A 115,343-nucleotide genomic window follows, 5' to 3' on the forward strand; every position below is an offset into this window, starting at 1 on the left:
CTGGCTTCCGGTTTCCAGAATGGTGGCTCCGACTTCGTGGCCCAGCACATTCGGGTATTCCTGCAACTCGAACAAGCCGCGAAAACCGTTCAGATCGCCCCCGCAGAAACCAACCATATTGACCTGAAGCAAAGCGTCTTCGGGTCCCGGAACCGGTATGTCAATGTCGCGAACCTCGGTTTTTCCGGGTTCGACCAGCACTAGGGCGCGTTGTTTAGTCATGTTGAAAAGTTGGCTTTGGAATGTTGTTTTCCTGTTTTCCTTCAAACCACATCTGGTTTTTGACCGGCGCAACCAGCGTTTCTATTTTTTGAAGAAGTTCGTCAGGAATGGTAAGCTCGAGCGCCCGAATGTTCTGCTCCACATGGCGCTGTTCCGACAGGCCAACGATCGTGGTGGCAATCACCGGATGACTGACCGCATACCGCAGCGCCACATCGCTCAGTGCCAAACCGTATTCACGGCACAATTCGAGCAGTTTCGGTTGCAGGTCCTTGACGGCTTGTGGCGAACTTTGCCACACCGGAATGGGCGCATCCGACAGAATACGCTGCATCAGCGGGGCCGCGTTCAGGAGTCCGAACCCTTTTTCCTGCGAAAGCGGCACCAGTTCATCGTTGATTTCGTCTTCGAGCAACGTATAATGGCCCCACGATAAAACCGTATCGACCTCCACTTCCCGGGCTACCCTGGCAAGGTAGCGAACCGGTAATCCCGAAAAACCAACGTAGCGCGCTTTCCCCATCGCCTTGATTTTCAAGGCAGCCGGGATGGCTTCGTTGATAACCTGGTCATGGTCACCAAATTCGATGTCGTGTACGGTGAGCAGATCGACGTAATCGGTTTGCAGGCGTTCCAGCGATTCGTCGATGCTGCGCAGGATGCGATTGTACGAAAAATCAAAGACGCCATTGCCGTATCGCCCGCACTTGGTGGCCAGAAAAATAGCATTGCGTTTGGTTTTCAGCGCTTTACCGAGCCGGGTTTCTGCCAGTGTGTCGCCGTAAAACGGGGCTACATCGAAAAAATTAATCCCGTGGTCGATCGCTGCGTGAACAGCCCGTGCGCCCTCCTGCTCATTGGTTTCGTCAAACACATTGCCCAGGGGTGACGCTCCGAAACTGAGGAGCGAAACATTTATCGCCGTTTTACCCAATTTACGATAGTCCATTCGTTTGTTAGTTGTAAGACGACAAACAAGGTCGCCAATTTGACCGTTTATCGTTTGAAAACCGAAAATAGTAGTTTGGGATCGAAATCGTCAATTACCATTGCTATTATTACTTTATTGTATCCTGTTCGTTAGGCAACAGTTACCTGTTCTGCCCGCAGTGTTACTTAATTAGGAGGCTCATTGCGGGAAGAAATTATAATTTTAATCAAGTGATTAAACATTTTGGTTAAAATGCTTGTTTGTTAGTTTTACGTGTTCTACTTTTGGACCATTAATTACTAAAAAAATGAAGTGCATCTCAGAATCAACCGAAGAACGAATCAAGGAAGCCGCTAAAAACGTGTTTCTTGAAAAAGGCTTTGACGGTACTACAACGCGGGATATTGCGAAGGCCGCTGGGATCAATAGTGCCTTGATGAACTACTACTTTCGGAGTAAAGAGAAGTTGTTCCAAACTATATTCGATGATATGTGCGGTCTGATGTTTGAGGGTATGCTCGAACTACTTAATCAGCCGATTAGCCTGCGCGAGAAAATATCCAAACTGATGGATCACCAGTTTCAGATGATGATGAAGAATCCGAACCTGACCATCTTCGTCATGAATGAACTGCACCGGAATCCGGAACGCCTTTTTGCCACCGTTGGTATGGCTAAACAACTGACGGAATCCAAATTTGATAAAGAAATTGAAAATGCAATCGTTCAGGGAACGATTCCGGCTATTGAATCGCATCACATCCTGACCATGATCATTGCCAATATTCAGTTTCTGTTTGTCTCTAAACCCATGACCATGCTGTCCAGAGGGCTGGATGAAGCCGGATTCAAGGCTTTTGCAACCCGGCATATGGAATATGTCAAGGATATGCTTTGCGACTACCTTTTTAAACCGGAACATAGCACCTAATATTTTTTTGCCCACAGTTTAATCAAATGCTTAAATCAAACAATTTAATCAACTGAAAATCCAGTTTTAATACAACCATCCCGCATGAAACACACTACTTGGTATCTAGGCTTAATCCTGCTCCTTAGTAACACCATGGCCCGTGCTCAGGAGCTTACCCTAGACCAACTGATCAGTAAGGCGCTGACCAGCAACCTCAGCGTTCAATCGGCCCAATTCGACGAAACGAAAACGGAAGCCAAAATAGCCGAAGTCAAAGCCGGGGCCCGGCCTTCCGTCAATCTGACCGGCGATTACAAACGTTATCTGAAAATACCGGGCCAGGTTGTTCCTGCATCGGCATTCGGTGGCCCCGAAGGCAGCTATTCGGTGTTGGCATTCGGGCTTCCCTACAACCTGTCCACGTCCCTTCAGGCCTCGCAGGCGCTCTACAACCCTTCGGTCCTGATTGGCCTGAAAGCCGCCAAAACCAGCCGTGAGTTGTCGGCACTGCAAACCCGGCAGGTGAAAGAAGATGTCGCCTACAATGTGGCGGCAACGTATTACAACCTGCAAACGACGGCGCAACAAATGGCTTTTCTGCGCCGGAACATCGTTTCGTCCGACCGGATGATTCAGATTACGGACCTCCAGCGGCAGAATCAACTGGCAAAAGGAGTGGATGTGGATCGGCTGCGTTTGAGCAAAACCGCATCGGAAACGCAAATCGAGTCGTTGCAGGCGACCTACAACCAGCTGCTGAACATGCTCAAATACCTGACCGGAACGCCCCAAAGCGATCCGCTGACGGTCCGGACGGTAATTGACGAAACCATTCCCGTCACCGCCTTCGATGCGCCGGCCATCAATCGCACCGACCTCCTGCTGCTCGACCGTCAGAAAGCCCTCAACGGACTCGATCTGCAAAACATCAAAGCCGGTTTTTTACCGACTCTGTCGGCCTATGGCATTGCCAACAGCACGGTTTATGCCACTGGCGGAGAAAACTCCTACATCAAAAACGTGCCGGGTTACTGGCTGGGGCTTCAACTGAACTGGAACATATTCGACGGACTGGCCCGCAAATCGAAGGTGACTCAGGCGCGGATTGACAATCAGAAACTCGACACCCAGCTGCAGCAAACCCGCGAGTCGATTACGATGGACATCACCAATGCCCAAAACAAGCTCCTGGTGGAACAACGCAACCTGACCACCAACCGCGCCCAGGTTGCGCTGGCCGAAAAGATTTACACCCAGACCCAGCTTCAATTCAAAGAGGGAACGGTCGGAATCAGTGAAGTCATTCAGACGGAAGATGAACTGCGCAACGCCCAGAACACCTACCTCAGCACGCTGGTCGCTTTTCGCTCCGCCGAACTCGACTGGAAAAAAGCAACCGGAAATCTGATTGTCAACCCATAACATCCCGCATTAACCACAAACACACAACCTGTTTACGCCATGAAACGCATCATTATTGTACTGATTCTCGTGGGCACACTCGGCCTGACCGCCTGGACGCTGCTCGACAACAAAAAAGAAGTAGAAGCCAAAGTATACAAACCCGACGCCGACCTGAAAGTGGGCGTACGGACCGCCGTGGCCGAACTCCGCAACCTGTCGGAAGAAACCCAGTTTCTGGGCTCCTTCCTGCCCAACCGCGAAGTAGAAATCCGGCCCCAGGCCGGTGGTCAAATCACCCAGCTGCCCATCGAGGAAGGCCAGTTTATCGGCACCAACCGTCTGATTGCCAAGCTTGACGACGAACAACTCCGGTATCAGGTCGAAGCCCTGCAAGTGACGCTGGAAGGCTACCAGAATGACGTTCGGCGGTATGAAGCACTGGTGAAAGGCGATGCCACACCGGCCATCAACCTCGAACGCGCCCAGCTCAACATCCGCGCCACCGAAGCCCAGATCAAGCAACTCAAAAAGCAGATTGCCAACACCACCGTATCCGCTCCGTTTTCGGGCATTGTCACGCAGAAACTGGTCGAAAAAGGCTCCGTCGTTTCCGTCGGTTCGCCAATTGCCAAAATCACGGACATTTCCTCGCTGAAACTGGTGGTCGACGTTCCGGAAAAAGCCATCAACCAGTTCCGGGTTGGCCAGTCGCTGCCCATCGAAACCGAAGTGTATCCCAACGTCCGGTTTACGGGTCGAATCACGATGATTGGTGCCGAAGGCGATGCCGCCCACAATTATCCGGTTCAGATCACGGTGAGCAACTCCGGTGCCAATCCGCTGAAAGCCGGCATGTACGGCTCCATTGCCAACCTGAACAAGCTGAAGACGCAAACGCTGGCCGTACCCCGCCAGGCCATCATGGGATCGACCAAAGCTCCGCAGGTGTATGTGGTTGAAAATGGCAAAGCGATGCTGAAACCGGTGGAAATCGGTACGACAACCAACCAGTATTATGAAATTACGAAAGGGTTGAAAGCGGGTGATCAGGTGGTTACCAGCGGTCAAATCAACCTCCAGAACGGCACGTTAGTCCATGCACAATGAAAAGTATTGAGTGAATTAGTGATTGAGCGAAAAATCACGCATTCGCTCCTCACTCAATCGCTCAATCACTAATTCACTCAATAAAAAAGACTATGAACTTCTTCGAAACCATCATCAAACGCCCCTCGATGATTATCGTGCTCTTCGCGATATTGACCATCGGCGGTATATTTTCCTACCGGATGCTGAGTTATGAGTTGTTGCCCGAATTTTCGGTGCCAACCATCACCATCACCACGGTTTATCCGGGAGCGGCTCCGTCGGAAGTCGAGACGGAAGTCAGCAAAAAGATCGAAGACGCCATTTCCGGACTCGATAACCTCGACGATGTGAAAGCCAATTCGTTCGAGAATGCCTCGGTTATTATTGTCGGATTCAAACCGGGTACCGATGTCGATAAGGCGCTGGAAGACGCCCAGCGGGCCATCAATAAAATGGTGAGCGACTTGCCCGACGACGCCGAAACGCCGTCGATGTCCAAAATATCGCCCAGCGACCAGCCCATTATGCAATTGCTGGCGACGTCTTCCCTGCCCAACGAAGTATTTTATCAGCAGATGGAAGACAAGTATCTGCCGGTCATGCAGCAGATTAAAGGCGTGGCCGACATTACGATGGTGGGGGGCGAAAAGCGGGAAATCCGCGTTAACGTCGATGACGACAAGCTGAACTACTACGGTTTATCGCTGCTTCAGGTTTCGCAGGCCATCAACCAGGCCAACCTCGATTTTCCGACGGGAAAAGTCAAAAACACCACGGAAAACATGACGCTGCGGCTGGCGGGCAAATTTAGTTCGCTCGACGACATCCGGAAACTGGTAATCGTGACGCCCAAAGACGGCAGCCCGATCCGCGTGGGCGATGTGGCCAACGTAACCGACGGCCTGACCGAAACCGCCAGCATCAGCCGCTTCAACGGGCAGAACGGGATTGGGTTGTTCATCAAGAAGCAATCCGACGCTAATGCGGTCGAAATCAGCCGGTTGGTTCAGGAAAAACTGGCCCAGATCGAGAAAGACAACGCCAAAGACAAAGTCCATTTTGCGATTGCCTACGACAGCAGCGTGTTTACGCTCGAATCCGTGGAAGCCGTTACGCACGATTTGATTCTGGCCGTTGGGCTGGTGGCCGTCGTGATGCTGCTTTTTCTGCACAGTTTCCGGAACGCCTTCATCGTTATGGTGTCCGTTCCGGCCTCGCTGGTTTCGGCTTTCCTGTTCATGTTCGTGATGGGTTATTCGCTCAATTTGATGACGCTGCTGGCCCTGTCGCTGGTGATCGGGATTCTGGTCGATGACTCGATTGTGGTCCTGGAAAACATCCAGCGACACCTGGAAATGGGGAAAGACCGCTGGCAGGCGACCCTCGACGGCATGAAAGAAATTGGTTTTGCCGCCGTGGCCATTACGCTCGTGATTGTGGTGGTTTTCGTGCCGATTACGTTCGTGGATTCGGTGATCGCCGATTTGCTGCGTCAGTTTTCGCTCACCGTCGCCTTCGCCACCATGACGAGTCTGGTCGCGAGTTTTACGCTGACGCCCTGGATGACCTCCCGGCTGGCCAAGCTGGAGCATCTGAACCCCAAAAATCCGTTCCAGGCCTTTTTGCTCTGGTTTGAAAAAGGGCTGACGGGCCTCACCAACTGGTACCACGGTAGCCTGAAATGGGTGCTGACCCACAAGCTGGCGTTTACCGGTATCCTGATTGCGCTCTTCGTGTTCACCGGCTGGGTGATGAGTCTGGGAATCATTGGATCACAGTTTGTGGCGGAGGGCGATCAGGGAAAATTCCTGCTGACGATGAAAGTCGACAAGAGTTCATCGCTGGAACACAACAACCTGACCACCCGCCAGATTGAGGATTACCTGCGTAAAAAACCGGAAGTCCGCAGCATTTTCACAAACGTAGCCGGGGCCAGTACCGGTTTGAACAGCACCGGACAGGGCGAAACCAACCGGAGTGAATTGACGATTGAACTGGCCGAAGCCAACGAACGGCCCGGTCACCAGCCCACGGAAGCGTACATGATTTCGCTGCGGAAAGAACTGGAGCAGCGTTTTCCCGCCATCGAGTTCAAATCTTCGGTGGTTGGTATCGTCAATTCCGGTACGGCTCCCATCGAAATTTTCCTCAGTGGCGATAACATGGACCAGCTGCTGACCTCGGCCAACGACTTGGGAAACCGCATTCGGAAAACCCCGGGAGCTAACGACGTCAACGTATCCATCGAATTGGGCAACCCGGAAGTGCGCGTGGAAATCGACCGCGAAAAAATGGCGAAACTGGGCCTGAACATCCAGACGGTGGGCGCAACCATGCAGAATGCTTTCGCCGGCAACGACGATTCGAAATTCCGCGACGGTGGCGAAGATTACGACATCCGCATCATGCTCGATGCCTTCGACCGGAAAAACCCGGATGACGTCAAAAGCATCAACTTCTATAGCCCATCAGCTGAACGCACGGTTCGATTGTCGGAATTTGCGAATGTAAGCCTGAGCAACGGCCCTTCGCTGCTGGAACGTAAAAACCGCCGGTCGTCCGTGACCGTAACGGCCAACGTGCTGGGCACCGGCTCCGGAACGCTGACCAGTACCATTCAGGCCGATCTGGCGAAAAATCCGCTGCCGGCCGGGGTAACGATCAGCTGGGGTGGCGACGCCAAGAACCAGAGCGAAGGCTTCGGCTCGCTCGGAATCGCGATGCTGGCCGGTTTGATGCTGGTGTATTTTATCATGGTGTTGCTCTACGACAGCTTTATCTATCCGTTGGTCGTGTTGACGTCGGTTCCGGTTGCGGTCGTGGGCGCTTTCCTGGCGCTGGCGCTGAGTTCGTCGGACATCGGTATTTTCGCCCTGCTGGGGATGTTGATGCTGATTGGTCTGGTGGTGAAAAACGCCATTCTGATTGTCGACTTTGCCAATCAGCAGAAGGAAAAAGGCGTCTATTACCGGGATGCGATTCTCCACGCCGGCGAAGAGCGGCTGCGCCCGATTCTGATGACGACCATCGCCATGGTGATCGGGATGATTCCGATTGCCATCGCCAGCGGAGCCGGTTCGGAGTGGAAAAACTCGCTGGCCTGGGTATTGATTGGCGGGCTGACCAGTTCGATGGTACTAACGGTTTTTCTGGTTCCGATGATGTATTACCTCGTCGACCGGACGAAAGAGTGGTTCTCCAATCGCTTTAGCAAACCAAAAACAACCCATGAGGTAGCGGAAACCGCCGTCTACTAATGCGATCCCGTCCCGGTTTGTGGGAATCATAAACCGGGACGGGACTCCTTGAAACCAGCGCCTGAAACGCTGTTTACTCTTTTCATCATGCAAGCTCAACAAATCGACAACCGCCTGCAGGGCCTTCTCCACGGCATGGGAGTTCGCCAAACGGCCTTAACCGACCACATGCACTTTACCCGGGATCTGGGCCTTGATTCACTGGACATTACGGACCTGTTGCTTCAGGTAGAAATTGACTTCGGAGTGCACATAACGGATCAGGAATGGTGGAAACTGGAAACCGTTGGCCAGTTGAAGGACTACCTGGCCGAAGAACGAAAGTTCGACTAAGTCCTGGTTGCCGAACCCAGGCTGCGCAGCTGGCCGACGGCACAGCATCCGCTTCCGGCCGGAAGCTAAACCACATCAAACCATGACGATTCTCGTTACCGGTGGTGCCGGTTTTATTGGCACCCACCTCACCAAAAGACTGCTCGACGAAGGCCACATTGTTCTGGCAGTCGACAACTTCTGTTCGAATTACGACCCGGAATTGAAACGCCGGAACGTGGCCAATTTTAAGAACCAACCGGGCTATTATCTGTTTGAAGGGGATATTCGGGAGTCGCATTTTTTGCATCTGCTGTTTGGTACGTATCCGGTCGATGCCGTAATCCACCTGGCCGGACTGGCCGGGGTGCGTCCTTCCCTGCAAAAACCGGCGGCTTATTTTGACACCAACGTGACCGGCACCGTTACCCTGCTGCAAACGATGCAGGATTTCAAGGTCGACAAAATGGTGTTTGCTTCCTCGTCTTCGGTCTACGGCGAACGCAACGAAACCCCGTTCCGGGAGTCGGATCTGATCGAAGGCCTGGCCTCGCCCTATGCCATTTCCAAGCGAACGGGTGAAATGGTTATTCAAAACGCCCACCAGTTATACGGATTGAATGCCTATTGCCTCCGTTTTTTCACCGTTTATGGCCCCAATCAACGGCCCGATATGGCGATTTCCAGCTTTATCCGGCGTTTATTTGCCGGTGAGCGCATTCAGCTTTTCGGCACCGGCCAATCGGTGCGGGACTACACGTACGTCAACGACATTGTGGCCGGTATTGTGCGGGCGGTCGAACGGGTCAGCGGGTTTGAAATCATCAACCTGGGAAGCGGTCGGCCCATTGCCTTGATCGATCTGGTGAGACATCTGGAATACTTTACGGGCCGCAAAGCCCGGATTGAGTACCGTCCGGACCAACTGGGTGATGTCAGCCGAACCTTCGCCGATCTGAGCAAAGCCGCGCAGTTGCTGGGCTATCAGCCCCGGGTTTTGCTGGAAGAAGGATTGCAACGCATGGTAAACGGATTTCAGGCCGAACAGACTTTCTTGCTGGAAGAAAAGTAAAAACCGCATCTACGCAACTCACAGACCGGCTTTGGTGTTTCCTAAACAGAAACATTCACCTTGCTTTTTCCTTTGGTGTCAATCCGAAATCAAGCCTAAAGCGTACTATTTGCTGAAAATTATACAAAATTATGGAAACGACCCTTTCTGTTTCCCCATCAGTCGCTCTTCCATTCGAAGTCAGGTTGTCTTTCCAGCCTTTCATCGGCTTTTTGAAAGCACAACAGGAGAAAAATAGATCCAATACCGCTCTGTTCAGCCTATATGAACATCTGCTGGAGCAATTTGAAAACGTACCCACTGCCGATGAAAGACCGCTCGAAGAGATCCTCGGACCGGACCGGTTAGCGGGGCTTTTTCAGTTGGCTGCGCTGGCGGTTATGCCCTTGACTGCCAGTGGTCAGAACATCGCCTATACGTTCGGGTTGCCCGTTCCGATGAAAATTCTGTATCAGTCGGCCCGGTTTACGAACCTGATCGAACAGTTTCCGGATTTGTTGTCGAAATTGCCCGAAGACATTTGTGCGGAAGATAAGCTGCGCTTTCTGTACCAGCTTGTTCTCGAAAAATGCTACAAAATACCGCCTGGCAAAAAAGCCAACCCCAGCTTCCGGTTTCATAAATACAAAAACGGACTCACGCGGTATTTTCGGATCGATATCAACAACACGTTCATTGAACCCCGTCTGAATACGCCGTTGCCGGCCCTGCGCCCCGCCTGGATCGATTTTGCCAACGGAACCGGTCCCTTGCCGGAGGCCGCCGACCAGTTGCCGCTGTGCGAGTTTACGTCCGAAGGCTTCGCTTTTTTTGTGGTGGAAGACATCACGGAAGCCGAAACCATTCAGCAGTTGCAGGCGGTTTTTACGCACCTGCATTCGGATGCCGAGCCGGTTATTTACCGCCGTTTCGAAACCGCTCTTCGAAATCTGGTGGGCCAGACCGACCTCCAGATCAGCATCGTTCCGTTCTCGAAAGTGAATGGTTTTTACGTCCATCAGCCGGAAGTGAGCGCCCGCAGTGTGTTCTTCCGGCATTCGAGTACGGTGATCGACGGCTATGATCCGACCACGCAGAAAATCATTCATACCCTGATTCAAAATCCCGTTCCGCTCCTGTTTCCCAACCTGAAAGGGCTGCCCGAACCGGAAGAGCAAATGCTGGCCCGCAAAGGCATCCGGAGCTTTGCTTTTTATCCCGTTGTGAGCGGCAAGGAAATGCTGGGCGTGCTGGAAATGGCCAGTCCGCACCCCGATGCGTTTGCGGACGAAATCCTGCAAAAAATCGATCAGGTTATTCCGCTGGTTCAGGAGTTGCTGCGGTATCAATTGCATCAGTTCAGGCAAAATCTCGATCAGCTCATCAAAAAGAAGTTTACGCCCCTGCAACCCGCCGTCGAATGGAAATTCAATGAGGTGGCCTGGGAATACATGCGGCTGGACAAAAAAGAAGCCTTCAACAGTGAAGCCACGCAGGTGCGGTTTCCGCAGGTGTATCCGCTTTACGGTGCCATCGACATTCGCAATTCTTCCAACGAACGCTACAAAGCCGTCCGCCAGGATTTTTACGATCAGCTGGTAACCATCCAGAATCTCCTGAGCGAGAGCAATTTACCGAACGAGCTGACGATGCCGAATCAACTGCTGGCAACGACTTCGCACTGGCGGTCGAAACTGACCGTCGGCCTGAATCCGGAGGACGAACTGGGCATTTCGGATTTTCTGATTCAGGACATAAAGCCTTATTTTCAACACCTGCGGCTTCATTATCCGCACCTGGAAGCGTCGATCCAGCACTATTTCAAGCAGACGAACCCGGTTAACGGGCTGTTTCATCAGGCTTTGCAGGTGTATGAACGGAGTGTGGAATGGCTCAATACGGCGGTCAATACCTACATCAAGGATGAAGAAAAAAAACTTCAGGCCATTTATCCGCATTATTTCGAGCGCTACCGCACCGACGGCATGGAATACACGATTTATGTCGGCCAGTCGATTGCGCCAAAAGTGAATTTCGCGCCTGATTTTCTGCACCGTTTCTTCCAGTGGCAACTGAATTCGATGCTCGAAATGGCCCAATTGACGCACCTGCTGTTGCCCCGCCTGCCCCTGCCGCTGCAAACCACCCAACTGTTGCTCGCCCATACGCAACCGGTGGACATCAGTTTCCGGCAGGACGAACACCGGTTCGATGTCGAAGGCTCCTACAGCATTCGGTACGAAGTGCTCAAAAAGCGAATCGATAAAGCGTATATCGCCGGAACGCAGGAACGCCTGACCCAGCCGGATACCATCGCGCTCGTGTATTCCAATCGCCGGGAAGTGGCTGATTATCTACCTTTTATCACTAAATTACAAGAAGAAAACAAGCTGCTGCCCCGAATCGACTACCTTGATCTGGAACCGCTACAGGGTGTTGCCAAACTGAAAGCCATCCGGTTACACCTCAATTATTCGAACGAGGAGGCATGAGTGTACCTTTTCCGCCCCTGTATTTTAACCGGGATCTGAGCTGGTTGAATTTTAATCACCGGGTGTTGCTCGAAGCTGCGAACCCCGACACCCCGCTCTACGAACGGATTCGCTTTCTAGCCATTTTTTCCTCCAATCTGGACGAATTTTCGCGCGTCCGGATGCCCGGTCTGCTGGCCCTGGGGTCGCTGGCAACACCGGAAAACGACGGAGCAGATACGCAAATGTTGCCCCTGGTGCAGGAGACGGTTTACCGCGATCAGGAAGCGTTTGGCCAGTTATTGAACGGTCGGATTTTACCGGAACTGAGGCAGAACCGGGTTCATCTGCTGTACGGGGAACCCCTTCCGGCCGCGTACGAAGCCGCCGTAACGGATTATTTCTTCTGCCGGGTGCTGGCATTTCTGCAACCGGTCTGGCTGGATCAAACCGTCGGCAATCCGCTCCAGTTGCCCGACAACGCCCTGTATTTTGCGGTTTCCCTGTCGCCGTCGGCCACAGCGGGTTCCGTTCGGTATGCACTGCTGAACATTCCCCGCAGCGCCCTGCCCCGGTTTTTCAAACTGCCGTCGACCGACGACCAGCATCCCATTCTGTTTCTCGACGATGTGATTCGGCAGCACCTTCCGGCGGTATTTCCGGGTTACACGATCGGGGGTTGCTACAGCATCAAAATTAACCGGAATGCCGACGTCAGCATCGCCGATGAATTTACCGGCGAGATGGACGAAAACATCGCCCGGATGCTCGAACAGCGCAAGGTCGGTTTGCCCACCCGGTTTTTGTACGATGCTTCGATGCCGGCCGAACTCTTGAATTACCTCGCCACTTACTTTACCCTAACCCGGCATGAATTGATTGCCGGGGGACGGTATCATACCCTGAGCGACCTGGCCGCGCTGCCCGATTTGACCGATAACCGCCTGAGTTATCCGCCCCAGCCCCCGCTGCCGCACCCGGATTTGCAGGGAACCGAATCGATTTTTGCCCGCATCGAACGCCGGGATTATTTGCTGCACCCGCCTTATCACTCCTACAATGCCGTTTTGCGCTTCTTCAACGAAGCGGCCATCGATCCTTTCGTGCAGGAAATCCACGTCACCTTATACCGCGTGGCTTCGGAATCGTTGATTGTCAACGCCCTGATCAGTGCGGCTAAGAATGGCAAAAACGTAACGGTTTTTGTCGAACTGAAAGCCCGTTTCGATGAAGCCAACAACCTGAAATGGGGAAAACGCCTGAAAGCCGCTGGCGTTCGGCTCGTCTACAGCATTCCGTCGCTTAAGGTTCACGCCAAAACCGCCCTCGTGAAACGGCAGCAGGACGGCCAAAGCCAGTTATACGGTATTTTATCGACCGGTAATTTCAACGAAAGCACCGCCCGTTTTTACACCGATCACGTCCTGCTGACCACACACCGGGGCCTGACCGATGAACTGGCGCAGTTGTTTACGTACCTGCAAAGCCGCCAGCAACCCGCCGGTTACCCAGCCATTCCGTTTAAACACCTGCTGGTTGCGCCGTTCAACCTGATGCACCGGTTTATGGCCCTGATCGACCGCGAAATCGCGCATCAACGGGCGGGTCGTCCGGCGCGGATCATCATCAAACTCAATAATTTACAGGAAAAGACGATGATCGACAAACTCTACGAAGCCAGTCAGGCCGGGGTGCCGATCGACCTCATTGTCCGGGCCATTTGCACGCTGGTGCCGGGCGTTTCCGGGCTCAGTGAGCACATCACCGTCCGGCGCATCGTAGACCGGTATCTCGAACACGGGCGGGTGTTTATTTTCCACAACAACGGCCAGCCCGAGACCTATCTGGGATCAGCCGACTGGATGAACCGCAACCTCTACCGGCGCGTCGAAGTTTGTTTTCCGGTCTATGACCCGTTCCTCCAGACGCAAATCCGGCAGCTCATCGACTGCCAGCTGGCCGACACGGTTCAGGCCCGTTTCATCGATCGTTACCTGACGATGCAACCCATTCCCGCATCCGATCAGCCGGTGCGTTCGCAAGTGGCTATTTATCGATTGCTGCAACCGTAAACGTGGAACATGCAGTCCCGAAAACGCCCGTTTTTGCCCATTTTATTGCCGCAGTTCATCCAATTCATCCGGGTAATATGTTGTAAATTTGTGGCTCTATCGTCCAAATGACGCCCGACTGCTGACCCGTTTTATGAAACGAACGCTCTACGTCCTTCTACTGCCCTTCATCAGCCTTCAGGCGTTTGCCCATTTGGGTAGTATTTCGGGCACCGTTATCGACCAGACGACTAATTTGCCCCTGCGTGGCGTCACCGTCCAGCTCAGCGGTTTGGGAAAAGGCACCGTTACCAACGAACTGGGGCAATACCGCTTCGCTGATCTGGTGGCGGCTCCCTACAAAATCGAAATTTCCCACATTGGCTTTAAAGCACTGACCATCAGCGTAACGGTAACCGATGATCAGACAACGGCGGTGACTACATTCATGAACCGGGCCCCCATCGAGCTGAGTGAAATCGTCGTTTCGTCCCGGCAAGCGCACGACCAGCAACTGATTAGCAGCCTCGACATCCGGATGCGGCCCATCACCAATTCGCAGGAAATTCTGCGGATGGTGCCGGGGCTATTCATTGGTCAACACGCGGGGGGCGGAAAAGCCGAGCAGATTTTTTTGCGGGGATTCGATATCGATCACGGAACCGACATTCGCCTGACCGTGGACGGGATGCCGGTCAACATGGTGTCGCACGCCCACGGCCAGGGATACGCCGATCTGCATTTTGTCATTCCGGAATTAATTGAGCGGGTTGATTTCAAAAAAGGGCCTTATAACGCCGAAAAAGGCAATTTTACGACGGCTGGCTGGGCCGATTTCCGAACGCGCACGGCCCTGGACCGCAGTTTTGTGAAGCTGGAAACCGGACAATTCAACTCCTACCGGGCGGTGGCCGGGCTGGATTTACTGGGCCACGGTCCGAAAGGCCGGGACGCCCATCAGTCGGCTTATCTGGCATCGGAGTACTCGTATTCTGATTCGTATTTCGACCATCCACAGCACTTTAAGCGGCTGAACATCGTGGGCAAATACCATGGTCACCTGTCGGAGAATACCAATTTGACGCTAACGGGATCGACTTTCTGGAGCAAGTGGAATCATTCCGGCCAGATCCCCGACCGGGCAGTGGCTTCAGGGCTGGCAGGGTTTTTCGGCTCCGTCGATCCGACCGAAGGGGGCGAAACGAGTCGAACCAATGTCAATGCCGAACTGGTGACGGTTACGCCAAAAAACTACACCATCAAAAACCAGGTTTTCTACAGCAATTACCAGTTTGAGCTGTATTCCAACTTTACGTTTTTCCGGGAAGATTCGATCAACGGCGACCAGATCCGCCAAAAAGAATACCGGAATTTGTTGGGGTACAACGGGAGTATTTCCCGCACCGATTTTGTCGGCAAAATCCGGCTAACGTCCACGGCGGGCCTTCAATACCGGCAGGATTTCACGCACCATACCGAGCTTTCCCACACCAAAAACCGGGTAGAAACGCTGGATCGGCGGCAATTTGGCAACATCGACGAGTTGAATGCCGGGGCTTACGTGGATGAGCTTTTTGAGTTTTCCGACCATTTTTCGCTTAACGCGGGCGTCCGGCTGGATTATTTCCGAAACCAGTACGCGGATTTGATCCCGCCCACTCCGGTCACCAGACGGGCGGATGCGGCTTTGATTTCGCCCAAGCTGAACCTGTATTACACCGCCAATCCGCGGCTGCAACTGTATCTCAATACCGGTAAGGGATTTCACTCCAACGATACGCGCGTGGTGGTTCCCCAAAACGGGCGGGACATTCTACCGGCCGCCTACGGGTCCGATTTAGGGGTGATTTTCAAACCATTTCCCACGTTGCTCATCAACGCGGCAAGCTGGTATTTGTGGCTGCAACAGGAGTTTGTTTACGTGGGTGATGAAGGCGTGGTGGAGCCCAGCGGTCGGTCGCGCCGGTACGGAATCGATGTTTCGATCCGCTATCAGTTGACCCGAAATCTGTATGCCGATCTGGATCTGAATACCGCCAAACCCCGGGCTATCGGTGTCGAATCGGGACCAACCGGGCGGGCGCAGAATTACCTGCCACTGGCACCCACCTTCACGTCCACGGGTGGTGTAACGCTTCAAAATGTCGGTCGATGGAGTGGCTCCCTGCGGTATCGGTACATGCGCAATCGGCCCGCCAACGAAGACAACTCGATCATCGCTCAATCGTATTTCGTAACGGATTTACAGGTTAATTACACCCGGAGCCGCTACCAGTTTGGCCTGTCGATACAGAATCTGCTGAATACCCGCTGGAAAGAAACGCAGTTTGCCACCGAAAGCCGCCTGCGGGGCGAAACCGCTCCGGTCGACGAAATTCACTTCACGCCCGGCACTCCGTTTTTCGCCCGCCTGAACTGGACCCTGTTCTGGTAAAAAAATCAAGCTCGTAACGGGGGCCTTCCGAATCGACTGGCCTGATATTTGCTGTTTTTTTTAGCGTACCCGCAGGGGTAGAAAAGAATTAAAATACAGCCCGACCAACCAAGTCGGGTTTTGTTTTGTAGTTTAGTATTCTTGCACAAGCAATACCAGATCAGGTCGGGTTCTATAAAACGAGATGTTTTCTAAAAATTAATTTGTGTGTATGACTAACTTATTCAGTAAAACGCGGGAAACCGTCATTGCTGGTCAATTCAAGGGCCAGGCCACCGTTTTTTCAGTTTCGCCATCCACCCGGTTTGAGCGGAGGTGTCACATCCTGTACGAATCCTACAGCCGCCTGATCGATGACGGCGAAAAGATGCTGGCGGCCGATATCCTCAGCATCATGAAGTCCGTGCTCGATGACGAAATAAAATCCCTGAATACCCCTTCGATAGCCAAACCGTAATTTCCGGTAGTATCCAGAAAGCTTTCCAGGGCGTGCGTCGGAAAGCGGTCATCACCGGGCCCTCACCGAAGCAAAATCGTTTCATTTGCTTCGGTGATCCTGCATTGGCGTGTTTGTTTGATTTATCGAGCTACTTCTGGTTACCCCAGCGATTTGTAAATGGCCAGTTTTTCGAGCGTTTCTTCCGCCAGCAAGCGGGTCAGTTCCCCAGCCTGGAGTTCACGACCCAGGCGAGCGGACTGACCGGACCAAAGCGACGTAAAATCCGAAGAACCAGCGGATTCCGACGCCAGCCGCACCGGAGCGAGCGCGCCACCCGCCAGCGGAAATTCCGGTGCCGCATCCGATAACGGGCCCACTTCGCGAACAACCCGGTTCACGATACCCCGCGCCGGACGTCCCGTGAATACGTTGGTCAGTGCCGTGCTGTTGTCCCTGGCGTTCCGCAATGCCTCCCGGTACAGGGGTGAAATTTCCGCTTCCGGGCAAAACAGATAAGCGGTTCCCAACTGAACGGCGGACGCACCGAGGGCAAAAGCGGCCACAATGCCCCGCGCATCGGCAATACCGCCCGCAGCGATGACCGGTATTTTCACGGCATCGGCCACCTGTGGAACCAGCGCCATCGTACCCACCTGCGTCGAGACATCCCGGCTCAAAAATAGCCCGCGATGCCCACCCGCTTCGGCCCCCTGGGCAATGATGGCGTCGCAGCCGCCTTTTTCAAGCCAGCGGGCTTCTTCCACGGAGGTTGCCGACGACAAAATTTTAGCCCCGGTGGCCTTCACCTGCGCCAGAAGTTCGGGAGCTGGCAGGCCAAAATGGAAACTGACAACGTCGGGCCGAAGCTCCACGACCAGTTCACACATCGTGTGATCGAATGGCGTGCGGTTGGTCGTAGGAAAGGGGGCTTGGGGTTCAATTCCGAATTCGGCATAATAACGTTCGAGTCGTTTCCGCCAGCGGTTTTCGCGCTCCGGATCGGCATCTGGCGACTGATGGCAGAAAAAATTGAGGTTGACCGGTTTTTTCGTATGCTGCCGGATGTTGCCGACTTCGTTCCGGATCTGTTCCGCGTTGAGCAGCGCACAAGGCAGCGAACCGAGGCCACCCGCTTCCGAAACGGCAATCGCCATTTTCGATAAAACGGCCCCCGCCATCGGTGCCTGAAGGATAGGCCATTCAATTCCCAACAGGTTCTGAATCCGGTTATTCGGCCACATCGTCATCCGTTTTTTAGGTTCCCTTTCCATTCAACAAAAGTATTCATTTATCATTCAAATTCGGCTCCAGCATCACGATCAGCCCCCGCTTTAAACCGGAGGTCAAGGCCATCTATCCCAAACCGTTGAAACGGTTTAGCCCGGCGACGGACCGATCATTGCTGTCCAGAAGCGTACAATATCTGTCCGTTTCTGGACAAGGTTTTGCTACAAAACCGGCCTTAATTGCGCAGAAAGACCTATTTCGTAGTTTGGCAAGGCATTTGTTATACATTTACACAACTAATATTTCCAGCTGATGAAAGGAACCTATCTGGGCGAGTTTGAAGAAGTTGTACTCCTGTCCGTTGCCATCCGATCCGGCGATGCGTACGGGGCAGCCGTCACCACCGAAATCGAACAGCAAATGGGTCGTTCCGTCAATCTGGGAGCGGTCCATTCGGCCCTGCACCGGCTGGAGGAAAAGAGTCTGCTCACGTCGCGGCTGGGGGGCGTAACGCAGGAACGGGGCGGGCGCCGGAAGCGGCTTTATACCGTCACCGTCGCGGGTCGGCGGGCACTGGAAGAAATCCGGCAACTCCGCAATCAGATGTGGGATGCCATTCCGACGACCGCCTGGACATGAAAAAACCGCTCAATTCGGCTCCACAACCACCCCGCTGGGCCACACGTCTGCTGCACGGGTTCTGTCCTTCCTATCTGGTCGAAGAAATGGAAGGCGATCTGGACGAATTGTTCCGGCAACGGATCGAACTGATTGGCGTCCGGAAAGCCCGGATTCGCTACATACGGGATGTGCTGAGTCTGGTGCGTCCTTCCCTGATGAAACAAAAACCGGCCGAATTTGACGCTTCTCCACCTTTCTTTCTGGGTACGACCATGATCCGCAATTATTTCAAAATCGCCTTCCGAAACCTGTTGAAGAACAAGGTTTATTCTTTCATCAACATTGCCGGTCTGGCAACCGGTATGGCCGTGGCCATGCTGATTGGTTTGTGGATCTGGGATGAATTATCGTTCGATTCGTACCATAAAAACCATGACCGGCTGGCCTATGTGATGGGTACTCAAACCTATAACGGCGAAACGGGGACGTATCACAGCATCGTTGTACCCCTCGAAAACGAACTGCGAACCAACTACCCGAGCGACTTCAAACGGTTATCGTTGCTCTGGATGAGTACCAACATTCTGGCGGTCGGCGACAAGAAACTAGCACAATCCGGCACATGGGCGCAACCCGACTTCCCGGAAATGCTTTCGCTCACCATGCTCAAAGGCAGCCGCGAAGCCTTCAGGGATCCTTCGTCGGTTCTGCTTTCGGAGTCGGTTGCCACCTCGCTTTTTGGCAACGAGGATCCAATTAATAAAGTGATCAGGGTAGACAACAAAACGAACATGAAGATTGTCGGTGTGTACGAAGATTTGCCCCACAATACCACCTTTCATGACGTCCGTTTTTTACTGCCCTGGCACAATACCGCAAACTGGTGGAATACGCAAACCTCGGCCTGGCGGAATCACGGTTGTTCACTGGTGGTGCAGGTGAGTGACCAGTCTGATTTTGATCAGCTCTCGGCCAAAATCAAGGACATCGTTTTGCCGCACATCAAAGAAATCGAATATATTTCGCTACACCCGATGGAGCAGTGGCATTTGTACAGCGAGTTCAAAAACGGCAAGGTGGCGGGTGGACGCATTCAGTTTGTCTGGTTATTTGGCATCATCGGCGCGTTTGTGCTGCTGCTGGCCTGCATCAACTTCATGAACCTCAGCACGGCCCGCAGCGAGAAACGGGCCAAGGAAGTCGGTATTCGTAAAGCCATCGGTTCGCTGTACGGACAGTTGATCGGGCAATTTCTCAGCGAATCCGTTCTGGTGGCCTTCATCGCGCTGGTGTTCTCCATTGCGCTGGTGTGGGGCTCGCTGTCTTTCTTTAATCACCTAGCCGACAAAGCCATTACCATTCCGTGGACAACGCCCTCGTTCTGGTTTCTAACCATCGGCTTTACACTTTTTACCGGTTTTGTATCCGGCAGCTATCCGGCTTTCTACTTATCCAGCTTTAAACCGGTCAAGGTGTTGAAGGGAACCATGCGCGCCGGGCGTTTTGCTTCGCTGCCGCGGAAGGTCCTGGTAGTCATTCAGTTTACGGTTTCTATCTCCCTCATCATCGGTACCATCATTGTGTTTCGCCAGATTCAGCACGCCAAAAACCGCCCGGTGGGGTATAGTCGCGACGGGTTGATCACGGTGGCGATGAATACGCCGGAATTAAATGCACACTACAATGAACTGCGCAATGAACTGATCGAATCGGGGGGTGCCGTCGAAATGACGGAATCCAACAGCCCGCCCACCCAGATCTGGTCCAACAACAGCGGTTTTCAGTGGAAAGGAAAAGATCCGACAACCGACCCGCTGTTCGGAACCATTGCCGTAACGCATGATTTTGGCAAAACCGTGGGCTGGAAAATCGTTGCGGGCCGGGACTTTTCGCGCGATTTTCCGAGCGATTCGGGTTCGTTCATCCTCAATGAATCCGCCGTTAAACTGGCCGGTATTACCAATCCCGTTGGAAAAATCATGCGCTGGAACGGGCGGGATCACGTGGTTACCGGCGTGGTCAAAGACATGGTGATGGACTCCCCTTTCAAACCGACGGTTCCTACCATTTTTCTGATGGATTACGGCTGGTTGAACATGATCATCGTCCGTACCAACCCAGCCCTGTCTACCCGCGACGCCCTGGCTAAAATTGAACCGGTTTTCAAGAAATTCAATCCCGGAAGCCCATTCGAATACAAATTCAGCGACGACGAATATGCCCGCAAGTTTTCCGATGAAGAACGCGTCGGGAATCTCGCTACGCTCTTCGCCATTCTGGCTATTTTCATCAGTTGCCTGGGCCTTTTCGGACTGGCCTCGTTTGTGGCCGAACAGCGGACCAAGGAAATCGGCGTCCGGAAAGTGCTGGGGGCCACGGTTTTCAACGTCTGGGGGCTGCTTTCCCGAGATTTCGTCATGCTGGTGATCATTTCCTGCCTGATTGCCGGCCCGCTGGCCTGGTATTTTATGAACGGCTGGTTACAGCAGTACGAGTATCGCTCCAAAATTTCCTGGTGGATTTTTGCGGTTTCGGGTGCGGGTGCCTTACTCATTACCTTGCTGACGGTGAGCTATCAGGCCATCCGGGCGGCTTTGACTAATCCGGTAAAGAGTTTGCGGAGCGAGTGAGTTCCCGACGGTTGCTTCCCGATCAGAACGGCAGGGCGGGTAGTTTAACCGACACGGTGGTGCCCTGATGAGGCACCGACCGGATGTGGAGCATGCCCTGATGAATACCGACAATCTTTTCCGCCAGGGTTAAGCCCAGGCCAAACCCCTGAATACCGCCCACATTCCCGGCCCGCATCATGGGCAGAAACACGTCGGATAGCTGGGCTTCCGGAATACCAATGCCCCGGTCGATGACATCGATCACAACCCAGGAAGGCTGGTAGGTCACCTGAACCTGTACTGGCTGGTGACTGGAATATTTACAGGCGTTGTCGATGATGTTGATCAGGGCTGTTCGGAGCAGACTGTTGTTGCCAACTACCTTGATCGTCGAACTGCTTTCCGTAAAAATATCGGTCAGTTGGAGTTCAATGGCCTGTTCGGGGTATTTTTCCTGAAAATACGTTACGGTATCCAGAATGGTATCCACCAGATTGATATCCTCCAGCAGTCGCGACGGGTTCAGCCCTTCCACTTCGGTTAAACGCAACAGCGAGTTGGCCAAGTCGATGGCACCATCTAAACGGAAAAGGGCTTTTTCGATGCTTTGGTGCGTAGCTTCCAGTGTCTTGTCATAGGCTAAGCTTGTCTCCAGCATCCCTTTGACCACCGTCAGGGGTGTCCGGATTTCGTGGGAAGCATAGCCGATAAAATGTTCGTGGCTCAGCGCCAGTTGTTGCAATTGACTCAATAGGTCATTAAACGATCGGGCCAGATAACTGGCTTCGTCCGGTTGGGGTTCGTGAATCAGCCGAAATGAAAAATCATTGACTGTAGCGGTATTGATCTGGCGAATGAGCTGGTCAAACGGGTACATCGCCCGGCTGGCAAACAAAAAACCGGCCAGACCAATGACCACCAGCGAAAGAAAATTGCCGCCGATCAGGATGGCCACCAGATTCCGGCTGGTCTGCCGCCCACTCAGGTCATAGGCCGTCACGATGGCAACATAAACCTGGTTTTGATGCCGGAACGACAGCGCAACGCCTTCCTTCGGGGCTTCCCATTCGGGACTCTGGTAAGTAAAATACACTTCTTCGCGTCGGGCCTCCTGAAGCAGTTCGGGCGTTGGCGGGTAATCGTCGGGTCCGGTCGATGCGTAGATACGCTGGTTTTGGGCATCGAAAAGCGTTTCGTGCTGCTCGGGTAAGGTCAGGTAGGTCGATTGCTGAAATTCGCTGCGGTTCTGAAAATAGGTTTGGGCCGCCAGTGCCCGGCGCTGCAACCGGGTCTTCATCAGCGAACTCCGGTAGGATTCGTAGGCCTGAAAAATAAACACGGAAAACAGAATGAGCAAAGCCGCCACCAGCAGACCAAACGCAATGGTTATCTTCTGCCTGATGCTCATGGTTCGGCGCCGATCATATACCCGACCCCAAAGACGGTATGCAACAGCTTCGGGTCTACGGTATCAATTTTCCGGCGCAGATAGTTGATGTACACATCCACGACGTTGGTGTTGGTATTAAAATGCACATCCCAGACATTTTCCTGAATGCTCACCCGGCTCACGACCCGCCCCTGGTTGGCCAGCAGATACTCCAGCAGGGCATATTCCCGCGCGGTCAGGTTGATGCGCTGCCCCGCCCGCCAGACCTGGTGCGACTGCGTATCGAGTTCCAGGTCGAGGAGCTGAAGCCGCTGGGGCAGCAACGGCCGGGGTGAATGCCGCCGGGCAAGGGCTTTGAGCCGAAAAAGCAGCTCCTTAAAAGCGAACGGTTTGGTCAGATAATCGTCAGCCCCGGATTCAAACCCCAGCACTTTATTGTCCAGACTCCCCAGCGCTGTCAGCAGAATAACGGGAATGGCGGGCCAGTTTTGCTTCACATACCGGCACAGATCGTAGCCGTTCATGCCGGGAATATTGACGTCCAGCACGACTACATCAAACCGGTGTTCGTTGACCATACTCCGGCCAATAACGCCGTCGAACGCCATCGAAACCGAAATACCTTCGGACTGCAACCCCTTCTGGATAAACTGGGCCAGTTCGACATCATCTTCCACCAGTAAGACATTCATACCTGCATCAATCTCTTTTTCCCTGACTAAATGTAGTAACAAAGTTGCCAAATCAGGGCTTTGTTCCCGACTCTAACCAAATTCTAATAAGTCACTAATCAGCCTTTAATGAAAGGGGTGGTTATTTTGAAAAGGAATGGTTGCGACCCATAAAGCCTGATTCTTATTTTGAAACGCACTATGATTCAACGTCATCTGCTTGCTTTTGTCTTTTTGATTGGAAGCGCTCCCTGTTTATATTCCCAGACCTTAACCCTGGAGGGAGCGGTTGAAGCTTCCTTTGCCCAATACCCCACGCTGGCGGCTCAGCGGTCGGCCCTGGAGGCCATTCGGGCCAACGTCCGGGTGGTTCATGACAACCGCCTGCCCAATTTGCGGCTGCACGATCAGATCAACATCGGAACGGCCAACGGCTTGTCGGGTTCCTATTTTTCGCTGGGCCTGATTGTGCCGACCTCGGGTGGACGCCGGGCCGAGAACCGCCCGGATCTGGCGTCGGGCAACGTGGCGCTGGCTACGGCCGATTGGGAAATTTACAACTTCGGGCGGTTTTCGGCGGAAGACAAACTCGTTCGCAGCGATGTCGCCGTTAGCGAAGCAAACCTCCAGCGCGAGCAGTTCGGATTGCGCCAGACGGTCATCAGCAGCTACCTCGACTTATACTGGACGGAGCAGAATCTGCTCATCGAAGAGCAGAACCTGGCCCGGGTCGATACCGTGCGCCGGATCATCGTCAATCTGGTTCGCAACGGCGTTAAACCCGGCCTGGATTCTTCCCTGGCCAATGTGGCGCTTTCCCGCGCCCGGCTGGCCTACCTCCGGATGCAGGAAGAACGCCAGCGCGCGCGGGTTCAACTGGCCACACTGACGGGCCGCCCGGTCGAAGCGGTAAAAATCGATACAGCCTTCCGGGTGGGGCCTCTGCTGGTTCCGCTTTCAACGTCACTCACCCCGCCGACGCATCCGCTGCTGCGGGTTCAGGAACGACTCGTCACCCGGCAAACCGCCGAGATCGATTTGATTCGAAAAGCCGCCCTTCCGCGAATCTCGCTGCTGGCGGCCACCTGGGCGCGGGGGTCCAGTCTGGATGTCGAAAACAACTACGGCCCGGTGTCGAAAGGGCTGCTGTATAGTCGCACGAACTACCTGATCGGCATTGCCGGAACGGTCAATCTAATGGATTTCCGGCGGGCTTCGCACCGCATCCGGCTCCAGCAATTCCGGATTGAGGAAGCCCGCAATCAGTTGGCCATTGCGAAGCTGCAACTCCAGAATGCGGTGGGAATGGCCGACGCCCGGCTTTCTGTCGTCCAGAGCGAACTGACCGAACTGCCCTACACGCTACGCTCGGCCCAGGATGCGTACAATCAGCGGTTTTCGCTCTACAACAACGGACTGGAAACAATTTTGAGCCTGACCGACGCTTTGACGCTGCTCACGGCGGTGGAGAAAGAGGCCGTGCAGACCCGTGCCCAGGCCGTGCAACTCCGGCTGCAGCGCGCTCAGGCAACCGACAATTTTGAAGAATTCTATTCGCTGTTCCGGCGCTAACCCAACCTAACCCTCCTGCTTATGTCTTTATTAGCAACGTCGTTGAAACGCCCGATTGCGGTTTTGGTACTTGTGACCGGAGTCGTTGCGTTCTCGATCATGTCGGCCCTACGGATTCCCATCGATATTTTTCCGCGCCTGAACTCCCCGACCATTTACGTCATCGAACCCTATGGCGGCATGTCGCCAGCGCAGATGGAAGGGTTCTTTGCCACCCGGATGCAGGATCAGTTTCTGTACATCGGCGGTATTCGGGAAATTCAGAGCCGCAGTGTGCAGGGCTTGACCATGGTCAAGCTGGCTTTTTATGAAGGTACCGACATGGCTCAGGCAGCCGCCGAAGTGGCCATTCAGGTGAACCGGGCCATGAAATTCTTCCCACCGGGTGCGTTGCCTCCGCAGGTGGTGCGCTACGATGCGTCGTCGGTGCCGATCGGCGATCTGGTGTTTTCGAGCAAAACCCGTTCGCTGGCCGAAATTCACGAGTTGGCCGTAACGCGCATCCGGCCCCTGTTTTCCACCGTGCCGGGCCTGACCGCTCCACCCCCGATTGGAACCAACTCCCGCACGATTGTCATCAACCTAAACCCCGACAAAGTCCGGAGCCTGAACCTGTCGCCCGATGAAGTGGTAGAAGCCCTGGCCGCCAACAACGCCATGACGCCCTCCGGCAACATCCGGATCGATAATACCACTTACATCACCACGCTGAATTCGCTGGAAGACCAGGTAGCTGATTTTAGCCGGATACCGGTCGTTACGCAGGGACACCGCACCGTGTTTCTGGGTGATGTCGCCACCGTACTCGACGGTTCGGACGTGACGGCCGGGTATGCGCTCGTCAACGGAAGCCGCTCGTCGTATATCCCGGTTGTTAAAACCGCCGATGCTTCGACCTGGGACGTGGTGACGCGGCTGAAAGCGAAACTGCCCGAAATGCGCAGCCTGCTCCCGGAAGACATTGAGGTAAACTACGAATTTGATCAGTCCGTTTTTGTGATCAATGCCGTTGAAAGTCTACTGTTTGAAGGAGGACTGGGGGCCATTCTGACGGGGCTGATGGTGCTGCTCTTTCTGGGCGACTGGCGCTCGTCGGTCATCGTGATCATCACGATTCCGGTTTCCATCATTGCCGCCGTGCTGGGGCTAAGTCTGGCCGGACAAACGATTAACATCATGACGCTGTCGGGGCTGGCGCTGGCCATCGGGGTGCTGGTAGATCAGGCCACGGTAACGATTGAAAATATTCACCAGCACCTGGAAATGGGACGGGGCACGTCAGCCAAGCCCCGCAAGCAGGCGATTTTCGATGCCTGTAAGGAAGTCGCCCTGCCATTGTTGCTGATTCTGCTGTGTATTCTGGCGGTTTTTGCCCCCTCGTTCATCATGACGGGCGTTCCCCGGGCCATGTTCCTGCCCTTGTCGCTGTCGATCGGTTTTGCCATGACGGTTTCCTATTTTCTGGCCCAGAGCCTGGTGCCGGTCCTGGCCAACTGGCTCATGAAAGACCACGTTCACCAAGCGGATCAGGCCGAAAAGAAACCCGGTTTTTTTGAGCGGGTTCGCGTCGGGTTTGTGGGCCAGACGGGGCGGCTGCTTCGGCGCAACGGGCTCATTCTCACAATGTATTTCGTGGGCATTCTCCTCCTGGCCGGGGTTGGTTTCGTTTTGATCGGGAAAGACATGCTGCCCGTGACCAATTCCGGCCAGATGGTGATCCGGATGAAAACGCCCGACGGCACCCGGCTCGAACGCACCGAAGAGCGCGTGGGGGAACTCCTCGCGCTGGTGGATGAAGTGTCGGGGGGCAACCTGGCGGTTTCGTCGGCTTACGTCGGGGTGGTGCCAACCAACTACGCGACCTCCAACCTTTACGTGAGCACCAGTGGTACTAACGACGCCGTCATCAAAGTGGGGTTGACCAAGGGATTTCATACCAACATGCAGGACCTGAAAGAGCGCATCCGGCTGGCCGTTCGTGACCAGTTCCCTGATCTGACGCTCTCGTTCGAACCCGCCGACCTAACCGAAAAGCTCATGAGCGGGGGAGCCAGTACGCCCATCGAGGTAATGGTGGCCGGGCGTAACATGAAGCAAATTGCGGGGTATGCCAACCAGTTGGTCGATAGCCTGGCCAACGTTTCGTATTTGCGCGACGTCCGCATTCTTCAGCCCCTGAAATTTCCGGTTATCAACATTACGCTCGACCGGCAGAAACTGGCCATGATGGACCTGAACCTCCAGCAAGCCGCCCGGTCCATTACCGCGTCCACTTCGTCGAGCCGGTATACCGAAAAAAACCAGTGGCTCGATAAACAGTCGGCGTATACGTATCAGGTGCAGGTACAGATTCCGGAATATGACATGCGCAACATGACGCAGCTGGAATCGATTCCGCTGGTGGCGGGTCAGACGCGCCCCGTTCTGGGCGATGTTGCCACGTTTTCCATCGACACCCTCCCCGGCGAGTATGACCGCATCGGCCCCCGCCGGTTCGTAACGGTATCGGCCAATGTGCACCACCGCGATCTGGGCACGGCCACGCAGGCCGTGGAAGCAACCATCGCCAAACTGGGCGACACCCCGAATGGGCTCGTCACGGAGGTGAAAGGCATGTCGTCGCTGCTAACCGAAACGCTCGACAGCCTGCAACTGGGGCTGGGCATTGCGGTGCTGGTTATTTTTCTGTTGCTGGCTGCCAACTATCAATCCTTCAAGCTATCGTTTGTCGTCCTCAGCACCGTACCCGCCGTGATCGCGGGTTCCATTGGGTTGCTGCTGTTGACGGGCAGTACGCTCAACCTCCAATCGTACATGGGGATTATTATGTCGACCGGTATTTCCGTCGCCAACGCCATTCTGATTGTCACCAATGCGGAGCGATTGCGTTGGGAATACCGCAATGTACCCCGGGCCGCCATCGACAGTGTGGGCCTGCGGCTCCGGCCTGTTCTGATGACCTCGTTTGCGATGGTGGCCGGAATGATTCCCATGGCGATGGGCACGGGCGAAGCCGGGGAGCAGGTGGCTCCGCTGGGCCGCGCCGTCATTGGCGGATTGATTGCCTCGACCCTGGCTGCTCTGTACATCGTGCCGCAGGTCTACGTCTGGTTGCAGCGAAACACGAATTATGATGACCCATCCCTGCTGCCCGACGACACGACAGCCGACCATCCGGACGTTGAAACTCCCGATTTTGAACCCCAAACCGTTCATCCTTAAGCGTATGAAAATCATCGAATATAGTTGTGTGCTGGTCCTGCTGGGCCTTTGTACACTGGGTAGTTGTACCTCGTCCGACTCGGAGCAGACGGTTCTGAAAAAGAAGCCGACCACCAAACCGGTGGCTGAAACCAATTACCGCATTGGTGCCGTATCGCGGAAACCGGTGGGACAAACCGTGCAACTGCCGGGCGAATTTCATCCCTACCAGCAAGTCACCATTTACCCCCGCGCTACGGGTTTTGTGGATCGGGTGCTGGTTGACCGGGGTTCGGCCGTTCGAAAAGGGCAGGTGCTGATGACGATCGATGCGCCCGAAACCGAAGAGCGGCTGGCAGCTGCCCGTTCCAATTCACTCAAGGCGCAGGCCCTGCTGGTGGCCAGTCGCGAGCATTACCGACGGTTGCTGGCCAGTAACAAAGTTCCCGGTTCGGTATCGGCGCTAGACCTGGAAACCGCCTTGGCGCGGGTGCAGGCCGACAGTGCGTCGTTGCTGGGCGAAGAAGCCAATTACCGCGCCATGGCCAAGCTCAAATCCTACCTGACCGTTACGGCCCCGTTCGACGGGTTTATCACGGAGCGGAACGTTCATCCGGGGGCGTTGGTCGGGACCGGTGCGCGGCAGGACCGTCCCATGCTGGTGTTGCAACAGCAAAACCGCCTGCGGCTGGTTTTCGATGTTCCCGAAACCTACAGCAGTCAACTCCGCAAAAACGAAGCGCTGGCGTTTACGGTCAGTGCCATACCGGGAAAGGTTTTCAAGGGCAAAATTAGCCGCCGGTCGGGGACGATGAACCAACAGTTCCGTTCTGAAACGGTGGAAATCGACGTAGACAACCAAAACCGCCTGCTTCAGCCCGGGATGTTTGCCGACATCAGCCTGTCGGCCACCGGAACACCCGGTGCGCTGGCGGTGCCCACCTCGGCGGTAGTTGCCTCCACGGAGGGGCAGTACGTCATCAAAGTCGAGGATGGCCGGGCCCGGCGCGTTGCCATTCGGCGGGGCCAGAAATCCGGCGACATGATTGAAATTTTTGGCGATTTGCGCGACAACGACCAGGTCATTTTCAACGCCCGGGAAACCATCAAAGAGGGAACGGCGATTCAATAGAATGAGCAGCAGTCCAGAAAACCGCCCGGCCAGAAACTTTAAAAGAACCGTTCGGTTATACGTAGTACGATGGAACAACCCGATAAACTTCACGCAAAAATACCGGGGCCAGCCGACTATCTGGCCAATGAACGAACGTTTCTGGCCTGGATACGCACCAGCATTGCCCTGATGGGGTTCGGGTTTGTCATCGTAAAATTTGCTCTTTTTATCCGCCAGCTCAGCAGTGCGCTGGGCGAAACCACGGCTTTGCCCTCGAAGGGCTACTCCGCCTTCATCGGTGTGAGCATGGTCGCCTTGGGAGCCCTCATGGCGCTGCTGGCTTTTTTTCGATATCGGGCGGTTGAAAGGCAGCTCAAAACCAACGTCTTTTTCCCTTCCCAATGGCTTTCGGTCCTAGTAACGCTGAGCTTGGTTATTGGTGCTATTCTGCTGATTCTTTACTTACTCCCCGGTATTTAATTTTTGAAATGCCCATCATCCAACGGCGTGATTGAGACCGGCTGCTGCCAAATAGGGCCGCCTACCAGGCCTGCTTTAGAAGGTTTCTGTACGAAGGCCGGAGGTCTGTGCTGTTACTAGTCCATGATATCACCACTGGCTGGTAGCTCCGCAGGAGCGGCCTGAATGTGTTTTTAGCCCGCTACCTACGGGTTTTGGTAACAGATCGCCTTTCCGGAGCTTTGCGGCCGATTTAAACCGATTTTTAATAAATCCCGGCTTCCAGGGATGAGAATAACAGATGCCGCAAAAAGCCCAGCAAACGGTCTTCTTCAGTGAGTTGGCTAGTCGGCAGCGTGCCAAAGTCGGTCAGAGAAGGCAGGTATTTCATAAAGAAAGCCTGGTAATGCGCGGTTTCAATGATCGAACTGGCGCGCGACCGGGCGTACGGATACGCGGGTCGATACTCCAGAATAATCCCGGCAATCCGGCCACAGAGGTCTTTATAGGGTTTGAACAGCTGCTCCTTGTTGTCTTCCGTGACGTGGCGGGTCAGGTAGGCCTTGCTCGCTTCCTGAATAACGACACTGTGCAACGCCAGAATATCCAGGTCGTCCGCAGTCGTCGATACGCCGGATTGCGACACATCTTTCAATAACAAAAGCTTCAGAATCCGCTCCAGCTTTTCCCGCGAGTCGGTCAGGTTGTTGGTTTGAAACAGCACCTGATACTCCAGCCACTGCCAGTACCAGGCCACCAGATAGACCAGCAACCGGTGCTTATTTTCAAAATACCGGTAAATACTGGCTTCTTTGGTGTTGATCCGATCGGCCAGTTTGCGAAACGTCATATCCTCAAAGCCAATTTCGGCCATCAACAAAATACCCTGCCGCACAATCCGCCGGCCCAGCTCCGAGCTTTCAGGATCACGCAGAAAGAGCTTTTCATTCATCCGAACCACTACGGTATATTCCATCTATCGAGTCAATTTACCAGCTAACAGAAAATTCCATTGCAAAGAAACGAACTTTCACGAATAAAAGTTATGTTTGCATGAAAGATAGTAATACTATCAATAAAATAAGCAATACAATTATGGCAATAAATTCATATCAACAGCCTCCACCATCGCCTACGCAACGGCTAATCAGGCTGTTGGGAACCGAGAAAAAAGACATTGGCTATATTTACCTGTATGCTTTGGTGACGGGCTTGATCAGTCTTTCGCTCCCGCTGGGCATTCAGGCGGTATTCAATCTGGTATCCAGCGGGCTGGTTTTCAGTTCAGTCTATGTGCTGATCGGGCTGGTCGTCGCGGGTGTATTGACGGCCGGGCTTCTAACGGTGGGGCAGATGACGCTGGTGGAAGTTCTGCAACAACGCATTTTTGCCAAAGCGGCTTTCGAGTTTACGTACCGGTTGCCCCGGATTGAGCCCGAAGCGCTGTCGGCGTATTACCCCCCGGAATTGATGAACCGCTTTTTTGATGTACTGACCTTACAAAAAGGGCTGCCCAAACTCCTGATCGACCTCACGGCGGCTGCGGTGCAGATTTTGTTCGGCATTATTCTGCTGTCGTTCTACCATCCGGTTTTTCTCGGTTTCGGTTTGTTCACGCTACTGGCCATCCTCGGCATCAGCTGGGCCTACGGACCACGCGGTATTCGCACCAGTCTGAATGAGTCGAAGTACAAATACAAAGTGGTCAGCTGGCTCGAAGACCTCGCCCACGACTTGCCGAAATACCGCCATCAGGATGATGCGGAGCCCATCGACCGGATGGACGATCTGGTCGCGAATTACGTGTCATACCGCAACGCGCATTTCCGGGTTTTGAAGCGGTTCTTTTACAGTGCCATTACGTTTAAGATGCTGATGACCGGCGGTTTGCTCATTCTGGGAACCTCGCTCGTCGTTAGCCGCGAAATGTCACTGGGCCAGTTTGTGGCGGCCGAGCTGGTGATCGTCCTGATTTCCAGTTCTGTCGAAAAACTCATTTCGGGCATCGACACGGTATTCGACATGCTGACTGCCGTAGAAAAAATTGCCAACGTAACCGATTTACCCCTCGAAACCGAGCCAACAACCCATGCTTAATCTATCCAATCAGCGGGTTGACGAGGAGTTGTTCACCCATTACCCGCTCAAAACACTGCGAACCTTGCCCCAGCCCGACGGCGGTCGGCGACTGGGCCGCTGGATGATCGCGCTGCTCATCATCAGCCTCATCGTATTATTTCTGCCGTGGCAACAAAACATCAACGGCGAAGGAACCGTAACGGCGTTGACACCCCAGGACCGGCCGCAAACCATCCAGAACGCCATCGCGGGCCGCATCGAACGCTGGAAAATTCAGGAAGGGCAGTTTGTCAAAAAAGGCGATACGCTGCTGGTAATCTCCGACATTAAAGACGATTATTTTGACCCCAATCTGCCCGAGCGGCTCGACGAACAACTCGACGCCAAGCGGGGCAGCCTGACCGCAACGGACGCTAAAATCTCGGCGCTCGACGGTCAGATTACCGCCCTCAAAACGGGGTTGCAGGTCAAACTGGCGTCGGCCCGGAATAAGGTTCGCCAGAGCGAATTCAAAGTTGTCAGCGACAGTACGGACCTGCTGGCCGAGCGTAAAAATTACCAGATCGCTCTCGACCGGCTCGAACGGTATGAGAAAGGCCACAAAAACGGGTTGTTTTCGCTGACCGACCTCGAAACCCGGCGGCTGAAAGTACAGCAGGATTATGCCAAAGTAATCGCCTGGGAAAATAAACTCAACGTTTCGCGGCAGGAACTGATCAACGCCCGGCTCGATCTGAACACGATTCAGGCTGATTACCAGGAAAAAATAGCCAAGGCGCTTTCCGACCGCAGTTCGGCGGTTTCCTATAGGGCCGAAGCCGACGGTGAAATTGCCAAGTTGCGGAATAAAATCAGCAGCGTGGACGTTCGGCAGGGTTTGTACGTCGTCCGTGCCCCGCAGGATGGCTACGTGGTTCGGTCGTTGAAATTCGGGATTGGCGAGACGATCAAGGAGGGGGAGTCCATTGCAACGCTGCAACCCGCCGACCCCTCGATTGCGGTTGAACTGTATGTCCGGGCAATGGATGTACCGCTCATTCAACGCGGTCGCGAGGTACGTATCCAATTCGATGGCTGGCCGGCCATCCAGTTTTCGGGCTGGCCGACCGTAGCCGTTGGCACATTTGGGGGCGAGGTGGCCGTCATCGACGCCGTCAGCAGTGTCAACGGCAAATACCGCCTGCTGATCAAACCCAAAGTGCAACGCAACGACCAGCCCTGGCCGAAGCAATTGCGCGTCGGATCGGGCGTTTACGGTTGGGTCATGCTCGACAATGTGCCTATCTGGTATGAGATCTGGCGGCAGTTGAACGGTTTTCCGCCCAGTCTACAACAGGAACCAAAAGAGGAAAAGAAAACATGAGGACTCTATTTGTTTGCAGTTGGCTCATACTCAGCGGCCTGTCAATCGGTGGAGTGTTCGGGCAACTGCCCGTAGCGCCCGGCGACACGGTTGCTACGCCGGAAACCGTATTCTCGGCGGCTGATTTTTACCGGATCGTCCTCCAGCATCACCCGATTGTCCGGCAGGCGGCTTTACTCAATGAGGAAGCGCAGCAGGAAGTCCGCCAGGCACAGGGCGCTTTCGATCCCAAGCTGTTTTCGGTCTACGACCGCAAGGAATTTGGCAAAAGTCTGTATTACGACAAGTGGCAATCCGGGGTATCTGTGCCGGTTTTGCCGGGCGGTATCGATGTTAAAATGACCTACGACCGCAATACCGGCCAATACATCAACCCGGAAGACCGCGTGCCCGCTTCGGGTCTGGCTGCCGTGGGCGTGAGTGTGCCGATCGGGCAGGGTTTGCTGATCGATGCCCGGCGGAATGCGTTGCGTCAGGCTCGTTTGGCCGTTAATCTGGCGGATGCCGACCGGTTAAAACTGATCAATAAAACGCTTTACGAAGCGGCTAAAACGTATTGGGAGTGGTATCTGGCCTACCAGCAGTTTCGGTTGATCCGGCAGGGATACGAGCTGGCCGCGACCCGTTTTCAGGCCGTGCGCGAACGGGCTGCACTGGGCGATGCGGCCCCAATCGATACGACCGAAGCGCTGATTACGGTGCAGGATCGGCTCGTTCAGCTTCAGCAGGCGGAGGTCGACTGGCAAAATGCCGGTTTGCGGCTGGCGGTTTTTCTGTGGAAAAGCGACGAAGTGGGTGACGCTCCGCGGCCCGTCGATCTGTCGCAGTCGGTTATTCCGCAGACGGCTTCCACGGATCAGATCAACGAAGCCCAGCTTCAAAATCTGCTGAGCCGGGCGGCCGAGCAACACCCGGAATTACTGAAACTGACGGCCAAAGGCCAACAACTGGCCGTTGAGGAACGATTTCGGCGGTCGCTGCTACAACCACAAATCACGTTGAATGCCAGCCTGTTGAGTCGTACACCTTTGCCGGGACTGGGTTACGACGGACCCAGCTATTACGCCTTCCGGCCCGAAAATCACAAGATTGGGGTGGACCTGACCTTTCCGTTATTCCTGCGGAAAGAACGCGGCAAGCTCCGGCAGGTACAGATCAAAACCCGGCAGGTGGAACTGGAACGCCAGCAAACCGGGCGCGACATTGCCAACGAGGTACAAACCGCCTGGAACGATTTGAAAACGCTGGAGAGATTGATTTCCGTACAGCAGCAGACCGTCGCCAACCAGCAGGCATTGCTGCGGGCCGAGCAGCAGAAGTTCGACATGGGTGAAAGTTCCCTGTTTCTGATCAACAGCCGGGAAACCAAACTGATCGATCTCCAGGTTAAACTCGAAGATCTGCGGGCGAAACACCAGAAAGCCGTTGCCAGTTTATGGTACGCAGCCGGGACGCATTCGGAAGCGTTGTAATCGAAGAGGCCAATAACAGCCCACGGTTAAACCCGTGGGCTAGGGCAAATACCGGTTGAACTGCAATCCCTGCCCATAAACCGCCGTCACCAGCAAAGGAGCCAGCCCCGTTCCTGTTAGCCAGACCGATTTGCGGGCGTCGCCGGTGATCAGCAAACCGCTTTCGCGCGGCATCAGCGGTTTGAAATTACCGCGTCCGTCGCCCAGCAACACCAGCCCAAACGACGCATCTTCCCGGCCCATATTGACTTCGTTCGGGTAAAAATTGCCGGTCAAAACCGCATCCAGCTTCCCGTCGTGGTTGAAATCCCGGGGAATGATTTCAAAAACCGGCGACTGTTGCGCCAGTCGCGGCAGTGGCGTCATCTTAAATCCACCATTGCCCAGATTCTCGATGTAGGCACTTTGGAGGTACGTGGCCTCCGCCTGATACGCACCGTCGAGATCGTCTTTGGACAATAAATCATCAAACGTCACTTTGGCGTAATCGGCATACCGCTGGTATTTTCGCCGGAACTGGATCACCTGCTGGTTCAGTGCGTCGCGGGGAATGGCCGGATACCGGACGCCCTTGATGAAATAGCCCATCAACGGATCGAACGTGCCGTCCTTGTTAAAGTCTTTCGCGATGATCTTGATCGGCTCCTGCTCCGACGCGCGGTACAGCGTATTCAAACCCTCATTCCCGGCCAGGTAATCCAGATCGCCGTCGTTGTCGAAATCACCCTGAGCCAGCGTGTTCCACCAGCCGGTATATTGAGTGAATGGGTGATTGACCGGGCCGCCGGGCGGTGATTGAGCGAAGTGCCTGCCGGATTCATTTTTGAACAGGGTTATCGGCATCCATTCACCGGCAATCATCAGGTCGGGCCATTGGTCGTTGTTGGTGTCGGTCCAGAGGGCGGCACAAACCAGACCGGCTTTTTGCAGCGACGGACAAAGTCGGGCGGTTACGTCCGTAAACCGGGGAGAGCCGTTTTTTGTGTCATTCCGGAGTAAATAACTGCGGGCCGGAAGCGGATACTGGCCCGGAATCTGCCGTCCGCCGACGAACAGATCGAGGTCGCCATCGCGGTCATAATCAGCCGCTACCACGCAGGAGCCGCTGCCCGACAAATCCGGCAGGGCATTCGCCGGAGCAGGGCTGAAATCACCTTTCCCGGTATTTAAATACAGTTGATCCTGGTAAAACGCCTGATCCGAAGCGGGTCGTTCGGCCCCACCCGCAACGACGTACAGATCCAGGTCTTTATCGCCATCGGCGTCGAACAACAACGCGGCCGTATCGTCGTGGCTGGTGTGAATCGGGAACGGCTTTTTAGTAAAACCGCCGGTTTTAGTCCGAATCAGAAAACAAGCTTCGCTACCCCGATTCGTACCGCCCACAAAACAGTCGTCCAGCCCGTCGCCGTTGACATCACCCGATGCGAGAGCAAAGCCACTGCGCGACAGCATTTTATGCAAAGCCGCCGTCTGTTTGAAATCCACAAATCCGGAAGACCGGTGTTGAAAATCCAGCGGCAGTTGGTCCGTTACAGCCGCAAACAGCGGTTTGGATGGCTGCACTACCGGCTTGGGGTCCCCTGCTTTTGCCTGAGCATAGCGGAGCGTCAGGCGTTGGTTGGCGTTGATGCGGTAGTGCTTTTGTAACTTCCCGCCCGGCCATTCCACCAGCAGCGAATCGACCACCGCCGATTGCCCCAGGCCAAAATGCAACACCGGTTCGACCGACGACTGGAAACCGCGTACCACCGACAGTTCGGCGTACTGCATTTGGCCACCCGCCCACAGCGTCACTTTAGCGCCGATTCCCTGCCGGTTTCCCGAATTCCCTTCCAGTTTGATGGCTACATAATGGGCCGGTTTCTGGTCCTGCGCCCGGTTTTGGTACACCAACGCTTCCGAATCAACGGTATTGACAACCAGATCCAGATCGCCATCGCCGTCCAGATCAGCGTAAGCCGCGCCGTTGGAATACGAAAGATCGGCCAGTCCCCACGCTTTCGAAACGTCGGTAAACGTCAGATCACCCGCGTTTTGGTACGCGTAATTGGGCACTTTCACCTCCGGCACTTTCTGGATCAGTTCCTCCCGTTTATCCTTCTGAAACTCCGCCGTGCCGAAACCGGAAAACTCTTCCGTAAACTGGATGAAATCCCGGTCGGTCACATCGCGTCGATAACCGTTGGTAATGTACAAATCCCGGCGACCGTCGTTGTCGTAATCGGCCAGCAGCGCGGACCAGCTCCAGTCGGTTTTGGCAACCCCCGCCAGCAACCCGATTTCGCTAAACAACGGCACGGTATGCTGGCCGCTTTCAGTCCGGTTTTCGCCCAGATTCAATTGCAGCGAGTTGCGCATGTACTGCATCTGGTAGCGATACGGTTCGGAAATGCTGAGTTCTTTGCGGTCGTAGTCCTGCCCGGCCAGCATCTTTTTCTGCCGCGCGTTTTCTTCGGGCAGCATGTCGAGCTGGAAAATATCGGGCAGGCCATCGTTGTTGAAATCGGCCACATCGACGCCCATACCGTAGAGACTGGTGTGCGCCGTGGCCTGCCGGATGACATTGGTAAATGTAGGGTTTGCCGGATTGCTTTTTCCGTTGTTCAGATACAGAATATCGCTGCTGATGAAGTCGTTCGAGCAGTAAATATCGGGATATCCGTCTTTGTTTAAGTCACTGATGGCCAGCCCTAAACCCAGCCCTTCGTAGACAATACCGGCCTGGCGGGACACATCTTTAAAAACCGGGTGGCCCGCCGGCCCACTGCCTTCGTTACGGTATAATTTGCCGGTGCTCGGATACGAACCGTCGTTGATGGTCGGCCGTAAATAGTTCGGATTTTGCAAATCGGGGCCGGTATTGAGCAGATACGCGTCGAGATCACCGTCGAGGTCGTAGTCAAAAAAAGCGGCTTGGGTGGTAAAAGCCGCATCCGCCAAGCCGTATGCTGCGGCCATTTCCCGGAAAACCGGCTTGCCTTTTTTAACGCCCTGATTGATAAACAGGAGGTTTTCGGAATGCGGCAAAGCCGCGTGTCTGGCGACGCTCACGTAAATATCCAGCCAGCCGTCGCCGTTCACATCGGCCATCGAAATACCGGTACACCAGCGGTTGGTGGTCAGTCCGGCGGCTTCGGTAACGTCTTCAAATTTCCACTGGTGCGTCGTAGAGTCGATGCGGTTGAGGTATAACCGGCAACTGACCTGATTGCCGCCAAAAAAGACATCCGGTTTGCCGTCGTTATCGACATCGCCCACGCCAACCCCACCGCCGTTGTAAAAATTGGTAAACGAAAATGCGTTCAGCTGGTCGGTAGGTTGGAGGTTGTTGGCAAAGGTAATCCCGGTTTTTCCGGACGGAAGCTGCTCAAAGAGAGGGGGTTCCGACTGTCGGCAGGCCGTACACAGGACGGTCAGCAAAAGTACGATCCGGTATAAAAAAGAAGGAAAGCGCATGAATTTTGCGGACATAACCTTAAAAGCTAATAAAGCGGGGAGCCACCGATTATTTACCGATGCTCCCCGCTTATCTTCCTATTTCATCATTGATTAGTCCGGGAAAATCAATAGCCCGGGTTCTGGTTAGTCGGCTCTATTTTCGGGTTGTTGTCCACTTCCTGTTGCGGAATGGGCAGTAATTCGTGCTTGTTTTTCTGGAAGTAGCTGAACGGTTCGGCTTTCAATTTATTGGCTTTCCGCCAGCGCAGAATGTCGCGGAACCGGACTTGCTCCCCGCTTAGTTCCACCCGGCGTTCGTGCACGATGGCCGTAAACACCTGGTCTTTCGTGCTCACCGGAAACGCAGCCGTCGGATAAGCGGGCATTGCCACACTCTTGCGGGCGCGAACCATGTTGAGGTATTTCACGGCTTCGGCGGGTGAGCCAATTTCGTTTTCCACCTCAGCCATGGCCAGCAGCGTTTCGGCATACCGCATGATGCGCTGGTTGATGCCGCCGGTCAGAAACGACTGATCGGTTTTGTACATCAGCGAGAATTTCCGCCAGCTCACCTTCATGGTTTTTCCATCGACCACCGATGAATTGCCGTTCTGGGCCGCATCGGTCAGCACACTTTTATCCAGATTGTACTTGTCGCCCGTTACGTAAAACGATTTGGCAAACCGGGGGTCGGTTCCGGTGGCGGTTTTCTCAAATTCATTCAGCAAGCTGTTGGAAGGAATGATGTTCCGCCAGCCGATGGCCGAATACTCCTGTGTCCGGACGGTTTCGGTTCCGGCAGTGGCGCCGTTTCCGTCCGCATCCCAGTTGTAGTTTCCGCCCGCAGGGAAGAAATTGATCTCAAAGATCGACTCTTTGTTGAACTCATTTTCTTCGGTAAAATTATCCGAGTATTCATCCACCAGACTGTATGTACCTGACGTAATGATCTTCTGAAGTTCGGTTTTTGCACTGGCATAATCGGCCTGTTGCAAATACACCCGGGCCAGTAGCATCTGGGCGGCCCCTTTGGTGGCCCGGCCCAGGTTATTGGCATCATAGGTGGCTGGCAGGGCTTCCTGAGCGGCTTTCAGGTCGGCGATGATAAAATCGTAAACCTCTTTTTCCGTGGCGCGGGGCAAGGCCCCTTCCACCGAGGTCACGTAGCTTTTGTACAAGGGAACGCCCCCCCACAGCGTTACCAGGTCAAAATAAGACCAGGCGCGCAAAAACCGGGTTTCGGCCAGCAACCGCGCTTTGTCGGCCGCCGACAGATCCGCCACTTTTGTGGAAAGATCGATTGTGGCATTGGCGCGGTGAATCAGGCGGTAAAAGCCCTGCCAGACCGCACTCGCTACCCCGTTGTCGGTCGTATGGCTTCCCAGCAGCAACTGGTTGCGGGGCGTTTCGAGCTGCCCGCCACCGGCGGCTACGTCGTCGCTGCGCAAATCGAGCAGGAAAAACCATTCGCGGGACGTTAGCGTATTGGCTTTCGCCATGGCGTACACGGCATTGACCGCGCTCGATAATTCCGCCCCGTTTTTATAGAAGTTGTCGACCGTAACGCCATTCGGGTTCAATTTGTCCAAATCGCTTTCCTGACAGCCTACCATCAGGCCCAGAAAGAGCATCCCGGATAAAAGAAATTTATTTTTCATTGGATTCTTTCGTTTAATACTGTTCACTGAAACATCGCCGGTTCTGCGGATCAGAAACCGATATTCAAACCGAGCAAAAGCGTCCGGGGTTGCGGATATTGCCCGTAGTCGATTCCGTTCGTCAGCAACTTGGTGTTGTCACCGGCACTTCCGTTCACGCCAATTTCCGGATCCAGACCGCTGTATTTTGTAAAGGTCAGCAGGTTGGTCGACGAAACGTAAATCCGCGCTTTCGTGAGCGTGTTCCGGGTGAGTTTACTCAATACCGGGGCCGGAATGGAATAGCCGATGCTGATGTTTTTTACCCGCATGTACGAACCGCTTTCAATAAACCGATCGGAGGTCCGGCTGTTGTTGTTGGGATCACCACTGATGGCCCGGGGAACATCCGTACCGGTGTTGGTCGGCGTCCACGCATTGAGTACGCCTTTGCCCGCATTGAACAACCGCAACATGCCTTCTTCAATTACCTTCGTACCATTGTAAATTTTATTTCCGTAAACGCCTTGTAAATAGACCGTTATATCAAAGTTCTTGTAGTTGGCTCCCAGGTTGGCGCCGTAGCTGAACTTCGGAATGTAACTGCCCAGGTAAGTCCGGTCACTAGCATCGATTTTACCATCACCGTTGATATCCTTGAAACGAATGTCCCCCGGCGACGTATTTTTGGTCGGATCGTGTGCTTCGCGCGTCTCGGCCCGGGTTTGCGTACGAGGGCTGTTAAATACTTCATCCAGTGTCTGGTAAATCCCTTCTACCTGATAGCCATAGAAGGACTGGATAGCCTGTCCGGCTTCAGTTTTCGTAATATCGCTCCCCCCAAAATCATCATTTCGACCGGCATAAATGGTGGCACTCGGTGTCGCCAGGCTGGTGACCTTGTTCCGGGTTACGTCCAGGTTGGCCGAAACGTTCCAGCGGAAGTCGCCTTCGTTCCGGTTATAGCCCACCTGAAACTCATACCCCCAGTTTTTCATGCTACCAATGTTGGCCGAAGGCGGAGACGAATACCCGAGTGAATTCGGAATGGGGACATCCAGCAGAAGACCATCGGTTTTCCGGTTATAGACTTCCGCCGTGAACGTCATTTTGTTACCAAACAAGCCCAGATCGACGCCCAGATTCGACATGGTGGTGGTTTCCCACTTCAGATCGGTATTCCCTAATGAACTGAAATAAGAACCCAGTACTTTATTGGCACCAAAAACGTAGTTGGTATTGTCGGCCTGAATCAGCGTCTGCCAGGCGTAGCTTCCGATTCCGTTGAAACCGGTTTGCCCGATACTCGCCCGGATTTTCAGTTCGGACAGGTTCGGAACCGATTTCATAAAGGATTCTTCGCTCACCCGCCAGCCCACGGACGCGGAGGGGAAGGTGCCCCATTTGTTGCCCGGTGCAAAACGCGACGAACCATCCCGGCGAATCGACGCACTGATCAGGTATTTACCCGCAAAATCGTAGTTGACCCGACCGATGTAGGAAATCAAGCTGCTTTCGTCCTTCGTGCTCGTCACGCCGGGGTTGGAAATTCCCTGCAACACATCGATGTCGTTGTTGGGGCGGTATCCGTTCGAGTTCAGGCTTGAACTGCGGAAATTCTGACTTTCAGCCACCGCCGTCACGTTGACGGAATGTTTACCAAACATTTTGTCGAACGTCAACTGGTTGGTCAGGATCGGCGAGTAATACGAGGAGCGATTGTCCTGGATATTGTTCTGGGTACGGCTTTTATACCCGTCGTTGTAAATTGGAAACAGGTTCGTCCCAATCGTTGTCACCACATCCGCCCCGAAACTGAAACGGTATTTGAGGAAATTGGTAAATTTGACTTCCGCAAACAACGTTCCCAGGAGTTTGATGCGCTGCGTATAGCTCTTGTCCTGCAACGCAATCCGAACCGGGTTATCAGGATCGGTTCCGTCGGCTGCCGTTGGCGAACTGTAGCCGCCCACTTTGGTCGGGTCGGAAACCGGCCAGTAGGGCAAGTTCCGGATGGCCTGCATCACGGCCGTACGACCACCGCCAAATCCCTGCTCACCGCGCATTTTATCGTACGACAGCATCAGGGTCTGCCCAAACGACAGAAATTTATTGATCTGGTGATCGGAATTGATCCGGACATTACCCCGCTTGTAATTGGTCCCGATCAGGATACCTTCCTGATCGAAATAACCGGCCGACGTAAAAAACCGGGAGACGTTGTTGCCACCCGACACCGAAATCTGGTGTTGCTGAATGGGTGCGGTACGCAGTAAAACGTCCTGCCAGTCGGTGGCGGTTTGGGCAAAGGTTTGTGTGGCACCCGCATAAATCGGCTGGTTTAAATTACTGAGCCGGGACGGCATCGCAATCTTGGCATTTCCCAACAAAGCCGTTGCATACTGCGTATATTCCTGCGTATTCAGCAGATCGAGTTTTTTCCAGGCACTCTGCGTCCCGAAATAGGTATCCAGGTTCACGTGCAGTTTCCCGTCTTTCGACCCTTTCTTGGTCGAAATGATCACCACGCCGTTGGACGCTCTGGAACCGTAAATGGCGGCAGAACTGGCGTCTTTCAATACTTCCAGCGATTCGATGTCGCGCGGATCGAGGTTGTTCAGATCACCCGAAGGAACGCCGTCGATGACATACAACGGACCGGAGGCATAGTTGATGGAACCCACCCCACGGATGCGCACAATCGGCGACTGGCCGGGGCTTCCGTTGTTGACCACCCGGACGCCCGGCACCCGGCCCTGCATGGCCGACTCGGCGCTGATGACCGGCAAAGCCGTCAAATCTTTGGGTGTAACGGACGAAACGGCACCGGTTACCGATGCCCGTTTCTGGGTTCCGTAGCCCACCACAACGACTTCTTCCAACGCCCGTTCATCCTCCACCAACGATACCGTCAGGGTCGTCCGGCCATTGACAGGTACTTCTTTGGAAGCAAATCCGACAAAGCTGAAAACCAATACCGCATTATTAGGGGCATTGATCGTAAACTCGCCTTCGCCATTGGTAGTGGTGCCCCGGGTCGAGCCTTTAATGACCACACTGACGCCCGGCAGACCTTCTCCGGTTGCATTCGAAACTTTACCGCGAATGTCTTCCATCGGTTTGTCGGCCGACAGAACCGAATAACCGATTCGCTCCAGTTTTCCAATGTTCAGATCGGAGGACGTTATGGGTTCGCTGCCCGTTTGGGACTCAAAACCCTTCTTTTCGATTTGATTAATTTTACGAAAAAACCGGTTGCTTTTTTCCTTCGTGGCAACAATGACGTAAAAGTTAGCCTGAATTTTCTCGAACGTCAACCCTTTGTCAGACAGCAAATTCGTCAGAGCTTCCTCAACGGTACGATCCCGGTGGCCGTTCAGAACCACTTTTGTATCGACCAGATCCGTCTTGTAAATGAATGACACCCGGTATTGCTTTTCCAGTTCCGACAAGGCAGCCCGGAGCGTTACCACCGGTGCAGCTATCTCTTTCTCCTGTTGCCTTACCCGGTGCCCGTTCGAGGCAATCAGTTGAGCGTAGGCCGGCAGGGTTCCGACCAATAACACTCCCCACAGAAACAAGACTATTTTTTTCATGCGTAGATGGTTTATTCAATAAGTACATAATTGGATTTTCGGGAAATTTTTAAATCGAACAGGCCGGAAAGCCCCTTCAGAATCGTATCGGCATTTTTACCCGGAATCGTGCCTGAGAATTTTTGGTGCAGTAACTCCCGGTCCCGAATCTCGACTTCCAGCCCGTAGGTGTCTTTCAGAAGCTGGGCAATTTCGGACAGGGTCGTACCGTCAAAAATCAGTTTATCGGTACGCCAGGATGACAGCGCCTGTGCATTGACGGCTTTTTTGTAGAACGACTTTGTCTGCGCATCGGCAAAGAACATTTCACCGGGTTTCATCTCCAGGTGATTGTTGGAACGATTGGCAACCCGCATCTGAATGCGCCCTTCGTTCAGGACCACCTTCGTTTTCGATTTGCGGGTATACACGTTAAAGCGCGTTCCGAGCACTTCCACGTTCATCTGACCGGGCAGGTGGACCTGAAACTGCTGGTGGTTCTGGGTGTGAACAACTTCAAAAAAAGCTTCTCCTTCCACCCACACCTCCCGGGGCGTGTCGGTTTGCCAATGGTCGAAATACCGGATCGACGTGTTCCCGTTCATCGTCACCACCGACTGATCGGGCAAGACCACCCGCAGCGTCTGGCCGAAATCGGTATGCAACGCAATGGTTTCGGGAACCGCCGACTTTTTGTAGAAAAACAGGGAACCTGCCACCAGCAAAATCCCGGCGATGGCAGCCGCAGCCAGCCAGTTCCAACGCGGCACCAGCGGTCGAACAGGTGTCGAAATCTTCTGTCTGGACGTGGTTTTTTTACTGGACTGAATCCGGTTGAAGAGCCGCTGGGCATCCAGCCGCTCGGCCGCATCGAGGGGGAGCGCAACCGGTTCGGTCAGATCGGCATCGAGCAGTTGCTGCAACTGGCGCTGTCCGTGTTCGGTAGACAAGTGCAACAAAGCCGCCCGAGCTTCCTCGGGGGTACACTCATTCCGTAAATATTTCTGTAGAAGTTGTGTATCCATTAACCGACTTTAGGAATTGTTCAATTCATTCCTAAATAGATACACATTGGAGGGCAGGAAGTATTACTGATCTAAGAAAAAATAGTAAAAGAAAAAAAATACAGCAAAATAGGCAGGATCCCTTCCAGATCGGCGTGTTTACTAAGGTAGTCTTTCAAAAACCGGGTAGCCTGGGTAAACTGCGATTTGACGGTATTGACCGAAATGGATAACTGCCTGGCAACCTGCTCGTTGTCTAACCCATTGAAGACGCGCAACCGGAACACTTTTTCCCGTTGGGGCGGCAGTTTTTGCATTCCCTGCTCCAGAATAGCGCTGTATTCCTGAAACTGGAATGAATTGCCGGTTGTTTCCTCGCCCACGGCCTCCTCAATTTCAGCAGAAAGATACTCCCAGATCGACTGGTGATGGTTGCGAATCACGTTCAGAACGTGGTTCTTCATGGCAATCGAAAGAAAATTTTTGAGGGCGTACGTCTCGTTCAGCGCTTCGCGGTGGTCCCAGAGTTTAAGAAAAATGTCCTGAACCGCATCTTCGGCCAGTTCAGGGTCTTTTAAAAACTTGATTCCAATGGCAAACAGGTGTTTGTAATAACGGAAGAAAATCTCCTCAAAAGCGTTTTCGTCCCCCGCTTTTAATCGCAGGGTGATGTCCTTCTCAGCGTCTTGCCCCAACCGAAGGGGTAATTTCCGGATACGCATGAACTAACCTTTTGACTAATTTCGATTAATAGAGACGGCAGATTGTAATAATTAGCTAAAGTAGGAATTAAAACCGCATTATTCCAATAAAAAATTTTCTTTAGCCGCAGTACTCCACCATTTAATCACAATTTATAGCGCCATTGTAAATTCAGGGGCCGTTTTTTCACCTGAATTTTGATTCCAATCCCTCCTTTTGCCTTAGACCTATTCTTTGATCGCGATTAAGAAATGCAGCTATTGCCGCCTTTTGTGCAAGTTTTAGAAGCTTTCTACTAAATTTGGTGGCAAACCGCCACTGGCTCCTAAACCGTCATGAAATCAATTGTCTTATTCTTCAGCCTGCTCATTATTTGTACCGGAAGCGTTTTTCAGCATTCCAACACGGCCTCTTCAGCCCGGCCACCCGGAGCTGGAAAAGCCTTGCAAATCAGACAGGACGTAAAAGCCGGGACCATTTCCGTTTTCCGGATCAATGGCAAAACGCCCATCCTGACCCAAAACGCGAAGGCGGATTTCCGGCCTTACTTGCATCCCATCACCGCCCCCGACGGGAAAGGCATTCTCACCGAATACAGCCCCGGCCACCACAAGCACCAAACCGGTTTATACTGGGGCTTTACCCGCGTCAACGGCCGGGATTATTTCCACCATCCCGAGGGCGACTACTGGCGCCGGGCGTCGGCCAAAGTAATTAAAGCCACCGGAACCGAGGTGAAATGGCAGACGGTCTATGATCTGCTGGACGAAAAAGGACAGGCGGTTTTGACGGAAACCCAGAACTGGTCGATGCGCGAACAGGGCGGCAAATTTCTGCTGGACCTGGAATGGAAAGGCAAAGCCCAAACCGACATCACAATTGGCAAATATGACTACGGCGGGCTGTTCCTGCGGATGCCGTGGCACCCGGAAATCAAAGCAGAAATAATCAATGCGGCCCGGCAACGCAATGCCAGTGCCGAGGGCCAGCGTGCCATGTGGGTCGATGTGGGTATGCAGGTGGAAGGCCGGAACGACCTGGCCCATGTTGCCATTTTCGACCACCCCGACAACAAAGGTTACCCCCAACCCTGGCGGGTCGACAACCAGTTCGGCATTGGCCCCGCCCGGGCGCGCATGGGTGACTGGAAAATTGAGAAAGGCGATACGGAAGTAATCCGCCACGAATTAGTCGTTTACACCGGTGATCTGAATGACCTGGAACTGACCAAAGCCTGGAGCAACTTCAGCGGCAACACGTCGATGTACAATACGTCTACCTTATGGGGAATTGCCCAGAAAGAAGGACTGGAAGCCAAATTCCTGACCCCGCAGCAGGCCATTGAAAGCATGACGATGAAAGACGGCTACCAGGCCAACGTCTGGGCGTCGGAGCCGATGATGACCCAACCCATGGCGTTTTGCTGGGATGACCGCGGGCGGTTGTGGGTGGCCGAAAACCGTGATTACGAATCCCGCGGCTACGGTTTTTCGAAAGCCGGAAACAGCCGGATTCTCATTCTGGAAGATACCAACGGCGATGGCGTGGCCGACAGCCGGAAGGTTTTTCTGGACAGCATTCCGTTTCCGTCGGCGATGGCGGTGGGTTTCGATGGCCTGTTTCTGGGCGCTCCGCCAAATCTGCTCTTCGTCCCGGATCGCAACGGCGACGATGTGGCCGACATGAAAGACATCGAAGTTCGGCTCACGGGCTGGGGCATCCGCGACCGGCACGAAACGCTGAACAGCCTGCACTGGGGACCCGACGGCTGGCTCTACGGTTTGCAGGGATTTGCCACGCCCTCGAAAGTCCGGAAGCCGAACGGCAAGGGAAAACTGTATAAACACAATGATCCGTTTCCCGAAGACATTCTGCAGGGCGAAGGCGTCGATATCAACGGCGGTGTCTGGCGGTATCATCCCACCAAAGACCGGTTTGAGGTGGTGGCGCACGGTTTCAGCAATCCGTGGGGCATCGACTACGATGCTAAAGGGCAGTTTATCATGACGGCCTGCGTCATTCCGCACCTCTGGCACGTGATTCCGGGCGGAATTTACCACCGGCAGGGCGGGCAGCATTTTAATCCGTACGTGTATAACGACATCAAAACCATCGCCGACCACAGCCACCGCTCGGCGCACGGGGGGGCGCGGGTGTACCAGTCCGACGCGTTTCCGCAATCGCAGCAGGGGCGGATTTTTATGGCCAACATTCACGAACACGCCATTTTGTCGGATGTGCTGCAGCCCAAAGGTTCGGGGTACGCCGGCCACCACGGCGACGACTTTTTGCAGGCCAACAATGCCCAATGGGTTGGGTTCAGCATGGAAGTCGGGCCGGAAGGGGCGCTGTACGTTCTGGATTGGCACGATGCCGACATCTGCGGGAAAGAAGTGCTGAACGGCGAAACCGGGCGGATTTTCCGAATTATGCCCAAAAATTCACTCGCCGAAAACTGGACGGGGCGGTATTCGGACCTGAACAAAATGACCGATGAGCAACTGGTTGGTTTGCAGACGATCAAGAGCGACTGGCACGCCCGGCGCGCCCGGATCATTCTGCAAAACCGGGCGGTAAAAGGTAAATTAGGGCCGCAGACCCACCAGCAACTTCGGCAAATCTTCGAAGCGAACGCCAATGCCGACTGGCGGCTTCGGGCCATGTGGGCGCTGCACGTAACGGGTGGATTCGATCCGAATTCGCTGGTGAAGGCATTGGACGACAAGGATGCGTACGTCCGCGCCTGGGCCGTTCAATTGCTGTGCGAAGATCGATCCCCATCCACGACTGCTCAGGAAAAGCTGGTCCGGATGGCGCGCGAAGATCAATCGGCCGTGGTGCGGCTGTATCTGGCGTCGGCTCTGCAACGGGTGGACCCGGAATTTCAATGGAAAATCGCCGGCGAACTAATGACCCACGGCGAAGACAAAGACGATCACAACCTGCCGAAAATGATCTGGTTTGGCTTCGAACCCCTTGTTAAACAGAATCCTACGCGGGCCCTGGACCTGGCTTCGCGCTGCGAAATTCCGATGGTTACGCGGTTCATTGCCCGCCGGATCGTCGATGCAGACCAGACTCCCACCCTCATTACGGCCCTCGGCAAATCACCCAAAACGCAGGTTAGTTTGCTGGAAGGCATGCGCGATGGCCTGGAAGGACGGTCGGATCTGGCGGCTCCGGCCAACTGGAAAGCGGTGTATACCCACCTGAAAGCGAACGCAAAAACCGCCCAGCTCGCCCAGCAGGTGGCGCAGCAATTTGGTGATACCGAAACCGCCCGCAAGTCGCTGGCGACGTTGAAAGACCGCAAAGCGCCCCTCGACCAACGCCTGAAAGCCCTGAAATCCGTGGCGGGTCAGCAACGACCGGAGCTTTTGGCCGAATTACCGGCACTGCTGAATGAACCAAATCTACGGACGGAAACCATCCGCGCCATTGCTGGATACGACCGCGAATCGTTGGGCGAACTGCTGCTCGCCCGGTATCCGGATTTGAGTCCGGCCGACAAACTTCAGGTGGTGCAAACGATGTCGTCCCGGCCAAAATACGGCTGGCAACTGGCGCAGGCGTTGAAAACCAACAAGATTCCGAAACGGGATGTGCCTACCTATGCGGCCCGGCAATTGCTGCGGGTGGTTGGCAGCGGTTTTGTCGAAATCTGGGGGCCTATCGAGCAACACGGTATTGATGAAAAAGCGTACGCCCGCTACCAAAAACTACTTTCGGACCGTGCACTGCTGAGTGCCAATACCGTAAAAGGACGTCTGGTTTTCCAGCGCACCTGCGGTCCCTGCCACAAAATGTATGGCGAAGGCGGGAGCATTGGTCCCGATATTACCGGCTCAAACCGGGGAAATGTGGACTACCTGCTCAGCAATATTCTGAATCCCAGTGGCGAAATTCAGGATGATTATAAAATGGTAGTGGTGACTACGCGCGATGGCAGGACCTATTCAGGAAATGTAGCCGGTGAAAATGAGCGGCAACTTACGTTGCGCGTGGTGGGTCAGGATGCCGTCGTGCTGAACAAATCGGATATCCAGTCGCGCGAAGTAACGCCCGTTTCCATGATGCCCACCGGTTTGCTTGACGCCCTGACGGAGGACGAAGTGATTGACCTCGTGGCTTTCCTGCGGACAACCGGACCGGTGAAACAGGCTAAAAAGTAGATTACTCCCAAATCCCGACGTGTTGGGATTTGGGAGTAAGTTACGCTGTTTCGACGGTCTGCAATTTCGTCAACTGGCTGGCAGCCGCCAGCAAATCGACTTCGCAGAACGGAGCGGCCATTAACTGAAAGCCAATGGAAAGTCCGTTTTCATCGGTTCCGTTCGGAATAGAAATGGCGGGACAACCCACGACGTTGGCCTGAACCGTAAAAATATCGGCCAGATACATTTGCAGGGGATCGCTGGATTTCTCCCCGATTCGAAAAGCCGTCGTTGGCGTCACGGGCGATGCCATCAAATCATACCGGGCGAAAAAAGCGTCGGTTTCGTCCTTAATCAACCGGCGGACCTGCTGGGCTTTGGTATAATAGGCGTCGTAATAACTGGAACTGAGGGCGAACGTGCCGAGGATGATCCGGCGACGGACTTCATCGCCAAAGCCGTCGGTCCGGGATTTTTTGTAGAGCGATTCCAGATCCTTGGCTTCGGGGCTGCGGTAACCAAACCGGATGCCGTCGAAGCGCGAAAGATTGGAACTGGCTTCGGCGGTTGTCAGAATATAATACGTAGGAAGGATGTGTTTCAACAACGGAAAATCCACCGGCTCGACCGTGTGGCCCTGCTCCCGTAAACGCTCCAATGCTTCCTGGGTTTTTTGACGAATAACCGGATCGACGCCTTCACTTTCGACGCCATCGCGCAGATAACCGATCCGCAGCGGGCGGTTCAGCGTCAGTTGCTGGCTATAGGAAGGAATGGGCTGGCGGCTGACGGTACTATCAAACTCGTCGGTACCCGCCATAATTTCCAGCAGCAAAGCCGCATCTTCGACGGTATGGGTAATCGGGCCAATGCAATCGAACGAAGAAGCATAGGCAATCAGTCCCCAGCGCGAAACCCGGGCGTAGGTTGGTTTCAGGCCCACCGTGCCACAAAAAGCCGCTGGCTGGCGAACCGAACCGCCCGTATCCGACCCCAGCGAAGCCAGACATAAACCGGCCTGAACGGCCACCGCCGAGCCCCCCGACGAACCACCCGGAACCCGGTCCGTATCGTCGGCATTTCGAACCGGCCCGAAAGCCGAATTCTCGTTGGATGAACCCATTGCAAATTCATCGCAGTTCTGCCGACCAATGATGATTACATCTTCGTCGATCACCCGCTGTACGGCGGTGGCCGTAAATTGCGACACAAACCCGTCCAGAATCCGGCTCCCGGCCTGAACACCGTGCTGGTTATAACACAAAACATCTTTGATGCCGAGTACCATGCCGGCCAGCCGGCCCGCTTTTCCTGCCTTCAGCTTTGCATCCACTTCATCGGCCCGCTGGCGCGCTTCATCGGCATAAACTGCCACAAAAGCGTTCAGGTGCCGGTGGTCGTCAATTCGTTGTAAATACTGTTCAACCAACTGGCGGCAGGTGATCGATCCGGTGGCCAGATCGCGCTGGATTTCAGAAAGGGAATCGTACGGTTTTACGGGCATGACAAAGTACGGCTGGTAGAAAAAAAGAGACAACAGAACGACCGATCAGGCCGAGCTGTTGTCTGAAATTCTTTATCAATTTTGAATGATAGAAGGGGTGAATGATCGAATATCCCGAGGGAAACTATTCTGTCATTCACTCATTTCGTCGTTCAAAATTAGTTATTTCACATTCGTATCGCGAAGTCCTTCTTCGATATTTTCGCGTACGTCTTTGGTAGCGTCTTTGAACTCGCGGATGCCTTTACCAAGTCCTTTCATCAGTTCGGGAATCCGTTTTGCACCGAAGAACAACAGGATCACCAGACCAATCAGAAGAAGTTCGGTTCCACCGAGTGAGCCTAAAAATGCATAAATTGTGAGTAATGCCATGATAGTATGAGTTATGAGTGTATGCAGAAACTCTTTACAAAAGTAACGAATATTACGAATTTATTGTGTACTAAAAAAACGATTTCACCCAATTTTAATCGATGACGAATGGTTGCTCTCCCATTGTTTGAACTGGTCGATATCGTCGGATATGGAACTGACCAGCCACAGCAGAAGCGCAATGTCGTCGGTGAGGCCCAACACGGGCAGTATGTCCGGAATAAAGTCGAGTGGCGAAACGAAATACACCAAAACCGCGACCATCCGGATCAATGTTTTTCCGGAAATGGCCCGGTATTCGCCTTTGGCGTAGGCCCTGACCATCCGCACCAGAATATTAATCTGATCCTTGGCGGCTGAGTAACTGGCTCCTACACCCAGTACGCGGGTTTTTTCGGCCACGCGCTGCAGTAAATCCAGCATACTCTTTCCACTTCGGGTATACCGGGACGCTTTTTCGGTCGAGCGTCGAAAAAAGATTGAACTCAGGATTGCCGTTAATAAGCGACGGTTTGCCATAGTTAGAATGTTGTATAAAGTCCCTGAATCATTGGGCATCTCTATAACACATTTTTTAACCCAATAGTCTTATTTATTAAAAAAAAGCCTTCATACGGTATCAGTGTTCAACGGCTCTCCTATTTTTGTACCGTTCAAAATAGTTGGCAGTGAATGAGTTGCCAACGGTCTGATTAAAATAAAATTAAACCGCTGGTAATCCCAAACAGATTAACCGGAAAAACAAAAATTAAAACCATTAACTCTATGAAAATTACCGTAGTAGGTGCCGGGGCCGTTGGAGCGACCTGTGCCGATAACATCGCCCGACGTGAATTAGCCGAGGAGGTTGTTCTCTTAGACATCAAAGAAGGTCTGAGTGAAGGCAAAGGGTTGGACATGCTGCAGGCGTCTACGTTATTGGACTGTGATGTTAAAATTACCGGTTCTTCCAATAATTACGAATTAACCGCCAATTCGGATGTTGTCGTAATCACCTCGGGTATTCCGCGCAAGCCGGGAATGACCCGCGAGGACCTCATTGGCACCAACGCCAACATTGTAAAAGGGGTGACTCAAAACATCCTCAAACACTCTCCAGACGCTATTTTCGTCATTATTTCCAATCCCATGGACACCATGACGTACCTGGCCCTGAAGTCGTCCGGGTTGCCCAAAAACCGTATAATCGGATTAGGTGGAATTTTGGATTCGGCCCGTTTTAAGACGTATCTGTCGCTGGCCCTGAAGTGTTCGCCCAACGATTTGCAGGGAACGGTGATCGGCGGTCACGGCGATACGACCATGATTCCGCTGACCCGTCTGGCCACTTATTCGGGGGTGCCGGTCAGTCAATTTCTGGATGCTGAAACGCTGCAAAAAGTAGCCGCCGATACGATGGTTGGCGGTGCGACACTGACCAAACTGATCGGTACGTCGGCCTGGTATGCACCCGGTGCGGCCGGTGCGGCTTTGGTCGAAAGCATCGTTCGCAATCAGAAACGCGTGATTCCGTGCAGCGTATACCTGGAGGGCGAATATGGCCAGTCGGACATCTGCCTCGGTGTGCCGGTCGTAATTGGCCGCAGTGGCTGGGAAACCATCGTTGACTTCGAACTCAATGCCGACGAGCAGGCGGCTTTCAGCAAGTCGGCCGACGCGGTTCGGAACATGAATGACGTGTTGAAAACGCTGGATTTGTAAGCATACAGAACCCCGTTTATGAAAAGGATGCACGCATCCTTTTCATAAACGGGGTTTCAACGGCTACACGGTTAAAAATTGAGGGGATATACGGTGTATACCCCCTCTTCATCAAGCGAAAAAGCGGCCTTTTCGCGCCTGAATTTCCAACCAGGTATCGTATTAAATATAGACCTGATATTGCAGAACCAGTTGTCCCCGCCGACCTTGCGCGTCGAGCTGACCGGTTGCCGGAAGAGCCTGATAATAGGGCCGGTTCTGGTAGTCGAGGGTTAGTTTGGCGTTGTGACCTTTGATCAGCCAGTTCAGACCAAAATTATAAACGCCCATGCTTTTGTTCACCCGGTCATAGTTGCCGATCTGGGCCTGTGCATACGGCATCAGGGTGCCACCGCTACCCAGCAAATCCTGGCGGAACAGATAACCGACCTGCGAATAAATGACACTTCCCGTACCAAACATCGGAAACGCGTTGCCCTGCGTACCGCCCAATCCGCCGACGGCCTGGGTCGTGCCGCTGGCCGGATTCATGATCCCGTTGTAACGCAGGTAATTGCGGCCATAATTAAGGTTGAAATAGCCGAGGTAAGCATTGATGGCCGACCCCTTCGCCCGGTTGGTTGGCATGTCCAGAAAGGCCGCAACCGACCACAGATTCATCGCCTGGTAAACGGTATCCGTGGCCGTGGCACCGGTATGCCAAACGGCATTTTTCTGCGTAATAAAACCGGCTTCCAGGTTAAAGATTTTCTTTTTCCCCAAATACGTCCCCGTCATGTAACCCGGCGTCTGATTCGCTTCCTTGTCGAAAAACGAGTAGAGCAACATGCCCTGAAATTGTTTGTTATGGCCTTTCAGTGCAAAGTTTGCGTTGGGTCCCAGTGCCGGAGGAGCCGCCCCGTTGGTCTGGACCGGGAATGGGTCGCTGACGGCCACCCGGTAATCGATGGGGCCAACCTGACCACGGGCGTAAAGACTCAGTTTCCGCGAAAACTCATCGGTCTGATCAACCGTTGCCTGGGCAAATACCGGCACGTCCATCGACATAATGGTGCCGACGCTCGGCTGGCTGAAACGCGACAGCCCATTCACGATCGTTAAACCACCCCCGATTTTCAGGTAATCCTTATTTTTGAAAACCAGGTATTCCGCCACCGCATCGTGGAAAAAGGCCTGCACTTTCCGGTTCGAAAGGGTCCCGGTGGTGTTGAAGCCCGGAGAAGCGTTCAGGAAGTTGAAATTGTTCATTCCAAACTGGAAATAGACAAAAACGTGGTCGCTGACCTGACCGAACATCTGAATCCGGGTCCGGCGCAGGCCAATATCGAACGTATTGTTTTTAGGTTCTCCGATTACCGTCGTACCGGGGTTACTCTGGTTGAGCCGCAGCCACGTTTGATTCAGGAAGGTGACTTTAAAAAAGTGGGACCCTGACTCGTTCAGGTTATATTTCAATTCATTTTTCTCCGGGGCCGGTTTTTGTGACGGGAGTGGTGGGGCGGCCGCAGCCACAGAATCAGCACGTTGCTGGGCAAAAACAAGGGTATTACTTACTAGACATAAAATAGTCAGTGTTTTTCTCATATCAAGTGGTGTAAAAGACTTGAAAGAAAGACCAGGAAAGACGACGTATACGCACGTCTGTTATTTCCGGTCTTTACCCCATTTCTTTGTACTAAAAAAACTATAGGACTCAAAAGTAGGCCGTTCGGTTCCTGGTGACGTTAAAATAGGATTTAATACAGCTTAAGATAAGATTAAAATGGCGTTACCGAACCCATTCACAGGCTGGTTCACCCCCTAATGCCTCCAGCCACTCCTGACCGGGGTCGATGGGTGCACCGTCGGGCGCAGGCAGTACAGATGCGGCCGGCACCTGAGTTGGATTTTGTTCATACTGCCGGATCAGATGCGTGATAAGCCCGTACGACGCGAGAGAGGATAAACCGCCGGGCTCAACCAGGGTTTTGATGCGCAACAGCGACCGGTGCGCCAGATCCCGGGTGGTTCCGTCGGCGTCTTTGTTGAGGGCCAGCGTAATCAGCTGTTCCGCCACTTTCAGCTCGGTCATTCGGCTAATTTCGCCAGCATAGGTTTTATCCAGCGGCTTTTTATAAACCGTTTTAATGAGCTGATCCAGCACATCATCCAGGCCAGGCTGGGCGGGATCAAACAGTTTTTGATGCACCAGCCGGGCGCAGCGTTCCGGGTTGAGCATCAGCCGCAACGTCATGCCAACGGCGGCTTCGGGTGGGCCGAGCGGGTCAAACGTCATGCCCGTCCGTCGTTTGAACACCTCCCGCGCATTCGGACTGTAGCGGAACGGTCGCGGGGGAATGGATTTTAACAGGAATGATGGAACGGTCAACGCCTGTGGGTTTAGGGTCGCCAGTAAAGCATCCAGCGCCCGGCGTTGTTCATCGGCCGGAACAACGGCCAAAACCGCCTGGCCATCACCCCGCAACGCGTTAGTATACGTTTGTCCGCCCAGTACTTTTGAAACCGCTTCGACCTGATACCGGTGAAAAAGATACATCGGAACAAAAACCTCTTCGAGCGTCGCCAGGGGCGTTCCGGCCGGGATTTTCTTTTCTGTAAAATGATCCAGGGCAATCCGCCGAACGATCATCGTACGCTTCAGTTCTTCGACGGCATTGTTACCGTTGTCCCAAAGGTGCGTCGCCGGATGGGCACTGCTTTCGGGCCGGGCATCCTGGTCGGTCAGAAAGCTCAGGCCTTTGGCGTGCATTTGCTGAACGATTTTATTCAGTTCCTGTTTTTCGTTGGTTCCCGACGGAAAATCCTGATAGCCCCAGATAATACTCCATTTATCGTAGTCGCCAATGCTTTTGGTATACGCATCGGACAGATCGATACCGGCTCCTTTCACTTTGGCCACCATCGTTGGGTAATCCATCACCGAAGCCCGGCCGAACGTCGGGCCGCCTTGCGTGCTCGCGATGTAATTATGCGGCAAACCCAGCGTGTGGCCCACTTCGTGGGCGGCCAGTTGCCGCAGCCGATCGAGCGACATCTGCATCATTTCGGCGACGTGTGACGTATCGGTATCAAAATTTCCAACCAGCCCCTGCGCAATCAGGTAATCCTGCCGAACCCGCAACGAACCCAGGGTCACTTTTCCTTTGATAATTTCGCCCGTCCGGGGATCGATGATGCTCGCTCCATACGACCAGCCGCGTGTGGAACGGTGGACCCACTGAACCAGATTGTAGCGAACATCCATCGGGTCGGCATCGGCGGGCAGCAGTTTTACCTGAAACGCATTTTTATACCCGGCGGCTTCAAACGCCTGATTCCACCAGGCGGTTCCTTCCATCAAGGCCGAACGGATCGGTTCGGGCGTACCCGGATCGAGGTAATACACAATGGGCTTAACAGCCTCACTGACAGCGGCCTTTGGGTCCTTCTTTTCCAGTCGGTGCCGCGAAATATACCGCTTGATGATCGGCTGGCTGACGGGCGTTGCGTAATCAAAATACTCGATGCCACCGTAGCCAATGCGCGGATCGAACTCGCGGGCTTTGTAACCCGGCTCCGGCAATTGTACGAAGGAATGGTGCTGCCGCATCGTCAAGGCGGTCGGCGTCGGCACAACCGAACGCAGGTAAGCCCCGGGACTGTCGCCGGTTAGCGTGATGGTTACTTCAAACTCGGTATTTTGCGGAAACGATTTAGAGTGCGGCAGATACAGGGCGCAGCGGCTGGGATCGAGCCGGAACGTACCCTGGCGGGTCTGGCTGATGGCGGGCACGGCACCAACCGCATCCAGCATCAAAAACGGGGTCAGATCGACCAGAACCCGGTTTCCTTCTTCGGCCACGACATCAAACCCCCAATGCACGGATTGGGCAAACGACTCCTCAACCGCCCGGCGTTCGAGTGGATCGCTGCTGATGGCCCGGTATTGGTAATTGGGCTCGACCATCAACACTTTCGGCCCGGTGCGCTGAAATTTGACGATGTGTTCCTGACCCAACCGCCCGCGGTCGAGGCCAATGTCGTTGGAGCCGATGCCCGACGCCAAGGTCGGATAATACAGAAGTTCGGTATCGAATTTGTCAATTTCGAGCCAGATTTTTCCTTTTTTCGCATCCCAGTAAAAGGTTAAAAAACCGGGCTGCTTTTCCATACCCGCTGTGTAGGCGGCAATGGTGGGCGGATTACCGGACGTCGCATTCTGGGCAATTGTCGAAAAAGGAAGCAGAAAAGTTAAGGCAAGAAGTAGTTTGTTCATAAAGTGCAGGTTCGTATTCTTGCACTAAATATAGAAAAGGGATGGCTCTGAACCCAGAACCACCCCCATTTTTACCCTATTATTCAAGACAGGCCGCTTTTATAAAGTTTTTTACTTCAGTTCGAACGTCACTTTCACCTGCGCCGGAATCCGGATCGTTTGCGGAATGTCGAGTAAGTTGCCGCCATAACCGACGCGGACCGATTGGAGATCCATTTCACCCCCAAATCTTCGTTGCAACACCGGGTCGGTTTCTTCCGTATCCCGAACGCTCAAGACCGCGCCCAAAGTTCGTCCGGCGGCTTTTGCCATCACAACGGCTTTCGCACGGGCCACTTCAACGGCCTTCTCCAGCACACTGTTTTTACTTTCTTCCTGTTTGGTCGAACGATAGGTCGCCTGGAACCCGTTAAAACCGGCACTGATCAATGCCAGTTGTAAATCCGGGTAGCGTTCCGGTTTTTTTAGCTCAAAAATGATTTGTTGCAGCGTAACGATTTCCTGCTTCCGTTCGCCCGACGGATAACTGTTATTTTCGTTTTTATGAACCTGCAGCAACGTGTACCGGATGTCTTTTTCCTCAATCTGATACTCTTTCAATAACTTCACTAACCGCTTTTCCGCTGCCTGGTGCGCCGTATACGCTTTGCGGGCATCGGTTGGGTCCGAATATTGCAAGGTTACGTTTACACGAATCTGATCGGCGGGCAATTCGAGTTCGGCATCACCGAGCACCACAATCCGGTTGACGGGCAGATCCGGCGTCTGGGCCATTGCCGATGAAAGACTCCATACACTCCATACAATAAAACTAAGTTTCCGCATGATTATAAAAGATTACGTGTTACTAACCGTTTCTGAATAAGTGATCTTTTCGTTACTTTTGAAATACGCTCAGCGTTCCAAGCCGTAAACGTACTTTACGATTCTCTGAATCAACCTCTCAATGCGCAACTTATTGCTGCTGACACTACTTGGCCTGCTTGGACTCCACGGATGCGAAGTACCGTCCGGTAAGCCTGAAGATCCCACCGCGCCGGTAACGACACTGTATACGATCAAAGCCGGTAACAACTACGCCGATCACAATGATCTGTCTTTTACCGCCAAAACGACTTTATCCTTCCGTGTCACGTTTGATAGTTCGGCCGTATACACCAACAAAACGACTGAAAATCAATACGATATCAACAAACTCTACGGTTTTTCCGACTGTGGTTCTCAACACAACACCGCCAGCGCCCGGTTTGGCTGGAACTGGCGGGATAAAGCCCTCCGAATTTATGCCTACTGCTACCGCAATGGCGAGCGCATTTCGGAAGAACTCGGCACCGTCGAATTAAACAAGCCCACTGATTATCAACTCAGTATCGTTGGCGGCAACTACATTTTCACCTTTAAGGGAAAAGAAACCACGATTGCCCGCGGCTGCACAACCGTGCAAAGTAATCAACGCTACCGACTTTATCCGTATTTCGGTGGCGACGAAGTGGCTCCCCACGACATCACGATTTCGATTACCGAAATTAATTAGTCCACTCCCAACCCCGGTATTTGCAGCAACCGGTTCGGATTTGGGCAGATCGCCAGATACCGTTCCCGATCCGTCAGCGTACAGACACCCGGAAAGTCTCCGGTATGACCCCCTAAATCGGTCATCAGTTGGAAATGCAAATGCGGAGGCCAGTCGCCATTCTCGGGATAAGGGCCGATTTCAGCGATCTTCTCACCCGCTTTGTACGGTTTGCCCTTTCTTAAACCCGTCAGCGACGGGCGACTCAGATGACCGTAGAGCGTGAAGAGCGGTTTTCCGTCCAGCGTATGTTCGAGAATAATCGTCGGGCCGTAATCGCCGAAGTGGTGGTTGTCCTGAAAACTGTGAACGACGCCGTCGAGCGGGGCAAAAACCGGCGTTCCGGCTTCGGTCCAGAGGTCGATTCCCAGGTGAATACAGCGGGGCTCCCCGACCTGATTAAAATGCGGACTGCGCCGGTAAATGACGCGGGGTTCGTTATACCCTCCCACACCCACCACGGCCCCGTGCTGGCGAATTTTACCAAAAACGTAGTCGGTAAAGACGGCGGTATCCGTGAGGTCGATCCCGTCGAGTTCGGCGTTGCGGGCCGTAAAGTCCAGAATCAGGTACGGATTGTGTTGAAAATCAATTGGCAGAATCATGGTGCAAATTTGGGCCGTTTCGTTAATAACCTATCAATTTTTGGGAGATTCCGGTGTATCATCTATATTTAATGTCCCGATAACCGGAAAATACCGGATTTTCGTTCTCATTTAAACTCATCAACGCAACCCGTAGAATGCAAGCAACCGTATCATCACCACCAGCCGCTTCGGCCAAACATCCCCCCGGATTGTATGTCCTGTTTTTTACCGAAATGTGGGAGCGGTTTAGCTACTACGGCATGCGCGCCATTCTGCTGCTTTTCCTGATCGACAACATTCGGGGTGGTATGGGCCTCAGCGAAATGGAAGGGGCGGCTATTTACGGATTGTATACGGCTTCGGGTTATCTGCTGTCACTGCCCGGCGGCTGGATTGCCGACAACATTTTGGGGCAACGAAAATCCATCTGGTACGGCGGTTTCGTCATCATGTTTGGCCACATCCTTCTGGCCATTCCGGGCGGTAGCGCCCTGTTTTTCGTGGGTCTCATAACGGTGGCCATCGGAACGGGCTTGCTGAAGCCCAACATCAGTTCCATCGTTGGCGAACTGTATCCCGAAGGGGGCGCCCGGCGCGATGCGGCTTTTTCAATTTTCTACATGGGCATCAACATGGGCTCGTTTCTGGGCATCACCATCGTAGGTTATCTGGGTCAGAAAATAGGCTGGCATTACGGTTTTGGAGCCGCTGCCGTCGGCATGCTTTTCGGTCTGGTTGTGTTCCGGATTTTCGGACAGAAATACCTCAGTGACTACGGAAATGTTCCCGCCAAAGCCGAAGCAACCACGGACAATACCAACCAGAACCGCAGCCTGTTTTTTGTGGCGGGTCTGGCCGCGGTTCTGGCCATTCTGCAAGTGACGGGCGTTCTGGACCTGACCACGGCGCAGGGCCTGGCCAAAGGAGCCGGGGTGATCATTACGCTCACCTCCGTCGGTTATTTTCTGTTCATTCTGCTGGCGGGCGGTCTAACCCTCGTCGAAAAGAAGCGGGTTGGTGTTCTGTTCGTTTTTTTCCTGGGTTCCGCCGTCTTCTGGGCCGGTTTTGAACAACAGGGTTCGTCGCTCCAGATTTTTTCGGATCGGTACACGGACCTCAATTTCTTTGGCTGGCAGATGCCGTCGAGTTGGTTCCAGAATTTCAATCCGGCTTTTATTCTGATTTTTTCTCCTATTCTGGCGGCTCTCTGGATTTATTTGGGAAACCGCAACCGAAATCCGGCGCCCCACCTCAAGTTTGCCGTGGCCTTATTTCTGTTGGGACTGGGGTATCTAGTGATGGTGGTAGCGTCAAAAATTGCGCTGACCGGCCAGCTCACCTCACCCATCTTCCTGACATTCACCTATTTATTCCATACACTGGGCGAGCTTTGCCTGAGTCCGGTCGGACTGAGTTCATTCACCAAACTGGCTCCCAAACGCTACCTGAGCCAACTGATGGGAATCTGGTTTGTCGGTACGTCGCTGGGCAATTTGATTGCCGGTTTGTTTGCGGGCGGTTTCGACGAAAGCAATGTCCAGCAAATGCCCCAACTCTTCATGAGTGTGGTCTACTTCAGCTTTGGCTTCGCCCTGCTGATCCTCATCTTCTCCCGCCCCCTAAAGAGATGGCTCGGCGGTATTCAATGAAGAGTTAGGAGTTAAGAGTCATGTGCGTCAGCCAACTCTTAACTCCTAACTTATCCCCCCGCTTTCTTTCCTTTATATCCTTTCCCCGTTAGCCAGGCCAGGACTTTGTCGCGGTGATCGCCCTGAATCAGGATTTCACCCTCTTTGGCGGAACCGCCGGAGCCGCATACGGTTTTTAGCTGTTTGGCCAGTTCGGTCAGATCGGCATCGGTGCCGATGAAATCCCGGACGGCCGTCACTACTTTTCCGCCCCCTTTGCGGTCGAGCCAGATTTTGAGATTCTGCTGCTCCGGTTTCAGTGTTTTGGCTTCAGAAGTGCCCGATTGATAAGCAAAGTTCGGGTCGGTTGAATACACGATTCCGAAGCGGGATTTATCGGTATTGGTTTTCTTACTCATTGTTTTTAGCAAATTTTCGGCGTTACTACCGATGACACAACTGGGTAGAGATCATTCGTACCCATCGTCAAGTTGTCAAACCAGACTACATTTAGACAGGCTGGGCCGCCAATCCGGTCGGTTTCCAAAATACCCGGACATTACTCACATCCACCTTTCGCCGAGCCTGAGCAAGATCGTAGTTTTCCTGTACAGTAAGCCAAAACTCCGGCGTGGTATTCGCAAAAGCCGTAGCCAAACGGATGGCCATTTCGGGCGTGACGCTTTGTTTACCGTTAATAATCGCCGAAAGCGTTTTTCGAGTCGTGCCTAAGCCGTCGGCAACTTCCTGAACAGTCAGTTTTTGGCCAGTTTCCTCACGCAACCCTTCAATGGTTTCGCGAATCAGGTCGCCCGGATGGGCCGGATCAAAGAGTGCCATCAATCTTATTTTCTAATTAGTGATAATCTATATAATCCACGTCATGGACATTTTCCCCGTCAAAGCGGAAAATAATTCGGTAATTTCCAGAAACCTTCACCGAATAAAACCCCTGCAAATCACCAGAAAGGGCGTGAAATTTATACCCTGGTTGATCCATCGCCTGCGCATTTACCGCAGCATCAAGCCGGGTTAGAATTGTTTTAATTTTCTGAACGTGTAGCTGATGAAGTTTCGAACGGTCGCCCTTCAAAGCATACAATTCAAGCCCTTTGTGTCGGTAACTGACAATCATAACGCAATAGTAACGTGAAACGTGCCAAGTTGCAAACCTAACTTAAAACGTTTCAGGTACTGGGTAACACCATCTCTACTCCTGGTTGGAAAACTACGGGTCTTTTACCGAATCACGAGCAAACTCGACGGCACCACCTGCACCGTCACAGTGTCGGTGGTCAACATCACCGGTTCTCCATCGACGTGAATGAGCAGCGGACCCTCCCCTTTCACCACAACCGTCCGGGTCGGCCGCACCGTCAGGTACGTTGACTGATCGAGCGTTTTGTTAAACAACCGCCACGCCAGCATACCGACGGCACTGGGCGGAAACGGTTTCAACTGGCAGACGTCCAGCAAACCATCGGCGACATTGGATTGGGGGGAAATCCAGGCATTATTACCAAACTGCCCGGCATTGGCGATGGTGAGCGAAAACAAGCGATGCGGTTTTTGATCAATTTCGTAGGTAGCCGGCTGGTAGTTCCAGAACGCCCGGTAGGCCGTTCGAATATACGTGGGCAGGCCCCGCACCGGTTGTTGGGCAAACTCCCCGGCCACATACGCGTCGAAGCCAATGCCGGTGGTGCAAAAAAAGGCGCGTTCGTTGATGCGTCCGCTGTCAATCACCACCGGTCGGCCGTGTATGGCGCGTTCAATGGCTTTTTTCGGATTCAGTGGCAGGCTCAGATGCCGTGCCAGCCCGTTGCCCGAACCAACCGGGACAATTCCCAGGGCCGTTTGCGTATTCAGCAGTGCCTGGGCGGTTTCGTTCACGGTGCCATCGCCCCCAATGATCACCAGCCGGCGGATTCCCTGCCGAACGGCGGCCGCTGCCAGTTCCGTAGCGTGGCCGGGATGTGTGGTAAATACCGCTTCGGGCGTAAAACCGGCATCGGGCGCTTTTGTAAGCAGAAAATCAACCCACTTTTGCTTATCCTGAACCGACGCCGTGCCCGATAGCGGGTTGACAATGGCCAGCAAAGTTGTCTGCGCCACGATCAGGAAAAGAAAATGAACAGAATCAGAATGAACACCAGAATGAAAACATAATACCAGCCATCCGAAAAGATGTAGGGCTTATAGTCTTGGTAAAATTTGCGGATTTTATTCATTAGTATTGGGAAATTATACGCCATCAAAGTACGGGATAAAATGAAAAAACTAGTCGTCTTCGTTCTTTTTTTGTTCGTCATCACTGGTTCTCAGGCCCAAACGCCCGCCGACCGAAAAGCCATCCTGGCGATTCTGGACCGCCAAACCGCCGACTGGAATGCCGGAAATACCGCTGCCTTTATGAACGGCTACTGGAAATCCGACTCGCTGACGTTTATCGGTAAGGTGGGCATTACGTACGGGTATGACGCTACGCTGAGCAACTACAAGCGCCGGTATCCCGACCAGGCATCGATGGGAACCTTGAAGTTCACGATTCTTAAACTGGAGTTCCAAGCCCGGAATGTAGCGTATGTGATCGGGAAATTTCAGCTGACACGCCCCAAAGTCGGCGATGCGGAAGGGTATTTTAGTTTACTTTGGCGAAAAATTAACGGCCAGTGGGTGATCGTCAGCGACCATTCCAGCTAATCGCTTTTTTATCTTCTATGACCACTTTCGAATTAAACGCCGTTCACCGGCATACTTTCCGGTTTTCGCAAGCCGACGTCGAAGCATTTGCGCGCGTTACCGGCGACGACAATCCGTTGCACCTCGATGCTGCGTTTGCCAGCCAGACGGCCTTCAAACGGCCCATTATTCACGGCATGCTGGGCGCCAGCGTCATTACCAAAGTGCTGGGAACGCAGTTTCCCGGACACGGCTCGGTCTACCTGAAGCAAACCCTGGAATTTCTGCGTCCGATGTTTGTCGATACAGACTACGAAGCCGTCTTTACGGTCATTTCTACCAATCCCGAAAAAAACACGTTCGAAGTTTCAGTCGAAATCAAAGACGTCCAGACCGGAAAAGTAACGACGCGCGGCATAGCGACGTTGCTGTATAAAAAAGGGTAAGCATCCGACAAGTTATCAATCCGTTGCCCCATTAACCAAACAAGCCCGACGATACCGCCGGGCTTGTTTGATGTAGCGTACCTGTTGCCTACTCTTTCGCATTTTTCTGACCTTGAACTTCAGCGCGAATATTCTGTGCCAATGTCTTCAGATCCTGCATGCCTTTGCGTACACGGGTACCGGCTGCCTGATTGCCTTTTTCGTAGAATTTCTCGAAATCGCCTTCCAGAGACATGACCAGATTTTTTATTTCATCGAAGCGTGCCATAACGGATTGTATGGGGTTTAAGTTGTGAAAAATGCCCTAAAACGCTCAAAAACCGCGTTTTTGACGAAATATACGCATTCTATGATTCAGCGCAAGAAAACCGTAAAAAAAATCGTTGGAAAAGTCCAAATAAAGCTAGTTTCCTTACTAAACGGTCACTCGGCAATGGTTTTTGCGACGTCTGAGGGCACTAGAGCCGTATCAATCACCACCTGATGGGCATTTTCACGATAAAATCCCCGATTCAATTTTTCGGACACTTCACTGAAGGCTTTCAGGGTATAGTCGACGTCTTCGAGCGAATGGGCGGCCGTTGGAATGATCCGTAGCATGATGACGCCCTTCGGAACCACCGGATACACCACAATGGAGCAGAAGATACCCATGTTTTCGCGCAGATCACGAACCAGCACGCCAGCTTCCTGAACACCGCCTACGTTTTGTAAAAACACCGGGGTCACGGGCGAAGTCGTATCGCCAATGTTGAGGCCACGAGCCCGCAGACCTTCCTGCATCGCCCGGACATTCTGCCACAGTTTTTCGCGCAATTCCGGGTGGTTTTTAATGAGCTCAAGCCGCTTCATGGCCCCCACAACGTAGGGCATCGGCAGGGCCTTTGCATACGTTTGTGAACGCATGTTGTACTTTAAGTACATAATAATGTCGTGATCACCGGCAATGAACGCGCCAATGGCCGCCATCGACTTGGCGAAGGTGGAGAAATACAGGTCAATACCGTCCTGACATCCCTGCAACTCGCCGACACCGGCCCCCGTTGCGCCCATGGTTCCAAAACCGTGCGCATCGTCGACCAGCAATTTAAAATCATATTTTTCTTTCAGGGCCACGATGTCTTTCAGATTGCCGACTTTGCCCGACATACCGAATACGCCTTCCGTGATGACCAGGATTCCGCCCCCTTTTTCAGCGGCTTTTTTGGTGGCGCGCTGTAAATTTTTCTCCAGGCTATCGATGTCATTGTGGTTGAATTTATAGTATTCGCCCATCTTGGCTTTGTGCAAACGAATCCCGTCGATCAGACACGCATGACATTCGGCGTCGTAGACAATCACATCGCGATAATCGACAACGGCTTCGATGGCCGACATCACGCCCTGATAGCCATAATTGAGCAAAAACGAATCCTCTTTGCCAACAAACTCCGCCAATTGTTTCTCCAGTTCTTCGTGCAGATCCGAATTACCCGACATCATCCGGGCGCCCATTGGATAGGCCAGACCCCAGTCTTTAGCCGCCTGGGCATCCACTTCCCGCACGTCCGGATGATTGGCGAGGCCCAGGTAATTATTCAAACTCCAATTGAGCATCTTCCTCCCCCGAAACATCATGTGCGGCCCTAACTCGCCTTCCAGCTTGGGAAATGCAAAATAATGGTGCGCGTTAAACTCCCGCGATGACGAACCGATGGGTCCGAGGTTGGTGCGTAATTTCTCAAATAAATCCACTTTATTGCGCTATTTACCGGTTTATAATGAGTTTGTTAACCACATAAGTACAAAAGTAAATTAAAATCTGTCAACCACAAAGAAGGGGTTGGTTTTAGAAATAAACGCCGAAAATTAGGAGCGGGCAGCGAGAAGTATATTTTTGTAAACCCATTCTTTTTCGGTCCAGAGCCGTTTTCAGACCATCTTTTGCCGAAAAAGGAATGATCAACGATTGACATTCAATGACTAAAATTCAGAAACTTCTCGTTGCCAACCGGGGTGAAATTGCCCTGCGGATCATGCGGACGGCCCGCGAAATGGGTATTCGTACCGTGGCTATTTTCAGTGAGGCCGACCGCCAGTCGCTCCATGTCCGGTATGCCGACGAGGCCGTCTGCGTGGGTCCCGCTCCTTCGTCAGAATCGTACCTTCGGGCCGATGTCATCATCGACGTTTGTCGACAAACCGGTGCCGACGCCATTCATCCGGGCTACGGTTTTTTGTCGGAGAACGCCGGTTTTGCGCGGGCCGTCCGGAATGCCGGGCTGATCTTCGTCGGGCCGTCGCCGGAATCCATTGAAGTCATGGGTAGCAAACTGGCGGCCAAAGCCGCGGTGGCATCCTACAACATCCCGATGGTTCCCGGCACACCCGAAGCCATAACCGATCGCGACGACGCCAAGAAAACCGCAGCCCGGATCGGCTACCCGATTCTGATCAAGGCCAGTGCGGGGGGCGGTGGCAAAGGCATGCGGATTGTGGAACAGGAAGCGGATTTTGACGAAGGCATGAACCGGGCCGTCAGCGAGGCTACGTCGGCGTTCGGCGACGGGTCGGTTTTTATCGAGAAATATGTCACCTCGCCCCGGCACGTTGAGATTCAGGTACTGGGCGATCAGCACGGCAACATCATCCACCTGTTCGAGCGCGAATGTTCCGTGCAGCGCCGGCATCAGAAAGTGGTGGAAGAAGCTCCGTCGTCGGTCCTTACGCCCGAAATCCGGGCCGAAATGGGCCGTTGCGCGGTGGAAGTGGCGCGGGCCTGTGGCTATTACGGAGCCGGAACGGTGGAATTTATCGTCGATGATCAGCTGAATTTCTATTTTCTGGAAATGAACACCCGGCTTCAGGTCGAGCATCCGGTGACGGAACAGATCACGGGCATCGATCTGGTGAAACAGATGATTTTCATTGCCGAAGGAAAACCGCTGGCGATTAAGCAGGAAGATCTGGAAATTAACGGTCACGCCATCGAAATCCGGGTGTATGCCGAAGATCCGGCCAATAACTTTCTGCCCGACGTCGGAACGCTGGAAACCTACGTACGGCCCCAGGGCAATGGCATTCGGGTAGACGACGGTTTTGAGCAGGGCATGGCCATTCCGATTTATTACGATCCGATGATTGCCAAATTGGTGACCACCGGAGCCACACGGGCCGAAGCCATTGAAAAAATGATCCGCGCCATCGACGAATACCGCATCACGGGCGTTCAAACGACGCTGCCCTTCTGCCGGTTTGTGATGCAGCACGACGCGTTCCGGTCGGGGCAGTTCGACACCCATTTTGTCAATCGGTATTTTACCCCCGATAAACTGCTCCCCGCAACCCATGCGGAAGAAACCCAGTTGGCGGGCGTTCTGGCGGCCTGGTTATTCCAGACCAGCAAGCCGAAGTCCGGGCCGGGTGCCGTTGTCGTTGATCAGCAACGCAGCAAGTGGCGGGAAAGGCGGTTGGGTTAACGCAATACGACCAAACGATGCTCAAAAGCTGGACGTTTTACCTCGAACTCGCAGCCCGTTATTACGTTTTCCTGATACTCAATGTATATGGATGGGGAAAGATTTTGGGCGGGCAGTTTTTCAGACCCGGTCATTTTCCCGCCGAAGCCGCCCGCCTGCCGTTAGCCGAAGCAAGCGGTTTTAATTTGGCCTGGGCCTTTTTCGGTCATTCGCCTTTTTACATCTGGTTTATCGGCCTTTCCCAGATCGTCGGGGCGTGGTTGTTGCTAAGCCCGAAAACGAAATTGCCGGGAGTCGCCATTCTGATTCCCATCCTGTTGAACATTGTGGTGGTCGATATCACGTTTCAAATTTCATTTGGGGCGATGGCGGTGGCGGCCACCTGTCTGGCGCTGCTGCTGCTGGTGTTGTTTTTAAATCTGCCAACCCTGAAAGCCATTTTCGCTATTCTTTGGCAACCAGCGGTATCCGAAAAGCCGGTATTGAAAGCGCGAATGAAAACCATGGCCATCATTTTCGGCTTTCTTGCTGTGATTTTCGGGTTCCAGAGCCTCGTCATCTGGCTGGCCAATCTGTAAACCGCTCGACGCAGGATGCGTACAGAATTAAAAAACCACGATAATCGGCGGACAGGAATCGAAGTAATTAACAGGGTTGTGTAACTTAGCGCAGAAAACAAATTCCTTTTCCTAAATACCCCTATGAAAAACCTAGTAGTATTTTGTTGTGCAATGCTCGTTCTGGGTGCTTGCTCAAAATCGTCAACGACCGCTTCCAAGTCGGCGTCATCGCCAAAAGCAGAAAAAGGCTGGATCAGCCTTTTCGACGGCAAATCGTTCGATGGCTGGAAAGTTGGCAAGAACGCCGAGTCCTTCAAAATCGAAGATGGAGCCATTGCGGTCAATGGTCCGGTTGGGCACCTTTTCTACGTAGGACCGGTGAAAGACCACAACTTCAAAAATTTCCAGTTCAAGGCCAAAGTGATGACGCTGCCCGGCTCCAACTCCGGCATGTATTTCCATACGCAGTATCAGGAAGAAAGCTGGCCCAGAAAAGGGTTTGAGGTTCAGGTGAACAATTCGCACACCGACTGGCGACGGACGGCGAGCCTCTACGCCATTCAGGATGTGAAAGAAACCTACGTCAAAGACAATGAATGGTATACCGAAGAAATCATGGTTCAGGGTAAAAAAGTGACCATCAAAATCAATGACAAAGTCGTGAACGAATACACCGAACCCGACAACGTGGAACGTCCGAAAGACATGGCCGAACGCAAAATCAGCAGCGGGACGTTCGCGCTGCAGGCCCATGATCCGAAAAGCAAAGTCTATTTCAAAGACATCATGGTGAAAGTGTTGCCCGACTGAAAATGAATGAAGAGTTAAAAGTTAAGAATTAAAAATTAAAAGTACGGTCTGTACGCGTCGGCCTGCTTTTTAACTTTTAATTCTTAACTCATACCTCTTCCTTTTTCCTTGCGTCTTCAAAACATCTTCTTCGGTTCCGGGTTTCTTAAGTATCATTAAACGAGAAACACCATGAACCATTTTGAAACCCTGACGGAAGCGATGGAAAGCCTGCGCGAACGCGGCTATACGCACGAATTCACCCCAAAACGGGATTATCTGGAAGAAAGTGGTACGGGCTTAAAATTAAAAAGCGAAGAAATTACGGTCGATGAGTTTCACCGTTTTGAGGGCACCTCTGACCCCGGCGATGAGATGACGCTGTACGCCATTTCAACAACGAATGGCATGAAAGGCGTGTTTGTATCGGCACAAGGCACTTATTCGAATGAAGTGACTCCCGAATTAATGCAAAAATTTTCAATTGCCGAGCGGCCGGAAACCAATCTGGAAGGGTCCGTAAAGCCCATTCATGCGCTTGGATTGGAAGCAAATGAGCAGTAAGTAGTAAGCCGTTTATACGATATACTTGCAATCGGCCTCCCGCGCAACGTATATTTGCTGACAACCCGTACGCAATTGCCTTGTTTTTTCCCGAAAATACCGGCTGAATGCAATCGGCTCATTGTCAACTGCTAACTGTTTTTTGCTAATTTTGCGCTCTTTTGAGAGAGCTGCTCTTTTCTTGACCGTATGAAGCTGTCTGAATTTAGGTTTGACTTACCCCAAAGTCTTGTTGCCTTGTATCCGCCCGAACGTGGGGAAGCGCGGCTGATGGTTGTGGATCGTAAAACAAAAACCATCGAACACAAACAATTCTCCGACATCCTGTCCTATTTTGATGACGGAGACGTGATGGTTATCAACAACACCAAGGTGTTCCCCGCACGGCTTTATGGTAATAAAGAAAAAACCGGTGCTAAAATTGAAGTTTTCCTGCTGCGCGAACTCAACCGTGAAATGCGGCTGTGGGATGTGCTAGTCGATCCGGCCCGGAAAATTCGGGTGGGAAATAAATTGTATTTTGGTGACAGTGACCTGGTTGCGGAAGTGATCGATAACACCACGTCCCGTGGCCGAACCATCCGGTTTTTATTTGAAGGGTCGCACGAAGAGTTTATGAAAGCGATCGATGAACTGGGCGAAACGCCTTTGCCCCGCGAAATCAAGCGCAAAACGGAAGACTCCGACCGCGACCGCTACCAAACCATCTTTGCCCAGCACGTTGGGGCCGTTGCCGCTCCGACGGCCGGTATGCACTTCACGAAAACCATCATGAAGCGGATGGAAATCAAGGGAATCCATTTTGCCCCCATCACCCTGCACGTGGGGCTGGGCACCTTCCGGACCGTTGATGTTGAAGACCTGACCAAACACAAGACCGACTCGGAAAATTATTCAATTACGGACTCCGCAGCCAATATTGTCAATCAGGCGCTGGACAAAAACAAGCGTGTTTGCGCCGTTGGAACCACTTCGCTGAAAGCCATTGAGTCGTCCGTATCGGCCAATGGTCGGCTGAAATCCGTTGAAGGCTGGACCGACCGGTTTATTTTTCCACCCTACGATTTCAAAATCGCCAACGCGCTGTTGACCAATTTCCACCTGCCGGAATCCATTCTGATCATGATGACCAGCGCATTTGGTGGGTATGACCTCATTAAACAAGCCTACGATATTGCCATTCAGGAGAAGTACAAATTCTTCAGCTATGGCGATGCGATGCTGATTCTTTGATAGACAAAAGACGTGAGACAAGAGAAGAAAGACTTCAGGAAACGGTCTTTCTTCTCTTGTCTTTTTTCTTTATTCTTATCCCATGACAAACCGTTACGCCATCATTGTTGCCGGAGGAAGTGGCAGTCGGATGGGAATCACGTCGCCGAAGCAGTTTCTGCCCATTGGCGGTTTGCCCATTCTTATGCACACCATCCGGCGATTTTGCTCGTCCGATCCTGATTTACAGGTTAGTGTTGTTTTACCGAACGAACAGTTCCCGGTTTGGAAAGCGCTTTGTCACCAGTATAATTTTACGGAATCAATCGAGGTTATAGCGGGTGGCCAGACGCGGTTTCAGTCGGTTCGGAATGGGCTGGCGCACATTGCGACGAACGACGGTTTGGTGGCGGTTCACGATGGCGTCCGCCCGTTTGTTACAACCGACCTGATTCAGGCCAGTTTTGAAACCGCCAGCCGAACGGGAAGCGCCGTGGCCTGTGTGCCACTAAAAGATTCGGTTCGACTTCTGGCACCGGACGGAAGCAGTCAGGCGGTCGACCGGGCAAATTACCGCCTAATCCAAACGCCACAAACGTTTCAGCTCGCACTTTTCCGACGTGCCTTTCAGGCAGAGGAACAACCTTTTTTTACTGATTGCGCCAGCGTTGTCGACTACGCCGGATATCCCATTACGCTCATCGACGGTTCGTACGACAACATAAAGATCACGACACCGGAAGATTTAGCCATTGCCGAACAGAAATTACGATCCGTATTCTAATGCGTCGACTCCCGCCCGACCACTATATTACCGGTATTCGCTCCGGTGACCGGCTGGTGCTTAGCCGTGCGATCACCCTGGTGGAGAGCCAGTTAGAGAGCGATCAGGTGCTGGCATTACAGGTATTGGAACAGGTGTTGCCCCAAACGGGGCAATCGATCCGGGTCGGCATTACGGGTGTTCCGGGTGTGGGGAAAAGTACGTTTATCGAAGCCTTCGGCAAGCAGCTCACGACAATTGGAAAAAAAGTGGCGGTTTTGGCGATCGATCCAACCAGCCAGCGGTCGCATGGCAGTATTCTAGGCGACAAAATCCGCATGGAAACGCTGTCGATGGATCCAAGGGCCTACATCCGCCCGACGCCCTCGGGTGGTTCGCTGGGGGGCGTGGCCAACAAAACCCGGGAAACGATGCTCCTCTGCGAAGCGGCCGGATTTGATGTTATTTTGATCGAAACCGTTGGCGTGGGGCAGTCCGAAACGCTGGTGCATGGCATGGTCGATTTTTTTCTGCTGCTGATGCTGGCCGGTGCGGGTGACGAACTCCAGGGAATGAAACGCGGCATCATGGAACTGGCCGACGCCATTGCCATCACGAAAGCCGACGGCGACAATGCGGCTGCGGCCGAACGCGCCCGGCTGGAATACCAGAACGCCCTGCACCTTTTTCCCCCTTCACCAACCAACTGGACGCCCCCGGTTCTGACCTGTTCGGCCCTGCAAAACCGGGGAATTCCGGATCTCTGGCACGTGATTACGGACCATCAGAACCAGCTTGTCCAAAACGGCCACCGCGATCAAAACCGGCAGCAACAGAACCTCGACTGGTTACACACCACCATTCGCCAGCAGTTGGAAACCCGGTTTTATACGCAGCCGGGCCTGCCGGAACGACTGGCGGAAGTAGAAGCAGCCGTTCGGAAAGGAGAAATTCTGCCGCTACAGGGCGCCCGGCAGTTATTGAATTTTTGAGGAGTTCCGTTCCTGAATCCCGAAACATCGGAATCGCTTAAATGGGACTGGAACGCGACGCCCGCCCAGGCGCGAAATTTCCCAAAAATCGTCTTACCGGGGTCCCATGTAACCCCGGAGGGGTGCTCTGTCAATAGAAACAGGTCTGGTTAATCCGATTTTTTAAGCCCCGGCTGGGGCGTCCTAAAGGATGATCCGAAAATCAGGACGCCCCAGCCGGGGCTTAATGATAGTAAGCAGGCTCGTGTTTCTATTGACAGAGCACCCCTCCGGGGATACACGGGACTCCGTCAGAATAGACCGGAATAAGGAGTGTCAGGCGAACCGGAAAGGCTTATTTCTAAAAGGCTTACCTATGCATTCGATCGTCCGCCGAAGGTCAGTTTTAAGCCAAAATCTTTGCCTTTGGAAACGTCCGCGAGCGTAATCCGATGCCCGGCAGCGTTCCAGCTTTTTTCCACCGCATTTCCGTATTTTCGGGTAAAATACGCCGTCAATTCCTGCAAATGCGTATCGACCGACGCCCGGTTGTTCAAATAAATATCGACGTCGATCCGAATTACTTTTTTGTTTTTATCCAGAAAATACTGGATATCAGTCGATTCTAAATTTGGATAATCGATGGTATACCCAATGTGGGCGGCATCTTCTTCAAACGGTTCGCCGTTTTCGTTCTCTTTTACAACCGATACTGCATCGCCCAGATTGACACCCCGAAACAGGCCGTCTTCCGAACCAACCAGCTTTTCCAGCCAGTCACTCACGGCTACATCCGACTGCGAATCCGCCCGGTTTGGCAGGATCTCGGTGGTGTCGGCCGGGGTGGTTGCTTCCGACGCTTGTTGTTTACTCTGGCAGGCGTTTAAAAAAAGCGCTGTCGCCAACAGCGCACTGTACATAAACGTTTGTTTCATATAGTTCAGGTTGTTAGTCGGATTACGGTATTCCGTTTACGGTATTCGGTAGCTGACGCGTGCTGATACGAATAAGTTAGCTCCGATACCACACGAATACCGTAAACCAATTTATTCTTAAGACGAAAACCCGCGCGAACGGCCACCGCCGAAAAAACCGCTGCGACCGCCGGATGGACGGCTGATCCGCGAGCTGCTGACCGTGCTCCCGATCCGGCTCGCGCGTTCGTAGGTTTGCGGACTGCTGTACACGCCGGAGCTGTAGTTCCGTTCGTTGGCATAGCGCGGAGCGGTCGAACGGCCGAGCATATAGCCCAGGCTCCCCCACAGCAACACGTTGGATAACCCGCTATGGTGGTGGTAAGCCGACGGATTCTGAAAATACCGGCTGGTCGACGAATCGGACTGCACCAACCGGCGGGCGGCTTCGACACTCAGCGTATCGCGGTGACCGTCAGCGTAGTTGACGACGGCTCCGGCTTGTTTTGGATCGACCTGCACCTCGTCCGTAATTTTAAAGTTACCCGGACTGGTTTCGGTGATGAAGGTCCGAACGCCTTTTCCAAACTTTGCCGATGATTCGGCATTATCGGATTGCTCGTATTCCGAGTCATTCGAATTGCCACAACTCTGCAACATCGCCGTGCCGTTCAGCAACGCAATGCTCAGAGTGGTGCTGAGGGTGATGTCTTTCACCCGGCGTAAAATGCTATGTTTCCGAACTGGGGTCATGGTCTTGAAAAGCTATCGTAGAAACGAAACTACGGAGAAGGTCCGGTGGTTGCAAGAAGTTACCGGATGAGTGGAAAAAAAGGCGTTAAGAGGTTCGCGTTCTGAATTATGAACAGAACCCGGATGGTGGCGGGCCAAAATGCGACGAGATCCTGTAATTTTGGGAAATATGCCTGAACGGAACTCATTCATAGAAAATTCACTCACCCGGATAGCTGCACTTCAGTCGGAAAAAAACACCTTTTTCCCGCCGGGCCTCCTGCCGTCGTACCGAAAAAACCCGCTGCTGATGGGGTATAACCGCCCGGACACCAACGTGTTCTTTACGGCCCTTACGGTATTTACCCTGCAGCAGATCCGGCCACAACTGCCGCCGGTTTTGCAGGAAAAAATAGACGGTATTGCCCAAAAAGCGGTTCGTCAGTACCCTGATTTCCAGAACAAAGATGGGCTGAAAACGTACAATTTTTACAGAACGCCCAAAAGAGGCCAGCCTTCCGGCCATTTTCCGAACGGCCACCTTCTGCATCGAATCGACCATTTCCGGCTACCCGACGATGCCGACGATACGGCGATGATTTACCTGACCAGCGAGCCTTCCCGCGAAGACCTGCTCTGGCTCAAACAAAAACTCACGGAACACGCCAATCTGGCCACCCGGCAAGTGGAAGATACCTACGCCGACTACGTCAATTTGCGGGCCTATTCAACCTGGTTTGGCAAAAATATGCCCGTCGAGTTCGACGCCAGTGTGCTGTGTAATCTTCTGTTCTGTATTTATCAGTATGACTTGCCCCTGAACGAACACGATTACGATAGTCTGGAATTCATCCGTTCGGTGGTTGAAACGGGCCGGTATCGCCGGGAGCCCTTCCGCTGTTCGCATTCGTATCCGCGTGCCGCCCTGATTTTGTATCACGTGGCCGGTTTACTGGCGGCTTTTGATCCCGAACCGCTGGCGTCAATCCGGGTGCCGTTGATTCGGGATGCTTACGCGATGCTAAAAGCCGGTTTGCCAATTATGGATCAGGTGATTGTTTCTACGTCCCTGCTGCAACTGGGCGAAAAACCGCCCCGAATCGACGTGCTTTCAATTCCTGAAAAAGAAATCCGGACGTATTCCTTTTTTATTGCCGGGATGCTGACGGCGTCCCAAAACCCACTTCTCAACCGACTCGCACAATCCCGGCTGGTTCGGATGGACTGGACCTGTGAAGCCCATTCGCTGGCGTTGATTGTGGAATATCTGGTGTATTTGGGCGTTGAAGGAGGGAATGATGAAAAAAAAAGCCGGATTTCTCCGTAATTTCGAACTTTGTCATCTACATAAATAACCTGATTTAACCTGATACGGTATGAAAAAGTATGTGCGCTTGGTAACGAAGTTCCTCATGATTGGGTGTGTGGCAATTAGTGCCTGTCAGGGTCTTGAAGGACCGGAAGGGCCGCAGGGTCCACAAGGTGTGCCCGGAGCAACCGGGCCAAAAGGCGACAAGGGCGATACGGGGGCAAAAGGGGCGGATGGCAGTTCGAATGTCCAGCAGATCAATTATTCGGCGCGGGCGCACGAAGGAATGACCGATATGCTCCTGCCGCTGCCCCAGGCCATCAACCGCGACATTGTGGACCGGAGCGTGTTCTACGTCTACGTGAAACAATCCGTCAAGAAATCCAACAATGAAGAAGATTCCTTCTGGTTTTCCATACCGGGCGAAACCATCAAGGGCAACACGTATACGCACTTTGTTTTTCCCGGAAATGGTCAAACGCTGGCGGGGGTGTTCATCCGCCGGACGTCGGACTTCCAGACCGGAAGCGAATATTTCGAAGCCATTCGCGTGGTGGTGGTAACCGCCGACAAGCAGAGCAACGGCCGGAAAGCCGCTATCGACTATCGTAATTACGAGGAGGTTCGCAAGGCGTATGACTTGCCGGAGTGAAGGACTGGCTTATGGTATATGGTATTCGGTTTACCGTTTTCGGTGGCTGACGCATTCATTTTAGGCTTGCGTCAGCCACCGAAAACGGTAAACCGAATACCTTTTCAACCCAACTCCGCCAGCAAATCGTCGGGTAGCAGCGGCAGATAAGGGGTCAGCGGTTCGGTGGAGGTGAAAGCCGACAGCCGGAGCAGTTTACTGCCGGCGGCATCATACTGCAACTCGACATAAAACAGATCCAGAGCGTAGAGGAGATAGATATGGGTATCCTCGTAGCGATTGGCCAGCACCGAACCCCGGAACCAGAGTTGTTCCTGTTGGTGACCGTGCGAGAGTCTCAGAAAATCGTCAAGCTTCATCAGGTTGGATTGCACTTTGGGTTAAATATCTGTATTTTTCCCGCCTATACAAGTTTTTTTGCTAAAAAAACCTTTTCCTAAATCCCTTCCTATGGTATTCAAATTTCGTCACGTGGCGGCTATTGGTTTCATGCTGATGGCTTTGCAAACGTGGGCCGACGTCCGCTTGCCCAAGATTTTCGGCTCCCACATGGTGTTGCAGCGCCGGAAACCACTCCCGGTTTGGGGCTGGTCTGAGCCCAATGAGAAGATAACCGTTCAGTTCAATAATCAGACCAAAAGTACGAAAGCCGACCAATCCGGAAAGTGGCTTTTACGCCTGGATCCCGTCGAAGCCGGTGGCCCTTTTGCCCTCACCGTCACAGGCAAAAAAAATACGGTAACCTTCGATGATGTACTGGTGGGCGAAGTCTGGGTTTGCTCGGGGCAGTCGAACATGGAAATGGTGGTGAAATCGTCGGCCAATGCCGAGAAAGAAATTAAAGAAGGCAATTATCCGCTGATTCGCCATTTCAAAGTGCCGCACGACATGAGCCTGACTCCAAAAGAGGATGTTCTGACTGGAAGCTGGCAAGCCTGCACACCCGAAACCGTTGGCAATTTTACGGCAGTTGGCTACTTTTTTGCGCGTGAATTGCAGAAAGAACTGAATAATGTGCCGATTGGCCTGCTCAATTCGTCGTGGGGTGGCACGCAGTCGGAGTCGTGGACAAGCCGGGAAGCGATGGCGAGTTTCGACGAGTTTAAACCCGCGCTGGACGCCATGCCCAAGAATCTCGATGAGTTTGCCAGACAGCGGCTGGAGCAATTACAGGCCCAGATCACAAAATTGCAGGGGAGTTTACCCGCTGCCGCCGAGGTTCAACAGTGGTCGGGAATGGATTTCAATGATGCCAACTGGCCGACGCTGCGTTTGCCCGATTTATTCGACCGGAAAGCCATTCCCGGTTTCGACGGTGTGGTTTGGTTCCGACGGGAAGTTACGATTCCCAACGAGCTGGCCGGGAAAGAAATGACGCTGAGTCTGGGAACAATCGACGACGCCGATGAAACGTACGTCAACGGCATCAAGGTGGGAAATACCGGTCAGGCCGGACTCCTGCGAAATTACACCATTCCCGCCGGAACGCTAAAACCGGGTCGGAACGTCATCGCCGTGCGGGATGAAGACTACGGCGGAGGGGGCGGTTTTACGGCCAAGGAGGATCAATTCAAGCTTTCGGGCAGTGGCCGGGAGATTTCAGTAGTGGGCGACTGGAAATTCCGGATTGCCGATTTCAGCCGCAATGCCGTACTGGTTAACCCGAACATGACCGGTACCATTCTTTACAATGCCATGATTAACCCGCTGATTCCGTATGCCATCGAAGGTGTGATCTGGTATCAGGGCGAGACCAACGCGGGCCGGGCTTTTCAATACCGCAAAGCTTTTCCACTCATGATCACCGACTGGCGAACGCGCTGGGGCCAGGGCGATTTTCCCTTTCTGTTCGTGCAGTTAGCCAGCTTCAACGCCGGAAATGGGAACAGTGCCAACGGCAGTAACTGGGCCGAACTCCGCGAAGCCCAGACCATGACACTCGCTCTGCCCAATACCGGTATGGCCGTTACCTCCGATATTGGAGAAGCGAAGGACATTCACCCGAAAAACAAGCAGGATGTCGGCAAACGCCTGGCCATTAATGCGTTGAAGACCGTTTATGGTCAGAACCGGGAATATTCGGGACCGGTTTTCAAGTCGATGGAAGTAAACGGAAACAAAGCGATTCTGACGTTCGACCATCTGGGCGCAGGTCTGATGTCATCCGACAAATACGGCTACTTGAAGGGATTTGAAGTGGCGGGCGCTGACCAGAAATTTTACTGGGCCAAAGCCGAAATCCAGGGCGATAAAGTAGTGGTATATGCCAACGAAGTAGCCACGCCCGTTTCCGTGCATTATGGCTGGGCGGACGACAATGGCGAGGTCAATCTCTACAACAAAGAAGGGCTTCCGGCGGTGCCCTTCCGTACGGATACGTGGCCGGGCAAAACGGAAACCGCCCGCTTTAAGTAATGCGAAACGAGTGGGACTAAACAACCTCCTCACCGCTCAGTGGCCATCTTTGCCCCCGATGGATTGCTCAACCGCCAGTTGGGCAATTCGTCCCGGGTGATCACATCCTTATCGGTATAAACCGCTTTCAGTTGATCAACCGGCTGTTTTTTGATGTAATCGGCCCCGGTCCATACGGAAAACCACGACCACCAGGAACCGAACGCCCGCACCTTATCGGGGTGCGGCAGATTGCCGGTTTCCGATAAGGTAACCAGCTTTTTACCGTTAAAAAGAGCCTGTGCATTGGCCCAGTTGCCGCTTAAGGTGGCCGTCGGGTCGGCGTAGCTATCCAGTCCGACCACATCGACGCAGGCATCGCCCGGATACCAGTCCGGGTTGATCGAATCGGTGCCGGTATAGACCCAGATCAGGTTGTGAAGCTGGTGGTGATTGGTGAGCCGGTCATACAGCAACTTCCAAAGCTCTTTGAACGGCCCGGCGCCTTTAGCTCCCCACCAGAACCAGCCACCCGACGCTTCGTGCAGCGGTCGCCAGAGCACGGGGATATCGACGGCCTGAAATTTTTTGAGTTCCCCGGCAATCGTGTCAATGTCGCGGAGCAGTAGCTGGTATCTCTCGCTATTCCTGTCGGCCAGCGCCGTAGCCAGATCGAAGGTCGTGGCTTTCGTGTAAAAACCGCTCCACCAAAGTTTGTCGGGGGCTTGATCGATCAAATCAGTGGGCGCATTCCAGTGCCAGAGCAGGCTAACGATGCCGCGCCCCTCCCCTTTCCGGGCCCAGGCAATGCAGGCTTCGCTGGATCGCTGCGGAGTCGCGCCGTTCTGAACGCGGCTGGGTGAATAGTCGATCAGGTCAAATGCGCCGATGGCGGGTTCTTTACCGGTTTTTTCCAGAATATATTCCACCTCATCCTGCTGCCCCGAAAGCACTTTGCTGCCATATTGGTCGACCAGATACGCAAACAAGGCTCTGGTCGAAGCGGTTGCCTGTGGATCGGCCAGGGTTTTCGGCGGCTTTGCGGGCAACGCGACTGTCGTTGGTGTCAGCTGAAGGTAATCGATGCTGAAATAGCCCCAACCCCGAAAAATGGTGATGGTATTCTGTCCCGGCTGCAATTGAAAAATACCGGTTTTAGCCAGACCAAAACCGGTATTTTGCTTGAGCGTTCCGCTGGCCTTCTCGTCATTCACCTGAAAATCAACGCCTTTATCACCCGAAGGCGATGCGTATCCGATGGCTAACTCATACAGGCCCGCGGTGGCCTCAAACGTCAGTGTCAGTTTGTCGGTCGCATCATCGAACCCCGTGACGTAGCCGGTTCCGGAAAAACCGGCTGTTGATTTGGTAACTTCCACGCCGGACAGAATGCCGGTTTCCGCTTCGATCTGAACGGTTTTTGGACCGGGTTTGGCCGGATTCGCCGGTTTATCGGGTGTGCAACCCAGCAGGCTGATCAGAAAAATCCTGAATACCCGCTTACGAAGTCTGAACATTCCGAATTAGATTTTCCGTATGAAGAGGCTATGAAATTCTATACTATTTACTTAGTTAAGAGCAACTTACCCCGGAGGGGGTACCCTGTCAATAGGTAAAATTGCGTACGATACACAAGCCCCGGCGGGGCGTACTGATTAGAACACCCCGCCGGGGCTTAAGCGCTATGATGCAGCGGTTTTACTAGTAACAGTCAACCCCTCCGGGGTAAAACGATACACGGTTATTTGATCAGCATCAGGTCATCGAAATAGAACGTCTCGTCCTGTTTGTCGGGTCCCTGAATCCGGAAACCGACCTGCGTCAATTTCTTACCCGCCGACCAGAAATCCAGATCGGAAAGTTTGAGTTTGAAGTAATTCCAGACGCCAGCTTTCACATCGATCTTGTTTTTGTCAGCAAATTCGCCAAAACCGGCTTTGCTGGCATCGGTGGTCAGATACAGCGTGTAGTCGGCCGAAGCGCCTTTGATCCAGCCCGACACGTAGGTATAGTCCGCCGAGTAGGAAATCGCCGAGGTTGACCAGTTAGCAAAAGCGATCAGGTGCCAGTTTCCTTTCTGGAAGTTTTTCCCCACCGAAGCCGTGCCGGATTTGAACTCTTTCGTGGATATTGCCCCCGCATCACCCCATGAACCGTCCTGAAAACCAGCACCGTAGGTGTCGCCAAAGATCATATACGCCTTGTCGACGTTGACCAGTTCCTGGGTGGTTTTCAACAAACCCGTGCCGTTTACAATGTCCAGCGTAGCCCGGCTGGCCATCGTTGCCGGCATTTTAACGACCAGTTTCTTTTTCTCCTTGGAAACAATTGTGGCCGCATCCGGCGTACCGGTTAATTTCACCGACACCACATCGTCCAGATTATTGCCGGTAATGGTAATTTCCGAGCCCTTGGTAAAGTTATAATTGGAAAAGTCCGTAACCGTCGGATAGGCCAGCACGCGAAACGGCACCGAAACCGTCTTGCCTTCACTGTTGGTAAACGTGACGTTCTGAACCCCGCCGACCACTTCGTCCGGCACCCGGAAAATCAGCGCCTGATCGGTATTCAGGGTCGGCTGAAAACCGGCGGGAACGTTCTGCTTTTCGAACACGATGCTGCGCATATCGCCCAGCCCCGAACCGGTCAGGGTCACAACGGTGCCGCCGGCGGCCGAGTCGGGAGCCAGTTTGGTGGCAACGGGCGTACCCGGTTTATACGGTGGCCGACCATCAGTATCTTCCTCGCAGGAACTCAGCACAAAACCCGTCACCAGGGTCAGCAATAACGAGCCCGCCAATTGATTGAATCGATTGAATATCATTGGATTGTTAAGTTTTTGTGAGCGACGTGAGAAAATAGACAAGAGAGAATAGAAAAAACCTTCCTTTATCTCTTGTCTATTCTCTCCCATCTATTTGTAATACGGAACCGGATCTTTGCCCAACTCGGGGTCCTGCACAATCTCTCCGGACGGAATCGGCAGATACATCTTGTCTTCGGTGAAGTTGGTGACGTACGTAGCCCCGGTTACCGTCCCGCGATTCTGCTTTTCAATGATGGCCTTCGCTTTGGCAAAGCCCTGACGCTGAATATCATACCAGTAATCGCCTTCGAAGGCAAATTCCACCCGGCGTTCGTGCAGGATCTGGTCCAGCGTGAGCGACGTCCGGGGTGACAGACCCGCCCGCGTCCGAACGGCATTCACCGCCTGGAGTGCTTTGGCATCCGATGTCGAAGCCGCGCCCGCCAGCGTAGCCTCCGCGTAAATCAGCAGAATGTCGGCATACCGCAGCAACACCACGTTGTTTCCCGAATTCTGGCCCAGAACCGGCTCCCCACCGAAGCTCTTGCCGGGACCGGCAAAGTATTTGAGAATGTTGGAGCGCGTCGGACTCAAACTGCCGCCGTCGGCCGTTGGCTGAAGTGTATCGTATTTGAAACCGTTGGCCATGAACGCGTTATATTTGGGAGCGTTGGCCCGTTGCGGTTTCCAGCTCGGATTGGTCCAGCCGTGTTCCATGACCGACCACTTCCGGCGCAGATCACCAAATTCGTATTCTTTCAGGATATCCAGCGACGGAACGTACATTTCCCAGGCGTCGGCTTCGGCCGTACGGAGCGCACCGGCACCGCGATCCGGATTTTTCAGGTTACCGGTTCCCCAGGGATCCTGCGCCAGTTGGTGTTGAATCGAGAAGAGTGACTCGGAATTGTTGTTCATGCTCATTTTGGTGAACATGCCCATGTAATCGCTCACCAGGCTGTATTTCCCGGAATTGATCACTTCTTCCGATTTCGCTTTGGCGTTCGCGTAGTCTTTGTTGTACAGATACAACTTGGCCATCATGCCTTTGGCGGCATATTTGGTCAGACGGCCCGGCACGTCGGTTTCGGGCAAACCGGCTTCGGCCAGTTGCAATTCTTCCAGCGCAAACCGCAGAACGTCTTTTTGGAGGTAGCGCGGAATGTTGAAATTACCGGACAAAGCCGTTGCACCCGGATCGGTAATGATCGGCGCGGCACCCCACGTACGGGCGATGTAGAAATAAATCGTTCCGCGAATAAAATGACACTCCGCAATAGCCGGGTCCAGGTAAGCAGCCCCACCACCGGCGGCTTTTTTCTCCTCAAACGTTTTGATCATCACATTGGCGTACCCAATGATTTTGTAAAACGCGCCCCAGGAAGCACCGATGCGCTCGGAAGCCGACGAAACCGTGAAGTTCAGATAGTCTACATCGGTGTAGGTGAACATGTTGCCGGCCATTACATCGCCAATGGCGTCCTGCGCCCGGCTTTCGTAATTCCGCCAGGGCAAACCGCTGTAGAGCGTGCTGGTTGCGGCCCGAACTTCGTCCGCGTTGTTGTAATAATTCCCGGTGGTTGTGCCCGACAGCGAGGGCCGCTCGATGAAATCCTCTTTGCAGGAAGACAGCAGCAGCGCCGAAATGGCCAGGGCATATATGGATTTTCGTTTCATGACTTTTTCTATTGAGTGGTTGAGTGAATTAGTGATTGAGTGAATTAAACCTGATTTATCCGCTTTTCACTCAATCACTAATTCACTCAATAAGTTAGAATTGTACGTTCGCGCCGATGGTAAACGTCCGCGGGTTCGGGTAGTGGCCCGTGTCTACGTTCATCAGCTTGATGCTGTTGTTAAAAGAGCCGATTTCAGGATCGTAGCCCGAATAATCCGTGAACGTTTTCAGGTTCTGAATCGACCCGTAAATCCGCAGGTTCGTCATTTTCACCTTGCTCAACAGCGTTCTCGGAAGCCGGTACCCCAGCGTGATGTTCTGAATCCGCCAGTACGAAGCGTCTTCCACGTAGCGGTCCGACATGGCCGTGTTGTTCTTGTTGGTGGTCGTAAACCGGGGCAGCGCGCCGTCCGTGTTGGTTTCCGTATACCGGTCGTTCACCGTGCGCATCTGGTTCGACCACGCATTGTTCAGACCTTCCAGTTGCCAGCGGAGGAAGTTATAGGCTTTGGCGCCCTGACTGCCCTGTAGGAAAAGTGAGAAATCGAAATCCTTGTACGTCAGTGAGTTGGTCAAACCCCAAGTAAATTTCGGGAGCGGACTACCAATGAACGTCAAGTCCTGGGCGTCGATTTTGCCGTCGCCGTTGATGTCTTTGTAGCGAATATCGCCCAGCCAGGTTTCGTTCTGATTCACCTTATAGCCAAACTGTGGCAGGCTCTTGTCCAGATCGGCCTGGGTGCGGAACAAGCCGTCGGTCACCAGCCCCCAGAACGAACCCACCGGATTGCCGGGCGTCGTGTGCGTGATCAGGTAGTTGTTGTAATACACTTTCCCATCCAGCGCCGATGCGGCACTAGCCGCGCGGTCGTAGGTGTTTTTGAACTGGGTCAATACCGCATTGGTTTTCCAGGTGAAATCGCCTTTTTTGATGTTGGTGGTCGTGATGCCGATATCCACCCCGGTATTGGTCATCTGACCCGCGTTGCCCAACGGCGCTTTCAGGTCATCCCACTGGTCACCCACCCCGATCAGGTTCGGCCCGGTCAGGAAGATGATCATGTCGGACGTCACTTTCTTATACACATCGATGGTCGCGTCGATCCGCCCGTTCAGGAAACCCAGGTCAACACCGACATTGGTGGTTTTGACCGATTCCCATTTCAGGTTCGGGTTCGGAATCCCGTTGATCATGTTGGACGAACCGAAGCCCACCGGACCTGAGAAAAACTGAACCGCGCCCACATACGCCGGGTTGGGTGCGCCACTCGGGAAATTCTGGTTACCAACGGTTCCGTAACCGGCCCGAACCTTCATGAAACTCAGCACGTTGGCCACACTCCCTTTCATGAATTTCTCGTTCGAAACCGTCCAACCTGCCGACACGCCCGTGAAGTTCCCCCAGCGGTTGTTGGGCCCGAAGTTAGACGAGCCATCGGCGCGGAAACTGGCCGAAAGCGAATACCGGTCGTCGTAGGTATAGTTGGCGCGGGCAAACCAGGATTCCATCGCCCAGTGTCCTTTTCCACCGCTCAGCCCCCAGGTCGTCTGGTCGGAGCTACCGGTATTGAGGTCAAAAATATTGGCTTGCAAATCCACTTTCGTACCCGAAATCGACTGGTAATAAGACGATTGTGCCTGATGGCCTAAGGTGGCCTGAATACCGTGTTTACCAATGTACTTAGTGTAGTTCAAGTAGTTGGTAATCGAGTAGTAGTAACTATCCGAGCGCGAATCGATCAGTTTGCTGCGGAACGACGTCCCGCCCACATTACCGGCTTTCTGGAAAGCAACGTTGTTGTCCTGCCCCAGCGAATACGAAAGTTCGTTCCGCAAACTCAGGTCTTTCATCAGTTGAAATTCGGCATACAGACTTCCGAACACGTTGTTGGAGGTCTTGGTATTGCCCCGGTACTGGCTGTTTCCGACGAGGTTGGCGTTGTTGTACTGCACCCCGCCGATGGTTTGACCACCCCCCCACGAACCGTCGAGGTTTTTCACCGGAATCAGCGGGCTGGTTGCGGCTCCCCACCAGATGGTTCCCTCGGCGGCATCGGCCAGCGACACATCCTGAATGCTGCGGGATACGTTGGCGCTCAGGCCAACTTTCGCCCAGCTTTTCAACTGGGTGTCCAGGCTAAACCGGCTCGAATACCGCTTGAAATTCGAACCCAGCAGGATGCCTTTGTTGTCGAAATAGTTCAGCGACAAATAATACGTGGTTTTGTCTTTCCCCCCCGAAAAGCTCAATTGCTGGTTATTGATCGTTCCGCGCTGGAACATCGCGTCCTGCCAGTCGGTCCCCCGGCCCAGCAACTCCGGATTTTTGAACTCGTCCGAAACCGGGTTGCCGATGATCGGGAGCACTTCGTTCTGATACCGGGCAAAATCCTGCAGATTCATCAGATCCAGCCGCCGGGCCACTTCCGAAACGCCGGTATACATCTCGTAATTGATCTTGCCTTCGCCCTGCTTTCCTTTTTTGGTCGTGACCATAATCACCCCATTGGCGGCCTGAGAACCGTAAATGGCCTGCGCCGAAGCATCCTTCAACACATCGATGCTCTCGATGTCGTTGGGGTTCAGCATCGCCATCACACTATTTCCGGTCTGACCATCGCCCCCGCCCAGACCGGCATAGCCCGTACTGTTGGACGTATTACCACCGACAAACGGTACGCCGTCGATCACAAACAGCGGATCGTTGCTGTTGATGGACGTCACACCCCGGACTTTTACCGAAACCCCGCCACCGGGCTGACCGCCGTTGCTGGTTACCGTAACCCCGGCCGCTTTGCCTTGTAGTAACTGGTCGATCCCAGCCGCCGGAATGTCTTTCAGTTCGGCGGCTTTGATCGTCGTGATGGAGGACGTAACGTCGGAGCGTTTGGCGGTACCGTACCCAATCACCACGACTTCGTCCAGCGACTGGTCGTTCGGCAGCAGAATAATGGTCAGGTTGGTCCGGTTTCCAATCGTGACTTCCTGCGTTTTCATCCCGATGAACGAAATCACCAACACCGAAGCGCCCGACGGTGTATTGATCGTAAACCGGCCTTCGGCATCCGTGGTGGTGCCTTGCGTTGTGCCTTTGACAGACACCGTTGCACCGGGGAGCGTGTTGCCTTTGTCGTCGGAAACCACCCCTTTTACCAGGGCATTGACATCGGATTTGCCGACATTCGCATTCTTCAGTGACGCCATCACGACCCGGTTTTTCTCCGGAATTGCGACGGCATTGGTTTGGATCTGAGCGTAGACATTCGTCCAGTAGCTCATCAGCAAAACCCCCGAAAGCACATGTTTTATCATAATTTGTGAAATAAAGGGACAAAAAAGTGGTCACTCCCGAAAAAGCTGCGCTTTGAGAGTAGGAATAAAAAAACGGTTTAATGAGAAAAATCAGACCTTGTGCGGGCGAGGTGCCCGGTCAGTTCAGAACAGTTTGTTCGGCATGGCCTTAAAACTTCGGTTAAGCGTTTGGGATCAAATTATCAGACTGCCCCCAACCCCTTAAAGGGGACTTAAGCAGCTGGATTTTTAAAGTCCCCTTTAGGGGGCTGGGGGTAACATTATAAAACAGCCAGTGTATTCTTGACGAGTTTCTGCATCGGCAGCGAAATCATGACTGACGTTCCTTTGCCGGGTTCACTCTGCCACATCACCTGACCGCCGAGGTAAGCAATCCGGGATTTGATGTTGGCGATACCGTTGCCTTTGGATGGATTCGTTTCAAAATCAGCGCCCTTTCCGTCATCATCCACGCTGATCAGAATGGCTTCGTCGTTGGTCATCATTTGCACGGTAATCACTTGCGAATCAGCATGTTTTAAGGCATTATTCAGTAATTCCTGTACGACCCGGTAAATCATCACCGAAGCTTCGTCGCCCAAATCCGGAACTTCGCCGTAATGTTCCAGCGTCAAGGCGGTTTCGTTCACCAGATTGAGCTTCTGTACCAGATCTTCAAGCGCCGGAATCAGGCCAAACGTAGACAGCGCGTAGGGTCGTAAGTCGCTCGAAATCAGACGCGTTTCCGTGCAGGCTTCGTCCAGAAACTGATTCAGGGGTTCTTTTACCGACAGGGGCAGCAACTCCTGATGCGCTTCCACAAACAGCTTGATTCGCGAGAGCTGAATGCCCAATCCGTCGTGCAAATCCCGGGCAATCCGGCTCCGTTCGCCTTCCTGCCCTTCGATCATGGCCTGCAACGATTTCAGTTCCAGATCCCGAATCTGTTGCTGGGCAATAACGGTTTGTTGATGAGAAATTAATTTTTGTTGTCGTCGCAGGAAAACCAGCGCGCCAACACCCAATACACTGATAACCAACCCAATCGCCAGCATCGAATTCAGCATGTGCTGATGACGGCTCTGTTCCTCGACCAGCTGTTTTTCAACGGCCAGCGTTTTTACCTGACTGTCGAGTTCCTGCAACCGGATGCTTTTGGTCTGTTCAGAATAGTAAAACTGGTTCGTAAAATCCAGCGTTTTCAACGACGTCAGATACGCATTCCGGTAGTCTTCCATGTGCGAATAACTGTCGGCGGAATGCCGGGATAATTCCCGCAGCATGGACACATTTTTTTCCGATTCGGCCAGCTTATAGCTTTTCTGGTACGCGGCAATAGCGGCTTGCGGATGGTTTTTAAACTGCTCGACCAGCCCCAGATAAAAGTAATTCAGAGCGATCATCCAGTTGGTTTTCAACCGTTGCGACATGGCCAGGCTCCGAACCGCGAAATACCGCGCCGAATCGGGTTGTTTATTCCGTAAATAACTGTTAGCCAGCAAATTCATGGCATACGCCTGTGAATATTCCTGCTTGTATAAGGCACTCATCCGCTCGGTTTCCCGCAGTTCCGTGATCAGTTTTCCAGGAATCAGCTCTTTCTTCTGCGCCAGATTGGCAAAGGCCAGCCGGCACTCGATAACTTTTGGCCGGTTCTGCTTCCGCACAAAAAACTGCAATGCTTTTCGAAGATATTGCTCGGCGTACGGTTGCATAAAAACGTCCTGGGTATAATAGTCGCCGATCAGGATGTGGACGTTGTAATACCCCAGCGAGTCACCACGAAGGTGGTAATACTTCATGCCATTGAAATAAGCATCGAGCGTGTACTTATTGTAACCATACTGTTGATGGTAAAGCCAGCCTAACTGTTCGTAGGAGCGGGCCACCTGTTCATAATTCCGGTCCTGAATCAGTTGCCTGATCTGGTTTTTCAAACTGTCGACAGCCGACGATCCCGACCGGGCCTGAACAGTCTGAAAAAAGCCAGCCAGCCCGAGGAGCAAGAGAGCTCCGCAGCAGTATTTTCGGGACAGGGTAACAATCAGACGAAACATCATTGGATCATTCTTGGAAAGAACAACAAGTTTTCCAGATTTGGTTCAGCTTAAAGTCTATAAAACCTATTGAGAAGCAACTTTATTGTGTCTGTATTCAAACCGGCTGTCAGTCAATGCATTGCAGTTCCATCGCCGTTTTAATTAGCAAAGCGGTATTTGGAACACTGAACTTCATAAGCAGACTGCTGCGGTGAAATTCAATGGCTTTCACGCTGACAAACAGTTGGGTAGCCATCTGTTGCGTCGTCAACCCCTGCGCAATCAGGCTCAGGACTTCCGATTCGCGGGGCGTCAGGTTGGGCTTCAGACCCGCTCCACTGCCCGACTTCCGGTTTCGGGGTTCGTCATGCAGTAAAATTGTCGTGATGATCTCATTGAAATACGGTTTTTCATGATGAACCGTCCGAATCGCCTGCAACAACTCAACCTTGGTCGTATTTTTCAGTAAATACCCTTTGGCTCCTTTTTTCACCACCCGTTTAATCAGACTCGCATCGTCATGCATGGTCAGGGCAATCACTTTCGTCGCCGGGTACATCCGGGTAATGTGCTCACAAAGCGCCAGTCCATCTTCAACCTGCGGGAACGAAATATCCAGCAAAATTACATCGATTGGCGTGTGGCTCAGCTGTTTGATAACCGACGACACATCAAAACAACGCGCGGCAACCTCAATCTCCGATGAACCTGAAATCAGCGATTCAATTCCTTCAACGAACACATTATGGTCATCCGCAATCAAAACTCGTATCATCAATTCTTTTACTTTAACGGGTATAGGTACCTCAGGAAATCCGCCCCTCAATCGATGCCGGGATCGACACCTCGCTGCACCAACCCTTTTCAACCATTCCGAACGAAGTTTCAGTACCGGTTCAACACACGATCGGCGATTTTAATTTGACCCTTCAGCGTTTCAATTGCATGAAATCGATAAATAGAATATTGTTTAGCAAAAATAGGACAAAGCGGGTAGGTAATAAAATAGGGGAAACCCCCATTTTTTGAAATTTAGGGAAAACCCTAGCAAATGTCCCAAAGCAAAGCGGGTCAACAGGCCATCCTTCCAGCACTGATTCGTAGCCGAAACGATCGTTAAAATCGATTCGCTGCCAAATTTCTACCAGTAAACAAGCCAATTCGGCGAGTCGCCCGCTATTTTTTCTTTGCCGCTTTCTAACCTGTCAACTTTGTATCGGCCAAAGAAAACGGCCACAAGGGGAGGCCGAAAACCTGACCAGAGTAGGCACACAAACACACCAGTTTAAATTATCATGAAAAAGCAACTTTCAAAAATCACACTGAAGACTGACAAGATCATTTCCTTATCAAAATCGCAGGCTTCAAACGTCATCGGTGGTCAAAAACCGACGGCATTCGGATGTACGACGAAAGGTTATTGCCCAGCCGGTATTTGATTTCCGGGGTGAACTGGAAGGAAGCCGCCAAAAGTCTCCGGATGAGTAGGCGGCTTTTCAGGCCTGCGCCAGAACGGCCTGTTGATAATTTCCTACTAGATACCAACCTACTACTACCAGTTACAAGGTGTGATTTCAGTGTGAACGTCCAATCTGCCAGCTTTGTATCGGCCAAAGAGAAGAGCCACAAGGAGACGCCGAAAACCTGACCAGAGTAGGCACACAAACACACCAGTTTAACTTATCATGAAAAAGCAAATCGCAAAATTGAGCCTGAAAACCGACAAAATCATTTCTTTATCGAAAGCACAGTCTTTGAACGTGATGGGTGGCCGTCCAAAAGACAAGACCATCGGCGGATGCACGACGGCAGGCTATTGCCCCACCGAACTTTAATGAATCCGGTCAAGTCAGCTCTGGCTTAGCCCTCTCACTACCAACCTATTAAGCAGCATTTGGCTCCAAATGCTGCTTAATCTTATTTCCAGTCCTTCAGTTTAAGCCCGAATAAAATCCACTTACCAATCATGAAACTTGGTCTTCTCGAGTTCGGAACCGGATGTGTCAGTCCGATGGATATTGTTGAAAATGTGCTGGAATACGCCCAGCAGGCCGAAACGCTGGGTTACACCCGGTTTTGGCTGGGCGAACACTACGGCGCTTCGTCGGCCTATAGCAATCCGGAAGTGCTGCTGCCCATCATTGCCGGTTTGACCAGCGAAATGAAAATAGGCGTTGCGGGTTTGCTGATGGCGTTTCATAATCCGTACCGGGTGGCGTCTTCGTTTAAAGTTCTCAACAACCTGTTTCCCAACCGAATCGACCTCGGCATGGCCGGCGGAGGGGTTCCGCCCGAAATGGTACCACTTCTCGTACCTGACCTTGATTTTTCTACGCCGGCCGCTAAGGTGCATCAATTTGTTAAAAACTGTACGGCGGTTTACCAGTATATCTACGCGGCCGAAAACGCCCACCAGATTGTTCCCTTCGGCGGTTTTCTGCCCACAATCTGGGCGTTGACGGCGGGTCTGAAAAACGTTTCAGCGATTGCCAGCCAGCCGACTTCCCTTTGCAAATCCCTGTTTCATACCGAGATTATCGACCACCATCGGGAGGCTGAAAAATTGCACGAATACAAGGCGGTATTCTACCAAAATCACGGCAGGGAGCCGGAAATCAATCTGGCTTTTGCCGGAGTCTGCGCTGAAACGAGCCACGAAGCCCGTAAAATCCGGGAAGAACTGGAGCGGCCCGTTAGCGTCTTTAACGAACTCGTTGGCTCACCGGCTTACCTGCTGGATGAGCTGTCGAGGTTACAGGAAATCTACCAGGTGGATGAATTCATCTTCATGAATATGGCCGAACAAACGAGCCATAAACTGACGGGTATCGAAATGCTGGCCAACATTCTTCCTCACTACACGGGCTCCGCTTACGCGCCTGAAGCCGTAGCCCACTTGATATGAACGCACCCATGACGGTTCCGATGGCCACCAACCGGGGTTTACTCGACCGGGTTTACCGCCACATCCATCAGCAACCGGTCGATAACGATGTGGCGCTGTTGAGCGGCCAAATGGGATACGCCCTGCTGGAAGCCTACGCGAACCGGTATTTCGGACAAACGGACGACAGCCGCATCTGGGAACGCGTCGCGGTCAGTCTGGACGCGGTTCAGAACGGCGAACTGATTCACTCCTTCGCGGGCGGTATGGCGGGCGTGGCTTGGGGATTTCTGCATCTCTGCAACCACGGTTTGCTCCAGACCGACGAACTCGACGCACAGGATATTGTGGCGGACCTCGACGAGCCGCTCTTCGAATTGTCGCTGGAACAGCTCCAGAAAGGCGATTATGATTACCTCCACGGCGGACTGAGTGCGGCTTTGTATTTTTTGGAACGCCGACCTTCTGCCGCCATAACCCGCTATATAGAACGGCTGGTCAAAGGATTGTCGGACACCGCCATCCGGTTTCCCAACGGCGATATTACCTGGTCGTTCGATGATTTTGGCCGCCGGAAGGCGGGTCAGTCAATGGTTTATAACCCCAGCCTTTCGCACGGCACGGCCAGCATCGTGTCAATTCTGAGCCTTTTTTACGAACGCAACTACGCGAAACGGACCTGCGCCGAACTCATTCAGGGAACGCTCCAGTGGATGTGGAACCACCGCAACCGGTCGGGGAAGAGTCTTTTTCCGACGGTATTAACCGACGTTCGTGAAGACCACGACAGTCGCCTGAGCTGGTGCTACGGCGATCTGGGCATTGCCAATGCGTTCTGGCTGTGCGGGCAGAAACTCGAATACGCTCCCTGGCGGGCAATCGCCCGTGAAATGCTGTTGAAAGCCGCCCGGCGACGAGAGTTGGAAGACACCCATGTTTACGATGCGGGACTTTGCCACGGATCGACCGGCGTAGCCCATCTTTTCCGGCGATTGGCCCGGCAGTTCCCCCATCCCCTGCTGACCGAAGCCGCCGATTACTGGATGCAGCAAACGCCGTCGTATGCGCTTTCGGCACCGGATGAAAACGTGTTTCTGGCGTATGACTCCGGCAAATACGCCCCGAACCTGGGCTTGCTCGACGGCGAAAGCAGCATTGGATTAGTTCTGCTCGCGGAGTTAGGTGCCCCGATGGACTGGGAACGCTTTCTGTTACTTTCCTGAAAACGGATTCCATTCGGGCCAATTTCCACCAGTTATTAACTGAATGCCACCAGCTACAAGTTGCGGCTTCCTGATTCATTCATAACTCACGATGTTTGTATCGGCCAAACAGAAAAAGCCGGGGGGACACCGAAAACCTGAACAGAGTAGGTACAACACACCAATTTTTAAAAACAACTCTAATGAAAAAGCAACTTTCAAAACTCTCATTGAAGACTGACAAAATCATCTCTTTATCCAAGAATCAGGCGCAGAACGTATTGGGTGGAAAACCGAAAGAAACCCGCACGGCTTGTACCAGCAAAATTTGTGAACCGTAATCCGTTTACACTTTCGGATTAAATCGATTCGTTGGCGAATTTGCACCAGTCATTCACGCTTATAGACCACTGGTTAATTGAAATTTCCAAATCAATTTCAAACGTTCCAGGTTTGTAATAGCCGAATCAAAAATCAGTAAGGGGATGCCGAAAACCTGACCAGAGTAGGCACTTAAACAATCAAGTTAAAACAACAAATCATGAAAAAGCAAGTTTCAAAAATCACCTTGAAAACCGACAAAATTATCTCTTTGTCCAAAAACCAGGCCCTGAATGTAATCGGTGGACGTCCGCACGAAACCGCTTCGGCTTGTACCAGCAAAATCTGCGAACCGTAAGCACGAACGGCATACGTCTCTTCTCCAAACCGGAGAACTATATTCGATTCTTTCTTTACCTAAGTTGAATCGCTGACCGGAACGAGGGGGTTTAACACTCCTTCGTTCTTTCAGTATGTTGCCATACCCCTACACACACTCCTTCCTTTTTGGTCATGAAAACGACTGCCTTCGAAACCGCTTTTGTTCGGGTTCCCATTGCCGGTTTTTCCGCCATTGAAAACCCCGACTGGACGAAGCTCGGCCAGCAACTTCACAGTCCGGCTTTTCTGGAAGCCCTGTCTATTGCGTCTCCGGCTTTGTACCAAGAAGCCATCCAGTTCGATTTCAGCCGTCAGCCCGACGAAAAATCCCGGCGGGTTTTGTATTCACTGATCAAGTATTTATCCCGGTATGCCACCCGATGCACTCCCTTTGGTTTGTTCGGCGGTTTTGCCACGGCCCCGGTCGAATCGTCCCAGTCCAGTCTGCGTATAGGGGCCACCGGGAAGCTGAAACGGATTGTGCGGCTCGACATGAATTACCTCTGTGCCCTGGCGCAGGATTTGGAGAAACACCCCGACGTGAAGCACCACTTACGGTTTTTCCCGAATTCAAGCCTGTACGAAATCAACGATCAATACCGGTATGTAACCTATCGGTATGAAAACGGCCAGCGGGTTCACCACCTCAGCAGCGCCGAGAAGAGTCCGTATTTGGCCGATATTCTGCATAAAAGCAAGCCGGGTGTTCGGGCCGAAAGCCTGAGTGCGGGCTTAATCGACGAGGAAATCAGTGCGGATGATGCCCGGGATTTCGTCGAGTCGGTGATTGAAGCCCAGTTGCTTGTGAGCGAACTCGAGCCCTCGCTGACCGGTGAAAATTTTCTGGAACAAATTCTGACTATTCTCCAAGCGATTGACAACCAGCATCCTTCTGACGAGTTAGCCCGTATTGTGGCCTTGTTGCAGGAGGTTAAAGTTGATCTGAAAGACCTCGAACGTGAGGAACACGAGACTTCCATCGAACTTCTGAGCCAGGTCGAGCAAAAACTGAGCCGCCTGTCTACGCCGTTCGACCGTAAAGTGCTTTTCCAGATCGACACCTATCTACCCACGCTCTCCGGCCAGCTAAACCGGGGCCTTCTCAATAAATTAGTGTCCAAAATTCCAGCGCTCCTGAAGCTTTCTCCCACCGGCGAAGGGGCGCTGGAAGAATTTAGAAACCGGTTTTACGATCAGTATGAAGACGAGGAAATACCGCTCGTCGTTGCGCTCGACCCCGAAATTGGCATCGGTTTTCCGGCAAATCAGGAGCCGTATGATGATTCCCCGCTGGTGGATGGCGTCGTGGCCGGAGCCGCCACCGCAGCCCGAAAAACCTGGACGGTAAGTCCGGAACAAGCGTTTCTGTTTCAGAAAATAGCGGAAGCTCAACTGCATCGTACTCAACAGATTACCATCACGGAGGAGGACCTTCTGTCAATCGAACCGGCCCGCACCAGCCTGCCGCCCACGAATGCCGCGATGTTTTCGGTGATTCGTGAAAACGGCCGCGAAACGATGGTGCTCGATAGTTTTGGCGGAACGACCGGTACGTCGCTGCTGGGCCGTTTTGGCCATACCGACGCCACCGTTCTGGACCTCATCCAGCAGATCAGCGACGCCGAAGACCAGATCCGGCCCGACGTTATTTTCGCCGATATCATTCACCTGCCCGAAGCCCGCACCGGCAACATCATCATCCGGCCACAACTGAAAAAGTACCAGATTCCGTATCTGGGCAAAGCATCGGTGGACGGCGACCACCAGATTCCCGTGACGGATCTGGTCATTCGGGTGGTCGGAAACCGGGTGGTGCTGCGGTCGAAATCGCACAATAAAATCATCGTTCCCCAGCTTTCCAACGCCCACAATTACGCCCAGACCAATTCGCTGGACGTCTATCATTTTCTGTGCGCCCTGCAAAACCAGTCGGTTCGCCCCTATCTGGGTCTGGCGCTGGGTGCGGCCAGTTCGGTATTTGTCTTCATTCCCCGCATCGTGTTCGATACCATCATTCTGTCGGAAGCCCGCTGGAATTGCAAGGCGCAACAGGTCAAACCGCTGGTGACGGCGTTTAAAAAGTCGGATTGGCCAGGTCTGAAAATCGAAATCGATCGCTGGCGCAACCAGTACGGTATTCCCCGGCACATCTGTCTGCTGGATTCCGACAACGAATTGTACGTCGATCTGGAAAATCAATGGCTGGCCGAAACGTTCGTGAATGAAATCAAATCACAGGATAAATTTCAGATTAAAGAATTTCTCTTTCGGGCGGATAACGCCGTTGCCCAGTCAGCAGCGGGCTGGCACACGAATCAGTTCGTTGTTGCTTTTAAAAATGAGCCGGATTCACTCAAACCAGTTCCGAAACCGGCTACTGATGAATCTTTAAAAGTGGTTTCCCGCCAGTTTTTCTCGGGTTCCGAATGGCTATATTATAAGATTTACACCGGCATAAAAACCGCCGATTTCATTTTAACTACGGTTTTAAAACCGCTGGCAGACCGTTTTGAAACGCGGGGCTGGACAGATAAATTTTTCTTTATCCGCTACGGCGATCCGCAACTACACATCCGGTTTCGTTTCCACCTCATCAAGCCGGACTTTTTGGGTAAAATCATTCAGGAATTGCACGATGCGCTGGCTCCTTTTATCGCCAAAAAAGTCATAACGGCCGTAAAAAATGACACCTATAACCGGGAGCTGGAACGCTATGGACGCCATTCCATTGACGCCGTCGAACGGTATTTTCATGTTGACAGCCAGCTTATTCTCCAGTTTTTGAGCCTGATCGAAGGCGCGGAAGGCGAAGAATGTCGCTGGCGTTTTGGCATGAAACTAATAGATACCCTGCTGGATGATTTTGGTTTCGACCTGAAACAAAAACTCGATTTTACGGACGAACAGACCACCGCTTTCGGCCGGGAATTTGGGTATAATTCGGTCTTGAAAAAGCAATTGGACACCCGGTATAAAGTGATTGAAACCGCTATCGCGGAATTGTGGAGCGAGACGAATGAAGAGCATCAGTTTTTCTACGATCTGAACCGGCAACACCGGGAAACGTTGCGACCATTCGTGCTGACCATTCATCAACTGCGCGACGAAAATAAACTGGAAATTCCCCTGACGTCGTTGCTGGGCAGTTTGATCCACATGACCACCAACCGGTTGTTCCGCACCCGGCAGCGGTTTGTCGAATATTCGCTCTACTACCATCTCCATAAACATTACCGGGCCGCGTATGGCCGCACGGTGCTGGCTAAGAAAAATACGCCCGTCGAAGCCCTAGCCTGTTAAGCCATGAAGATCATGAAAAACGTTTTGAGGACCATACTTGGTGGCAAAATGAGCCCCTACGCACTGGTAGACCGGTTTCCACACCTCGATCAAAGCGCCGGAATGGATTGCGGCCCTACCTGCCTGGCGATGGTTTTCAAGCATTACGGGAGCGCGGACGTCCGGCACCAACTGACCAAACTGGCCGAAGTCAACACCGAGGGCAGCAGTTTGTACGACCTGATGGAAATCGCGGAAAGTTTCGGCTTCAAAGCGGAAGGCTACGAACTGGATTATGCGTATTTGCAGAAAATCCAACTGCCGTGCATCGCCCATTACGAAGGCCAGCATTTTGTGGTGGTGTATGAAGCCACGGACGCCTACGTGCGCGTCGCCGATCCGGCTTTTGGCAAGGCACGGTACGAAAAAGATGAGTTTTGCAATAAATTCAGCGGTATTGTGCTGGAGCTGAAACCGACGCCAGCGTTTTACGAAAGTCCCCGGCTGGACGAAGCCGTTAAAGAGCATAAGCAGAAAAAAGCATCGGTTTTTCGGCAACTTTACTTCCCGATTCTGAAGGAAGGCAAGCGCGTGCTGGCCGAGATTTTTCTGTTTTCGCTGGTGCTCGAACTGGTGGGGCTGGTGTTGCCGCTGTTTACGCAAACGATGCTCGACAACGTGCTGGTCAACCAGAACAAAAAGCTGCTGGTGGGCATTCTGGCGGGTTTGATGCTTGTTTTTGTCATCCAGGTCGTCCTGACCTACGGCCGCAGCATGCTCATGATGCACTACCGGTTTCGCTTCGAAACCGAGTTCATGGGTAAGTTTTTCGAACGGCTGATTTCGCTGAAACAGAAGTATTACGACAGCCGCAAACGCGAAGAATTCATGTCGCGGTTTCAGGAAGGAATCGGCATCCGGGCGCTGACCAACCCGATCATCATCCAGCAGTTTCTGGACGTATTCTTCATGCTGATTTACTTCCCGATTCTGTTCGGTTTCAACACGCAACTGGCGACCATTGCGCTGGTCTGTTTTGTGGCCTACGGCCTGACGACGGTTTATTTCATGCCCATCGTAAAAAACCTGCGGTCGAAAGTATACCACAAAAACCAGGCGTCGCTGGGCGGTTTTCTGGATACGGTTTTGGGAATCAAAACCGTCAAACTGCTGTCGCTGGAAAAATACAAACTGGTTCGCTGGAAGCAGCTGCACCGTGAATCGATCAATTCGGTGATGGCCGACGAGGAAAAGCAGATTCTGATCAATTCGATGCAGCGGCTCATCTTCATTTTCAGTCAGATAGCCGTATATTGGGTCGGTGCCTACCAGATTTTTACGGGCGAACTCACGATTGGTCAGTACATGGCGTTTACGGCCATTTTCATGATTCTGATGAACTCCATCAACAGCGTCAGCATGCTCTGGATGATGGTGACGCAACTGAGTGTCAGCTTCGGGAAGGTCAACGAGATTTTCCTGGAAGACGAGGAAATGGCCAGCGTACAGGAGCAGACTTCCCGGTTTTCGGGCAAATCGATCCGCTTCAGCAACGTCTCGTTCCGGTATCAGCAGAAAGACACGAAGTACGTGCTGAAGAATTTGAACTGCGAAATCCGGCAGGGCGAGCGCATCGGCATTGTCGGACGGAACGGCACGGGAAAATCCACGTTTGTCAAGCTCCTGATGAACCTCTATCCCGACTACGAAGGCCAGATTTTTTGCGACGATACCGAACTGCGAAACATTCACCCAAAAACCCTGCGCAAACACGTTCACCTGTTTCCGCAGGACACGTACGTTTTCAACGACACCATCAAAGAAAACATCCGCTGCGCCAACCTGTCGGCGTCGATCGATCGCATTGCGGAAGCCGCTCAACTGGCTGACTTGCACCAGTTTGTCAAGTCGAATCATTTGGGTTACAACCACATGATCGGCAGCTTTGGGAGTAATCTGTCGGGCGGACAAGTGTTGAAAATCGGTTTTGCCCGGCTTTTTGTGGCCGACCAACCCGACATCATTATTCTGGACGAAGCCAGCAGCGCGCTCGATGTGGAGACGGAACGCCGGATTCTGGACAACATTTACGAACGGTTTAAAGGCAAAACCATCATTTCCATTGCGCACCGACTGCACACGCTTAAAAACGTGGACCGGATTCTGGTGTTCGATGGCGGCACGATTGCCGAACAGGGAAACCACGGTGAACTGATCGACAAACAAGGCATTTACTACGATTTCATCAAAACCTACATCGACTATTAAGCCATGCATCCGTTGTTAGCTGACCTGGAAGTTACCCAGTTCGAAGATTTATACCACGTCGATGATGCGCCCATTGCCGACGTGCGCCAGCGAATCCTGAGCCGCCTGGGCTGGTTGGCCGTCCTGCTGGCGGTGGCTGGGGCCGGAATGGGTTTTGTGATTGAATTTCCGGATATGATCGCCGTGCCGTTCGTGGTCAAATCCGAAGTGGCGGAAGACATGTACCGGTTTCCGGCGACAATTTATGTGGAGAAGTCTTTCGTAAAACCGGGTCAGGCGGTGGCGGCCGGAACGCCTTTGCTGGAAGTGAGCGCCCCGGATGTGGCCGCATTGGTGTCGGATTGGTCGGCAGCCCACACAGCAGTTGACCAGTACCAGAAATACCGCACGACGTCGGCCGACAAGGAACGCCAGATTATTGAGCTGACCATTGCGCAGATTCGGGAAGATATTCGGTTGAAAGAAAACCAGATCGAAGTTCAGCGAAACAAATGGGCGTCGGAACGGGAGAAGTTGCAGTTTGAGCAGGAAGACGCCCGGCGGATTTTCAAAATCAACCAGGAGTTATACCGCACCGGCGACATCAGCAAAAATGACCTGAACGGCTACGAAGCGACGTTGCTGCGGGCGCAATCGGCCTACCAGTCGGGCACGCAGAATTTCGGGCAGGAAGAACGTTCGTTGCGCCAGCAAATCGAAACCAGACGGCTGGAAATGCTGAGTCTGGAAAAGCAGCTGACCAAAAAAGAGACGGATTTTCGGGGTGAAGGTGCCCAACTCCGCAGTTCGCTGGATGCCATGCAGAAACGCATTGAAGGGCGGTTTGGGAAATTTGAAATAACCGCCAACCACCACCTGATTCTGAAAGCCGAACGGGCGGGCACGGTTTCGTTCGTGTTCGAGGGCGAGAAAGAAGCCCCATCCGGCGCGATCATCCTGAAAATGATTTACAAAGCAGCGCCCCTTTACGCCTACACGCAGGTCAATTCGTCGCGCATCGGGCAGGTGAAGGTCGGGCAACCGGTGGTATTGAAACTGGATGCGTACCCGGTTTATGAATGGGGAACCGTGCGCGGCACCGTGCGTCAGGTTTCGATTACGCCCGATGAAAAAGGGCTTTTCAACGTTCAGGTGCAGTTGACGGATTATCAGCGGCTCAATAACCTCGTCCGAATCGGCATGCGGGGGAATTGCAACATCATTTTTGATGAACGCACGCTGTATGAGTACACGTTCCGAAACTTCAAAAAAGTAGCCAGTGAACTGACGGAGTGAGCGATCGTTCGTCGATCCAATAGGAACGCGGATTGGACGGATTAGACAGATTTACGCAGCTAAAAATCCGTTTAAATCCGTTTGATCCGTCCAATCCGCGTTCCCATCCAAAAGCTTTACGACAAAACCGGTATGCTTCATTGATCTTATCCATTATCTTCGTACTATAATCTAATCGCTGCGATTGGATTGACCCAAACCGGATTTAAAGGCTATTACTCAATGACCCCAATTAAACGCGTTCGAACACCACTGCTCCTTTCGGGCCTTTTCGCCGTTGCGGTGGTTTCCTGTATGAAAATGACGCCGACCGGTTCGTCCAAAACCGCCAGTGCACCGCTGGTGGTGAAAGAAGATCCGGCAACGGCCCAAACCCGCGCCAAGGAAATTCGGGACAATACCGTAGTCAAACTGGCCGATGGACTCAAACTGGACCTGTGGGCCTCGGATTCGCTGGCGCCCGATCCGGTGGCCATGTCCATCGATGATCAGGGACGGGTGTATCTGACCCGGACCAACCGCCAGAAAAACTCCGAATTCGACATTCGCGGCTACCGCCAGTGGATGACGCCGTCCATTGCCCTGCAATCGGTTGAAGACCGCCGGGCTTTTTTGCGCAGTACCTTCGCGCCGGAAAAAAGCAAGGAAAACCAGTGGCTGAAAGACCTCAACGGCGACGGCAGCCACGACTGGAAAGACCTGGCCGTTGAAAAAGACGAAGTCTGGCGGCTGGAAGACACCACCGGCGACGGCATTGCCGACAAAGCCACCCGGATTCTGAGCGATTTCTTCGAAGAAGTTTCCGACGTTGCCGGCGGGTTGCTGATCCGGGCCGAAGACGCTTTTGTCGCCATCGCTCCGGACATGTGGCGCTTGAAGGATACCAACGGCGACGGGATTATGGATCAGAAAACGTCCATTAGCCACGGCTACGGGGTTCACATCGGTTTTAGCGGCCACGGCATGTCGAACCCGATTGAAGGACCGGATGGCAAGATTTACTGGAACATCGGTGACATCGGTGCCAACATCACCACCGCCGAAGGGGTCAACCACAAGCGGCCCAACGAGGGAATCATCGCCCGCTCGAACCCGGATGGCACTGATTTTGAAGTGTTTGCGGGCGGTTTGCGCAATACCCACGAATTCGTTTTTGACGAATACGGCAACCTGATCAGTTCGGATAACGACGGCGATCACCCCGGCGAAAGCGAGCGGCTGGTGCACGTTGTCGAAGGATCGGATGCGGGCTGGCGGTCCAACTGGCAGTACGGCAAATACACCGACCCGAAAAACAACAGCTACAAAGTCTGGATGGATGAAAAACTTTACAAGCCCCGCTGGGAAGGACAGGCGGCTTACATCATTCCGCCGATTCAGAACTTCCACAACGGCCCGACCGGTATGGTCTACAACCCCGGCACGGCCCTGGGTTCGGCGTGGAAAAACAAATTTTTCCTGGTCGAATTTGTGGGAAACCCCGCCCGGTCGCCCATCTGGTCGTTCGGCCTGAAACCCAAGGGTGCTTCGTTTGTGCTCGATGGGGAGAAAAATATCCTGAACGGTATTCTGCCAACCGGTATTCGGTTCGGCCCCGACGGTGCCCTGTACATTGCCGACTGGATCAACGGCTGGGATACCAAAAATTACGGACGGGTCTGGAAACTGGATGTAACGGACGACAAAAATGACCTGAAAACCCTGCGGGCCGAAACCAAACGGCTGATGGTTTTGAATTACGGGACCCAGACCGAAGACATGCTGTTGTCGCTTCTGTCGAATCCCGACATGCGCATCCGGCAAAAATCCCAGTTTGAACTGGTGAAACGCGGAGCCAAAGGATCTGCGGTTTTACAGAAAGCCATCGCCCAAACCGGCAACCAACTCGCTCGCATTCACGGCATTTGGGGCATCGGGCAACTCGAACGGCAGGACAAATCCTACACGGCGTCTTTGCTCCCTTTGCTCAAGGATGCTGATCTGGAAATCGTGGCCCAAACCGCCAAAGTTCTCGGCGACGCGGCCGCTCCCGAAGCGGGTCCGCTGCTGATTCCGCTGCTGACGAGTCAGAACCCGCGGGTGAAGTTTTTTGGCGCTCAGGCACTCGGCCGGATCAAGTACCAGCCCGCCGTCGAGCCCCTGCTGAACCTGATTAAGGCCAACAACGACGAAGATGTTTATCTGCGCCATGCCGCCGTGCTGGCCCTGTCGCGCATTGGGCAGGTGGAACCGCTGGCTGCCCTGGCCAATAACCCCAACAAATCCCTGCGGCTGGCGGCCGTTCTGGTGTTGCGGAGATTGGGCAGCGAAAAAGTGGCGGTATTTTTACAGGACAAAGACGAATACATCGTTGCGGAAGCCGCCCGGGCCATCAACGACGATTTGTCCATTGAAAAAGCCTTACCGGCCCTAGCCGCGACCTTGAACGAAAACCGGTTTACGTCCGAACCGCTGCTGCGCCGGGCCATCAATGCCTGTCTGCGGGTTGGGGGTGACGAACAGTTGAATACGCTGATTGCCTTCACCAAACGCCAGGATGTGGACAAAGAACTGCGGGCCGAAGCCTTGACCACGCTTGGTACCTGGGCGAATCCGTCTCCGCTCGACCGCGTCGACGGACGGTATCGGGGTATTATTCAACGGAATCCGGCGGTTGTCAAGAGCAAAATTGAACCGCAGATCGATGAGTTGCTGCGCAACTCAGACCCGACGGTTTTAATCGCTACGGCGCAGATGATGAGCAACTTAGGCATTTCGGACAAAGCCGCCAGCCTGGCAAAAATCATGGACGAAAGCAAGTCGACCGAGGTGCGGTCGGCGATGTTGACGGCTTTGCATCAGTTGAAATACCCGCAGATTGAAACGGTGATCAAAAAAGGCATGAACGATCCGGATGCGGATGTTCGCACGACGGCGCTGGGGCTGGTGAGTGGCCTGAATCTGTCGCCGGAAGCCCTTTCTGACGTAGCGAAGGCCATTTTTGAGAAGGGCACCGTGCGGGAACAACAGCAATTGCTGCGGGTTCTGGGCGGTATGCCGGTGGCGAAAACCGAACCGATTTTGGCGAGTGTGATCGATAAAATGGTCAGCAAGCAATTACCGGCGAGTTTGGCACTGGAACTCGGCGAAGCCGTCGATTCCACCAAATCGGCGACATTGATTGCTAAACTGGCCCCGTTGCGGTCGACCGGAAGCGGAATGGCAGAATATCAGGATGCTCTTTTTGGTGGAAATGCGCAGATGGGTCGACGGATCTTCAACACCAATGCCAACGCGCAATGCGTTCGCTGCCACGCCATTGGCGGACAGGGCGGAGCCGTCGGGCCGTCGCTGACGCACATCGGGAGCACCTTAACCCGGGAGCAGTTGTTGCAGGCGCTGATCGAGCCGAGCGCCCGGCTTTCGCCCGGATTCGGGATGGTTTCGCTCACCCTGAAAGACGGACAAACCGTCAGCGGTATTCTTTCTGAAGAAACGGAGCACGAATTAGTCCTGAAAACCTCCGAAGCCGAACCATTGAAAGTGCCGCTGACGCGCATCGAAAAGCGGGAAAATCTACCCTCTAGCATGCCGCCCATGGGCTACATCCTGTCCAAACGCGAAATCCGGGATGTGGTCGAGTTTCTGGCGAGTCTAAAAAAATAAGGGACGGCTATCTCAGTCCCTTTATAAAATCCAAGAAGCTGTTCCTTCCTTTCGATATTTAGAAAGGAAGGAACAGCTTTTAGGTTATGGCCAACCCGTACATCAAATTCCTATCTTATCTTCCTTCGGCCGCCTTGTCCGCCCTGCAACGCTGCACCCCAACCAGGAGCGAGAAAAGCCTTACGACCCGACGCAAAAAGGCCGTCTGGAGTAATGGCTCTTGCGAAAAGAAGCAAATCTGCGGCCTGTGACCTGATTTTCCAGAAACATTTTTAAATCGTTCCGGTTAAAGTCAACAAGGTTTTTGAGTGAAAGCCCATCCTTTCAGGGCTTTCACTCAAAAACAGTTGAAACTTTGTCTGTATTCAATCAGTAAACCAATAGATGTTTCTACTTTAATAAGTAAGCCCGACTCTGTCACTTATTTTGCCTGTTCCTATACCGTCGTTCGTTCGAATTTCCGTCTTTCTGCTCAGTCTGCTGACCACATCCGGCTGGCTGGGGGCGCAGTCTTTTCGCCTTCCCCAACCCGGAGAGATCACCGATCGGCAGGGACTACCGCAGGCCTTTGTCCCCTCAATTGTTCAGGACAGGCAAGGATTTATCTGGGCTGCTACCCGCGACGGACTCTGCCGCTACGACGGCCAGCGGTTCAAAGTCTTTCAGCCCGACCCCGACGGGCGTCCCTCACTCTCCTTTGTCGGGCTGGACCAAATCGAACTGGACCGGCACGGACGCATCTGGGTGGTTTCCGAGCGCAAGGACATTGATATCTTCGACCCGCGCACCGAAACCTTTACCAATTTTTCCCGGCAAGCCGCTTTTCGCCGACTGGTCAAACCCGGTATCGGATTTACTTTATTCATTGATCGAAAGGATCGACTCTGGCTAAGGAATGGTCAGGGTATCATTTGCTGGGATGTCAACAAAAAACAGGGACACTGGTTTCGTCACCAACCCCAGGTAGCCACATCCATTAGTGCTGATGGCGTGTACGATGTGTCGGAAGACGCGAATGGGACGATTTGGCTGGCTACAACGAATGGTCTAAATCGCTTTGAGGAAGCTACCCTCAGTTTTACCCACCTGCGGCACCAGCCGGGCAATCCTCACTCCATCCCAGAGAATGGGTTATCCGCCATACGTTGCCGGCCAACGGGAGAACTCATGTTTTTTTCCCAGCACTACCTCACCCTCCTACACCCCCAAACGGGCCAGATGCGTTCCTACCGATTGCCGCTGCCGGCAAACGAACTGGCTGTTGCTCACGTCGCAATCGACCAGCAGGGAACGGTTTATTTCCAGCAGAATAATAATCTGTTTCGGTTTACGGATCAGCAGGGCATCCAGGTCTTGACCCACTGGGAGAAGCCCAACGATGCGTGCCGCACGCTGCTCATCGATCGAACCAACGTCTTATGGGTCGGTACGGTGGGGGCGGGTATCCGTACCTACGATCTACAGCCAAATCCCTTTCGGAAACGCCCCTACCACCAGAGCTTTTATCAGGATCTGCTGACCAACGATTCGCTGGGGCTGCCCCCCGTTTCTCCGGCGGCACAAGCCACCTTGCGCGGTTTGAGCAGCTATAATTTCCGATCGGCCTTCGATGGGGCGGGCCGCTTCTGGTTTAACGTCGGCACTTCGGATCTCTACCGGCTGGATCGGGAAACGGGCCAGACGGAGCATTTCCCGCTGCCGATTTCCTTTCGGTGGGAAACGGCGGTTTCCGTTCCTTGTCCAATGACGACCGATTCGCAGGGCCACGTTTGGGCCATCTACGGTTCATCCGCTTTCTGGTTTGATGAGATTAGAAAGCAATGGACCCGGTTCCAATACCCGATTTCTTTTCGCCCTGACGATAGAATCACGGAAGTGGTGGCCGATGAGCAGGCCCTTTGGCTGGCCAGCCAGACCAATGGGTTATACCAGGTTAACCGACAGACGGGGCAAGTCCGGCACTATGTCAACCGCCCCGGCGACGCAACCTCGTTAAGCAGCAATTCGTTGTACTGCCTGTCGGCCGATCCCGCCGACGCTAACCGGCTGTGGATCGGCACTTTTGGCAGTGGGTTGTGCCTGTTTGATAAACGAACGGGGCAGTTTCGCCGGTTTACCCAGGCCAATGGGCTGCCCAACAATGTCATTTACTCGGCCCTGCCCGACCCCGACGGGTATGTATGGCTGGGCACCAACAAAGGGTTATGCCGGATGAATCGCCGGACCTTTACCACCCAGACCTTTACGCGGGACGACGGCATCATGGCCGATGAGTTTAACCGCAACCACTACGCCCGGTTTCCGGACGGCAACCTGGTGATGGGCGGCCTGGAAGGGTTCACCCTGTTCAATCCTCGCCAGGTCGGTCAGGACAAATTTGAACCCCGCGTTGAGCTGACCGAGCTGCAAATCAACAACCAGCTCATTCAGCCTGATCTTCCGGACACGGCCACCACGCCGTCGGCTCACCGGTCGGCCCGGGAAACATCCGTTCTGGGAACGCTACCCATTCAGGCCACGGATCAGCTTACGTTAGCGCATAATCAGAATTACCTGACGGTTCAGTTTGCGGCCCTGCAATTCAATCAACCCAGCAAAAATCGGTACCGATACCGGTTAAAAGGACTGGAAAAAGGCTGGAAGCAGGTTGACCGGCCCGAGGCTATTTATACGAACCTGCCGGCGGGGGAGTACGTGCTGATGGTGAATGCTTCCAACACCTCGGGCCACTGGAGTCGGCATGTGCGCAACCTGACGATTACGATCCGCCCCCCCTTCTGGGCCACCTGGTGGGCGGTGGGCTTCTATATCCTGATCGGTTTGGGACTGGCCTGGGTCCTGCTCCAGATTTACCTGAATCGGCTCCAGTTAAAGCAGACCATTCAACTCCGGCAGAAGGAATCCGACCAGCTTCGGGCCGTCGATGCGATTAAAACCAACTTCTTTACCAACATCACTCACGAGTTTCGGACGCCGTTGACGCTGATCCTGGGGCCAACCGAACAGCTCATGAGCCACGATACGGAGCCGGCAAACCGTCGACGCTTATTACAAACCATTGAACAGAATGCCCGGCAACTCCTGAGGCTGATCAATCAACTGCTGGATCTGTCCAAACTGGAAGCCAGCGTCATGCCCGTCAACGAGTCGAGAGGAGACCTGACCGAATTCATCCGGCACTGGTTAGAACCTTTTCGTGATCAGGTATCGAGCCGGGGACTTAGCCTGGAGTTTCATTCCGAAGTCACGGGAGACTATTGGTTCGATGCCGAAAAGCTCGAACGAATTGTCTACAATCTGGCTTCCAACGCCGTAAAATTCACAAAAACCGGTTCCATTCGGGTATCGGTAGAAACCGCTTCGGGGCAAATCAGGCTGTCGGTTGCCGATACGGGCATTGGCATACCGGCCCAGCATCTGCCGCATATTTTCGACCGCTTTTATCAGGTCAATAACACCAATGCCACCCCGGGAACAGGCATCGGTCTGGTGCTGGTTCAGGAACTGGTTCGGTTGCAGGGCGGACAGGTTTGGGTCGAAAGCCAGCCCAACCAGGGCACGACGTTTGTGGTCACGCTGCCGTATCGAAAGGCCCAGGAGCCCGCTCCCGACCCCATCACCAGCCACCGGAAATTTGACCCGGATGCCTGGCTAGCCGCCGACGAGTCCATCGAACCCCGGGTGCTGATCGTGGAAGACCATCAGGAGCTGGCTCAGTTTATCGCCGACAGCTTACCCGAACACTACCGCATTCGCAAAGCCGTCAACGGACTCGATGGACTGGAACAGGCGCTGGAGTACCTGCCGGACCTGATTATTTCGGATGTGATGATGCCCGGTATGGATGGTCTGACGCTTTGTGGCCAGCTGAAAACCGACCTGCGCACCAGTCATATCCCGGTGATTCTGCTGACGGCCAAAGCCGCCGTCGACAGTCGGCTCGAAGGCTTGTCGCTAGGTGCCGATGACTACCTGACCAAACCGTTTCAGGTGGCCGAGCTCCAGTTTCGGGTTCGCAACCAACTGATGAGCAAACTCCGGCACCGTGAGTGGGTGCGGGCCAGTCTGACCACGCCCAGTCCGGCGGCAACCCCACCACCTACGGAACCGGAAGACCCGTTTCTGACCCGTCTGTATGAGTTGCTGGATGCGAATCTGAGCGACCCCCGGTTTGGCATTGAGCAGATGATGCTGGAACTGGGCCTGAGCCGGACCACCCTGTTTCGGAAGGTAAAAGCGTTGACGGATCTGTCGGCCAACGATCTGCTGCGGAACTACCGGCTCAAGCGGGCGACCCAACTGCTGCGGGCAGGCCAGAGCGTGAACCAAACCGCCTATGATGTGGGGTTCGAGAGTCCCGCTTACTTCAGTAAATGCTTCCGCGAACTCTACCAGCTCACCCCGCGCGAATTTGCCGCCCACTCCTGATCACCTTGCCCGTCTGGTTAGCTAGTTCATCCCCTTTGACCGATTTGTAACCGATCTGGACTATTCGTTATGGTATTTGGAACAGGCGTTATCGTCCATTTCTGTTTCTTCCAGTAGGTTTGTGACTGACTGTCAACCCTAACTTTCTGATGCCATGATCCTTTATTTTTTCCTTGAGGCTTCCGATAGCCCCTGTGTTTGTAGTGCCGATCTGGAAACACTCATGGACGTATTGAACGGTTTTATTGCCGTTGGCAACGTCCTATCCTCCGCCTTTCTGCTGGATGACGATGGCACTCGCATTGACCTGCCCGTAGACGCTTTCGATGGGTTGCCGATGGCCCGGGGCATGCACAATTTGACGAAGGAATACCACTCCTTGCTGCGTGTGAAAAGCCGGGCCTAGGGGCCCCCTTTCCGGGTTCAATTTTTCTTTGTTCTGTCTGAAAAAAGCTCAACTCCCATGATTTTATCGCTAGAAACCGCCCTGACGCCAATCGTCGAGAAGAAGTTTAACCAACTCTGGAATTTGGTCGGTAACACGCCCATGCTGGAATTATTCTATACGGATCAGGGGCAGCCCCGTTCGCTCTATGTAAAATGTGAGAATTACAACCTGACCGGCAGCATGAAAGACCGAATGGCGCTTCATATTTTGCATCAGGCCTACCGTGACGGTGATATCCGCCCGGGCGACCGCATTGTTGAAGCCACCAGCGGCTGTACGGGTATTGCCTTCGCGGCCATAGGTCGGGCCCTGGGCCACCCCGTTACGATTATCATGCCCGCCGGTATTAGCCAGGAACGGATTGCGATCATTCGGAGTATGGGGGCAGACATTGAGCTGTTTACCAAAGAAGAAGGCGGTTTTATGGGCGCTATTCAGCGCGCGGAAGAGTTGGCCGCCACCGACCCGTGTGTGTTTCTGCCCCGTCAGTTTGAGAATCAAAACAACGCCGAGGTGCACCGCCTGACAACGGGCAAAGAAATCTGGCTGCAACTCCAGAGTGTCGATGTGATACCGGATGCCTTTGTGACCGGAGTCGGTACGGGTGGTACGGTGATGGGCGTAGGCCGGTATCTCAAATCCCGCAACCCAGCTGTTCGTATTCATCCGATCGAACCCGCCGAATCACCAACGCTATCGGTTGGGTACAAAACGGGAACGCACCGGATTCAGGGCTTTTTTGATGAGTTCATCCCCGGCATTCTTAAGCTAAATGAATTGGACCGGGTTGTGCAGGCCAACGATGGCGACGCCATCTTAATGGCCCAGAAACTGGCCCGGCAGCTGGGAGTAGCGGTGGGTATTTCGTCGGGAGCCAACCTGCTCGGTGCGATCCGTTTACAACGGGAAATGGGCCCCGATGCCCACATCGTGACGATTCTGTGTGATAGCAATAAAAAATACCTAAGCACCGACCTGGTTCGGGAAGAACCGATCAAACCGGAGTACATCGCCCCCAGTATCAAGTTTACAGATTATCACCCGATTGGCCGATTGCCCGCCGGCATGACCGGTTTGTTTTAGTAATGGCCCCCTTGGCGGGTCATATTCTCCTCATTACCAGTCCGGTTGCTAAGGCCGACCGGCCTGATTACTTCCGCCATGGTGACAAAACTTTTGCCCGATTACCTGATTTTATCAACCACGTATTCCTGCCGCCCAAAGCCTTGAGGTCCGGGAATAGAAACCTGTTCCAGTAACTATAGCATGAAAAAAGTAATACGCATCCTGGCCCTTATCGTTGGCGTCCTTGTTCTTCTGGTTGTTGGTGGTCTCAGTTACGTCAAACTCGCACTGCCCAATGTGGGCCCGCCCCCTGAATTGACCGTCCAGGCCGACTCTGCCCAGATTGCCCGGGGAAAATACCTGGCCACAAATGTTGCCGTTTGTATCGACTGCCATTCGGAGCGGGATTGGAAAATCTCCAGCGGCCCGGTGGTGGCCGGCACGGAAGGCAAGGGCGGAGAAGCTTTTACCCGCGAAATGGGCTTTCCGGGGCTTTACTTCGCCCGAAACATCACCCCCGCCCATTTGAAGGATTGGACCGACGGCGAAATCTACCGCGCCATTACGGCCGGGGTTTCCAAAGATGGACGCGCCTTATTCCCGGTTATGCCTTACGGCAATTTCGGGCAGGCCGATCCGGAAGACATTAAGGCCATTATCGCCTACGTGCGATCGCTCAAGCCCATTGAGAACAACGCGATTCCGGCCCCGGAATCGGATTTTCCAATGAATTTTATCATCAATACGATTCCGGCCAGGACGGAAGGCAGCAAACGGCCAGCCCCGACAGACTCCGTGGCGTATGGAAAGTATCTGGTTACACTGGCGAGCTGTGGTGAATGCCACACGCCGGTTGACGACAAAGGGCAAAAATTACCGGGCATGGATTTCGCCGGAGGACGGTCGTTTCCGATGCCTGCCGGAACGGTACGGGCTGCCAATCTGACCCCAGACCCGGAATCCGGTATTGGTGGCTGGACAAAACCGGCTTTTATTGCCCGGTTTCAGGCAGCCGCTCAGCCGAATTTCAAGCATCCGTTGAGCCTCGAACATCCCGAATTTAACACCATCATGCCCTGGATTATGTATTCGGGCATGAATGAACAGGACCTGGGAGCAATTTATACGTATTTAAAAACCGTCGCTCCGGTTAAAAATGCGGTGGTAAAATTTACACCCAAAGGAAACGAAGTAGCCGCCCGCTAACGATTGAAAGCCCGCTCACCCAACTCCACCGATGAAACTCCTTTTACGATTCGGATCGGCCATGCGACCCATGGCACAATCCTCCTTTTGTCTGGTCATTTTGGCCAATCGTTCCGGCATAAATCATTCGGTGGGCGCCTTGCCAAATTTTCGCTTAAAAGAATGCGAGAAATGAGAGAGGCTTTCAAAGCCCAGGTCGAGGTAGATTGCCGATGGTCGCTTGTTGCGGGTTTCTATCAGATGCCGCGCTTCCGCGAGCCTTCTTTCCTGGAGCCAATGCCGGGGTGCCATCCCGAATATCTTCTGGAAATCACGCTTGAACCCCGCCAGACTTCGCCCCGTAAGCCGGGCAAATTTTTCAATAGGCAGGTTATACTGAAAATTGTTGAGCATGAATTTTTCCAGGTCCAGTTTATACGGTTCCGAAAAGTCGAACAGGAATTCTTCGAGATAGGGCATCGTATACAGCAGGAGATGGACGGCTTCCTTTATTTTCAACAGGCCTACCGAGTTCGTTATTTTTTCCTCCGAATGACGCACATAGGGAATCACGGATTGAAAGAAGGCGTGCAGAAAATCATTTCCGGGAACCAGCAACGTGGGCGGACCGGTATATTTTTTCCCTGTTTCGATTCGCTCCTCCAGCGCAATCTGCCTGAGCAGTTCTTCTTTCAGACAAATGACGATGGTTTCGTAACCTTTACCATCCAGCGGTGTTTTGGTAATCTCTCCCAACTGATTCTTTCGGATCAGTAACATCTCTCCCTGTTCCATGGAGAATTTTTCGCTGGCCGTTTCCAGGGTAAAACGACCGGAAACCTGCATCACCAGGGTCGTATGCTCCAAAAAGGCCACTTTATCCTTTCTCATCGAGGAGAAATAGGAATAAAAAAGAACGCCCGGGATGATTTCAGTCGGATTTGTCATTGTGTAAAGGTATAAAAGGAGCGGGGCTTTTGCAGCCCCGCCGATTACCGCTCGAGGTAGGTCCCCCCAACTATAGTGCCGGGCGCAAAATGCGTGTTCAAGGTCGTCAGCTCTTCGGGACTGAACCGAACCTCCATCGCCTGTATGTTTTGCGGCAGGCGTGTCCGGCGGCTCATGCTTACCAGGGGCATGATATGATCGCCCTGCACATTCACCCAGGCAATCGCCAGTTGGGTCGGCGTCAGTCCTTTTTCAACCGCCATCTTTTTTAACACCTCTACTTTCTCCAGGTTCCTGATGAGATTCTCTCCCTGAAAACGCGGAAAATGGTTTTGGTAGGCATCCGCGGCAAGGGGCGCTTTCATTTCACCGGTAAGCAACCCTTCGGCCGTATTGGCAAAAGCCACTACGCCGATACCCAGTTCTTTAGCTGTAGGCAGCAGGTCACTTTCGATTTGCCGGTCGGCCAGCGAATACCCGATTTCCAAAGCGGTTACCGGGTGAACGCTATTGGCTTTGCGCAGTTGATCTGCCGTGATTTCAGAAACACCCAGGTAGCGCACTTTGCCTTCTTTGATCAGGTCGGCGACCGTTCCAATGACCTCCTCCACCGGTACACTGTTGTTTAGTCGGCACGGCTGATAAAGATCGATGGTTTCCACACCCAGGCGTACCAGCGAATAATTGATAAAGTTTTTAATGGCGATAGGGCGCAGATCCATCCCAATTGGTTGACCGTTATAGAATATGGCCCCAAACTTGACACTGATAAAGGCGTCGTCCCGCCGGCCTTTAATGGCTTTCCCCACCAGCAGTTCGTTATGACCTGCTCCGTAAAAGTCACCGGTATTGAGAAAGTTAATGCCGTTATCGAGCGCCATTTGCAGGGTAGCGATACTTTCACTTTCTTCAGGAACCGGGCTGCCCCAAATGGATGACATGCGCATACAGCCTAATCCAAGTTTTGAAACGAGTGGCCCATTTTTGCCGAGGTTTATTTTTGGTATCGTTGTCATCGTTGTTGGTTTAATGATTTGACACCACAAAGATCAGCGTTGCACCACTTCGCCCCTTTCTTCTACGGCTCAAATAACTTGTCTGTATGGCTCATACCCGCAGGCCTGGCTTACACCCCTTTTTGCAAACCGAGAGCAAGAAACTTAACCCCTTCATAAAACCGCCTGTTTCGTTCTTTCAAGCGCATAGAAGTTGCGGAAATTCCATTCCGGGCGGGACTTGCTCAATAAAAATTGAAATAACACCAGAAAATTTTGCATCTGATTATATCTATTTAGTATGTTTAAACGATTGCATGTTCATTTTCGCGGGTGAACCCGTAATCTTACTCAGCTAAAACTTAACGTTATGAAACAAAAGTCTATCTCCCTTAGGCCATTCTATGGCCTGTTGTGTACCTTTTTTCTTTTTTTTCTCCGTTTTACAGCGGCCACTGCCCAGCCAATTCCCATTGAATCCGGGCGCTATCAGATCGACAACAGCCTCAAGTTAATTGTCTGTAATAAACCACCGGAATTCCCGGCGGGCCAGTCCTTACCGACGCTCCGTTTTGACAAAGATTACACGTTTACGCAATCAGTAACCGCCTTTGAAACCGGAAAACCGTACAAAGTAAAAAATGGAAATACAACCTTTACATTGTATTTCACGAGTTTCCCGCTCGTTGACATCAAGACCCAGGGCAACAAAACCATCAGCACCACCGACGACCGAACGAAGGGAACGTTTTCCCTCACAAACGGCTCCGATCAGCCCTTTACGTCTTCCATGGGCATTCGAATCCGGGGGAATATCTCGCGCACCTTTCCGAAAAAATCCTATAATATGGAACTCTGGAAAGATCCGGACGGAAATGAAGAGCTGGAAACGTCGTTGTTGAACATGCGGGAAGACAGTAAATGGTATTTGCTGGCGATGTATAACGAACCGCTCCGGCTCAACAATGCCACCTCGCATGATCTGTGGCTGAACATGCACAAAGTGTATTATGCCGCTCAGGAACCCGACGCCAGATCGGCCATCCGAACCCGGTATTGCGACGTTTTTATCAATAATGCCTATGCGGGCGTGTATCTGTTTACGGAGCCCATGGACCGCAAACAGCTGAAACTCAAAAAAACGGCCGACGATGGGACGATCCGGGGAGAATTATACAAATCCGGCGGCTGGTCAGACGCCACCCGGTTTATAGGGCTGCCAGCACCACCGGCTAACCCCACGGATGAAACCTGGGCAGAATGGGAAATGGATTACCCGGACCCCTACTGGACCGATCTGTATGAGCTGACCAAGTTTGTAACCCAGTCATCGGGCGCCGATTTTAAAGCGAAGGTTTCCCAAAAATTCAGGCTCGATAACCTGATCGACTACTTTATTTTTCACAACCTGCTCAATGCTACGGATAATTTTGGGAATAACCAGTTTCTGGCCCGGTACAAGGAGGGACAGCCTTACTTCCTGATTGCCTGGGATTTAGACGGAACCTTTGGGTATACCACCACCAACGAACGTCCGGGCGATACGCGGTCTATCAACAGCAATGGCCTTTTCGAGCGGTTGCTAGCGCTCGATCCGGATGGTTTCAAGAGCAAGATGCGCAGCCGCTGGTTTGCCTTGCGGAAAAGCGACTTTTCGCTCCAAGCGCTGAAAAATAAACTTGGCGCCAATTATAACCTGCTCACCACCGAAGGCGCTTATGAGCGGGAAACGATGAAATGGGCGGGAACCGTTAAAACCACGGATCTGGCCGTTGTCAATTCCTGGCTCGAAACGCGGCTGAATTTCCTGGATGAGTATTTCGCGCTTTTTCCGGAACAAGGCCCCAGCCTTGAAATCGAATACGTTCGGGCCGAGGCCGTGACCGAAGGAAAAACGGTACACTGGTCTACGCACAAAGAACCCGCCCTGAAAGCGTTTGACGTAGAATTTAGTCAGGATGGCACCAATTTCAGTTCACTGGCGACCGTTCCGGCGACCGGCGATGACCAGAGTGGTCAGATTTATTCTTTTGACCACCAGGACGCGTCTCCGCTGGCGTTCTACCGGCTGAAAATCATAACGGATGATGACAAATTTACGTACACCGCGTTCGTACAAGTTGGCGCAAACACCTGTTCGGGAACACCGGCCACTCCGTCGATCAGTGCTAATCTGGTGGAGCTGACGGAAGGCCAGTCGGCCGTTCTTACCGCCAGCGGATGCACGCAAACCGTAGTATGGAGCACCGGGCAAACCGGTTATTCGCTGATCGTCAGTCCGGAAACCACCAGCCTGTATACCGCCAAATGCCGCCAGGCGGCTGGCTGTGAAAGTAACCCGTCGGCTCCCGTCAAGATCACAGTGTATTCATCCGGTTCGTTACCGGGTAATTACGAAGGCTATATGGGCGGGCTCGATTGTTCTTCCATGCGGGGCTGGGTCTGGAACCGTACGAAGCCCAATGCCCCCGTTTACGTCGAAATTCTGGCTGATGAGCAGGTGGTTTCCACCGTCATTGCCGATTATTTCCGCCAGGATCTGAAGAATAGCGGCAAGGGGAACGGAAATCACGGTTTTGTGTTTGGGATCCCGGAGACGTTGAAAGACAACCGATTACATACCTTTAGCGCCCGGGTGCTCGGCGCCGGATTTACCCTGAAAGACTCCCCCAAAAAGCTGACCTGTCAGGGCGTTTTCACCGGCCCACCGGCCAACCAGCCGCCGGTAAAACCGACGGTTCCGGCCTTGTCGGCCCGGGTCAATGCGGCTTTTTCGGCTACGTTACCGGCTTTTTCCGACCCGGATTCGCCCTCGCTGACGTATATGCTGACGGGCTTGCCCAATGAACTCACGTTCACACCCGCTACCCGGACCATCGCCGGAACACCAACTGCTACCGCGGTTCTGAGCCTGACCTATACCGCCAGTGACGGCACCAGCGCCAGCACGGTGACGGTGCAACTGACCATTTCGGACGAGTCGACCCCTCCGCCGGCCAACGTGACCGGCAACTTTGAGGGCTATCTCGATAAAGTCGAGTGCGCGTCGATTCGGGGTTGGGTCTGGGATCGCAATAAACCCAATGAGTCGTTTATGGTCGAGTTTTTTGCCGATGGCCAGTCGATTGGAACGACCCGGGCCGACATCTTCCGGCAGGATATAAAGGATGCCGGAAAAGGCAACGGAAACCACGTTTATAACTTCATTACCCCTGCTACGGTAAAAACCGGGCAAACCGTTCAGATTAGCGCCAAAGTGCAGGGCAGCACC

The 115,343-nt window shown here is 53.1% G+C and carries 85 protein-coding genes (2 of these 85 only partly in view); 50 read left to right on the forward strand and 35 right to left on the reverse strand.

Going from position 1 to position 115,343, the window contains the following annotated elements; translation table 11 throughout:
* Both EHT87_RS17805 and EHT87_RS17810 read right to left on the reverse strand, forming a co-directional pair.
* Positions 1-222: the 5' portion of a zinc-binding alcohol dehydrogenase family protein gene (locus EHT87_RS17805; RefSeq protein ID WP_124907993.1), read on the reverse strand. It extends 816 nt beyond the left edge of the window; 222 of the gene's 1,038 nt are visible here — the first part of the coding sequence; its start codon is at positions 220-222; its stop codon lies beyond the left edge, outside the window.
* On the reverse strand, positions 215-1,171 hold the full coding sequence (locus tag EHT87_RS17810) for an aldo/keto reductase (protein ID WP_124907994.1): 957 nt from the start codon (positions 1,169-1,171) through the stop codon (positions 215-217). The genes EHT87_RS17805 and EHT87_RS17810 overlap by 8 nt, the downstream gene beginning before the upstream one ends.
* 289 nt (positions 1,172-1,460) lie before the next feature.
* On the opposite strand from EHT87_RS17810, the gene EHT87_RS17815 reads away from it, so the two are divergent.
* The 10 genes from EHT87_RS17815 to EHT87_RS17860 all read left to right on the forward strand — a co-directional run bounded on the left by EHT87_RS17815 (position 1,461) and on the right by EHT87_RS17860 (position 16,592).
* Positions 1,461-2,084 (forward strand): TetR/AcrR family transcriptional regulator, encoded by a 624-nt coding sequence (locus tag EHT87_RS17815; protein ID WP_124907995.1) that lies wholly within the window; start codon positions 1,461-1,463, stop codon positions 2,082-2,084.
* 84 nt (positions 2,085-2,168) lie between these two features.
* Positions 2,169-3,488, forward strand: coding sequence for a TolC family protein (locus EHT87_RS17820; RefSeq protein WP_124907996.1), 1,320 nt, complete (start codon positions 2,169-2,171; stop codon positions 3,486-3,488).
* Positions 3,489-3,527: 39 nt separating this feature from the next.
* Positions 3,528-4,577: an efflux RND transporter periplasmic adaptor subunit gene (locus EHT87_RS17825; RefSeq protein ID WP_124907997.1), complete on the forward strand. Its 1,050-nt coding sequence runs from the start codon at positions 3,528-3,530 to the stop codon at positions 4,575-4,577.
* 92 nt (positions 4,578-4,669) lie between these two features.
* Positions 4,670-7,816 (forward strand): efflux RND transporter permease subunit, encoded by a 3,147-nt coding sequence (locus tag EHT87_RS17830; RefSeq protein ID WP_124907998.1) that lies wholly within the window; start codon positions 4,670-4,672, stop codon positions 7,814-7,816.
* A gap of 87 nt (positions 7,817-7,903) precedes the next feature.
* Positions 7,904-8,149 carry an acyl carrier protein gene (locus tag EHT87_RS17835; RefSeq protein ID WP_124907999.1) on the forward strand — a complete coding sequence of 82 codons (246 nt, stop codon included), beginning with the start codon at positions 7,904-7,906 and terminating at the stop codon, positions 8,147-8,149.
* 82 nt (positions 8,150-8,231) lie between these two features.
* Positions 8,232-9,200, forward strand: a complete 969-nt coding sequence (locus tag EHT87_RS17840; protein WP_124908000.1) for an NAD-dependent epimerase/dehydratase family protein — start codon at positions 8,232-8,234, stop codon at positions 9,198-9,200.
* Positions 9,201-9,331: 131 nt separating this feature from the next.
* Positions 9,332-11,671 carry a GAF domain-containing protein gene (locus EHT87_RS17845; protein WP_124908001.1) on the forward strand — a complete coding sequence of 780 codons (2,340 nt, stop codon included), beginning with the start codon at positions 9,332-9,334 and terminating at the stop codon, positions 11,669-11,671.
* Positions 11,668-13,722: a polyphosphate kinase 1 gene (gene ppk1, locus EHT87_RS17850; protein ID WP_124908002.1), complete on the forward strand. Its 2,055-nt coding sequence runs from the start codon at positions 11,668-11,670 to the stop codon at positions 13,720-13,722. The genes EHT87_RS17845 and ppk1 overlap by 4 nt, the downstream gene beginning before the upstream one ends.
* A 133-nt stretch (positions 13,723-13,855) precedes the next feature.
* The gene (locus EHT87_RS17855; RefSeq protein WP_124908003.1) at positions 13,856-16,135 is read left to right on the forward strand and encodes a TonB-dependent receptor; all 2,280 of its coding nucleotides are present in this window, start codon (positions 13,856-13,858) and stop codon (positions 16,133-16,135) included.
* 211 nt (positions 16,136-16,346) lie between these two features.
* The gene (locus EHT87_RS17860; RefSeq protein ID WP_124908004.1) at positions 16,347-16,592 is read left to right on the forward strand and encodes a hypothetical protein; all 246 of its coding nucleotides are present in this window, start codon (positions 16,347-16,349) and stop codon (positions 16,590-16,592) included.
* A 140-nt stretch (positions 16,593-16,732) separates the two neighbouring features.
* Here EHT87_RS17860 and EHT87_RS17865 read toward each other — a convergent pair whose 3' ends face one another.
* The gene (locus EHT87_RS17865; protein WP_229321160.1) at positions 16,733-17,845 is read right to left on the reverse strand and encodes an NAD(P)H-dependent flavin oxidoreductase; all 1,113 of its coding nucleotides are present in this window, start codon (positions 17,843-17,845) and stop codon (positions 16,733-16,735) included.
* Positions 17,846-18,113: 268 nt separating this feature from the next.
* Between EHT87_RS17865 and EHT87_RS17870 the strand changes: the two genes are divergently transcribed.
* Together EHT87_RS17870 and EHT87_RS17875 are read left to right on the forward strand one after the other, a co-directional pair.
* Complete coding sequence (locus EHT87_RS17870; protein WP_124908005.1) at positions 18,114-18,440, forward strand: PadR family transcriptional regulator; 327 nt, start codon at positions 18,114-18,116, stop codon at positions 18,438-18,440.
* Positions 18,437-21,052 carry an ABC transporter permease gene (locus tag EHT87_RS17875; RefSeq protein WP_124908006.1) on the forward strand — a complete coding sequence of 872 codons (2,616 nt, stop codon included), beginning with the start codon at positions 18,437-18,439 and terminating at the stop codon, positions 21,050-21,052. The genes EHT87_RS17870 and EHT87_RS17875 overlap by 4 nt, the downstream gene beginning before the upstream one ends.
* 22 nt (positions 21,053-21,074) lie before the next feature.
* Here EHT87_RS17875 and EHT87_RS17880 read toward each other — a convergent pair whose 3' ends face one another.
* Together EHT87_RS17880 and EHT87_RS17885 are read right to left on the reverse strand one after the other, a co-directional pair.
* Positions 21,075-22,442, reverse strand: coding sequence for a sensor histidine kinase (locus EHT87_RS17880; RefSeq protein ID WP_124908007.1), 1,368 nt, complete (start codon positions 22,440-22,442; stop codon positions 21,075-21,077).
* Positions 22,439-23,116, reverse strand: a complete 678-nt coding sequence (locus EHT87_RS17885; RefSeq protein ID WP_124908008.1) for a response regulator transcription factor — start codon at positions 23,114-23,116, stop codon at positions 22,439-22,441. Before EHT87_RS17885 ends, EHT87_RS17880 begins: the two co-directional genes overlap by 4 nt.
* Before the next feature lie 180 nt (positions 23,117-23,296).
* On the opposite strand from EHT87_RS17885, the gene EHT87_RS17890 reads away from it, so the two are divergent.
* The 4 genes from EHT87_RS17890 (at position 23,297) to EHT87_RS17905 (ending at position 29,462) form a co-directional block, all read left to right on the forward strand.
* Positions 23,297-24,667, forward strand: a complete 1,371-nt coding sequence (locus EHT87_RS17890) for a TolC family protein (protein WP_124908009.1) — start codon at positions 23,297-23,299, stop codon at positions 24,665-24,667.
* A 21-nt stretch (positions 24,668-24,688) separates the two neighbouring features.
* A complete protein-coding gene (locus tag EHT87_RS17895; protein WP_124908010.1) occupies positions 24,689-27,889 on the forward strand; it encodes an efflux RND transporter permease subunit in 3,201 nt (1,066 codons plus the stop codon).
* A 4-nt stretch (positions 27,890-27,893) separates the two neighbouring features.
* Positions 27,894-29,000, forward strand: a complete 1,107-nt coding sequence (locus EHT87_RS17900) for an efflux RND transporter periplasmic adaptor subunit (RefSeq protein ID WP_185716271.1) — start codon at positions 27,894-27,896, stop codon at positions 28,998-29,000.
* A 69-nt stretch (positions 29,001-29,069) separates the two neighbouring features.
* A complete protein-coding gene (locus tag EHT87_RS17905) occupies positions 29,070-29,462 on the forward strand; it encodes a YidH family protein (protein ID WP_124908012.1) in 393 nt (130 codons plus the stop codon).
* Between the two features lie 244 nt (positions 29,463-29,706).
* Here the strand turns inward: EHT87_RS17905 and EHT87_RS17910 are convergent, their stop codons facing one another.
* A complete protein-coding gene (locus EHT87_RS17910; RefSeq protein ID WP_124908013.1) occupies positions 29,707-30,417 on the reverse strand; it encodes a TetR/AcrR family transcriptional regulator in 711 nt (236 codons plus the stop codon).
* Positions 30,418-30,536: 119 nt separating this feature from the next.
* Between EHT87_RS17910 and EHT87_RS17915 the strand changes: the two genes are divergently transcribed.
* From EHT87_RS17915 to EHT87_RS17925, 3 genes are read left to right on the forward strand one after another with little or no spacing between them, the layout of a single operon-like run.
* Positions 30,537-31,538: an ABC transporter transmembrane domain-containing protein gene (locus tag EHT87_RS17915; protein WP_124908014.1), complete on the forward strand. Its 1,002-nt coding sequence runs from the start codon at positions 30,537-30,539 to the stop codon at positions 31,536-31,538.
* Complete coding sequence (locus EHT87_RS17920) at positions 31,531-32,883, forward strand: HlyD family secretion protein (RefSeq protein ID WP_124908015.1); 1,353 nt, start codon at positions 31,531-31,533, stop codon at positions 32,881-32,883. The genes EHT87_RS17915 and EHT87_RS17920 overlap by 8 nt, the downstream gene beginning before the upstream one ends.
* Positions 32,880-34,355, forward strand: coding sequence for a TolC family protein (locus tag EHT87_RS17925; RefSeq protein ID WP_124908016.1), 1,476 nt, complete (start codon positions 32,880-32,882; stop codon positions 34,353-34,355). The genes EHT87_RS17920 and EHT87_RS17925 overlap by 4 nt, the downstream gene beginning before the upstream one ends.
* Positions 34,356-34,394: 39 nt before the next feature.
* Here EHT87_RS17925 and EHT87_RS17930 read toward each other — a convergent pair whose 3' ends face one another.
* The 5 genes from EHT87_RS17930 to EHT87_RS17950 form a co-directional block, all read right to left on the reverse strand.
* On the reverse strand, positions 34,395-37,814 hold the full coding sequence (locus EHT87_RS17930) for a VCBS repeat-containing protein (protein ID WP_124908157.1): 3,420 nt from the start codon (positions 37,812-37,814) through the stop codon (positions 34,395-34,397).
* A gap of 107 nt (positions 37,815-37,921) precedes the next feature.
* Positions 37,922-39,454: a RagB/SusD family nutrient uptake outer membrane protein gene (locus EHT87_RS17935; protein ID WP_124908017.1), complete on the reverse strand. Its 1,533-nt coding sequence runs from the start codon at positions 39,452-39,454 to the stop codon at positions 37,922-37,924.
* A gap of 50 nt (positions 39,455-39,504) precedes the next feature.
* Positions 39,505-43,029, reverse strand: coding sequence for a SusC/RagA family TonB-linked outer membrane protein (locus tag EHT87_RS17940; protein ID WP_124908018.1), 3,525 nt, complete (start codon positions 43,027-43,029; stop codon positions 39,505-39,507).
* Between the two features lie 11 nt (positions 43,030-43,040).
* Positions 43,041-44,033 (reverse strand): FecR family protein, encoded by a 993-nt coding sequence (locus EHT87_RS17945; protein ID WP_124908019.1) that lies wholly within the window; start codon positions 44,031-44,033, stop codon positions 43,041-43,043.
* Positions 44,034-44,104: 71 nt separating this feature from the next.
* Positions 44,105-44,734: an RNA polymerase sigma-70 factor gene (locus EHT87_RS17950; RefSeq protein ID WP_124908020.1), complete on the reverse strand. Its 630-nt coding sequence runs from the start codon at positions 44,732-44,734 to the stop codon at positions 44,105-44,107.
* A gap of 315 nt (positions 44,735-45,049) precedes the next feature.
* On the opposite strand from EHT87_RS17950, the gene EHT87_RS17955 reads away from it, so the two are divergent.
* Positions 45,050-48,886: a PVC-type heme-binding CxxCH protein gene (locus EHT87_RS17955; protein WP_124908021.1), complete on the forward strand. Its 3,837-nt coding sequence runs from the start codon at positions 45,050-45,052 to the stop codon at positions 48,884-48,886.
* A 40-nt stretch (positions 48,887-48,926) separates the two neighbouring features.
* Here the strand turns inward: EHT87_RS17955 and gatA are convergent, their stop codons facing one another.
* The 3 genes from gatA to EHT87_RS17970 form a co-directional block, all read right to left on the reverse strand.
* Positions 48,927-50,372: an Asp-tRNA(Asn)/Glu-tRNA(Gln) amidotransferase subunit GatA gene (gatA, locus tag EHT87_RS17960; RefSeq protein ID WP_124908022.1), complete on the reverse strand. Its 1,446-nt coding sequence runs from the start codon at positions 50,370-50,372 to the stop codon at positions 48,927-48,929.
* A gap of 162 nt (positions 50,373-50,534) precedes the next feature.
* Entirely contained in the window at positions 50,535-50,744 is a 210-nt protein-coding gene (locus EHT87_RS17965) for a Sec-independent protein translocase subunit TatA/TatB (protein ID WP_111630068.1), read from the reverse strand.
* 84 nt (positions 50,745-50,828) lie between these two features.
* A complete protein-coding gene (locus EHT87_RS17970; RefSeq protein ID WP_124908023.1) occupies positions 50,829-51,263 on the reverse strand; it encodes a YkvA family protein in 435 nt (144 codons plus the stop codon).
* A gap of 246 nt (positions 51,264-51,509) precedes the next feature.
* Between EHT87_RS17970 and mdh the strand changes: the two genes are divergently transcribed.
* A complete protein-coding gene (gene mdh / locus EHT87_RS17975; protein WP_124908024.1) occupies positions 51,510-52,445 on the forward strand; it encodes a malate dehydrogenase in 936 nt (311 codons plus the stop codon).
* 162 nt (positions 52,446-52,607) lie between these two features.
* On the opposite strand, the gene EHT87_RS17980 is transcribed toward mdh, so the two are convergent.
* The 3 genes from EHT87_RS17980 to EHT87_RS17990 form a co-directional block, all read right to left on the reverse strand.
* Positions 52,608-54,029: a hypothetical protein gene (locus EHT87_RS17980; protein ID WP_124908025.1), complete on the reverse strand. Its 1,422-nt coding sequence runs from the start codon at positions 54,027-54,029 to the stop codon at positions 52,608-52,610.
* Between the two features lie 184 nt (positions 54,030-54,213).
* Positions 54,214-56,700, reverse strand: a complete 2,487-nt coding sequence (locus EHT87_RS17985) for a zinc-dependent metalloprotease (RefSeq protein WP_124908026.1) — start codon at positions 56,698-56,700, stop codon at positions 54,214-54,216.
* Positions 56,701-56,811: 111 nt separating this feature from the next.
* The gene (locus EHT87_RS17990) at positions 56,812-57,525 is read right to left on the reverse strand and encodes an SIMPL domain-containing protein (RefSeq protein ID WP_124908027.1); all 714 of its coding nucleotides are present in this window, start codon (positions 57,523-57,525) and stop codon (positions 56,812-56,814) included.
* 121 nt (positions 57,526-57,646) lie between these two features.
* Between EHT87_RS17990 and EHT87_RS17995 the strand changes: the two genes are divergently transcribed.
* Complete coding sequence (locus tag EHT87_RS17995; protein ID WP_124908028.1) at positions 57,647-58,234, forward strand: hypothetical protein; 588 nt, start codon at positions 57,647-57,649, stop codon at positions 58,232-58,234.
* On the opposite strand, the gene EHT87_RS18000 is transcribed toward EHT87_RS17995, so the two are convergent.
* A complete protein-coding gene (locus EHT87_RS18000) occupies positions 58,231-58,878 on the reverse strand; it encodes a peptidoglycan DD-metalloendopeptidase family protein (protein WP_124908029.1) in 648 nt (215 codons plus the stop codon). The genes EHT87_RS17995 and EHT87_RS18000 overlap by 4 nt on opposite strands.
* A gap of 137 nt (positions 58,879-59,015) precedes the next feature.
* On the opposite strand from EHT87_RS18000, the gene EHT87_RS18005 reads away from it, so the two are divergent.
* Positions 59,016-60,509 (forward strand): peptide MFS transporter, encoded by a 1,494-nt coding sequence (locus EHT87_RS18005; protein WP_124908030.1) that lies wholly within the window; start codon positions 59,016-59,018, stop codon positions 60,507-60,509.
* Positions 60,510-60,559: 50 nt separating this feature from the next.
* Here the strand turns inward: EHT87_RS18005 and EHT87_RS18010 are convergent, their stop codons facing one another.
* From EHT87_RS18010 to EHT87_RS18025, 4 genes are all read right to left on the reverse strand, one after another.
* Positions 60,560-60,907 carry a translation initiation factor gene (locus tag EHT87_RS18010; RefSeq protein WP_124908031.1) on the reverse strand — a complete coding sequence of 116 codons (348 nt, stop codon included), beginning with the start codon at positions 60,905-60,907 and terminating at the stop codon, positions 60,560-60,562.
* Positions 60,908-60,998: 91 nt separating this feature from the next.
* Entirely contained in the window at positions 60,999-61,328 is a 330-nt protein-coding gene (locus EHT87_RS18015; protein WP_124908158.1) for a HigA family addiction module antitoxin, read from the reverse strand.
* Between the two features lie 16 nt (positions 61,329-61,344).
* Positions 61,345-61,623: a type II toxin-antitoxin system RelE/ParE family toxin gene (locus EHT87_RS18020; RefSeq protein WP_124908032.1), complete on the reverse strand. Its 279-nt coding sequence runs from the start codon at positions 61,621-61,623 to the stop codon at positions 61,345-61,347.
* 104 nt (positions 61,624-61,727) lie between these two features.
* Positions 61,728-62,603, reverse strand: coding sequence for a diacylglycerol/lipid kinase family protein (locus EHT87_RS18025; RefSeq protein ID WP_310587561.1), 876 nt, complete (start codon positions 62,601-62,603; stop codon positions 61,728-61,730).
* A gap of 156 nt (positions 62,604-62,759) precedes the next feature.
* Between EHT87_RS18025 and EHT87_RS18030 the strand changes: the two genes are divergently transcribed.
* Positions 62,760-63,191 carry a YybH family protein gene (locus EHT87_RS18030; RefSeq protein WP_124908034.1) on the forward strand — a complete coding sequence of 144 codons (432 nt, stop codon included), beginning with the start codon at positions 62,760-62,762 and terminating at the stop codon, positions 63,189-63,191.
* Between the two features lie 17 nt (positions 63,192-63,208).
* Positions 63,209-63,616, forward strand: coding sequence for a MaoC family dehydratase (locus EHT87_RS18035; protein WP_124908035.1), 408 nt, complete (start codon positions 63,209-63,211; stop codon positions 63,614-63,616).
* An 88-nt stretch (positions 63,617-63,704) separates the two neighbouring features.
* Here the strand turns inward: EHT87_RS18035 and EHT87_RS18040 are convergent, their stop codons facing one another.
* Together EHT87_RS18040 and EHT87_RS18045 are read right to left on the reverse strand one after the other, a co-directional pair.
* Complete coding sequence (locus EHT87_RS18040) at positions 63,705-63,884, reverse strand: BF3379 family histone-like protein (RefSeq protein ID WP_124908036.1); 180 nt, start codon at positions 63,882-63,884, stop codon at positions 63,705-63,707.
* Positions 63,885-64,039: 155 nt separating this feature from the next.
* Positions 64,040-65,350 (reverse strand): aminotransferase class I/II-fold pyridoxal phosphate-dependent enzyme, encoded by a 1,311-nt coding sequence (locus EHT87_RS18045; RefSeq protein ID WP_124908037.1) that lies wholly within the window; start codon positions 65,348-65,350, stop codon positions 64,040-64,042.
* Between the two features lie 224 nt (positions 65,351-65,574).
* Between EHT87_RS18045 and EHT87_RS18050 the strand changes: the two genes are divergently transcribed.
* From EHT87_RS18050 to meaB, 7 genes are all read left to right on the forward strand, one after another.
* Positions 65,575-67,074, forward strand: a complete 1,500-nt coding sequence (locus tag EHT87_RS18050) for an acetyl-CoA carboxylase biotin carboxylase subunit (RefSeq protein WP_124908038.1) — start codon at positions 65,575-65,577, stop codon at positions 67,072-67,074.
* Positions 67,075-67,091: 17 nt separating this feature from the next.
* Positions 67,092-67,652, forward strand: a complete 561-nt coding sequence (locus EHT87_RS18055; protein WP_124908039.1) for a hypothetical protein — start codon at positions 67,092-67,094, stop codon at positions 67,650-67,652.
* A gap of 123 nt (positions 67,653-67,775) precedes the next feature.
* Positions 67,776-68,444 carry a 3-keto-disaccharide hydrolase gene (locus EHT87_RS18060; protein WP_124908040.1) on the forward strand — a complete coding sequence of 223 codons (669 nt, stop codon included), beginning with the start codon at positions 67,776-67,778 and terminating at the stop codon, positions 68,442-68,444.
* A gap of 171 nt (positions 68,445-68,615) precedes the next feature.
* Positions 68,616-68,987, forward strand: coding sequence for a hypothetical protein (locus EHT87_RS18065; RefSeq protein ID WP_124908041.1), 372 nt, complete (start codon positions 68,616-68,618; stop codon positions 68,985-68,987).
* A 189-nt stretch (positions 68,988-69,176) separates the two neighbouring features.
* Positions 69,177-70,220 carry a tRNA preQ1(34) S-adenosylmethionine ribosyltransferase-isomerase QueA gene (gene queA, locus EHT87_RS18070; RefSeq protein WP_124908042.1) on the forward strand — a complete coding sequence of 348 codons (1,044 nt, stop codon included), beginning with the start codon at positions 69,177-69,179 and terminating at the stop codon, positions 70,218-70,220.
* An 82-nt stretch (positions 70,221-70,302) separates the two neighbouring features.
* Positions 70,303-70,983, forward strand: a complete 681-nt coding sequence (locus EHT87_RS18075) for a 2-C-methyl-D-erythritol 4-phosphate cytidylyltransferase (protein WP_124908043.1) — start codon at positions 70,303-70,305, stop codon at positions 70,981-70,983.
* Complete coding sequence (gene meaB / locus EHT87_RS18080; protein WP_124908044.1) at positions 70,983-71,954, forward strand: methylmalonyl Co-A mutase-associated GTPase MeaB; 972 nt, start codon at positions 70,983-70,985, stop codon at positions 71,952-71,954. The genes EHT87_RS18075 and meaB overlap by 1 nt, the downstream gene beginning before the upstream one ends.
* 353 nt (positions 71,955-72,307) lie before the next feature.
* On the opposite strand, the gene EHT87_RS18085 is transcribed toward meaB, so the two are convergent.
* Positions 72,308-72,868, reverse strand: coding sequence for a PI-PLC domain-containing protein (locus EHT87_RS18085; protein ID WP_124908045.1), 561 nt, complete (start codon positions 72,866-72,868; stop codon positions 72,308-72,310).
* A gap of 117 nt (positions 72,869-72,985) precedes the next feature.
* Positions 72,986-73,600: a Cj0371 family chemotaxis-regulating polar lipoprotein gene (locus tag EHT87_RS18090; RefSeq protein ID WP_124908046.1), complete on the reverse strand. Its 615-nt coding sequence runs from the start codon at positions 73,598-73,600 to the stop codon at positions 72,986-72,988.
* Between the two features lie 169 nt (positions 73,601-73,769).
* On the opposite strand from EHT87_RS18090, the gene EHT87_RS18095 reads away from it, so the two are divergent.
* Together EHT87_RS18095 and EHT87_RS31365 are read left to right on the forward strand one after the other, a co-directional pair.
* Entirely contained in the window at positions 73,770-74,906 is a 1,137-nt protein-coding gene (locus EHT87_RS18095; protein ID WP_124908047.1) for a hypothetical protein, read from the forward strand.
* Positions 74,907-74,955: 49 nt separating this feature from the next.
* Positions 74,956-75,540: a collagen-like triple helix repeat-containing protein gene (locus tag EHT87_RS31365; protein WP_185716272.1), complete on the forward strand. Its 585-nt coding sequence runs from the start codon at positions 74,956-74,958 to the stop codon at positions 75,538-75,540.
* A gap of 104 nt (positions 75,541-75,644) precedes the next feature.
* On the opposite strand, the gene EHT87_RS18105 is transcribed toward EHT87_RS31365, so the two are convergent.
* On the reverse strand, positions 75,645-75,899 hold the full coding sequence (locus EHT87_RS18105; RefSeq protein WP_124908159.1) for a hypothetical protein: 255 nt from the start codon (positions 75,897-75,899) through the stop codon (positions 75,645-75,647).
* Between the two features lie 91 nt (positions 75,900-75,990).
* Here EHT87_RS18105 and EHT87_RS18110 point away from each other — a divergent pair, with 91 nt between their 5' ends.
* Positions 75,991-77,955: a sialate O-acetylesterase gene (locus EHT87_RS18110; protein ID WP_124908048.1), complete on the forward strand. Its 1,965-nt coding sequence runs from the start codon at positions 75,991-75,993 to the stop codon at positions 77,953-77,955.
* Between the two features lie 29 nt (positions 77,956-77,984).
* Here the strand turns inward: EHT87_RS18110 and EHT87_RS18115 are convergent, their stop codons facing one another.
* The 6 genes from EHT87_RS18115 to EHT87_RS18140 form a co-directional block, all read right to left on the reverse strand.
* The gene (locus EHT87_RS18115; protein ID WP_124908049.1) at positions 77,985-79,451 is read right to left on the reverse strand and encodes a glycosyl hydrolase; all 1,467 of its coding nucleotides are present in this window, start codon (positions 79,449-79,451) and stop codon (positions 77,985-77,987) included.
* Positions 79,452-79,675: 224 nt separating this feature from the next.
* Positions 79,676-80,758 (reverse strand): IPT/TIG domain-containing protein, encoded by a 1,083-nt coding sequence (locus EHT87_RS18120; RefSeq protein WP_124908050.1) that lies wholly within the window; start codon positions 80,756-80,758, stop codon positions 79,676-79,678.
* A gap of 90 nt (positions 80,759-80,848) precedes the next feature.
* The gene (locus EHT87_RS18125; RefSeq protein WP_124908051.1) at positions 80,849-82,417 is read right to left on the reverse strand and encodes a RagB/SusD family nutrient uptake outer membrane protein; all 1,569 of its coding nucleotides are present in this window, start codon (positions 82,415-82,417) and stop codon (positions 80,849-80,851) included.
* A 94-nt stretch (positions 82,418-82,511) separates the two neighbouring features.
* Positions 82,512-85,730, reverse strand: coding sequence for a SusC/RagA family TonB-linked outer membrane protein (locus EHT87_RS18130; RefSeq protein ID WP_124908052.1), 3,219 nt, complete (start codon positions 85,728-85,730; stop codon positions 82,512-82,514).
* 260 nt (positions 85,731-85,990) lie between these two features.
* Positions 85,991-87,769 (reverse strand): ATP-binding protein, encoded by a 1,779-nt coding sequence (locus tag EHT87_RS18135; protein ID WP_124908053.1) that lies wholly within the window; start codon positions 87,767-87,769, stop codon positions 85,991-85,993.
* 106 nt (positions 87,770-87,875) lie between these two features.
* On the reverse strand, positions 87,876-88,523 hold the full coding sequence (locus EHT87_RS18140; protein WP_124908054.1) for a response regulator transcription factor: 648 nt from the start codon (positions 88,521-88,523) through the stop codon (positions 87,876-87,878).
* Between the two features lie 520 nt (positions 88,524-89,043).
* Here EHT87_RS18140 and EHT87_RS31865 point away from each other — a divergent pair.
* The 14 genes from EHT87_RS31865 to EHT87_RS18190 all read left to right on the forward strand — a co-directional run bounded on the left by EHT87_RS31865 (position 89,044) and on the right by EHT87_RS18190 (position 110,150).
* Positions 89,044-89,187 (forward strand): class I lanthipeptide, encoded by a 144-nt coding sequence (locus tag EHT87_RS31865; RefSeq protein ID WP_185716273.1) that lies wholly within the window; start codon positions 89,044-89,046, stop codon positions 89,185-89,187.
* Between the two features lie 246 nt (positions 89,188-89,433).
* On the forward strand, positions 89,434-89,583 hold the full coding sequence (locus EHT87_RS31375) for a class I lanthipeptide (protein ID WP_185716274.1): 150 nt from the start codon (positions 89,434-89,436) through the stop codon (positions 89,581-89,583).
* 131 nt (positions 89,584-89,714) lie between these two features.
* Positions 89,715-90,653 (forward strand): LLM class flavin-dependent oxidoreductase, encoded by a 939-nt coding sequence (locus tag EHT87_RS18145; RefSeq protein ID WP_124908055.1) that lies wholly within the window; start codon positions 89,715-89,717, stop codon positions 90,651-90,653.
* Positions 90,650-91,855 carry a lanthionine synthetase LanC family protein gene (locus tag EHT87_RS18150; protein ID WP_229321162.1) on the forward strand — a complete coding sequence of 402 codons (1,206 nt, stop codon included), beginning with the start codon at positions 90,650-90,652 and terminating at the stop codon, positions 91,853-91,855. Before EHT87_RS18145 ends, EHT87_RS18150 begins: the two co-directional genes overlap by 4 nt.
* 182 nt (positions 91,856-92,037) lie before the next feature.
* The gene (locus tag EHT87_RS31870; RefSeq protein ID WP_221622034.1) at positions 92,038-92,175 is read left to right on the forward strand and encodes a class I lanthipeptide; all 138 of its coding nucleotides are present in this window, start codon (positions 92,038-92,040) and stop codon (positions 92,173-92,175) included.
* 200 nt (positions 92,176-92,375) lie between these two features.
* Positions 92,376-92,513, forward strand: a complete 138-nt coding sequence (locus tag EHT87_RS31380; RefSeq protein WP_185716275.1) for a class I lanthipeptide — start codon at positions 92,376-92,378, stop codon at positions 92,511-92,513.
* A gap of 155 nt (positions 92,514-92,668) precedes the next feature.
* Positions 92,669-95,836 carry a lantibiotic dehydratase gene (locus tag EHT87_RS18155; RefSeq protein WP_124908056.1) on the forward strand — a complete coding sequence of 1,056 codons (3,168 nt, stop codon included), beginning with the start codon at positions 92,669-92,671 and terminating at the stop codon, positions 95,834-95,836.
* 48 nt (positions 95,837-95,884) lie between these two features.
* Positions 95,885-98,083 (forward strand): peptidase domain-containing ABC transporter, encoded by a 2,199-nt coding sequence (locus EHT87_RS18160; RefSeq protein WP_221622035.1) that lies wholly within the window; start codon positions 95,885-95,887, stop codon positions 98,081-98,083.
* Positions 98,084-98,086: 3 nt separating this feature from the next.
* Positions 98,087-99,358 (forward strand): HlyD family secretion protein, encoded by a 1,272-nt coding sequence (locus tag EHT87_RS18165; RefSeq protein ID WP_124908058.1) that lies wholly within the window; start codon positions 98,087-98,089, stop codon positions 99,356-99,358.
* A 222-nt stretch (positions 99,359-99,580) separates the two neighbouring features.
* Positions 99,581-103,003 (forward strand): DUF7133 domain-containing protein, encoded by a 3,423-nt coding sequence (locus EHT87_RS18170; protein ID WP_124908059.1) that lies wholly within the window; start codon positions 99,581-99,583, stop codon positions 103,001-103,003.
* A 426-nt stretch (positions 103,004-103,429) separates the two neighbouring features.
* Positions 103,430-107,431, forward strand: a complete 4,002-nt coding sequence (locus tag EHT87_RS18175) for a hybrid sensor histidine kinase/response regulator transcription factor (RefSeq protein ID WP_124908060.1) — start codon at positions 103,430-103,432, stop codon at positions 107,429-107,431.
* Positions 107,432-107,585: 154 nt separating this feature from the next.
* On the forward strand, positions 107,586-107,837 hold the full coding sequence (locus EHT87_RS18180) for a hypothetical protein (RefSeq protein ID WP_124908061.1): 252 nt from the start codon (positions 107,586-107,588) through the stop codon (positions 107,835-107,837).
* Positions 107,838-107,894: 57 nt separating this feature from the next.
* On the forward strand, positions 107,895-108,962 hold the full coding sequence (locus tag EHT87_RS18185) for a PLP-dependent cysteine synthase family protein (RefSeq protein WP_124908062.1): 1,068 nt from the start codon (positions 107,895-107,897) through the stop codon (positions 108,960-108,962).
* Positions 108,963-109,145: 183 nt separating this feature from the next.
* The gene (locus tag EHT87_RS18190; protein WP_124908063.1) at positions 109,146-110,150 is read left to right on the forward strand and encodes a c-type cytochrome; all 1,005 of its coding nucleotides are present in this window, start codon (positions 109,146-109,148) and stop codon (positions 110,148-110,150) included.
* A gap of 123 nt (positions 110,151-110,273) precedes the next feature.
* Here the strand turns inward: EHT87_RS18190 and EHT87_RS18195 are convergent, their stop codons facing one another.
* Together EHT87_RS18195 and EHT87_RS18200 are read right to left on the reverse strand one after the other, a co-directional pair.
* Entirely contained in the window at positions 110,274-111,077 is an 804-nt protein-coding gene (locus EHT87_RS18195; protein ID WP_124908064.1) for a helix-turn-helix domain-containing protein, read from the reverse strand.
* 44 nt (positions 111,078-111,121) lie between these two features.
* Positions 111,122-112,093 carry an aldo/keto reductase gene (locus EHT87_RS18200; protein ID WP_124908065.1) on the reverse strand — a complete coding sequence of 324 codons (972 nt, stop codon included), beginning with the start codon at positions 112,091-112,093 and terminating at the stop codon, positions 111,122-111,124.
* A 349-nt stretch (positions 112,094-112,442) separates the two neighbouring features.
* Between EHT87_RS18200 and EHT87_RS18205 the strand changes: the two genes are divergently transcribed.
* Positions 112,443-115,343, forward strand: the 5' portion of a protein-coding gene (locus tag EHT87_RS18205) for a CotH kinase family protein (RefSeq protein WP_124908066.1). Its footprint extends 321 nt past the window's final position; 2,901 of the gene's 3,222 nt are visible here — the first part of the coding sequence; its start codon is at positions 112,443-112,445; its stop codon lies off the right edge, out of view.

Source organism: Larkinella knui, assembly GCF_003858645.1.
Taxonomy (GTDB): domain Bacteria; phylum Bacteroidota; class Bacteroidia; order Cytophagales; family Spirosomataceae; genus Larkinella; species Larkinella knui.

Excerpts from the sequence above, each read along its gene's own strand:
- EHT87_RS18130 (WP_124908052.1), bottom strand. The coding sequence starts at position 85,730 with ATGATAAAACATGTGCTTTCGGGGGTTTTGCTGATGAGCTACTGGACG.
- EHT87_RS17885 (WP_124908008.1), bottom strand. The coding sequence starts at position 23,116 with ATGAATGTCTTACTGGTGGAAGATGATGTCGAACTGGCCCAGTTTATC.
- mdh (WP_124908024.1), top strand. The coding sequence starts at position 51,510 with ATGAAAATTACCGTAGTAGGTGCCGGGGCCGTTGGAGCGACCTGTGCC.
- ppk1 (WP_124908002.1), top strand. The coding sequence starts at position 11,668 with ATGAGTGTACCTTTTCCGCCCCTGTATTTTAACCGGGATCTGAGCTGG.
- EHT87_RS18185 (WP_124908062.1), top strand. The coding sequence starts at position 107,895 with ATGATTTTATCGCTAGAAACCGCCCTGACGCCAATCGTCGAGAAGAAG.
- EHT87_RS18170 (WP_124908059.1), top strand. The coding sequence starts at position 99,581 with ATGACCCCAATTAAACGCGTTCGAACACCACTGCTCCTTTCGGGCCTT.
- EHT87_RS18180 (WP_124908061.1), top strand. The coding sequence starts at position 107,586 with ATGATCCTTTATTTTTTCCTTGAGGCTTCCGATAGCCCCTGTGTTTGT.
- EHT87_RS17940 (WP_124908018.1), bottom strand. The coding sequence starts at position 43,029 with ATGAAAAAAATAGTCTTGTTTCTGTGGGGAGTGTTATTGGTCGGAACC.
- EHT87_RS18000 (WP_124908029.1), bottom strand. The coding sequence starts at position 58,878 with ATGATTCTGCCAATTGATTTTCAACACAATCCGTACCTGATTCTGGAC.
- EHT87_RS18075 (WP_124908043.1), top strand. The coding sequence starts at position 70,303 with ATGACAAACCGTTACGCCATCATTGTTGCCGGAGGAAGTGGCAGTCGG.
- gatA (WP_124908022.1), bottom strand. The coding sequence starts at position 50,372 with ATGCCCGTAAAACCGTACGATTCCCTTTCTGAAATCCAGCGCGATCTG.
- EHT87_RS18020 (WP_124908032.1), bottom strand. The coding sequence starts at position 61,623 with ATGATTGTCAGTTACCGACACAAAGGGCTTGAATTGTATGCTTTGAAG.
- EHT87_RS17965 (WP_111630068.1), bottom strand. The coding sequence starts at position 50,744 with ATGGCATTACTCACAATTTATGCATTTTTAGGCTCACTCGGTGGAACC.
- EHT87_RS18085 (WP_124908045.1), bottom strand. The coding sequence starts at position 72,868 with ATGAAACAAACGTTTATGTACAGTGCGCTGTTGGCGACAGCGCTTTTT.
- EHT87_RS18015 (WP_124908158.1), bottom strand. The coding sequence starts at position 61,328 with ATGGCACTCTTTGATCCGGCCCATCCGGGCGACCTGATTCGCGAAACC.
- EHT87_RS31365 (WP_185716272.1), top strand. The coding sequence starts at position 74,956 with ATGAAAAAGTATGTGCGCTTGGTAACGAAGTTCCTCATGATTGGGTGT.
- EHT87_RS17855 (WP_124908003.1), top strand. The coding sequence starts at position 13,856 with ATGAAACGAACGCTCTACGTCCTTCTACTGCCCTTCATCAGCCTTCAG.
- EHT87_RS18200 (WP_124908065.1), bottom strand. The coding sequence starts at position 112,093 with ATGACAACGATACCAAAAATAAACCTCGGCAAAAATGGGCCACTCGTT.
- EHT87_RS17860 (WP_124908004.1), top strand. The coding sequence starts at position 16,347 with ATGACTAACTTATTCAGTAAAACGCGGGAAACCGTCATTGCTGGTCAA.
- EHT87_RS17900 (WP_185716271.1), top strand. The coding sequence starts at position 27,894 with ATGAAAATCATCGAATATAGTTGTGTGCTGGTCCTGCTGGGCCTTTGT.
- EHT87_RS17970 (WP_124908023.1), bottom strand. The coding sequence starts at position 51,263 with ATGGCAAACCGTCGCTTATTAACGGCAATCCTGAGTTCAATCTTTTTT.
- EHT87_RS17895 (WP_124908010.1), top strand. The coding sequence starts at position 24,689 with ATGTCTTTATTAGCAACGTCGTTGAAACGCCCGATTGCGGTTTTGGTA.
- EHT87_RS18160 (WP_221622035.1), top strand. The coding sequence starts at position 95,885 with ATGAGCCCCTACGCACTGGTAGACCGGTTTCCACACCTCGATCAAAGC.
- EHT87_RS31870 (WP_221622034.1), top strand. The coding sequence starts at position 92,038 with ATGAAAAAGCAACTTTCAAAACTCTCATTGAAGACTGACAAAATCATC.
- EHT87_RS18150 (WP_229321162.1), top strand. The coding sequence starts at position 90,650 with ATGAACGCACCCATGACGGTTCCGATGGCCACCAACCGGGGTTTACTC.
- EHT87_RS17910 (WP_124908013.1), bottom strand. The coding sequence starts at position 30,417 with ATGGAATATACCGTAGTGGTTCGGATGAATGAAAAGCTCTTTCTGCGT.
- EHT87_RS17825 (WP_124907997.1), top strand. The coding sequence starts at position 3,528 with ATGAAACGCATCATTATTGTACTGATTCTCGTGGGCACACTCGGCCTG.
- EHT87_RS17870 (WP_124908005.1), top strand. The coding sequence starts at position 18,114 with ATGAAAGGAACCTATCTGGGCGAGTTTGAAGAAGTTGTACTCCTGTCC.
- EHT87_RS17840 (WP_124908000.1), top strand. The coding sequence starts at position 8,232 with ATGACGATTCTCGTTACCGGTGGTGCCGGTTTTATTGGCACCCACCTC.
- EHT87_RS18155 (WP_124908056.1), top strand. The coding sequence starts at position 92,669 with ATGAAAACGACTGCCTTCGAAACCGCTTTTGTTCGGGTTCCCATTGCC.
- EHT87_RS17980 (WP_124908025.1), bottom strand. The coding sequence starts at position 54,029 with ATGAGAAAAACACTGACTATTTTATGTCTAGTAAGTAATACCCTTGTT.
- EHT87_RS17995 (WP_124908028.1), top strand. The coding sequence starts at position 57,647 with ATGCGCAACTTATTGCTGCTGACACTACTTGGCCTGCTTGGACTCCAC.
- queA (WP_124908042.1), top strand. The coding sequence starts at position 69,177 with ATGAAGCTGTCTGAATTTAGGTTTGACTTACCCCAAAGTCTTGTTGCC.
- EHT87_RS18135 (WP_124908053.1), bottom strand. The coding sequence starts at position 87,769 with ATGATGTTTCGTCTGATTGTTACCCTGTCCCGAAAATACTGCTGCGGA.
- EHT87_RS18140 (WP_124908054.1), bottom strand. The coding sequence starts at position 88,523 with ATGATACGAGTTTTGATTGCGGATGACCATAATGTGTTCGTTGAAGGA.
- EHT87_RS17830 (WP_124907998.1), top strand. The coding sequence starts at position 4,670 with ATGAACTTCTTCGAAACCATCATCAAACGCCCCTCGATGATTATCGTG.
- EHT87_RS17815 (WP_124907995.1), top strand. The coding sequence starts at position 1,461 with ATGAAGTGCATCTCAGAATCAACCGAAGAACGAATCAAGGAAGCCGCT.
- EHT87_RS17930 (WP_124908157.1), bottom strand. The coding sequence starts at position 37,814 with ATGCGCTTTCCTTCTTTTTTATACCGGATCGTACTTTTGCTGACCGTC.
- EHT87_RS18040 (WP_124908036.1), bottom strand. The coding sequence starts at position 63,884 with ATGGCACGCTTCGATGAAATAAAAAATCTGGTCATGTCTCTGGAAGGC.
- EHT87_RS17990 (WP_124908027.1), bottom strand. The coding sequence starts at position 57,525 with ATGCGGAAACTTAGTTTTATTGTATGGAGTGTATGGAGTCTTTCATCG.
- EHT87_RS18060 (WP_124908040.1), top strand. The coding sequence starts at position 67,776 with ATGAAAAACCTAGTAGTATTTTGTTGTGCAATGCTCGTTCTGGGTGCT.
- EHT87_RS17865 (WP_229321160.1), bottom strand. The coding sequence starts at position 17,845 with ATGGAAAGGGAACCTAAAAAACGGATGACGATGTGGCCGAATAACCGG.
- EHT87_RS17925 (WP_124908016.1), top strand. The coding sequence starts at position 32,880 with ATGAGGACTCTATTTGTTTGCAGTTGGCTCATACTCAGCGGCCTGTCA.
- EHT87_RS17845 (WP_124908001.1), top strand. The coding sequence starts at position 9,332 with ATGGAAACGACCCTTTCTGTTTCCCCATCAGTCGCTCTTCCATTCGAA.
- meaB (WP_124908044.1), top strand. The coding sequence starts at position 70,983 with ATGCGTCGACTCCCGCCCGACCACTATATTACCGGTATTCGCTCCGGT.
- EHT87_RS17835 (WP_124907999.1), top strand. The coding sequence starts at position 7,904 with ATGCAAGCTCAACAAATCGACAACCGCCTGCAGGGCCTTCTCCACGGC.
- EHT87_RS18090 (WP_124908046.1), bottom strand. The coding sequence starts at position 73,600 with ATGACCCCAGTTCGGAAACATAGCATTTTACGCCGGGTGAAAGACATC.
- EHT87_RS17905 (WP_124908012.1), top strand. The coding sequence starts at position 29,070 with ATGGAACAACCCGATAAACTTCACGCAAAAATACCGGGGCCAGCCGAC.
- EHT87_RS31380 (WP_185716275.1), top strand. The coding sequence starts at position 92,376 with ATGAAAAAGCAAGTTTCAAAAATCACCTTGAAAACCGACAAAATTATC.
- EHT87_RS31375 (WP_185716274.1), top strand. The coding sequence starts at position 89,434 with ATGAAAAAGCAAATCGCAAAATTGAGCCTGAAAACCGACAAAATCATT.
- EHT87_RS17935 (WP_124908017.1), bottom strand. The coding sequence starts at position 39,454 with ATGAAAAATAAATTTCTTTTATCCGGGATGCTCTTTCTGGGCCTGATG.
- EHT87_RS18005 (WP_124908030.1), top strand. The coding sequence starts at position 59,016 with ATGCAAGCAACCGTATCATCACCACCAGCCGCTTCGGCCAAACATCCC.
- EHT87_RS18055 (WP_124908039.1), top strand. The coding sequence starts at position 67,092 with ATGCTCAAAAGCTGGACGTTTTACCTCGAACTCGCAGCCCGTTATTAC.
- EHT87_RS18145 (WP_124908055.1), top strand. The coding sequence starts at position 89,715 with ATGAAACTTGGTCTTCTCGAGTTCGGAACCGGATGTGTCAGTCCGATG.
- EHT87_RS18105 (WP_124908159.1), bottom strand. The coding sequence starts at position 75,899 with ATGAAGCTTGACGATTTTCTGAGACTCTCGCACGGTCACCAACAGGAA.
- EHT87_RS31865 (WP_185716273.1), top strand. The coding sequence starts at position 89,044 with ATGAAAAAGCAACTTTCAAAAATCACACTGAAGACTGACAAGATCATT.
- EHT87_RS17955 (WP_124908021.1), top strand. The coding sequence starts at position 45,050 with ATGAAATCAATTGTCTTATTCTTCAGCCTGCTCATTATTTGTACCGGA.
- EHT87_RS17915 (WP_124908014.1), top strand. The coding sequence starts at position 30,537 with ATGGCAATAAATTCATATCAACAGCCTCCACCATCGCCTACGCAACGG.
- EHT87_RS18110 (WP_124908048.1), top strand. The coding sequence starts at position 75,991 with ATGGTATTCAAATTTCGTCACGTGGCGGCTATTGGTTTCATGCTGATG.
- EHT87_RS17945 (WP_124908019.1), bottom strand. The coding sequence starts at position 44,033 with ATGGATACACAACTTCTACAGAAATATTTACGGAATGAGTGTACCCCC.
- EHT87_RS17950 (WP_124908020.1), bottom strand. The coding sequence starts at position 44,734 with ATGCGTATCCGGAAATTACCCCTTCGGTTGGGGCAAGACGCTGAGAAG.
- EHT87_RS17890 (WP_124908009.1), top strand. The coding sequence starts at position 23,297 with ATGATTCAACGTCATCTGCTTGCTTTTGTCTTTTTGATTGGAAGCGCT.
- EHT87_RS17985 (WP_124908026.1), bottom strand. The coding sequence starts at position 56,700 with ATGAACAAACTACTTCTTGCCTTAACTTTTCTGCTTCCTTTTTCGACA.
- EHT87_RS17810 (WP_124907994.1), bottom strand. The coding sequence starts at position 1,171 with ATGGACTATCGTAAATTGGGTAAAACGGCGATAAATGTTTCGCTCCTC.
- EHT87_RS18190 (WP_124908063.1), top strand. The coding sequence starts at position 109,146 with ATGAAAAAAGTAATACGCATCCTGGCCCTTATCGTTGGCGTCCTTGTT.
- EHT87_RS18115 (WP_124908049.1), bottom strand. The coding sequence starts at position 79,451 with ATGTTCAGACTTCGTAAGCGGGTATTCAGGATTTTTCTGATCAGCCTG.
- EHT87_RS18050 (WP_124908038.1), top strand. The coding sequence starts at position 65,575 with ATGACTAAAATTCAGAAACTTCTCGTTGCCAACCGGGGTGAAATTGCC.
- EHT87_RS18095 (WP_124908047.1), top strand. The coding sequence starts at position 73,770 with ATGCCTGAACGGAACTCATTCATAGAAAATTCACTCACCCGGATAGCT.
- EHT87_RS18065 (WP_124908041.1), top strand. The coding sequence starts at position 68,616 with ATGAACCATTTTGAAACCCTGACGGAAGCGATGGAAAGCCTGCGCGAA.
- EHT87_RS18195 (WP_124908064.1), bottom strand. The coding sequence starts at position 111,077 with ATGACAAATCCGACTGAAATCATCCCGGGCGTTCTTTTTTATTCCTAT.
- EHT87_RS18125 (WP_124908051.1), bottom strand. The coding sequence starts at position 82,417 with ATGAAACGAAAATCCATATATGCCCTGGCCATTTCGGCGCTGCTGCTG.
- EHT87_RS17875 (WP_124908006.1), top strand. The coding sequence starts at position 18,437 with ATGAAAAAACCGCTCAATTCGGCTCCACAACCACCCCGCTGGGCCACA.
- EHT87_RS18035 (WP_124908035.1), top strand. The coding sequence starts at position 63,209 with ATGACCACTTTCGAATTAAACGCCGTTCACCGGCATACTTTCCGGTTT.
- EHT87_RS18120 (WP_124908050.1), bottom strand. The coding sequence starts at position 80,758 with ATGATATTCAATCGATTCAATCAATTGGCGGGCTCGTTATTGCTGACC.
- EHT87_RS17880 (WP_124908007.1), bottom strand. The coding sequence starts at position 22,442 with ATGAGCATCAGGCAGAAGATAACCATTGCGTTTGGTCTGCTGGTGGCG.
- EHT87_RS17820 (WP_124907996.1), top strand. The coding sequence starts at position 2,169 with ATGAAACACACTACTTGGTATCTAGGCTTAATCCTGCTCCTTAGTAAC.
- EHT87_RS18010 (WP_124908031.1), bottom strand. The coding sequence starts at position 60,907 with ATGAGTAAGAAAACCAATACCGATAAATCCCGCTTCGGAATCGTGTAT.
- EHT87_RS17920 (WP_124908015.1), top strand. The coding sequence starts at position 31,531 with ATGCTTAATCTATCCAATCAGCGGGTTGACGAGGAGTTGTTCACCCAT.
- EHT87_RS18165 (WP_124908058.1), top strand. The coding sequence starts at position 98,087 with ATGCATCCGTTGTTAGCTGACCTGGAAGTTACCCAGTTCGAAGATTTA.
- EHT87_RS18030 (WP_124908034.1), top strand. The coding sequence starts at position 62,760 with ATGAAAAAACTAGTCGTCTTCGTTCTTTTTTTGTTCGTCATCACTGGT.